The sequence below is a fragment of the Streptomyces sp. NBC_01803 genome (assembly GCF_035917415.1).
Lineage (GTDB): Bacteria > Actinomycetota > Actinomycetes > Streptomycetales > Streptomycetaceae > Streptomyces.
In genome coordinates this window covers 1,312,320-1,424,798 of sequence record NZ_CP109073.1, presented here as the reverse complement: position 1 = coordinate 1,424,798, position 112,479 = coordinate 1,312,320, and the positions used below count along the sequence as shown (strand labels likewise).

Annotated in this window: 107 protein-coding genes and 9 pseudogenes (1 of these 116 cut by a window edge); 60 read left to right on the top strand and 56 right to left on the bottom strand. The window is 72.4% G+C overall.

Going from position 1 to position 112,479, the window contains the following annotated elements:
* A protein-coding gene (locus OIE51_RS05920) for a GNAT family N-acetyltransferase (protein ID WP_326596062.1) crosses the window boundary here: on the bottom strand, positions 1-300 show its beginning. It extends 633 nt beyond the left edge of the window; 300 of the gene's 933 nt are visible here — the first part of the coding sequence; it begins with the start codon at positions 298-300; the stop codon falls past the left edge of the window.
* Between the two features lie 216 nt (positions 301-516).
* Between OIE51_RS05920 and OIE51_RS05915 the strand changes: the two genes are divergently transcribed.
* Positions 517-1,086, top strand: a complete 570-nt coding sequence (locus tag OIE51_RS05915) for a DUF1707 and FHA domain-containing protein (protein ID WP_326596060.1) — start codon at positions 517-519, stop codon at positions 1,084-1,086.
* Positions 1,087-1,524: 438 nt separating this feature from the next.
* On the opposite strand, the gene treY is transcribed toward OIE51_RS05915, so the two are convergent.
* Entirely contained in the window at positions 1,525-3,948 is a 2,424-nt protein-coding gene (gene treY / locus OIE51_RS05910; RefSeq protein WP_326596057.1) for a malto-oligosyltrehalose synthase, read from the bottom strand.
* 141 nt (positions 3,949-4,089) lie between these two features.
* On the opposite strand from treY, the gene OIE51_RS05905 reads away from it, so the two are divergent.
* The 3 genes from OIE51_RS05905 to OIE51_RS05895 all read left to right on the top strand — a co-directional run bounded on the left by OIE51_RS05905 (position 4,090) and on the right by OIE51_RS05895 (position 7,615).
* Positions 4,090-5,319, top strand: a complete 1,230-nt coding sequence (locus tag OIE51_RS05905; protein WP_326596055.1) for an SAV2148 family HEPN domain-containing protein — start codon at positions 4,090-4,092, stop codon at positions 5,317-5,319.
* Positions 5,320-5,344: 25 nt separating this feature from the next.
* Positions 5,345-5,887, top strand: a complete 543-nt coding sequence (locus tag OIE51_RS05900) for a DUF1697 domain-containing protein (RefSeq protein WP_326596054.1) — start codon at positions 5,345-5,347, stop codon at positions 5,885-5,887.
* A gap of 729 nt (positions 5,888-6,616) precedes the next feature.
* Positions 6,617-7,615 carry an NAD-dependent epimerase/dehydratase family protein gene (locus OIE51_RS05895; RefSeq protein WP_326596053.1) on the top strand — a complete coding sequence of 333 codons (999 nt, stop codon included), beginning with the start codon at positions 6,617-6,619 and terminating at the stop codon, positions 7,613-7,615.
* A 35-nt stretch (positions 7,616-7,650) separates the two neighbouring features.
* Here OIE51_RS05895 and OIE51_RS05890 read toward each other — a convergent pair whose 3' ends face one another.
* The 4 genes from OIE51_RS05890 to OIE51_RS26890 all read right to left on the bottom strand — a co-directional run bounded on the left by OIE51_RS05890 (position 7,651) and on the right by OIE51_RS26890 (position 9,193).
* A complete protein-coding gene (locus OIE51_RS05890) occupies positions 7,651-8,088 on the bottom strand; it encodes a gamma-glutamylcyclotransferase family protein (protein WP_326596052.1) in 438 nt (145 codons plus the stop codon).
* A 25-nt stretch (positions 8,089-8,113) separates the two neighbouring features.
* Positions 8,114-8,500: a rhodanese-like domain-containing protein gene (locus OIE51_RS05885; protein WP_326596050.1), complete on the bottom strand. Its 387-nt coding sequence runs from the start codon at positions 8,498-8,500 to the stop codon at positions 8,114-8,116.
* 17 nt (positions 8,501-8,517) lie between these two features.
* Positions 8,518-9,024, bottom strand: a complete 507-nt coding sequence (locus OIE51_RS05880) for a cysteine dioxygenase (RefSeq protein WP_326596049.1) — start codon at positions 9,022-9,024, stop codon at positions 8,518-8,520.
* Positions 9,025-9,106: 82 nt separating this feature from the next.
* On the bottom strand, positions 9,107-9,193 hold the full coding sequence (locus tag OIE51_RS26890) for a putative leader peptide (RefSeq protein ID WP_442812039.1): 87 nt from the start codon (positions 9,191-9,193) through the stop codon (positions 9,107-9,109).
* A 103-nt stretch (positions 9,194-9,296) separates the two neighbouring features.
* Here OIE51_RS26890 and OIE51_RS26885 point away from each other — a divergent pair, with 103 nt between their 5' ends.
* The 3 genes from OIE51_RS26885 (at position 9,297) to OIE51_RS05870 (ending at position 11,050) form a co-directional block, all read left to right on the top strand.
* A complete protein-coding gene (locus OIE51_RS26885; protein ID WP_442812038.1) occupies positions 9,297-9,380 on the top strand; it encodes a putative leader peptide in 84 nt (27 codons plus the stop codon).
* Positions 9,381-9,594: 214 nt separating this feature from the next.
* Positions 9,595-10,494, top strand: a complete 900-nt coding sequence (locus OIE51_RS05875) for a TauD/TfdA dioxygenase family protein (protein WP_326596048.1) — start codon at positions 9,595-9,597, stop codon at positions 10,492-10,494.
* 25 nt (positions 10,495-10,519) lie between these two features.
* Positions 10,520-11,050: a winged helix-turn-helix domain-containing protein gene (locus OIE51_RS05870; protein ID WP_326596046.1), complete on the top strand. Its 531-nt coding sequence runs from the start codon at positions 10,520-10,522 to the stop codon at positions 11,048-11,050.
* 16 nt (positions 11,051-11,066) lie between these two features.
* On the opposite strand, the gene OIE51_RS05865 is transcribed toward OIE51_RS05870, so the two are convergent.
* The 14 genes and pseudogenes from OIE51_RS05865 to OIE51_RS05800 form a co-directional block, all read right to left on the bottom strand.
* Positions 11,067-11,846 carry a sirohydrochlorin chelatase gene (locus OIE51_RS05865; RefSeq protein ID WP_326596045.1) on the bottom strand — a complete coding sequence of 260 codons (780 nt, stop codon included), beginning with the start codon at positions 11,844-11,846 and terminating at the stop codon, positions 11,067-11,069.
* A gap of 10 nt (positions 11,847-11,856) precedes the next feature.
* Positions 11,857-12,831, bottom strand: a complete 975-nt coding sequence (locus OIE51_RS05860; protein WP_326596044.1) for an ABC transporter permease — start codon at positions 12,829-12,831, stop codon at positions 11,857-11,859.
* Positions 12,818-13,615, bottom strand: coding sequence for an ABC transporter ATP-binding protein (locus OIE51_RS05855; RefSeq protein WP_326596043.1), 798 nt, complete (start codon positions 13,613-13,615; stop codon positions 12,818-12,820). The genes OIE51_RS05860 and OIE51_RS05855 overlap by 14 nt, the downstream gene beginning before the upstream one ends.
* Before the next feature lie 37 nt (positions 13,616-13,652).
* Positions 13,653-14,795 (bottom strand): ABC transporter substrate-binding protein, encoded by a 1,143-nt coding sequence (locus OIE51_RS05850; protein ID WP_326596042.1) that lies wholly within the window; start codon positions 14,793-14,795, stop codon positions 13,653-13,655.
* Positions 14,796-14,973: 178 nt separating this feature from the next.
* The gene (locus OIE51_RS05845; RefSeq protein WP_326596041.1) at positions 14,974-16,329 is read right to left on the bottom strand and encodes a sulfate adenylyltransferase subunit 1; all 1,356 of its coding nucleotides are present in this window, start codon (positions 16,327-16,329) and stop codon (positions 14,974-14,976) included.
* On the bottom strand, positions 16,329-17,267 hold the full coding sequence (cysD, locus tag OIE51_RS05840) for a sulfate adenylyltransferase subunit CysD (protein WP_326596040.1): 939 nt from the start codon (positions 17,265-17,267) through the stop codon (positions 16,329-16,331). Before cysD ends, OIE51_RS05845 begins: the two co-directional genes overlap by 1 nt.
* A gap of 140 nt (positions 17,268-17,407) precedes the next feature.
* Positions 17,408-17,962 (bottom strand): annotated as a pseudogene (cysC, locus tag OIE51_RS05835) (adenylyl-sulfate kinase); the annotation flags it as partial.
* A 61-nt stretch (positions 17,963-18,023) separates the two neighbouring features.
* Complete coding sequence (locus OIE51_RS05830) at positions 18,024-18,740, bottom strand: phosphoadenylyl-sulfate reductase (protein ID WP_326596039.1); 717 nt, start codon at positions 18,738-18,740, stop codon at positions 18,024-18,026.
* 25 nt (positions 18,741-18,765) lie between these two features.
* Positions 18,766-18,954 (bottom strand): hypothetical protein, encoded by a 189-nt coding sequence (locus tag OIE51_RS05825; protein WP_326600511.1) that lies wholly within the window; start codon positions 18,952-18,954, stop codon positions 18,766-18,768.
* A gap of 8 nt (positions 18,955-18,962) precedes the next feature.
* Positions 18,963-20,654 carry a nitrite/sulfite reductase gene (locus OIE51_RS05820; protein ID WP_326596038.1) on the bottom strand — a complete coding sequence of 564 codons (1,692 nt, stop codon included), beginning with the start codon at positions 20,652-20,654 and terminating at the stop codon, positions 18,963-18,965.
* A 329-nt stretch (positions 20,655-20,983) separates the two neighbouring features.
* A complete protein-coding gene (locus tag OIE51_RS05815; protein WP_326596037.1) occupies positions 20,984-21,619 on the bottom strand; it encodes a GNAT family N-acetyltransferase in 636 nt (211 codons plus the stop codon).
* Positions 21,620-21,793: 174 nt separating this feature from the next.
* Entirely contained in the window at positions 21,794-22,198 is a 405-nt protein-coding gene (locus tag OIE51_RS05810; RefSeq protein ID WP_326596035.1) for a hypothetical protein, read from the bottom strand.
* Positions 22,198-22,842, bottom strand: coding sequence for a hypothetical protein (locus tag OIE51_RS05805; RefSeq protein WP_326596034.1), 645 nt, complete (start codon positions 22,840-22,842; stop codon positions 22,198-22,200). Before OIE51_RS05805 ends, OIE51_RS05810 begins: the two co-directional genes overlap by 1 nt.
* Positions 22,843-22,927: 85 nt before the next feature.
* On the bottom strand, positions 22,928-24,580 hold the full coding sequence (locus OIE51_RS05800; RefSeq protein ID WP_326596032.1) for an acyl-CoA dehydrogenase family protein: 1,653 nt from the start codon (positions 24,578-24,580) through the stop codon (positions 22,928-22,930).
* A gap of 127 nt (positions 24,581-24,707) precedes the next feature.
* Here OIE51_RS05800 and OIE51_RS05795 point away from each other — a divergent pair, with 127 nt between their 5' ends.
* The 5 genes from OIE51_RS05795 to OIE51_RS05775 all read left to right on the top strand — a co-directional run bounded on the left by OIE51_RS05795 (position 24,708) and on the right by OIE51_RS05775 (position 31,062).
* The gene (locus OIE51_RS05795) at positions 24,708-25,625 is read left to right on the top strand and encodes a helix-turn-helix domain-containing protein (protein WP_326596031.1); all 918 of its coding nucleotides are present in this window, start codon (positions 24,708-24,710) and stop codon (positions 25,623-25,625) included.
* 434 nt (positions 25,626-26,059) lie between these two features.
* The gene (gene lon / locus OIE51_RS05790; RefSeq protein ID WP_326596030.1) at positions 26,060-28,459 is read left to right on the top strand and encodes an endopeptidase La; all 2,400 of its coding nucleotides are present in this window, start codon (positions 26,060-26,062) and stop codon (positions 28,457-28,459) included.
* An 87-nt stretch (positions 28,460-28,546) separates the two neighbouring features.
* Positions 28,547-29,014: a PPOX class F420-dependent oxidoreductase gene (locus tag OIE51_RS05785; protein ID WP_326596028.1), complete on the top strand. Its 468-nt coding sequence runs from the start codon at positions 28,547-28,549 to the stop codon at positions 29,012-29,014.
* 60 nt (positions 29,015-29,074) lie between these two features.
* Positions 29,075-30,577: an AlkA N-terminal domain-containing protein gene (locus OIE51_RS05780; protein WP_326600509.1), complete on the top strand. Its 1,503-nt coding sequence runs from the start codon at positions 29,075-29,077 to the stop codon at positions 30,575-30,577.
* Positions 30,577-31,062 carry a methylated-DNA--[protein]-cysteine S-methyltransferase gene (locus OIE51_RS05775; protein WP_326596027.1) on the top strand — a complete coding sequence of 162 codons (486 nt, stop codon included), beginning with the start codon at positions 30,577-30,579 and terminating at the stop codon, positions 31,060-31,062. Before OIE51_RS05780 ends, OIE51_RS05775 begins: the two co-directional genes overlap by 1 nt.
* Before the next feature lie 62 nt (positions 31,063-31,124).
* Here the strand turns inward: OIE51_RS05775 and OIE51_RS05770 are convergent, their stop codons facing one another.
* Positions 31,125-32,147 (bottom strand): DUF2637 domain-containing protein, encoded by a 1,023-nt coding sequence (locus tag OIE51_RS05770; RefSeq protein ID WP_326596025.1) that lies wholly within the window; start codon positions 32,145-32,147, stop codon positions 31,125-31,127.
* Positions 32,148-32,327: 180 nt separating this feature from the next.
* The gene (locus OIE51_RS05765; RefSeq protein WP_326596024.1) at positions 32,328-33,152 is read right to left on the bottom strand and encodes a (2Fe-2S)-binding protein; all 825 of its coding nucleotides are present in this window, start codon (positions 33,150-33,152) and stop codon (positions 32,328-32,330) included.
* Between the two features lie 149 nt (positions 33,153-33,301).
* On the opposite strand from OIE51_RS05765, the gene OIE51_RS05760 reads away from it, so the two are divergent.
* Positions 33,302-34,066, top strand: coding sequence for a GntR family transcriptional regulator (locus OIE51_RS05760; RefSeq protein WP_326596022.1), 765 nt, complete (start codon positions 33,302-33,304; stop codon positions 34,064-34,066).
* A 38-nt stretch (positions 34,067-34,104) separates the two neighbouring features.
* Positions 34,105-34,293, top strand: coding sequence for a hypothetical protein (locus tag OIE51_RS05755; RefSeq protein WP_326596020.1), 189 nt, complete (start codon positions 34,105-34,107; stop codon positions 34,291-34,293).
* Between the two features lie 149 nt (positions 34,294-34,442).
* Here OIE51_RS05755 and OIE51_RS05750 read toward each other — a convergent pair whose 3' ends face one another.
* Positions 34,443-35,216, bottom strand: coding sequence for a hypothetical protein (locus OIE51_RS05750; protein ID WP_326596019.1), 774 nt, complete (start codon positions 35,214-35,216; stop codon positions 34,443-34,445).
* 177 nt (positions 35,217-35,393) lie between these two features.
* Between OIE51_RS05750 and OIE51_RS05745 the strand changes: the two genes are divergently transcribed.
* Entirely contained in the window at positions 35,394-36,449 is a 1,056-nt protein-coding gene (locus OIE51_RS05745) for a DUF3533 domain-containing protein (RefSeq protein WP_326596018.1), read from the top strand.
* A 43-nt stretch (positions 36,450-36,492) separates the two neighbouring features.
* Here OIE51_RS05745 and OIE51_RS05740 read toward each other — a convergent pair whose 3' ends face one another.
* On the bottom strand, positions 36,493-38,163 hold the full coding sequence (locus tag OIE51_RS05740; RefSeq protein ID WP_326596017.1) for a PucR family transcriptional regulator: 1,671 nt from the start codon (positions 38,161-38,163) through the stop codon (positions 36,493-36,495).
* Positions 38,164-38,476: 313 nt separating this feature from the next.
* Between OIE51_RS05740 and OIE51_RS05735 the strand changes: the two genes are divergently transcribed.
* The 5 genes from OIE51_RS05735 to OIE51_RS05715 are packed head-to-tail and all read left to right on the top strand — an operon-like array spanning position 38,477 to position 44,559.
* On the top strand, positions 38,477-39,364 hold the full coding sequence (locus OIE51_RS05735; RefSeq protein ID WP_326596016.1) for an FAD binding domain-containing protein: 888 nt from the start codon (positions 38,477-38,479) through the stop codon (positions 39,362-39,364).
* Entirely contained in the window at positions 39,355-39,858 is a 504-nt protein-coding gene (locus tag OIE51_RS05730; protein ID WP_326596015.1) for a (2Fe-2S)-binding protein, read from the top strand. Before OIE51_RS05735 ends, OIE51_RS05730 begins: the two co-directional genes overlap by 10 nt.
* Entirely contained in the window at positions 39,855-42,263 is a 2,409-nt protein-coding gene (gene pucD, locus OIE51_RS05725; protein ID WP_326596014.1) for a xanthine dehydrogenase subunit D, read from the top strand. The genes OIE51_RS05730 and pucD overlap by 4 nt, the downstream gene beginning before the upstream one ends.
* Before the next feature lie 12 nt (positions 42,264-42,275).
* A complete protein-coding gene (locus OIE51_RS05720; protein WP_326596013.1) occupies positions 42,276-43,478 on the top strand; it encodes an XdhC family protein in 1,203 nt (400 codons plus the stop codon).
* Complete coding sequence (locus OIE51_RS05715) at positions 43,426-44,559, top strand: winged helix DNA-binding domain-containing protein (RefSeq protein ID WP_326596011.1); 1,134 nt, start codon at positions 43,426-43,428, stop codon at positions 44,557-44,559. The genes OIE51_RS05720 and OIE51_RS05715 overlap by 53 nt, the downstream gene beginning before the upstream one ends.
* A 16-nt stretch (positions 44,560-44,575) precedes the next feature.
* Here the strand turns inward: OIE51_RS05715 and OIE51_RS05710 are convergent, their stop codons facing one another.
* Positions 44,576-45,019 carry a hypothetical protein gene (locus tag OIE51_RS05710; RefSeq protein ID WP_326596010.1) on the bottom strand — a complete coding sequence of 148 codons (444 nt, stop codon included), beginning with the start codon at positions 45,017-45,019 and terminating at the stop codon, positions 44,576-44,578.
* Between the two features lie 526 nt (positions 45,020-45,545).
* On the opposite strand from OIE51_RS05710, the gene OIE51_RS05705 reads away from it, so the two are divergent.
* The 7 genes from OIE51_RS05705 to OIE51_RS05675 all read left to right on the top strand — a co-directional run bounded on the left by OIE51_RS05705 (position 45,546) and on the right by OIE51_RS05675 (position 50,434).
* Entirely contained in the window at positions 45,546-45,872 is a 327-nt protein-coding gene (locus OIE51_RS05705) for a DUF5955 family protein (RefSeq protein ID WP_326596008.1), read from the top strand.
* Between the two features lie 28 nt (positions 45,873-45,900).
* Entirely contained in the window at positions 45,901-46,206 is a 306-nt protein-coding gene (locus OIE51_RS05700; protein ID WP_326596007.1) for a hypothetical protein, read from the top strand.
* A complete protein-coding gene (locus OIE51_RS05695) occupies positions 46,203-46,571 on the top strand; it encodes a helix-turn-helix domain-containing protein (protein WP_326596006.1) in 369 nt (122 codons plus the stop codon). The genes OIE51_RS05700 and OIE51_RS05695 overlap by 4 nt, the downstream gene beginning before the upstream one ends.
* A 60-nt stretch (positions 46,572-46,631) precedes the next feature.
* On the top strand, positions 46,632-47,513 hold the full coding sequence (uraD, locus tag OIE51_RS05690) for a 2-oxo-4-hydroxy-4-carboxy-5-ureidoimidazoline decarboxylase (RefSeq protein ID WP_326596005.1): 882 nt from the start codon (positions 46,632-46,634) through the stop codon (positions 47,511-47,513).
* 4 nt (positions 47,514-47,517) lie between these two features.
* The gene (gene pucL / locus OIE51_RS05685; protein WP_326596003.1) at positions 47,518-48,423 is read left to right on the top strand and encodes a factor-independent urate hydroxylase; all 906 of its coding nucleotides are present in this window, start codon (positions 47,518-47,520) and stop codon (positions 48,421-48,423) included.
* Between the two features lie 92 nt (positions 48,424-48,515).
* Positions 48,516-49,916, top strand: coding sequence for an 8-oxoguanine deaminase (locus tag OIE51_RS05680; protein WP_326596001.1), 1,401 nt, complete (start codon positions 48,516-48,518; stop codon positions 49,914-49,916).
* Between the two features lie 23 nt (positions 49,917-49,939).
* Positions 49,940-50,434 carry a hypothetical protein gene (locus OIE51_RS05675; RefSeq protein WP_326595999.1) on the top strand — a complete coding sequence of 165 codons (495 nt, stop codon included), beginning with the start codon at positions 49,940-49,942 and terminating at the stop codon, positions 50,432-50,434.
* Here the strand turns inward: OIE51_RS05675 and aceB are convergent.
* From aceB to OIE51_RS05655, 4 genes are all read right to left on the bottom strand, one after another.
* Entirely contained in the window at positions 50,416-52,011 is a 1,596-nt protein-coding gene (aceB, locus tag OIE51_RS05670) for a malate synthase A (protein ID WP_326595998.1), read from the bottom strand. The two genes, OIE51_RS05675 and aceB, sit on opposite strands and share 19 nt — an antisense overlap.
* A gap of 45 nt (positions 52,012-52,056) precedes the next feature.
* A complete protein-coding gene (locus OIE51_RS05665) occupies positions 52,057-52,650 on the bottom strand; it encodes a nucleotidyltransferase family protein (RefSeq protein ID WP_326595996.1) in 594 nt (197 codons plus the stop codon).
* The gene (locus OIE51_RS05660) at positions 52,647-53,078 is read right to left on the bottom strand and encodes a hypothetical protein (protein ID WP_326595995.1); all 432 of its coding nucleotides are present in this window, start codon (positions 53,076-53,078) and stop codon (positions 52,647-52,649) included. The genes OIE51_RS05665 and OIE51_RS05660 overlap by 4 nt, the downstream gene beginning before the upstream one ends.
* A gap of 350 nt (positions 53,079-53,428) precedes the next feature.
* On the bottom strand, positions 53,429-54,214 hold the full coding sequence (locus tag OIE51_RS05655; RefSeq protein ID WP_326595993.1) for an IclR family transcriptional regulator: 786 nt from the start codon (positions 54,212-54,214) through the stop codon (positions 53,429-53,431).
* A 181-nt stretch (positions 54,215-54,395) separates the two neighbouring features.
* Here OIE51_RS05655 and allB point away from each other — a divergent pair, with 181 nt between their 5' ends.
* The 3 genes from allB (at position 54,396) to OIE51_RS05640 (ending at position 57,366) form a co-directional block, all read left to right on the top strand.
* Positions 54,396-55,694: an allantoinase AllB gene (gene allB, locus OIE51_RS05650; protein WP_442812037.1), complete on the top strand. Its 1,299-nt coding sequence runs from the start codon at positions 54,396-54,398 to the stop codon at positions 55,692-55,694.
* On the top strand, positions 55,691-56,836 hold the full coding sequence (gene alc, locus OIE51_RS05645; RefSeq protein ID WP_326595991.1) for an allantoicase: 1,146 nt from the start codon (positions 55,691-55,693) through the stop codon (positions 56,834-56,836). Before allB ends, alc begins: the two co-directional genes overlap by 4 nt.
* A gap of 101 nt (positions 56,837-56,937) precedes the next feature.
* A complete protein-coding gene (locus tag OIE51_RS05640; protein ID WP_326600507.1) occupies positions 56,938-57,366 on the top strand; it encodes a ribonuclease domain-containing protein in 429 nt (142 codons plus the stop codon).
* 293 nt (positions 57,367-57,659) lie between these two features.
* Here OIE51_RS05640 and OIE51_RS05635 read toward each other — a convergent pair whose 3' ends face one another.
* Positions 57,660-59,813 carry a glycoside hydrolase family 66 protein gene (locus OIE51_RS05635; protein WP_326595989.1) on the bottom strand — a complete coding sequence of 718 codons (2,154 nt, stop codon included), beginning with the start codon at positions 59,811-59,813 and terminating at the stop codon, positions 57,660-57,662.
* 574 nt (positions 59,814-60,387) lie between these two features.
* On the opposite strand from OIE51_RS05635, the gene OIE51_RS26880 reads away from it, so the two are divergent.
* Positions 60,388-60,738: a hypothetical protein gene (locus OIE51_RS26880; protein ID WP_442811870.1), complete on the top strand. Its 351-nt coding sequence runs from the start codon at positions 60,388-60,390 to the stop codon at positions 60,736-60,738.
* On the opposite strand, the gene OIE51_RS05630 is transcribed toward OIE51_RS26880, so the two are convergent.
* The gene (locus OIE51_RS05630) at positions 60,724-61,692 is read right to left on the bottom strand and encodes an XRE family transcriptional regulator (protein WP_326595988.1); all 969 of its coding nucleotides are present in this window, start codon (positions 61,690-61,692) and stop codon (positions 60,724-60,726) included. The two genes, OIE51_RS26880 and OIE51_RS05630, sit on opposite strands and share 15 nt — an antisense overlap.
* Before the next feature lie 620 nt (positions 61,693-62,312).
* Between OIE51_RS05630 and OIE51_RS05625 the strand changes: the two genes are divergently transcribed.
* Both OIE51_RS05625 and OIE51_RS05620 read left to right on the top strand, forming a co-directional pair.
* Complete coding sequence (locus tag OIE51_RS05625; RefSeq protein ID WP_326595986.1) at positions 62,313-62,477, top strand: hypothetical protein; 165 nt, start codon at positions 62,313-62,315, stop codon at positions 62,475-62,477.
* Positions 62,470-62,616: a hypothetical protein gene (locus OIE51_RS05620; RefSeq protein WP_326595984.1), complete on the top strand. Its 147-nt coding sequence runs from the start codon at positions 62,470-62,472 to the stop codon at positions 62,614-62,616. The genes OIE51_RS05625 and OIE51_RS05620 overlap by 8 nt, the downstream gene beginning before the upstream one ends.
* 132 nt (positions 62,617-62,748) lie before the next feature.
* Here OIE51_RS05620 and OIE51_RS05615 read toward each other — a convergent pair whose 3' ends face one another.
* Complete coding sequence (locus OIE51_RS05615) at positions 62,749-63,876, bottom strand: amidase (protein WP_326595982.1); 1,128 nt, start codon at positions 63,874-63,876, stop codon at positions 62,749-62,751.
* Between the two features lie 86 nt (positions 63,877-63,962).
* Between OIE51_RS05615 and OIE51_RS05610 the strand changes: the two genes are divergently transcribed.
* Entirely contained in the window at positions 63,963-65,114 is a 1,152-nt protein-coding gene (locus OIE51_RS05610; protein WP_326595981.1) for an ROK family glucokinase, read from the top strand.
* Positions 65,111-65,701: a hypothetical protein gene (locus tag OIE51_RS05605; RefSeq protein WP_326595979.1), complete on the top strand. Its 591-nt coding sequence runs from the start codon at positions 65,111-65,113 to the stop codon at positions 65,699-65,701. The genes OIE51_RS05610 and OIE51_RS05605 overlap by 4 nt, the downstream gene beginning before the upstream one ends.
* A gap of 164 nt (positions 65,702-65,865) precedes the next feature.
* On the opposite strand, the gene OIE51_RS05600 is transcribed toward OIE51_RS05605, so the two are convergent.
* The 8 genes and pseudogenes from OIE51_RS05600 to hydA form a co-directional block, all read right to left on the bottom strand.
* Positions 65,866-66,996, bottom strand: a complete 1,131-nt coding sequence (locus tag OIE51_RS05600; protein WP_326595978.1) for a glycerate kinase — start codon at positions 66,994-66,996, stop codon at positions 65,866-65,868.
* 67 nt (positions 66,997-67,063) lie between these two features.
* Positions 67,064-68,485: a phytoene desaturase family protein gene (locus OIE51_RS05595; protein WP_326595976.1), complete on the bottom strand. Its 1,422-nt coding sequence runs from the start codon at positions 68,483-68,485 to the stop codon at positions 67,064-67,066.
* 37 nt (positions 68,486-68,522) lie between these two features.
* A complete protein-coding gene (locus OIE51_RS05590; RefSeq protein WP_326595975.1) occupies positions 68,523-69,356 on the bottom strand; it encodes an inositol monophosphatase family protein in 834 nt (277 codons plus the stop codon).
* A gap of 224 nt (positions 69,357-69,580) precedes the next feature.
* Positions 69,581-70,894 (bottom strand): hypothetical protein, encoded by a 1,314-nt coding sequence (locus OIE51_RS05585; protein WP_326595973.1) that lies wholly within the window; start codon positions 70,892-70,894, stop codon positions 69,581-69,583.
* A gap of 159 nt (positions 70,895-71,053) precedes the next feature.
* A pseudogene (locus tag OIE51_RS05580) lies at positions 71,054-71,345 on the bottom strand (gamma-glutamyltransferase); the annotation flags it as partial.
* A 67-nt stretch (positions 71,346-71,412) separates the two neighbouring features.
* Positions 71,413-72,969, bottom strand: a complete 1,557-nt coding sequence (locus OIE51_RS05575; RefSeq protein ID WP_326595972.1) for an NCS1 family nucleobase:cation symporter-1 — start codon at positions 72,967-72,969, stop codon at positions 71,413-71,415.
* A 69-nt stretch (positions 72,970-73,038) separates the two neighbouring features.
* Entirely contained in the window at positions 73,039-74,055 is a 1,017-nt protein-coding gene (locus tag OIE51_RS05570) for a TIGR03842 family LLM class F420-dependent oxidoreductase (RefSeq protein WP_326595971.1), read from the bottom strand.
* A gap of 40 nt (positions 74,056-74,095) precedes the next feature.
* Positions 74,096-75,499, bottom strand: coding sequence for a dihydropyrimidinase (gene hydA, locus OIE51_RS05565; protein WP_326595970.1), 1,404 nt, complete (start codon positions 75,497-75,499; stop codon positions 74,096-74,098).
* A gap of 242 nt (positions 75,500-75,741) precedes the next feature.
* On the opposite strand from hydA, the pseudogene OIE51_RS05560 reads away from it, so the two are divergent.
* The 5 genes and pseudogenes from OIE51_RS05560 to OIE51_RS05540 form a co-directional block, all read left to right on the top strand.
* Positions 75,742-76,338: pseudogene (locus tag OIE51_RS05560) on the top strand (potassium-transporting ATPase subunit KdpA); the annotation flags it as partial.
* 438 nt (positions 76,339-76,776) lie between these two features.
* Entirely contained in the window at positions 76,777-77,184 is a 408-nt protein-coding gene (locus OIE51_RS05555; protein ID WP_326595968.1) for a DUF6313 family protein, read from the top strand.
* The gene (locus tag OIE51_RS05550; RefSeq protein WP_326595966.1) at positions 77,181-77,498 is read left to right on the top strand and encodes a hypothetical protein; all 318 of its coding nucleotides are present in this window, start codon (positions 77,181-77,183) and stop codon (positions 77,496-77,498) included. Before OIE51_RS05555 ends, OIE51_RS05550 begins: the two co-directional genes overlap by 4 nt.
* Positions 77,488-78,225, top strand: a complete 738-nt coding sequence (locus OIE51_RS05545) for a pentapeptide repeat-containing protein (protein ID WP_326595965.1) — start codon at positions 77,488-77,490, stop codon at positions 78,223-78,225. The genes OIE51_RS05550 and OIE51_RS05545 overlap by 11 nt, the downstream gene beginning before the upstream one ends.
* Before the next feature lie 160 nt (positions 78,226-78,385).
* The gene (locus tag OIE51_RS05540; protein ID WP_326595963.1) at positions 78,386-78,676 is read left to right on the top strand and encodes a hypothetical protein; all 291 of its coding nucleotides are present in this window, start codon (positions 78,386-78,388) and stop codon (positions 78,674-78,676) included.
* On the opposite strand, the gene OIE51_RS05535 is transcribed toward OIE51_RS05540, so the two are convergent.
* Positions 78,658-78,894: a hypothetical protein gene (locus OIE51_RS05535; RefSeq protein WP_326595961.1), complete on the bottom strand. Its 237-nt coding sequence runs from the start codon at positions 78,892-78,894 to the stop codon at positions 78,658-78,660. The genes OIE51_RS05540 and OIE51_RS05535 overlap by 19 nt on opposite strands.
* 125 nt (positions 78,895-79,019) lie before the next feature.
* On the opposite strand from OIE51_RS05535, the gene OIE51_RS05530 reads away from it, so the two are divergent.
* On the top strand, positions 79,020-79,601 hold the full coding sequence (locus OIE51_RS05530) for an HAD family hydrolase (protein ID WP_326595960.1): 582 nt from the start codon (positions 79,020-79,022) through the stop codon (positions 79,599-79,601).
* A gap of 4 nt (positions 79,602-79,605) precedes the next feature.
* On the opposite strand, the gene OIE51_RS05525 is transcribed toward OIE51_RS05530, so the two are convergent.
* Complete coding sequence (locus tag OIE51_RS05525; RefSeq protein ID WP_326595958.1) at positions 79,606-80,571, bottom strand: hypothetical protein; 966 nt, start codon at positions 80,569-80,571, stop codon at positions 79,606-79,608.
* 672 nt (positions 80,572-81,243) lie between these two features.
* Here OIE51_RS05525 and OIE51_RS05520 point away from each other — a divergent pair.
* From OIE51_RS05520 to OIE51_RS05480, 9 genes are all read left to right on the top strand, one after another.
* The gene (locus OIE51_RS05520) at positions 81,244-81,696 is read left to right on the top strand and encodes an ATP-binding protein (RefSeq protein WP_326600505.1); all 453 of its coding nucleotides are present in this window, start codon (positions 81,244-81,246) and stop codon (positions 81,694-81,696) included.
* 140 nt (positions 81,697-81,836) lie between these two features.
* Positions 81,837-83,132 carry a tetratricopeptide repeat protein gene (locus OIE51_RS05515; RefSeq protein WP_326595956.1) on the top strand — a complete coding sequence of 432 codons (1,296 nt, stop codon included), beginning with the start codon at positions 81,837-81,839 and terminating at the stop codon, positions 83,130-83,132.
* A 56-nt stretch (positions 83,133-83,188) separates the two neighbouring features.
* A complete protein-coding gene (locus OIE51_RS05510; RefSeq protein ID WP_326595955.1) occupies positions 83,189-84,526 on the top strand; it encodes a hypothetical protein in 1,338 nt (445 codons plus the stop codon).
* The gene (locus OIE51_RS05505; RefSeq protein WP_326595954.1) at positions 84,523-86,610 is read left to right on the top strand and encodes a tetratricopeptide repeat protein; all 2,088 of its coding nucleotides are present in this window, start codon (positions 84,523-84,525) and stop codon (positions 86,608-86,610) included. The genes OIE51_RS05510 and OIE51_RS05505 overlap by 4 nt, the downstream gene beginning before the upstream one ends.
* A gap of 246 nt (positions 86,611-86,856) precedes the next feature.
* A complete protein-coding gene (locus OIE51_RS05500) occupies positions 86,857-87,804 on the top strand; it encodes a hypothetical protein (RefSeq protein WP_326595951.1) in 948 nt (315 codons plus the stop codon).
* A 112-nt stretch (positions 87,805-87,916) separates the two neighbouring features.
* Positions 87,917-88,366 (top strand): hypothetical protein, encoded by a 450-nt coding sequence (locus OIE51_RS05495; RefSeq protein ID WP_326595949.1) that lies wholly within the window; start codon positions 87,917-87,919, stop codon positions 88,364-88,366.
* A 239-nt stretch (positions 88,367-88,605) separates the two neighbouring features.
* Positions 88,606-89,226, top strand: a complete 621-nt coding sequence (locus OIE51_RS05490) for a hypothetical protein (protein ID WP_326595947.1) — start codon at positions 88,606-88,608, stop codon at positions 89,224-89,226.
* 47 nt (positions 89,227-89,273) lie between these two features.
* Positions 89,274-89,519, top strand: a complete 246-nt coding sequence (locus tag OIE51_RS26875; RefSeq protein WP_442812036.1) for a helix-turn-helix domain-containing protein — start codon at positions 89,274-89,276, stop codon at positions 89,517-89,519.
* The gene (locus tag OIE51_RS05480; RefSeq protein ID WP_326595944.1) at positions 89,516-90,343 is read left to right on the top strand and encodes a hypothetical protein; all 828 of its coding nucleotides are present in this window, start codon (positions 89,516-89,518) and stop codon (positions 90,341-90,343) included. The genes OIE51_RS26875 and OIE51_RS05480 overlap by 4 nt, the downstream gene beginning before the upstream one ends.
* A 146-nt stretch (positions 90,344-90,489) precedes the next feature.
* Here the strand turns inward: OIE51_RS05480 and OIE51_RS05475 are convergent, their stop codons facing one another.
* The 7 genes and pseudogenes from OIE51_RS05475 to OIE51_RS05445 form a co-directional block, all read right to left on the bottom strand.
* A complete protein-coding gene (locus OIE51_RS05475; protein ID WP_326595943.1) occupies positions 90,490-91,512 on the bottom strand; it encodes a thiopeptide-type bacteriocin biosynthesis protein in 1,023 nt (340 codons plus the stop codon).
* Positions 91,494-92,729 (bottom strand): lanthionine synthetase C family protein, encoded by a 1,236-nt coding sequence (locus OIE51_RS05470; protein WP_326595941.1) that lies wholly within the window; start codon positions 92,727-92,729, stop codon positions 91,494-91,496. The genes OIE51_RS05475 and OIE51_RS05470 overlap by 19 nt, the downstream gene beginning before the upstream one ends.
* Positions 92,726-95,725: a lantibiotic dehydratase gene (locus OIE51_RS05465; protein WP_326595940.1), complete on the bottom strand. Its 3,000-nt coding sequence runs from the start codon at positions 95,723-95,725 to the stop codon at positions 92,726-92,728. Before OIE51_RS05465 ends, OIE51_RS05470 begins: the two co-directional genes overlap by 4 nt.
* A gap of 216 nt (positions 95,726-95,941) precedes the next feature.
* Positions 95,942-96,151, bottom strand: coding sequence for an FxLD family lanthipeptide (locus tag OIE51_RS05460; protein WP_326595938.1), 210 nt, complete (start codon positions 96,149-96,151; stop codon positions 95,942-95,944).
* A 5-nt stretch (positions 96,152-96,156) separates the two neighbouring features.
* Complete coding sequence (gene fxlM, locus OIE51_RS05455; protein ID WP_326595936.1) at positions 96,157-97,440, bottom strand: methyltransferase, FxLD system; 1,284 nt, start codon at positions 97,438-97,440, stop codon at positions 96,157-96,159.
* Between the two features lie 471 nt (positions 97,441-97,911).
* A pseudogene (locus tag OIE51_RS05450) lies at positions 97,912-98,886 on the bottom strand (IS481 family transposase); the annotation flags it as partial.
* Positions 98,887-98,965: 79 nt separating this feature from the next.
* Positions 98,966-100,453 carry an MDR family MFS transporter gene (locus tag OIE51_RS05445; protein WP_442811869.1) on the bottom strand — a complete coding sequence of 496 codons (1,488 nt, stop codon included), beginning with the start codon at positions 100,451-100,453 and terminating at the stop codon, positions 98,966-98,968.
* Between the two features lie 96 nt (positions 100,454-100,549).
* Between OIE51_RS05445 and OIE51_RS05440 the strand changes: the two genes are divergently transcribed.
* Both OIE51_RS05440 and OIE51_RS05435 read left to right on the top strand, forming a co-directional pair.
* Positions 100,550-101,119, top strand: coding sequence for a TetR/AcrR family transcriptional regulator (locus tag OIE51_RS05440; RefSeq protein ID WP_326595934.1), 570 nt, complete (start codon positions 100,550-100,552; stop codon positions 101,117-101,119).
* A 175-nt stretch (positions 101,120-101,294) separates the two neighbouring features.
* Positions 101,295-101,640: pseudogene (locus tag OIE51_RS05435) on the top strand (helix-turn-helix domain-containing protein); the annotation flags it as partial.
* 212 nt (positions 101,641-101,852) lie between these two features.
* Here the strand turns inward: OIE51_RS05435 and OIE51_RS05430 are convergent.
* Positions 101,853-102,083, bottom strand: a pseudogene (locus tag OIE51_RS05430) (dihydropyrimidinase); the annotation flags it as partial.
* 214 nt (positions 102,084-102,297) lie between these two features.
* Between OIE51_RS05430 and OIE51_RS05425 the strand changes: the two are divergent.
* Positions 102,298-102,529, top strand: a pseudogene (locus OIE51_RS05425) (integrase core domain-containing protein); the annotation flags it as partial.
* A gap of 22 nt (positions 102,530-102,551) precedes the next feature.
* On the opposite strand, the gene OIE51_RS05420 reads toward OIE51_RS05425, so the two are convergent.
* Positions 102,552-102,995, bottom strand: coding sequence for a hypothetical protein (locus tag OIE51_RS05420; RefSeq protein WP_326595932.1), 444 nt, complete (start codon positions 102,993-102,995; stop codon positions 102,552-102,554).
* Between the two features lie 239 nt (positions 102,996-103,234).
* Between OIE51_RS05420 and OIE51_RS05415 the strand changes: the two genes are divergently transcribed.
* Positions 103,235-104,110, top strand: coding sequence for an IS5 family transposase (locus OIE51_RS05415; protein WP_326595930.1), 876 nt, complete (start codon positions 103,235-103,237; stop codon positions 104,108-104,110).
* Between the two features lie 115 nt (positions 104,111-104,225).
* On the opposite strand, the gene OIE51_RS05410 is transcribed toward OIE51_RS05415, so the two are convergent.
* The gene (locus OIE51_RS05410) at positions 104,226-105,680 is read right to left on the bottom strand and encodes an FAD-dependent monooxygenase (protein WP_326595928.1); all 1,455 of its coding nucleotides are present in this window, start codon (positions 105,678-105,680) and stop codon (positions 104,226-104,228) included.
* Positions 105,681-105,744: 64 nt separating this feature from the next.
* Between OIE51_RS05410 and OIE51_RS05405 the strand changes: the two genes are divergently transcribed.
* The gene (locus OIE51_RS05405) at positions 105,745-106,344 is read left to right on the top strand and encodes a TetR/AcrR family transcriptional regulator (protein WP_326595926.1); all 600 of its coding nucleotides are present in this window, start codon (positions 105,745-105,747) and stop codon (positions 106,342-106,344) included.
* A gap of 68 nt (positions 106,345-106,412) precedes the next feature.
* Here the strand turns inward: OIE51_RS05405 and OIE51_RS05400 are convergent, their stop codons facing one another.
* The gene (locus tag OIE51_RS05400; protein ID WP_326595924.1) at positions 106,413-107,063 is read right to left on the bottom strand and encodes a TetR/AcrR family transcriptional regulator; all 651 of its coding nucleotides are present in this window, start codon (positions 107,061-107,063) and stop codon (positions 106,413-106,415) included.
* A gap of 66 nt (positions 107,064-107,129) precedes the next feature.
* On the opposite strand from OIE51_RS05400, the gene OIE51_RS05395 reads away from it, so the two are divergent.
* Entirely contained in the window at positions 107,130-107,792 is a 663-nt protein-coding gene (locus tag OIE51_RS05395; protein ID WP_326595922.1) for an O-methyltransferase, read from the top strand.
* Positions 107,793-107,933: 141 nt separating this feature from the next.
* On the opposite strand, the gene OIE51_RS05390 is transcribed toward OIE51_RS05395, so the two are convergent.
* Entirely contained in the window at positions 107,934-108,458 is a 525-nt protein-coding gene (locus OIE51_RS05390) for a hypothetical protein (protein ID WP_326600819.1), read from the bottom strand.
* Positions 108,459-108,648: 190 nt separating this feature from the next.
* Here OIE51_RS05390 and OIE51_RS26870 point away from each other — a divergent pair.
* A pseudogene (locus OIE51_RS26870) lies at positions 108,649-109,588 on the top strand (IS630 family transposase); the annotation flags it as partial.
* Positions 109,589-109,685: 97 nt separating this feature from the next.
* Here OIE51_RS26870 and OIE51_RS05375 read toward each other — a convergent pair.
* Entirely contained in the window at positions 109,686-110,414 is a 729-nt protein-coding gene (locus tag OIE51_RS05375) for an SDR family oxidoreductase (protein ID WP_326595918.1), read from the bottom strand.
* 76 nt (positions 110,415-110,490) lie between these two features.
* Between OIE51_RS05375 and OIE51_RS05370 the strand changes: the two genes are divergently transcribed.
* The 3 genes and pseudogenes from OIE51_RS05370 to OIE51_RS05360 form a co-directional block, all read left to right on the top strand.
* Positions 110,491-110,868 (top strand): MerR family DNA-binding transcriptional regulator, encoded by a 378-nt coding sequence (locus OIE51_RS05370; RefSeq protein ID WP_210590149.1) that lies wholly within the window; start codon positions 110,491-110,493, stop codon positions 110,866-110,868.
* A 360-nt stretch (positions 110,869-111,228) separates the two neighbouring features.
* Positions 111,229-111,564 (top strand): RICIN domain-containing protein, encoded by a 336-nt coding sequence (locus tag OIE51_RS05365; protein ID WP_326595913.1) that lies wholly within the window; start codon positions 111,229-111,231, stop codon positions 111,562-111,564.
* A gap of 122 nt (positions 111,565-111,686) precedes the next feature.
* Positions 111,687-111,965 (top strand): annotated as a pseudogene (locus OIE51_RS05360) (transposase); the annotation flags it as partial.
* Positions 111,966-112,053: 88 nt separating this feature from the next.
* Here OIE51_RS05360 and OIE51_RS05355 read toward each other — a convergent pair.
* The gene (locus OIE51_RS05355) at positions 112,054-112,380 is read right to left on the bottom strand and encodes a DUF1259 domain-containing protein (protein ID WP_442811868.1); all 327 of its coding nucleotides are present in this window, start codon (positions 112,378-112,380) and stop codon (positions 112,054-112,056) included.
* Positions 112,381-112,479: the final 99 nt, after the last annotated feature.

Here is a 112,479-nt window from a genome sequence, read left to right as displayed (position 1 = left end):
GCGCAGCAGCTCCACGGCCGCCGCGCGGTCGGTGTAGTCGAACCAGTCGAGAGCGACCGGTTTCTCGTCGCCGGGGCCGCCCCAAAAGGCGGCCCTGGCCACGACCGTGCCGCCGCGCAGGGCCACCCAGGTCCACTCGGGCCGGTATTCACCGCCGGCGGCCACCGTCTCGTAGACGTCGAGGGGTGGATCGAGCAGCGGACGGCCGAGCAGCGCGGCGTCGGACAGGCCGGGCATGGTGGTGAACAGCTGGCGCGCCTCGCCCTCGGCGAGCGCGCGAATGACCAAGTCGTCGGTCATGACGGGTCCTTCCGGAAAACGTGGCGCTTCCGGTCAGCCCTGGGAACGCCCGGCGGAGGGGCGGCGGAAGCGCGCGGTGATGGTCCTCATGTCGGACATGCGGCGCCTCCCTTCCCTCAACTCATGGGCGTGGGAGCACGGTAGACCACCGCTTCGGAGACCGTCCAGCCCCAGCGGATCTGGACAGGCGCACTCGGTGTCGCGGACAATCCTGGTATGGCCTCCGTCGAGTTCAGCGCGCATTCGCCCCGCATATCGGATGCGGACCGGGAGCGCGCCCTCGATGTGCTGCGGGAGGGCGTGGTGGAGGGCCGCGTCTCGCAGGAGACCTTCCTGCACCGGGTCGAGGTCATCATGAGCGCCCGGGTGCCCGACGAGCTGGTCGCGGTGCTGCACGACCTGCCCGCGCGACAGCCGCCGCCCGCGCCGCGCGCCGGGTGGTTCGTCGGGTCGCTCACCCGGCTCGCCGCGTTCCGGCAGCGGGCACGCATGGCCTGGCGGGCGGAGCGGCTGCCGCAGCTCCTGCTGCCCGCGCCGGCTCAGGAGGCGCTCTCCATCGGCCGCGCCCCGGGCTGCGGGCTGCGGCTGAGCCACGCGGGCGTCTCGCGCCACCACGCCACGCTGCGCGGCACCGGCACCGGCTGGCTGCTGACCGACCTCGGCTCGGCGAACGGCACGTGGGTCAACGGGCATCGCGTCGCCGGGACGGTGCCGGTCGGGCCGGGCGACCAGGTCCGGTTCGGCGCCGTGTCGTTCCGGCTGGCCGTGGTCATCGCCGGCCGCTGAGCCGCTGAGCCGCTGAGCCGCTGAGCCGCTGAGCCGCGCCCGGGCGCCGGGCGCGGCCTCGTCGTGCGCTCCCTCGTGCCGGGCCGGCCGGCCGGACGGCGGTGGGGCGGTGGGCCGGTGGGCCGCCAGGAGGGCGAGCACGCCGATCACGAGCGGCGCCCGACTGCCGGTGACCGGGGAGTAGAGGATCCCGCGGGGCCGGATCGGCTCGTCGACGCGCGCGACGCGCGTTCCTTCCGCGGATGGCCCAGGCCCGCCGCGCCGCCGGTCGGCGGGTCCAGGACGTCGTCGCCCTCCGGATGCCGCCGACCGCGCGGTGGGTCGGTACGGCGTCCGGCCGGTGCTGGTCCACGGCGGCCTGTCGCGTGGCCGGCGCCCCGACCGTGGCGCCCCGACCGTGGCGGCCCCGGCGCGGCCGTGGCGGGGGCGCCGGAGCCGTCACGGTCCTGACGGCTCCGGGCTGCCCGGCGGCTCCTCCCTGACCAGGAGGGCCACCGGGCTCTCGGCGAAGAGCTGGGCCAAAAGCGCATTGCCGGTCGCGCGCCGCCCGCTCAGCAGGTCGTGCCACGTGCCCGGCGGCAGCGGCAGGTACGTACCGTCCCAGCCGCCGTTGTCCGCCAGACGCCGGCTCAGGCGGGTGACCGCCGTGACGGCCCGGCCGGTGCGCCCGAAGGCCAGGCAGTGTGTGGCGGCCGGGCCCTCGGCGGACAGCGGCTCGTACGTGCCCGCCTCGCCGAACCAGTCCGGGTGGTCGCGGCGCAGCCGCAGCGCGGCGGCGGTCAGTCGCAGCTTCTCGGTGGCGAGGTCGTCACCGGTGACCGGCGCGTCGTCCAGCGCGGCCAGTTGGGCGATGGGGAGCTGTGGCAGGCGGCGGTTGTCCGGGTCGACCAGGGCCAGGTAGTGGCGCTCGCTGCCCCGGTAGACGTCGGGGACGCCGGGCATGGTCAGGTGGAGGAGGGCGGTGCCCAGGATGTTGGCCCGGATCCGCGGGGCCAGCTCGCGGGCGAACTCGGCCAGCGTGTAGTGCGGGGGTCCGCACGGACCGGCCAGCACGAACCGTTCCACCGCCGCCTCGTACGCCGCGTCCTGCTCGGTCCAGGTCGTGTGCAGCCCGGCCTCGCGCACGGTCTTCAGCGTCGTGGCCAGCAGCCGTTCCTTGTCCGGGAAGCCGAGCGCGAACGCGGTCTGCCACGTCGTCCAGGCCAGGTGCGGATCGGGCGCCCGCACCCCGGCGCGGGCCGTCTCGGCGGTCAGCCGCTCGATCAGGTCGGCCCAGCCGCGCGGGTGTTCACTCAGGGTCGCGACAGTGGCCCGGACGTCGGCGCTGCGCTTGGTGTCATGCGTGGACAGCACCGTGCCGGTCAGTGGCCAGTCGCGCTGGAGCCGGGCGCAGAGCGTGTGGAACGCGGCCGGCGGCAGCGCCGGCCGACCCGGGTCGCCGCCCACCTCGGCGGCCGACAGCAGCGGGGAGAACCGGTAACCCGCCGTGTCCTCCACCGATTTGGCCCGCAGCGCGGAGGACACCTGGGCGAACCGCACCCGGAACGCCGTCAGATCGGCGCCCTCCCCGAACCGGCCGAGCGCCAGCTCGCGCACGGTGTCCACCGCCGCCGCCTCGGCGGGTACGGCGAACGCGGTGCGCGCCGCGTCCGCCGCCGTCACCAGCATCGCCTCGTCCACCGGGGACGGCGGCGCGTCGCCCGTGACGTACGGCCGGTACACCGGCAGCCGCACCAGCAGCTCGGCCAGCGCCATGCGCAGGGCCCAGGCGGCGTGGTCGCGCAGCCGCAGCTCCGGCACGGCGGCGCAGATCCGGACGGCCAGCCGGGTCAGGGCGTCCCGCTCGGCCGCCAGCTCCCGGCCGATCATCCGGTACGCCGCCCGCCGCACCGTGGCCGCCCACTCGCCGCCCTGGTCCGGTGGGGCGCCGGTGAACACCCGGTAGTGCTCCGTCAGTTCGGCGCAGCCCTCGGGATCGGCGAACATCGCGTCGATGTGCCGCAGCGCGTCGTAGCCCGTGGTGCCCGCGATGGGCCAGCTCACCGGGAGCTGCTCGTCGGCGCCCAGGATCTTCTCCGCCACGATCCAGGCGCCGCCCGTGCGCTGGTAGAGCCGCTGGAGGTAACCGGCGGGGTCGGCCAGACCGTCGGGGTGGTCGATGCGCAGCCCGTCGATCAGTCCCTCCGCCATCAGCCGCAGCACCACGGCGTGCGTCGCCTCGAAGACCTCCGGGTCCTCCACGCGCACCCCGATCAGCTCCGAAACGGTGAAGAATCGGCGGTAGTTCAGCTCGGTCCGGCCCAGGCGCCACCAGGCCAGCCGGTAGTGCTGCGCGTCCAGCAGCCGGGGCAGCGGCAGGTGCTCGGTGCCCGGTCGCAGCGGGAACCGCCGGTCGCCGTACCGTAGTTCGCCGTCGACCACGGTCAGGGCGGCCAACTCCTCGCCCAGCGGCCCGCCCAGCACCGGCAGCAGCACCCGTCCGCCGCCCGCGTCCCAGTCGATGTCGAACCAGCCCGCCCGCTCCGCCTCCGGGCCGTCCCGGAGCACCTCCCACAGCGGCGCGTTGAGGCCGGCGTCGGACGGCACGGCCATGTGGTTGGGCACGATGTCCACGACGATGCCGAGGCCGTGCTCGTGGGCCGTGGCCGCCAGCCCGCGCAGCCCCTCCTCGCCGCCCAACTCGGCCCGCACCCGGCCGTGGTCGGTGACGTCGTAGCCGTGGTCGGAGCCGGGAACGGCCTCCAGCACCGGGGAGAGGTGCAGATGCGAGACGCCGAGGGCCGCGACATAGGGGACGATTGCGGCGGCGGCGGCGAACGGGAAGTCCGGCTGGAGCTGCACCCGGTAGGTTGACGTGGGCATACGTCGCGCTGGCGTCATGGAAACCCTCTGCCCCGACGGCCGCGCGGACAAGCGCGGTTGATTCCGGACTGTGCTGCACGTGCGCGCGGTGCCGCAGTAGGCTGCCTTGATCCATCGGCAGGGCGGAAGGCGGTGCAGGCGGTGAGCTCCTCCGGGCTGGAACTGCCCCCGGGAAACGGGGGCGAGACCGCCGAAACCCGGACCGGCGCGGTGTCCGTGCCGCGTCCGGTGGAGATCGGCGCCGACTTGGAGTGGACCGCCGAGGACTGGTCCGAGGTGCGGGTCCGCGTGGAGCGGGCCGGCCGCGCGTACATCTGGCTGAACCTGGTCGAGCAGCGGCTGCGGTCCGTGATCGCCGCCGTGCTCGGCCCGGTGTACGAGCCGGTGCACGGCGCCGAGTGGGAGACGGCCGCCGCCGGGCCGACCGGGCAGGAGTGGGTGCAGCGCGCGGCGGCCCTGCGCGAGGTGAGCCGCCGCAAGGGGCATCTGATCGATCCTGCCGATGACACGGTGCTCGCCTTCCTGACCCTTCCGCAACTGCGTGAACTCATGGTGCAGCACTGGCCGTGTTTCGCGCCGTATTTGGACAACCGCCGCGAGCTGGAGCTCACCCTCGACGAGCTGGAGGTGGCGCGCAGCGCCGTCAGCCGCAACCGGGGCATGAGCCGGGCCGTGCTGGAGCAGGCTGAACGCGGCTGCGCCCGGCTGCTGCGCCTGCTCGACTCCGGGGCGCCGCCGACCGCCGGACGGCTGCCCGCCGACGCCGTGGAACGGCTGGTGGGGGACCGGTTCACCGATGTGGCGGGAGTCCATCCGGACCGCGTCCGCCTCCAGCGCCAGCTCCCCGCCGAGGAGCTGTTCGCCGGTGCCCGGCGGCTGGACGCGATCGGCATAGGTCTCGGTCTGCTCGTGCAGAACTATCCGGGCCGGCGGCTGGTCCGGCTCGCCGAGTCCGGCTGCCGGGTCCGGCTGCTCTTCCTCAATCCGGCCAGCGGCGCGATGCGGCGCCGCGAGCGCGAGCTGGGCCTCAAACGCGGCGAGCTGGGCCGCTCCGTCGAGACCAGCATCCTGCACGTACGCCGGGTGCGCGGCCGGGTCCGCGACCCCGAGGCGTTCGAGATCCACGTCTTCGACGACACACCGCGCTTCAGCGCCTACTTCGTGGACGCGGACGCCCCGGACGGGGTCGCCGTCGTTCAGTCCTACCTGCGGCGCAGCCGGGGCATGGAGACGCCCGCGCTGGTGCTGCGCCGGGGCGGGCGGGAGATCATGGCGCGCGACGACCACGCGGCCGACGGAGAGCTCAGCCTCTACGAGACGTACCGTGAGGAATTCGAGTGGGCGTGGGAGCAGTCCCGTCCCGTGTCCTGACCGCTCGCTGAGAGGAACCAACGCGGTGGCCACCTACATCGCGCTGCTGCGCGGTATCAACGTCGGAGGCGACAGGAAGGTCCCGATGGCCGAGCTGCGCGAGCTGCTGACCGGCCTCGGGCACGGCCGCGTGCGCACCCACCTCCAGAGCGGCAACGCCGTCTTCACCGCGCCCGACGAGGCCCCGGAGACGCTGACCGGCAAGCTGGCGGACGCCATCGAGGCGCGGTTCGGCTTCCGGGTGAGCTGCCTCGTGCTGACGGCGGACCGGCTCCGTGCCACCGCGGGCCGCTGTCCGTTCCCCGCCGAGGAGCTCGACCCGGCCAAGCTGGTGGTCGTCTTCCTCGACCGTCCCGCCGCCGAACACCCGCTGGCCGCCGCCGATCCCGCCGCGTACGCCCCCGACGTCTTCCGCCTCGGCGAACGGGAGATCTTCGCCTGGTTCCCGAACGGGATGGGCCGCGGCCGACTCGGCGCCGCCGTCTCCGCCCCCGGCAAGGACTACACCGTCACCGCCCGGAACTGGCGGACGGTGCGCACGCTGCTGGAGCTGGCCGGGGAGGTCTGAAGCGCGTCGCGGAACCGCCGGATGGCCGTCGATCCCTTCCGGGACGCCTTCGAGAGCAGGCCGGCAGCCACGCCCCATCGGCGCATAAGGGGCTGGGTGTCGCCTTCGATCACGGTCGGAATGGTGCCTCTCCCGGCTTCCGCCGCGCGCTTGAGGGTCCGTCTTCCCAGGGGCGTCCGGCCGCCCACGGGGTCTGGTGCGTGCGAGCGCGAGGCGCCGGATCGTCCTCGGACGCCTGGGGGTCCCCCCGGTCGGAACCTGGGGGAGTACGTGGGCGACGCGGCGAGCGTGCGTGCCGGGCGTCGGGGGCAGGGCGGCCTCTTCGAGACGGGGCCTTGGTCCGGGTGACGGAGCCGGTCGGGGCGGACCGGTCGTCGGGGTCACCCCCGGCGCGGCGCCGGTCGCCGCCCGGCAGGAAGCCGCGTGGTCCACGGTGTGACCCATCTCCGGCCGGGCCAGCGTCAGTTCGCCGAAGCACCAGGCGGTCGGGGGCGCGGCGCCCCGGTCGCCACGCCCCATCGTCCGGCGGAGCCGCGTCGGCCCCCGGCGGCGCGTCGGACGTGGCGGGAGCCAGGAACGGGGGGTGAGCCGCTCGGTCACGGGCGGACGACGGCTCCGGCGGCCCGGAGCGGCGACGCGGTCTCCGCCGCGCTCGCGTTCCGCTCTCGGCGATTCTGCTGAGGGCAGCGACGCCTTCCGGGCGCCGGCCCGCCGGGTCAGGCTGGCGGCATGAGACTACTGGTACTCGGGGGGACGGCCTTCGTCGGCCGCGCGATCGTCGCGGCGGCCACGGCCCGGGACTGGGCCGTCACGGTCCTCAACCGGGGGAGCGCCGAGCCGCCGCCCGGGGTCACCGCGCTGCGCGGTGACCGCACCGCCGACGGCGGCCTGGCGGCGCTGGCCGAGGGGGACCAGGAGTGGGACCTGGTCGTGGACACCTGGAGCCACGCTCCGACCGCCGTGCGGGACGCGGCCCGGCTGCTGGCCGGGCGGGCGCGTCACTACACCTACATCTCCAGCCGGTCGGTGTACGTGTGGCCGATGGCGCCCGGCCTCACCGAGGACGGCCCGGTCGTGGACGGCTCGCCCGACGCGGCGGCGACCGACTACGCCACCGACAAGCGCGGGGGTGAGCTGGCCGCCCTCGCCGCGTTCGGCGAGGACCGCACCCTGCTGGTGCGCTGCGGCCTGATCCTCGGCCCGCACGAGGACGTCGGCCGGCTGCCGTGGTGGCTGACCCGGATCGCGCGCGGCGGCCCGGTGCTCGCCCCGGGACCGCGCGAGCTGCCGTTGCAGTACGTCGACGCCCGCGACCTGGCCGCCTGGACCCTCGACGCGGCCGAGCGCGGCCTGACCGGACCCTACGACCTGGTCAGCCGGTCCGGCCACGCCACCATGGGCCACCTCCTCGACCTCTGCGTCCAGGTGACCGGCTCCGATGCCGAACTCCGCTGGACCGAGCCGGAGAAGATCCTCGCCGCCGACATCGCCCCCTGGACCGAGCTCCCCGTCTGGCTCCCGCCGGGCGAGTTCCACGACGCGCTGCACCGGTCCGACGTCTCCAGGGCCGTCGCGGCCGGACTCCGCTGCCGCCCGGTGGCCGAGACGGTCGCCGACACCTGGGCCTGGCTGCGGGGCCCGGACGCGGAGATCCCCGGCCGCCCGGGACGCTCCCCGGTCGGCCTCGCCCCCGAGAAGGAGGCCAAGCCGCTGGCGGACGCCGACTGAGCCGGACAGCGGCCCGGCGCGCGGGGGCGGCCCGCTCACGTGCCGCGCGGGGCCAGCCAGTCGCCGCCCGGGATCACCGTGCCCGAGGCGCGCAGCCGGGCGGCGAGCGGGGCGGCGGCCAGGTACAGCGAGGCGCGGACCGGATCGCCGTCAGCCCGCAGCACGCCGGCGGCCACGCGCTCGTAGACGTTGTCCGGCGCGCCGGGCGCGTAGTCCTCCAGCCGGTCCAGCACGGCCAGGACCGCGTCGAAGTGGCCCGGCAGCAGGTGGATCAGCTCGCCGCTGACCACCGTGTCGGCGCCGCCGCCGGGCGCGGGGACCGCGTACGGATAGCCGGGCCCGGCGTACAGCACCGCGCCCGGCAGCCACGCCGGCTCCTCGGCCGCCGTCCGGCCGCGCAGCGCCCAGTCGTGGTTGACCTGGCCGGGGCGCAGGGTGCCGTAGACGAAGAACGGCAGGCTTTCCGCTCCCATGGGGAGCAGCGTAGGACCCCGGCGGTCAGCCGGCGGACGGCGGGGTCACCGGCAGGCCGGCCCGGCGCCACGCCTGGAAACCGCCGGCCAGATCGGTCGCGTTGCGCAGGCCGATGGACCGCAGCGAGGCGGCGGCCAGCGAGGAGGCGTACCCCTCGTCGCAGAAGACGATCCACCGCACGTCGGCGTCGGTCGCCTCGGGGACCGAGGCGCCGCTGGCCGGGTCGCAGCGCCACTCCAGGTGGTTGCGCTCGATGATCAGCGCGCCAGGGATGGTGCCGGAAGCGTCGCGCTGGAACGCGGGGCGGGTGTCCACGAGTACGGCTCCGTCCTGGGCGGCGGCGTGTGCCCGGGACGGGTCCAGCCGCTCCAACGTCTCGCGGACGACGGTCAGATGGGTGTCGATGGTCATGATCAGGTCCTCCCCTGTCAGTGGGCGACGGGCTCGGTGCGGTCCAGCGTCAGCACTCCGTCGGCGTCCCGGCGGTAGAACGACTGGCTGCTGAGGGCCGGACCGTAGACGTGGATGCTGACGGCCGGCAGGGTGCCCTCGTTGCGCACCTCGTGGATGTACCGGGGGCCGAAGGAGCGCAGACCGCCGATGTCCAACGGCCGCGCGGGGACGGCCCCCCGCCGTCCCGGGGCCGGGAACGCGCGCTCGGCCAGCGTCCCGTCCACGACAGTGAACGCCCCGGACGAGCCGCCGTGGTCGTGGATCTCGGTGCCCTGGCCCGGCAGCCAGGTCAGCAGCCACACCTCGTAGTCGGCGGTGAGCTCAAGCCGCCGGTACCAGCGGTCCGGCCGGGTGAAGCGTACGAACGGTCGCCAGGTGCGGGGATGGGCGGCGAAACGGCGTGCGGTCGCGGCCAGTCGCGCGGGCGTGCCGGTGGACGCGGGCGTCGCGACGATGGAAAGGGCGGGCGAAAGCGCGGACATGAATCCTCGGAAACGGTGTGAGACGCGGAAGAGAGAACGCGGAAGAGAACACCGCGCCCGCGTCGAACACCGGGCACGGCCGTCAGGGACGACCGTGGCGACACAGCGCGCTGGCGACGCGGACGAGGTCCACGTGCCATCGGGAAAAGAAGCGCTTGCTGGTCGGCATGGCGCAACAGTGACAGCGCCGCCCGGCCGAGGTCAAATTCACTCCGCCCGCTGTCCCGAAATGCCTTGACGAGCTGGGGGTTTCGCTGGCATGCTCACGTATCGTGAGTCAGGCTGCCTTTCTTGTAGCGCGGCTGCACGTCGATCTCCGACGGCAGGCCAGCGCCATCTGTGCCACCGGTCGCTAGTACCGCGCCCAGCCGACGTTCTCCCTATCCTTCCAGCGGCTCTTTTCCGGAGCTTCGCCCGGAGCATCGCACCGATTCCCGGCCCCGCGGGTTTTGCCGCGAGGCATGGTGTGCCGTGCCCCGAGGCCCGTGCCGCGTGGGTGAATTCGGCTGCCTCCGTTGCAGAACGGCCAACGCACAGAACATCAGCTTTTTTTGCGAAAGGCACCCTCGCATGACCATCACCGGCTTCGACATCCGCAGGATAGGCGGCCGTATCGGCGCGGAGATCATCGGCGTCGACATCGCCCGTGATCTTGATTCCGCCGTCGTCTTCGAGATCAACGCGGCGCTGCTCGAACACAAGGCGCTCTTCTTCCGGGGACAGACTCTCGACGACGACGCCCAGCTCCGATTCGCCTCGCTCTTCGGTCAGTTGACCGCCGCCCACCCCACCGTCCCGTCGGCCGACGGCAGGCCCAACATCCTGCCCGTCGACGGCGGGGAGGGCGTCCGCTCCAACCACTGGCACACCGACGTCACCTTCGTCCGCACCCCGCCGAAGGCGACCACGCTGCGCAGCCTCGTCGTCCCGCCGTACGGCGGCAACACCCTGATCGCCAACGCGGGCGCCGCCTACCAGGATCTGCCCGCGCCACTGCGCGCGCTGGCCGACCGGCTGTGGGCGGTGCACACCAACGACTACGACTACGCGGAGCCGAAGAACGCCCGGGCGGCCGAGCACCGCAGGCAGTTCGTCTCCAGGAAGTACCGCACTGCCCACCCCGTGGTGCGTGTGCACCCGGAGACGGGCGAACGCGGCCTGTTCATCGGGGGGTTCGCACAGCGGCTGATCGGCCTCGGCGCCGACGAGTCCCGCGACCTCCTGCGCATCCTCCAGGCGTACGTGACCCGTCCGGAGAACGTGGTGCGGTGGAGCTGGGCGCCCGGCGACCTGGTCCTCTTCGACAACCGCGTCACCCAGCACTACGCCCCCGACGACTACGGCGACCTGCCGCGTCGGCTGCACCGGGTGACCATCGCGGGAGACGCGCCCATCGGCGTCGACGGCGAACACAGCCGGGTCATCGAGGGCGACGAAGCCGAGCATTACACCCCCGCCGTGGCGGCCTGACCCAACCCTAGGAAGGGAGCCGATCATGCGGCACCTCACCGCTCTGCCCGACCTGAGCGATCTCTCCGACGTGACCGTCACGCTCGTCCCGGACACCACGGAGACGGCGGGGGGTACGGACAGCCCGGTGCCGCTCGTCGGCTACCTGGTGCTGGCACCGGCCGGCACCCAGCCGGACCGGCTCTCCGAACTGCTGGCGGCGGCGCGCTCCGCGCCGGTGCCCGTGCCGTCCGTGCCGGCCGTGCCGCCCGTGTCACCGGTGGCGGAGCCCGGCATCATCGTGGACACCGACAAGCGGTCCGCCATCGTGGACGGCACGCCGCTCAGCCTGACCTACCTGGAGTTCGAGCTGCTGGCGCACCTGGTGCGGCATCCGCACCGGGTCTACAGCCGGGAGCAGTTGGTCGCCACCATCTGGGGGTACGGTCCGGTGGGCGACCAGCGCACGGTGGATGTCCACATCGCGCGGCTGCGCCGCAAGCTCGGGGCGCCCTACCGCGAGCGGATCGTGACCGTGCGGCGGGTCGGGTACAAGTACGTGCCCCAGGCCGGCTGATCTCCCGCCCCGGGAGTCAGCCGGTCAGCAGGGCCGGACGGTGCCGTCCCCGGGCCGCCTCCGCGTAGCGGCGGAGGAGGAGCCCGGCCAGCTCGGGGGCGGCACCCAGGACCGGCGCGACGACATCGGCCCGCGCCCGGAGGGCGTCGGCCAGGATGCGGTCCGGCAGCCGACCGGGCGCGATCACATAGGAAGCCACCACCACTTGCCGGACGCCGTCCGCGCGCAGCGCGCGGACGGCGTCCGCCGTGCTGGGCGAGGCCGCCGAGGCGAACGCGGGCCGTACGGCACACCAGCCCGCCGCCCGCCGCCACGCCCGCGCGAGGTCGGTGATCGAGGCGAGCGCCCGCGGATCGCTGGAGCCCGCCGAGGCCAGCACGACGCCGGTCTCCGGCCGGTCGGCCCCGCGGACTCCAGCGCCGGCCAGCCGCCGTTCGAGCGCGGCGGTCAGCACCGGCGACGGCCCGAGCACACCGGCCTGGCGGACGATCAGGCCCGGCAGCCGCGCCGCGCTCTCCGCCAGCACGGCCGGGATGTCCGTCCTGGCGTGGAACGCGCGGCTCAGCAGCAGCGGCACGGCCACCACGTCCCGTTCGCCGCGCGCGTGCAGCCCCGCGAGGACCCGCTCGACGCGGGGCAGGGTGAAGTCGAGAAAGCCCGTCGCCACCCGCAGGCCCGGCGCGAGCGACCGCACCCGCGCGGTGAGCGCGGACACGGTCGCCGCGTGCCGCGGATCGCGGCTGCCGTGGGCGACGACGAGCAGGACGGGCGGTGAACCCGGTGGTGCCTGGGTCATGAGTCTCTGGTCACGAAACGCGGGACAGCAGGCCGCGGCTGCGCAACACGCGCCGCTCCAGGGGGGAGAAGAACAGCAGGTCGATGGCGACGCCGACGATCAGGATCAGGATGATCGTGCCGAGCACACCGGCCATGTTCTGCAGCGTCCGGTAGGTCTCCATCAGCTGCCCGAGTCCGGTGCCCAGACTCGGCGACTGGACGATCAGCTCGGCGGCCATCAGCGACCGCCAGGAGAACGCCCAGCCCTGCTTCAGTCCCGCCAGATACCCCGGCAGCGCGGCCGGCAGCAGCACGTGCCGCACACTGGCCAGCCCCCGGGCGCCGAGCATCCGCCCGGCCCGCAGATACAGCGGCGGGATCTGGTCGACGCCCGCCACGATGCCGTTGGCGATGGACGGCACCGCGCCGAGCAGCACCACGGCGTAGATCGCGCTGTTGTTCAGGCCGAACCAGATGATGGCCGCCGGGACCCACGCGATCGACGGCAGCGACTGGAGACCGGTCAGGATGGGCCCGATCGCCGCCCGCACCAGCTTCGCCCGGGCCACCAGCAGCCCGAGCGGGGTGCCGATGGCGACCGCGATCAGGAAGCCGAGGATGCCGCGCGAGATGCTGGTCCAGATGAACTCGAACAGGGTGCCCCCGCGCCACATCTCCTCGTACTCGGCCCAGACATCGCCCGGGCTGGGCAGCAGGTAGTCCTTCTGGACATCGGCCCAGTACACGATCTGCCAGACCAGCAGGACCAGTGCCACCGCCGCGAGCGGCGGCAGGACCTTGGTCAGCAGGACGCGGCCGAGGTGCGGCCGTTCGTCGCCGCCGCCGGATTCGAGCGCGTCGAGCCCGGCCTCCAGGCCCGCGATATCGGGCTGCTTGTCGGCGCTACCGCCGCTACCGCCGCTACCGCCGCTACCGCCGCTACCGCCGGTACCGTCGCTACCGGACGAGGCGGAGGTCCCCGTGGTCGTCTCACTGCTGGCCATGGCGGCGGATCTCCTCCCGGAGGCGTTCGGTGATCTCCACGGAGAGCGCGGAGACGGCGGCGTCCTCGATGCGGCGCGGCTGGTCGATGCCGACGCGCCACTCGTGCGCGATCCGGCCGGGCCGGGAGGACAGCAGGATGACGCGCTGCGCGAGCCGCACGGCCTCGCGCACGTTGTGCGTGACGAACAGGACGGAGACGCCGGTCTCGGTCCAGATCCGCGTCAGCTCCTCGTGCAGCACGTCACGGGTGATGGCGTCGAGCGCTGCGAACGGCTCGTCCATCAGCAGCAGCCGGCTGGCCTGGGCGAGCGCCCGGGCGAGCGCCACGCGCTGCCGCATGCCGCCGGACAGCTCGTGGACGCGCTTGTCGTAGGCGCCCTGGAGCCGGACGAGAGCGAGCAGCCGCTCGGCCTCGGGGCGGCGTTCGTTCTTGGGGACCCCGCGCAGGCGCAGGGCCAGCTCGATGTTCTTGCCCGCGGTCAGCCATGGGAAGAGCGCGTGCTCCTGGAACATCAGGGCGGGGCGCCCGCCGGGAACCGAGATGGTCCCGGCGGACGCCGCGTCGAGTCCGGCCGTCAGGTTGAGCAAGGTGGACTTGCCGCAGCCCGACGCGCCGATCAGGGTGACGAACTCCCCAGGCGCGACGTCGAGGCTGATGTCGTCCAGCACGAGCTGCTGCTTGCCGGGACGGCCGAAGGATTTCGACACGTGGTCGAATCGGACCGCGTACGCGGCGGTGTCGGTGGTGCCTTCGCGTTCCAGCTTGTCGAGGGCGATGGCCATCGGTGTCACCTCCTGGGGGTGGGGGTCGTCCGGCGTGCTACTCGACGCCGAGGCCGGCGTCGTCGGTGATCTCCGGCAGGCCCTCTTCGGCCAGCACCCGGTTGAGGATCGACAGGTCGTAGATGCCCGTCAGATCCGTGTCCTCCAGCAGCCCGGCGCTGATCGCGTTCTCCGCGCCGGTGGCCAGGGTGGTGGCCAGCGGGTCGTTGGTGAACTCGACGTGGTCGAACGCCGGGTCCAGGATCTCCGCCGGGAGCTCACTGCCGCCGGGGAGCCCGGCCAGCTCCGCGTTGAACGCGGTCTTGGCGTCCTCCGGGTTCTCGTTGATCCAGAGGTTGGTGCGGACCACGCCGCGCACGATCGCCTCGACGACGTCCTCGTGCTCGGCCAGGAACTCCTGCGAGGCGATGACGTGGGTCGTCACGTACCGTCCGTCGTCCCACAGCTCGCCCTCGTCCAGCAGCGTCTCGGCGCCGCCGGCGATCAGCTTCGACGCGGTGGGCTCGGGGACCCAGGCGCCGTCGATGTCGCCGCCGTCGAACGCGGCGGGGATGTCCGCGTTCGGGATGCGCAGCACGGAGACGTCGCCGGTGCCGGCCTCCGCGTCCACCTCGTAGCCGTTCTCGGCCAGGAAGCTCAGCAGGGCCACGTCCTGGGTGTTGCCGAGCTGCGGCGTCGCGATGTTCTTGCCCTCGAGGTCCTCGATGCTCTGGATCTCGTCCGGGTCGACCACCAGGGACGCGCCGCCGGAGGCCGCGCCCGAGACGATGCGCAGGCTCTCGCCGCCGGACTGGGCGAAGCCGTTGATCGCCGGGTTCGGGCCGATGAACGTGACGTCGACCGAGCCCGCGTTGAGTGCCTCGATCGCGGCGGGGCCGGCGTTGAAGATCTGGGTGGTCACGTCCGTGCCGCCCAGCTCCTGCCGGATCAGGCCGCCGTTCTCCTGGAGGCCGACGACCGCGGTCGCGTGCGTGAGGTTGGCGAAGTAGCCGATCGATACCTCGTCGGTGGAGAGGCTCTCACCGCTCTGGGTCGCGTCGCCCGACGGCGCCTCGGCGCCGTCGTCGGAGTCGGAGCCGTAGCCGCAGGCGGCCAGTGTGCCGATCAGCAGGGGGAGGGCTGCCGCGGCCGTGATCAGGCGGCGGGTGGGTCTTATGGCACGCGAACGAGCGGTGTTCATGATGGATGCGTTCCTCTCGAAAAAACGGCGGTGTCGGTGCGGGCAGGGGGATGTGCTACGTGCGCGCTGTCGGGTCAGCGCGCACAGGGCCCCATGCCGCCCTCGCCACTGCCGAGGGCACCGCTGCCTATCCGTCCGCCTTCCTTGGCGAACGTCGAGAAGACGTCTTCCGTCATGATCAGAAGTCCCACCCATCCGTTTCGTCGTCGGGTGCCGGTGCGGCGGCGCCTCCGAAGGCGTCGCCGGCCATGCCTGCCGTGAGGGTCGCGCCGTCGGCCGGGTCGATCAGCAGGAACGATCCGGTGGCGCGGGAGTCCGCGTAGGCGTCCATCGCCAGCGGCTCCGAGGTGCGGATCACCACGCGGCCGATCTCGTTGGGCAGCAGCTCGCCCGGCTCGGCGTGCTGGGAGAGGTCGTCCAGCGTGAGCCGGGACGGGATCTCCTTGACGATGGCCTTGACCGTGCGGGTGGCGTGCTTCAACAGGACCCGGGCACCCGGGGCCAGCGGCCGGTCGTGCAGGTGGCAGACGGTGGCGGTGATGTCCTGGGACGGGGTCGCCGTGCTGTCGGCGGGCGCGATCAGGTCGCCGCGCGAGATGTCCAGGTCATCGGTGAGGGTGAGGGTGACCGACTGCGGAGCCCAGGCCGCGTCGACGGACTGGCCCAGAGCGTCGATCCGCTCGATCACGCTGGTCCGGCCCGAGGGCTGGACGACCACGCGCTGCCCCACGCGCAGCACGCCGGAGGCGATCTGCCCGGCGTAGCCGCGGAAGTCGGGGTGCTCGGCGGTCTGCGGACGGATCACGTACTGGACCGGGAACCGGGCGGGGTCCGCGGTCGGGTCGTGCGTGACGGGGACGGTCTCCAGGTGCTCCAGCACGGTCGGGCCGCCGTACCAGTCCATGGCGGCCGAGGCGGTCACCACGTTGTCGCCGGCCAGCGCCGAGATCGGGATCGCGGTGATGTCCGGGATGCCGAGGGAGGCCGCGTACGCGGTGAACTCCCCGGCGATCCGGGCGAAGGCGTCCTCGGCGTAGTCGACCAGGTCCATCTTGTTGACCGCGAGCACCACGTGCGGCACGCGCAGCAGCGCGGCCACGGCGGCGTGGCGGCGGGTCTGCTCGACCACGCCGTTGCGCGCGTCGACCAGGATGATGGCCAGCTCGGCGGTGGAGGCGCCGGTCACCATGTTCCGCGTGTACTGCACGTGCCCGGGAGTGTCGGCCAGAATGAACCGGCGGCGGGGCGTCGCGAAGTACCGGTAGGCGACATCGATGGTGATGCCCTGCTCGCGCTCGGCGCGCAGGCCGTCGGTGAGCAGCGCCAGGTCCACGGCCTCCTGGCCGCGGTTGCGCGAGGCCAGCTCGACGGCCTCCAGCTGGTCGGTCAGCACCGACTTGGAGTCGTGCAGCAGTCGTCCGACGAGCGTGGACTTGCCGTCGTCGACGGAGCCGGCGGTGGCGAAGCGCAGCAGCGCGGGGTTGACGGCGTCGGCAGGTGAGCCGGTCCCGGTCGTGTCGAGGGAGGTCGTCATCAGAAGTACCCCTCGCGCTTGCGGTCTTCCATGGCGGCCTCGGACAGCTTGTCGTCGGCCCGGGTCGCGCCGCGCTCGGTCAGCCGGGAGGCGGTGATCTCGGCGATGATCTGCTCGATCGTCTCGGCGTCGGAGTCCACGGCGCCGGTGCAGGACATGTCCCCGACGGTCCGGTAACGGATCAGGCGCGCCTTGACGGTCTCGCCGTCCTTGGGGCCGCCCCACTCACCGGGGGCCAGCCACATGCCGTCGCGGCGGAAGACCTCGCGCTCGTGGGCGTAGTAGATCTCCGGGATCTCGATCTTCTCCCGGGCGATGTACTGCCAGACGTCCAGCTCGGTCCAGTTGGACAGCGGGAAGACCCGGACGTGCTCGCCGGGCGCGTGCCGCCCGTTGTAGAGCTGCCACAGCTCGGGGCGCTGGCGGCGCGGGTCCCAGCCGCCGAACTCGTCGCGCAGCGAGAACACCCGCTCCTTGGCGCGGGCCTTCTCCTCGTCGCGCCGGCCGCCGCCGAAGACGGCGTCGAAGCGGTTCTTGTCGATGGCGTCGAGCAGCGGCACGGTCTGGAGCGGGTTGCGGGTGCCGTCCGGGCGCTCGCGGAGCTGGCCGCGGTCGATGAACTCCTGAACGGACGCGACGTGCAGGCGCAGCCCCTGCTGGGCGACGACGCGGTCCCGGTAGGCGATCACCTCGGGGAAGTTGTGCCCGGTGTCGACGTGCAGCAGCGAGAACGGCAGCGGCGCGGGGGCGAACGCCTTCAGCGCCAGGTGGAGCATGACGATGGAGTCCTTGCCGCCCGAGAAGAGGATCACGGGGCGCTCGAACTCGCCGGCCACCTCACGGAAGATGTGCACGGCCTCGGATTCCAGCACGTCCAGATGCGACAGGGCGTAAGCGCTGTCGGCGTTTCCGCCCGACCTGCGCACGGTGACGGTCATGAGGCTTTCCTTTCGCTCGCTTCTCCGCCCGCCCGGCGAAGGCCGGGGAGGCGGATCATCAGGAGCCCGGCGGCCGGGATGGGCGCCGCTCGCCGGTGTCATGTCGCTCGCCGGTGTCTTCTCGGCTTCTCGCACGGTGCTCACAGGAGTCCCCGGTCGCCCAGCAGGGCGTACAGCGCGACCGCTGACTCCTCGACGGTCTGCTCATGGGCGGCGATCCGCAGATCCGGGTCGACCGGCACCTCGTACGGATCGTCGACCCCGGTCAGCCCGGAGAGCTCGCCAGCGGCCTGACGGGCGTACAGGCCCTTCACATCGCGGACCGAGCACACCTCGACGGGCGTGGCCACGTGCACCTCGACATATCCGGTGCCCGCCGCCTGGTGGCGCTTGCGGACCGCCTCGCGGCTGTCCGCGTAGGGAGCGATGACCGGGACCAGCACCTTCACGCCGTGGGAGGCGAGGAGCCCGGCGACGAAACCGATGCGCTGGACGTTGACGTGGCGGTCCTCGCGGGAGAAGCCGAGGCCGGCGGAGAGGAACTCCCTGATCTCGTCCCCGTCCAGCACCTCGACCCGGTGGCCCTCGGCCGTCAGCCGGTCGGCCAGCGCGCGGGCGATGGTGGTCTTGCCCGCGCTGGGCAGACCGGTGAGCCAGATGGTGGCACCCTGCCTGTTCTCGCTCATCTCCCGCTCGCTCCCTCGTGGTGTGGTGTCGTGTGGTGTGCGTGTACGCGCGCGTCGTCCATCGTGGTTCTCAGACGTGCAGTCCGCACTCGGTCTTGCCGAGGCCGGCCCAGCGTCCGGCCCGTGCGTCCTCGCCCTCGGCTATGCGCCGCGTGCAGGGGGCGCACCCTATGGAGGCGTAACCGTCCTGGAGGAGCGGGTTGGTGAGCACCCCGTGCTCCGCCACGTAGGTTTCCACATCGGCCTGTGTCCAGCGTGCAATGGGGGAAATCTTCACCTTTTCCCGCCCGGCGTCCCACCCGACGACCGGAGTATTCGCACGTGTGTAGGACTCGTCACGCCGAAGTCCCGTCGCCCAGGCGTCGTACGGGGCCAGTCCGGCCTCCAGCACCTGGACCTTGCGCATGGCGCAGCACCGGTCCGGGTCGCGGTCGTGCAGGCGGGGGCCGTACCGGGCGTCCTGCTCGGCCACGGTGAGCTTCGGGGTGAGGGTGATGACGTTCACATCCATCACGGCCGCGACGGCGTCGCGGGTGCCGATGGTCTCCACGAAGTGATAGCCGGTGTCCAGGAAGAGCACGTCCACGCCCGGCAGCGCGCGGGACGCGAGGTGGGCCACGACGGCGTCCTCCATGGAGGAGGTGACGCACAGCCGGGAGCCGAACGTCTCCGCGGCCCAGCTCAGGATGTCGAGGGCCGGGGCGTCCTCCAGCTCGCGGCCCGCCCGCTCGGCGAGAGCGCGCAGCTCCTGGGCTCTATGGGACTCCCTGGTGGTGGCGGTGGTCATGATGCCCCTTTTCTTTCAAGCGTGTTCAGCGGGCGTCGTCGTCGCCGTCGGCGGCGACGGGGCGCGCGAGCCCCTTGGCGAGGAGGCCGAGGAACGACAGCCGGAAGGCGCGGTTGCAGGCCGCGCACTCCCAGGCGCCGTGGCCCTCCTCGTTCGGACGGAGGTCCTCGTCCCCGCAGTACGGGCAGTAGAACGGGGCGGCCCGTTCACTCATGACATCACTCATGACAGAGACCCTTCGTCGGCACGCGCGGCCCACTGAGCGAAGCGCTCGCCGTCCGCTCGTTGTTCCTGAAAGGCGCGGAGCACTCGTTCGACGTAGTCGGCGAGGCCCGCCGCGGTGACCTTCAGGCCGCGGACCTTGCGGCCGAAGGCGGGCTCCAGGCCGAGGGAGCCGCCGAGGTGGACCTGGAAGCCCTCCACCTGGTCGCCGTTCTCGTCGGTGACGAGCTGGCCCTTGAGACCGATGTCCGCGACCTGGATACGGGCACAGGAGTTGGGGCAGCCGTTGATGTTGATGGTGACCGGCTCGTCGAAGCCGGGGAGGCGGCGCTCCATCTCCTCGATGAGCCAGGCGCCACGGCCCTTCGTCTCGACGATGGCGAGCTTGCAGAACTCGATACCGGTGCAGGCCATCGTGCCGCGCCGGAACGCCGAGGGCGTCACCGTGAGGTCCAGCGCCGCCAGCCCCTCGGTGAGGCGGGTGACCTGCTCCTCCGGCACGTCCAGGATGATCATCTTCTGTTGGACGGTGGTGCGCACCCGGCCCGAGCCGTGGGCCTCGGCCAGGTCCGCGATCTTGGTCAGGGTGGTGCCGTCCACGCGGCCGACGCGCGGGGCGAAGCCGACGTAGAAGCGGCCGTCCTTCTGCCGGTGCGCGCCCACGTGGTCGCGCCAGTGGTGGACGGGCTGCTCGGGCGCCGGGCCGTCGGCCATCTTGCGCAGCAGATACTCGTCCTCCAGCACCTGGCGGAACTTCTCCGCGCCCCAGTCCGCGACCAGGAACTTGATCCTGGCGCGGGTGCGCAGCCGCCGGTACCCGTAGTCGCGGAAGAGCGAGACGATGCCCTCATGGACGTCGGCCACCTCGTCCAGCGGGACCCAGGCGCCGAGCCGGACGCCGATCTTCGGGTTGGTGGACAGGCCGCCGCCGACCCAGACGTCGAAGCCGGGGCCGTACTGGGGGTGGTCCACGCCGACGAACGCGACGTCGTTGATCTCGTGCGCCACGTCCAGCAGCGGCGATCCCGAGACGGCCGTCTTGAATTTGCGGGGGAGGTTGGAATACGCCTTGTTCCCCACCACGCGGCGGTAGATCGCCTCGATGGCCGGGGTGCCGTCGATGATCTCGTCCTCGGCGATGCCCGCGACCGGCGAGCCGAGGATGACGCGCGGGGTGTCGCCGCACGCCTCGGTGGTGGACAGGCCCACACCCTCCAGGCGCCGCCAGATCTCCGGCATGTCCTCGATGCGGATCCAGTGGTACTGCACGTTCTGCCGGTCGGTGATGTCGGCGGTGCCGCGCGCGAACTCCTGGGAGATCTCGCCGATCACACGAAGCTGCTCCGTGGTGAGCTGACCGCCGTCGACGCGGACCCGGAGCATGAAGAACTCGTCGTCCAGCTCCTCGGGCTCCAGGATCGCCGTCTTGCCGCCGTCGATCCCCGGCTTGCGCTGGGTGTAGAGCCCCCACCAGCGCATCCGGCCGCGCAGGTCGCCGCCGTCGATGGCGTCGAAGCCCCGGTGCGCGTAGATCGTCTCGATCCGGGTGCGGACGTTGAGGCCGTCGTCGTCCTTCTTGACCTGCTCGTTGCCGTTGAGCGGGGTGAAGTGTCCGGCCGACCACTGGCCTTCGCCGCGGTGGCGGCCGGCCTTGCGGCGGGTCGGAGCGGGCTTCTTGGCGGAGTCGGACATCGTCACAGATCTTTCTGCGGGCAGCAGGGGCGGCTCCGGCCCGGGGCCGGCCGCGGCACTGCGGGCTTCGGGGACGGAGTCAAGCGGGATCATGTGCGGGCGTGCGCCGCGCACATGAAACAGGGGACGTGAGGGATCGGCGGCCTGCGGCTCTCAGCGCGCCGGACAGATGGCGCTGGACGTTCGACCGAAGTCGACGTCGCGCCGACTCACCAGGGCGATTCCAGCTCGCTGCATGACGAGAGCGTGGCACGCGGTGACGCGCGAGTCCACCGTTGTTCACGATGTGGACAAAGCTGTCTCGGTGTGTGAGACGTGTGAGATCCCCGTCACACTGGGCCGCGGGCCCCCGGCCACGGCCCGGGAGTGGCCGTCACCGGCTCGTCCCGCACGGTGGTCGCGAACACCCGAAAACCGCGCCGCCGGTAGTTCTCCAACGCGAACGGTCCGTCCTTGCTGCACGTGTGCACCCACACCCGCCGGGTCGGCTCCCGGCCGGGCCAGCGTTCCGCCAGGTCCCAGGCCCGAGCGGTGCCGAACGACAGCAGCGGGCCGCCGACACCCCGGCCGCGGAACGCGGGGAGCAAACCGAAGTAACTGATCTCTACGGCGCCGCCGTCCTGCGGGTCCAACTCGATGAAGCCCGCGGGCGTCCACCGGTCGTACGCCACCCATGTCTCCACGCCCGGCCGCTCCAGGAAGGCCCGCCACTGTCCGTAGTCCCAGCCGAGCCGGTCCGTCCAGTGGATGTCCCCGCCGACGGCCGTATACAGGAAACGGCTGAACTCCGGGCACGGCACCTCGGCCCGGACCGTCCGGATCTCCCCGGTCCCGGTCCCGGTCCCGGGCTCGGTCCCGGGCTCGGCTCCGGCCCCCGGCGCGGGGGCGGGGGGCGAGGTCTGCTCCAGCGACCAGGTGGTCACGCTGACCCTGCCGGCGGTGGGGGCGGCGGTGGTGTCGTTCACCCCGGCATTGTCACCCCTACGCCGCGAACGGCCCCGGGCACGGTGGCCCGGAGCCGTTCCGAACGGGTGGACGCCGGTCTCGTCGTCGCCTGACCTCTCGCTTCGCCCGCTCTTCTTCCTTATTTCTTCTCTCTTGTTCTCTTTCTCGCCTCTTTCGCGTCGCGCCTCTCCCTCTCAGACGCTGAGCAGCCGCCGCAGCAGCTCCCGGTACTCCAGCAGCACAGTCCGGTGCTCCTCGGTGCCGACCGAGCCGTCGCCCTGCCAGTTCTCGCGCAGCCGCCCCCGGCTCTCGGCAAGCCGGTCGGCGAGGCAGGTCATGGCCTCGTCCAGCAGCGCGTCCGCCTGCGCGACGGCCCGGTCGGGGCTGTCCACGAAGCCGACCACCGCGCTCTGGAGCCCGACCCGCAGCCGCTCGGCGTCCTCCGGCGGGAAGAGCGCGGTGTCGTAGGGGGCGTCTCCGATGCCCTCGTCCGCCGTCAGCCCGCCGGGCGGGACCGGCCCGAGCCCCGGCTCGGCCGGGTCCCCGGCGGCCGGCGACACCGTGTCGTACTTCTCCACCTTCTCCAACTGCTTGGCCATCACACGCCGCCCTTCGTCGTGGTGCCCGCGTGCCGCAGGGCGCCCGGGACGCGCAGGCGCCGGGTGCGCCCGTTCCCGTCGGACGCGGCCGAGTGCCCGCCGCTTCGTTCGGGACCGGTCGTCAGCAGCTCGCGGAACAGGTCGCGGGCCCGCAGCACGGTCTCGCGCAGCTCCTCCGTGTTCGTGCCGCCCGCCGCGCCCCGGCCGGCCAGGGCGTGCACCCGCCGGTATCCGTCGACGAGACGCGGGTGGCGCACCGACAGCGCGGCGACCTGGTCGTCGTGCGAGTCGGAGGGGAAGCCGCGGTCGTGGACGAGCCGGGTCAGCAGGTGGTCGGCCTCGATCACCGCCGCGCTGGGCGAGTCCACGAATCGCTCCTGGACCCGCGTCCACTTGATTTCGTACTGTTCGCGTTCGTCGGCCGCCAGCGGGCGTTCGCGGAGGCCGCCGTGCCGCCGGAGCCGGTCGGACAGCTCCTTCTTCGCCGCCTTGGCGTCGCCGTCGTGCTGGGCCAGGGTCCGGTCGTACTCCGGTCCGAAACGGCGCTGGAGCCGCCCGTTGCCGACGCCGACCCGCGGCATGGCGACGAGCAGTCCGACGACGCCGAGAACCGCCACGGCCAGGATGATGATCGCTAGGGTCACGACTTCCCCTTTCGCAGAGATGCGCTCGTGCGAGGTTTGTCACGACATCGCGTAACCCGGCGAACGGACCCCAAACCCCAAGGCGTTACGCGACGTTGATGGGCCGGGCCCGCGTCACGATGCTGCCCAGGTCAGCGCCGTGCGGCAGGGTCCCGAACGCCCCGCCCCAATCCCCGCCCAGCCGCGACGCGCAGAACGCGTCCGCCACGGCCGACGGCGCGTACCGCACGAGCAGCGCGCCCTGGAGCACCAGCGCCAGCCGCTCCACCAGACGGCGCGCCCGTGCCTCGATCCCCTCCAGATCCGACAGCTCGCCCAGCAGCCCCTTGATGGCGGCGTCCAGCCGGTCGTCCCCACCGGCCGCCTTGCCGACCTCGGCGAAGAAGGCGTTCAGCGCGCCGGGCTCGCGGCGCAGGGCGCGCAGCACGTCCAGCGCCTGCACATTGCCCGAGCCCTCCCAGATCGAGTTGACCGGGGCCTCGCGCAGCAGCCGGGGCATGCCGGACTCCTCGACATAGCCGTTGCCGCCCAGGCACTCCAGGGCCTCGGCGGCCAGCCAGGTGCAGCGCTTGGTCACCCAGTACTTCGCGGCGGGCAGCGCCAGCCGCAGCAGCTGCCGCTCCGGCGCGCTGCCCCGCGCGGCGTCGTCGCACGCCGCCGCCAGCCGCATCGCGAGCACGGTCGCGGCCTCGGACTCCAGCGCCAGATCCGCCAGGACGTTCCGCATCAGTGGCTTGTCGATCAGCCGTCCGCCGAACGCCTCGCGGTACGCGGCGTGGTGCGTCGCCTGCGCCACGGCCTGCCGCATGATCGCGGCCGAGCCCGTCACGCAGTCCAGCCGCGTCGCGCTGACCATCTCCAGGATCGTCGGGACACCGCGCCCCTCCTCGCCCACCCGCCAGGCGGTGGTCGTGCCGTCGAACTCGATCTCGGCGGAGGCGTTCGACCGGTTGCCCAGCTTGTCCTTCAGCCGCTGGACGCGGAACGTGTTCCGGTCGCCGTCCGGCAGCACCCGGGGCAGCAGGAAGCACGTCAGCCCGCCCGGCGCCTGGGCCAGCACCAGGAACACGTCCGACATCGGGGCGGAGCAGAACCACTTGTGGCCCGTCAGCGCGTACGTCCCCGGCTCCGCCAGTGGCTCGGCGCGCGTGGTGTTGGCCCGGACGTCCGAGCCGCCCTGCTTCTCCGTCATGCCCATCCCGGCCAGCACTCCCGCCTTGCCGGCCGGCGCCCGCAGGCCCTCGTCGTAGATCCGCGAGGTCAGCAGCGGCTCCCACTGCCGGGCCAGCTCCGGCTCGTGGCGCAGCGCGGGCACGGCCGCGTGCGTCATCGACACCGGGCAGCCGTGCCCGGCCTCGGCCTGACTCCACACCAGGAAGCCGGCGGCGCGCCGGAGCTGCCCGTGCGGGTGTGACCAGGCGTCCGTCAGCCCGGCCGCGACGGCCCGGTCCAGCAGCCGGTGATAGGCCGGGTGGAAGTCGACCTCGTCGATCCGGTGGCCGTAGCGGTCGTGGGTGCGCAGCACCGGCGGGTGCGCGTTCGCCAGCGCACCCCATTCCTGTACCTCCGCCGACCCCGCGGCTCGGCCCAGCGCGCTCAGCTCGGCGGTCGCCTCGGCGGCGACGTCGGCGCCGACGTGCCGGGCGAACGCCTCGGACAGGGCGGTGTCCTGGGCGAAGACGTCGTAATCGACCAGGGGCGGAACCTGGTTGGTCACCGAGTGGGTGCTGGGGGTCATACCGCTACGGTAGGAGGGTCGGCGCCAGGAGACCAGCCCCCGGCTCAACGGGTGTTGTCCGAACTGATGGCGGGGGAAAGGGATCTAGTAGAGTTTGGGCGGTCTCAGTGGCGGCAGGGGAGCGTGCATGGGCCTGAATCTGAGCGTGAACGATGCCGTCGGGACCGGGTCCAGATCGACGCGCGGCCTCGACCTCCAGCAGAGCGGCCCGACCGTCCCGCGCATGATCCTCGGCGCGCGGCTGCGCCGGCTGCGGGAAGCCCGCGGCATCACCGGCGCCGAGGCCGGACACCGTATCCGGGCGTCGCACTCCAAGATCAGCCGCCTGGAGATGGGCCGGACCGGTTTCAAGACCCGCGATGTCGCGGACCTGCTGACGCTCTACGACGTCACCGACGAGTCCGAGCGCGCCACGCTCCTGGCGCTGGCCCGGCAGTCCAACGCCCCCGGCTGGTGGCACGTCTACCACGATGTGGTGCCGAGCTGGCTCAACGTCTACTTGGGCCTGGAGCAGACCGCCGTCGTCATCCGGGGCTACGAGCTCCAGTTCGTCCCCGGGCTGCTCCAGACCGAGGAGTACGCCCGCGCGCTGCTGCTGCTCGGCCCCGACGACACGCACGACCGGATCGAGCGCCGCGTCGCGCTGCGCATGGCGCGGCAGCGGATTCTGCGCCGGCCGCAGCCGCCGCACCTGTGGGTGGTGATCGACGAGGCGGCGCTGCGGCGCTCGATGGGCGACGCCGGTCTGATGCGGCGGCAGCTCGACCACCTGCTGAACGTGTCCGAGCTGCCGCACGTGACGATCCAGGTCGTCCCGTTCACGGTCGGCGGCTACGCGGCGATCTGCGGCCCGATCACGCTCCTGCGGCCCCCGGGCGGGGAGCTGCCCGACGTGGTGTACCTGGAACAGCTCACCGGCGGTGTGTACCCGGACAAGGCCGCCGAGATCGAGCAGTACCGCCACATGATGAACCGCCTGGTGGTGGAGGCCGAGGCCCCGACCGCCACCCGCGACTTCCTGTACCGCCTGCGCCGCGACATGTAGCCCTCCTCGGGCCTGCCGCGGGCCGGGCACCCGCCTGGGTCGTCGCCGCCGTTGAGGGGCCGCGCCGGCTGGTGGCGGCCGGGGCCCCGCGTCCGCTCGTCCACGGTGGGCGGGACGCCTCCATCCGCACGGCGACGGCCGCCCACCGCGTGCCCCGCCGTACCGCCTTGCCCGTCGCCGGTCGGCCGGTCGGCCGGTTGGCCAGCAGGCCCTGGGCCCTCGGCCGTCGGCCGTCGGGTGCGGCGCGTATCCGTGCTCCGGGGCGGGGGCGTTCGTCCGCGCGCCGGGACTATCCGGGGGCTCCGCCGCGCTGTACCGACCGATCCCCCCCTGGTGCTGATCGCTGACAGCGAACGGCGCGGAGCGTCGGGAACATCCCGCCCCCTCTCGGCATTGAGTCGATGAAGCTCAATTTGCCTGCCTGAGGAGAGGTCATGACTTCATCGTTCGATGTACTCACCCTGCCGGTGCTGCCACTCGACGACGAGGTGGTGCTGCCGGGGATGGTGGTCCCGCTGGAGCTCTCCGACTCCGAGGTGCGGGCCGCGGTCGAGGCGGCGCAGGCTGCCGCGCCGCGCGGGGAGAAGCCCCGCGTGCTGCTCGTGCCGCGCGTGGACGGGGCCTACGCCGACTTCGGCGTGCTGGGCCGCGTCGAGCAGGTCGGGCGGCTGGCCGCCGGTGACCCCGGCGCCCTCGTCCGTGGTCTGCGGCGCGTCCGCATCGGCTCCGGGACCACCGGGCCCGGCGCCGCGCTGTGGGTGGAGGGAACGCCGGTCGAGGAGACCGTGCCCAGCCCGCTGCCCGGCGCGGTCGCCGAGCTGATCAAGGAGTACAAGGCGCTCACCACCAGCTGGCTCCGCAAGCGCGGTGCCTGGCAGATCGTGGACCGGGTGCAGCAGATAGAGGAAGTGGGCCTCCTGGCGGACAACGCCGGGTACCTCCCCTTCCTGACCGCCGAGCAGCGCGTGTCGCTGCTGGAGACCACCGACCCCGTGGCACGCCTGCGGCTCGCGGTGAGGCTGCTGAGTGACCACCTCGCGGAGGAGGACGTCGCCGAGACCATCGCCAAGGACGTGCAGGACGGTGTGGAGAAGCAGCAGCGCGAGTTCCTGCTCCGCCGCCAGCTCGACGCCGTGCGCAAGGAGCTGGCCGAGCTGAACGGTGACGCCGCCGACGAGGGCCAGGACTACCGGGCCCGCGTCGAGGCCGCCGACCTGCCGGAGAAGGTGCGCGAGGCGGCCCTGAAGGAGGTCGACAAGCTGGAGCGGTCCTCCGACGCCAGCCCGGAGGGGAGCTGGATCCGCACCTGGCTCGACACCGTTCTCGAACTGCCGTGGAGCACCCGCACCGAGGACTCCTACGACATTCCCGGCGCCAAGGCTGTCCTCGACGCCGACCACGCGGGCCTGGAGGACGTGAAGGCGCGGATCACCGAGTACCTGGCCGTGCGCAAGCGGCGCGGTGACCGGGGCATGGGCGTCATCGGCGGTCGGCGCGGCGGCGCGGTGCTGGCTCTCGTCGGGCCGCCCGGGGTCGGCAAGACGAGCCTCGGGGAGTCCGTGGCGCGGGCGATGGACCGCGCGTTCGTCCGCGTCTCCCTCGGCGGCGTGCGCGACGAGGCCGAGATCCGCGGCCACCGGCGCACGTACGTCGGCGCGCTGCCCGGCCGGATCGTGCGGGCCATCAAGGAGGCCGGCTCGATGAACCCGGTCGTGCTGCTGGACGAGATCGACAAGGTCGGCAGCGACTACCGGGGCGACCCGGCCGCCGCCCTGCTGGAAGTGCTGGATCCGGCGCAGAACCACACCTTCCGCGACCACTACCTGGAGGTCGAGCTCGACCTGTCCGACGTGGTGTTCCTCGCCACGGCGAACGTGCTGGAGGCCATCCCGCAGCCGCTGCTCGACCGCATGGAGCTGGTGCGGCTCGACGGCTACACGGAGGACGAGAAGGTCACCATCGCGCGCGGCCACCTCGTTCCCCGGCAGCTCGACCGCGCGGGCCTGGGCGGCGACGAGGTCGTCATCGAGGACGGCGTGCTGCGCAAGCTGGCCGGCGAGTACACCAGGGAGGCGGGCGTCCGGGGCCTGGAGCGCACCATCGCCCAGCTCCTGCGCAAGGTCGCGGCCCGCGCCGAGCTGGCGGAGGTCGCGCTGCCGTTCACGGTCACCGTGGAGAACCTGCGGGACCTGATCGGCCGTCCGCACCACACGCCGGAGGCGGCACAGGAGCCGGCCGCGCGGCGTACGGCGGTGCCGGGCGTGGCGACCGGCCTCGCGGTCACCGGCACGGGTGGCGACGTCCTCTTCATCGAGGCGTCCCTGGCCGATCCGGAGACGGGCGGCGCGGGCCTGACCCTGACCGGTCAGCTCGGCGACGTGATGAAGGAGTCCGGCCAGATCGCCCTGTCCTACCTGCGCTCGCGCGGCGCGGAGCTGGAGCTGCCGGTCGGCGACCTGAAGGAGCGCGGCGTCCACCTGCACGTCCCGGCGGGCGCGGTGCCGAAGGACGGCCCGAGCGCGGGCATCACCATGACGACCGCGCTGGCCTCGCTGCTCAGCGGTCGGCAGGTGCGGCCCGACGTGGCGATGACCGGTGAGGTGTCGCTGACCGGGCGGGTGCTGCCGATCGGCGGCGTGAAGCAGAAGCTGCTCGCCGCGCACCGGGCGGGGCTGACGACCGTGATCATCCCCCAGCGGAACGAGCCGGACCTGGACGACGTGCCGAAGGAGATCCTGGCCACGCTCGACGTCCACCCGGTCACGGACGTCCGGCAGGTGCTGGAGCTGGCCCTCACGCCCGCCGGCACGGAGGCGGTCGTCGCGGCGGCCTGACCCCGTGGCGGCGCGGTGGGCGGCGCGGTGGCGATCACCACCGCGCCGCCCTCCTCCAGCCCGGTGGGGGGCGTAGGGTGCTGCGCCATGAGTCCATCGATCGCGAGGACGTCGATCGTCGACATGCCGCGCCTGCTCGACTTCGTCCGCGCCCGCCACCGGGCGATTCTCCTCACCCGCCGCGCCGACGGCTCCCCGCAGGGGTCGCCCGTGACCTGTGGCGTCGACGGCGACGGACGGCTCGTCGTCGCGACGTACCCGGAGCGCGCCAAGAGCCACAACGCGCGGCGTGACGCCGAGGTCAGCGTCATCGTCCTGTCCGACGACTGGGACGGCCCCTGGGTGCAGATCGACGGTACGGCCGAGGTGCTGGACGTGCCGGACGCGCTGGAGCCGCTCGTCGAGTACTACCGGAACATCGCGGGCGAGCATCCCGACTGGGGCGAGTACCGCGCCGCGATGCTCCGGCAGGGCAAGTCCCTGATCCGCGTCACCCCCCACCACTGGGGTCCGATCGCGACCGGCGGCTTCCCGGCGCGGCTCGCCGACAAGTGAACCGTCGCGTCCGATTTCCGCCAGTGGCCGGCTTCCCCGCCCAGCACACTGGACGGCGTGATGGACGATGACAGCAGGTACGAGGCGGTGCGCGGCCGGGACGAGCGCTTCGACGGGGTGTTCTTCACCGCGGTGCTGACCACCGGCATCTACTGCCGGCCGAGCTGCCCGGCGATCACGCCGAAGCGGCGGAACATCCGTTTCCTCCCTTCGGCCGCCGCCGCCCAGGCGGCGGGTTTCCGGGCCTGCCGCCGCTGCCGTCCGGACGCGGTGCCCGGCTCGGCCGAGTGGAACGTCCGGGCGGACGCGGTGGGCCGGGCGATGCGGATGATCGCCGACGGTGTGGTGGACCGCGAGGGCGTCGCCGGGCTCGCCCGGCGGCTCGGGTACAGCGCCCGGCAGGTGCGGCGGCAGCTCACCGCTGAGCTGGGCGCCGGCCCGGTCGCCCTGGCGCGGGCGCAGCGTACGCACACGGCCCGGCTGCTGCTCCAGACGACCGACCTGCCGATCACGGAGGTCGCGTTCGCGTCCGGCTTCTCCAGCGTCCGGCAGTTCAACGACACCGTGCGGACCGGCTACGACCTGACCCCGACCGAGCTGCGCGCCACCGCGTCGGCTCGCCGGGGCCGCGGCCCGGCCGCCGTGCCGGCGGCCGGCGTTCCGCTGCGGCTCGCGTACCGGGGGCCATACGCGGCGCGCGAGGTCTTCGACTTCCTCCAGCGCCGCGCGATCGCCGGGATCGAGGAGATGCTGGGCGAGCCCGGCGCCCGGACGTACCGCCGCTCGCTCGCCCTGCCGCACGGCACGGGCGTGGCCGAGGTGACCGAGTCCGCCGACGCGCGGGGCGCCCGCTGGCTCGACTGCCGGCTGCTGCTGACGGACCCGCGCGACCTGACGACCGCCGTGCAGCGGACGCGGCGGCTCTTCGACCTCGACGCCGATCCCTACGCCGTGGCGGAACGGCTCGGCGCCGATCCGTTCCTCGGCCCGCTGGTCGCCGCCCGTCCCGGGATGCGCTCGCCGGGCGCGGCCGACCCGGAGGAGCTGGCGGTGCGCGCGGTCCTCGGCCAGCAGGTCACCGTGGCCGCCGCCCGCGCGCTGGCCGGGAAGCTGGTCACGGCGTACGGCAAGCCGCTGCCCGCGCCCGACGGCGGGCTCACCCACGTCTTCCCCGAGCCCACCGCGCTGGCGGAGGCGCCGCTGACCGAGCTCGGCATGCCGGAGAGCCGCCGCCGCACGATCCGCACCCTGTGCGCCGCGCTCGCCGACGGCGATGTCGGTCTCGGACCCGGGGTGCGCCGCGACGAGGCGGAACGCGCCCTGCTCGCGCTGCGCGGCATCGGCCCGTGGACGGTCGGCTATGTCCGGATGCGGGCCCTGGGCGACCCCGACGTCTTCCTGACGGGCGACGCGGGCGTCCGGCAGGGCCTGAGCGCCGTCGGCGCGCCCGCCGACGCGGCCCAGGCGTGGCGCCCCTGGCGCTCCTACGCGCTGCACCACCTGTGGAACGCGGTCGGCCCGGCGGGTCCGGCCGGCCCGGCCAGTACGGAGAAGAGGCACTGATGCTGTACACCACTCACCCCAGCCCGCTCGGAGAGCTGCTGCTCGCCGGGCCCGAGCCCGGCACCCTCGCCTGGGTCACCCTGCCGGGACAGAAGGGCGGCGCCACGGTCGGCGCGGACTGGCGGCGGGCCGCCGCGGACTTCACCGCCGCGGCGGGTCAGCTCGACGCCTATTTCGCGGGTGAGCTCAAGGAGTTCGACATCCCGCTGGCACCGCGCGGCTCGGCGTTCCGCGAGCGGATCTGGGCGGCGCTGGACCACATCGCCTACGGATCGACCGTGACGTACGGCCAACTCGCCGCGCTGGCCGGGGTTTCCCCGCTGTCCGTGCGCGCGGTGGGCGGCGCGGTCGGCGCCAATCCCCTGACGGTGATTCGCCCCTGCCACCGCGTCATCGGCGCCAACGGCTCTCTGACGGGCTACGCGGGCGGCCTGCCGCGAAAGCGGCAACTGCTCACGCTGGAAGGCGTCCTGACCGACCGGTGACGCCGGAAGGGGTCCCGGACGGGCGGCCGGCGGTCAGGCCGCCGGCCGTCAGCCGCCCGCCGTCAGCCGAAGGAGCGCTCGATCCGGGCCAGCTTCTCTTCGAGGGAGTCCAGCCGCGGGGCGGCCTGGGACATGGGGGAGTCCAGGCCGTCGTCGCCGCGCACGCTCCGGCCGGGAGCGGCCGTGGTCAGGGGGTCCTCCGGCGGGGCGTGCAGGGCGCGGCGGGGGAGGCCCGACTCCAGGGCGGCGGGCTCACTCGGCGCCGGGACCTGGGCCACCGCGCCACGGCCGAGCATGTTGTGGTGGCCGCCCAGCGCCCGCATCCGGGCGCGCTCCAGCTTCCGCTGCTCGCGCCGCACCGTGCGCTGCTCGTCCTTCTTCCGGCGCTCGTCGCGGACCTCTTCGACGGCCTCGTCCAGCGTCCGCACGTTCTCCAGCAGCATCAGCGACCAGGCGCCGAACGTCTCGCGCGGCGCCCGCATCCAGCGGACGAAGCGGATCTGGGGCATCGGCCGCGGCACCAGGCCCTGTTCGCGCAGCGCGGTCCGGCGGGTCTGCTTCAGCGCCCGGTCGAAGAGGACGGCGGCCGACAGGGACATCCCGGCGAAGAAGTGCGCGGCGCCCGCGTGGCCCGTGCCGCGCGGCGCGTGCACCCAGTTGAACCAGGCGGCGGCACCGGCGAACATCCACACCAGCATCCGCGAGCCCATCGAGGAGTCACCGTGGCTCGCCTCGCGCACCGCGATGACCGCGCAGAACATCGCCGCGCCGTCGAGGCCGAACGGGACCAGGTACTCCCACCCGTTGGACAGGTCGAGGTTCTGCCGGCCGAAGCCCACCAGGCCCTGGAACGACAGCGCCGCGGCCACCCCCGCGCAGCAGAACAGCAGCGTGTAGGAGGCGGAGGCGTAGATCCGCTCCCGGCGCCGGCGCGTTGTCTCCAGGCGCTCCCAGGAGTCGGAGGAGTCCCCGGCGTCCTTCCTGGGCTTCCGGCCTCGGGTCAACAGCGCGACGGCCGCCAGGAATCCGATCAGCAGCACCGCTGCCGCCAGCACCCAGCTGAATTCTATGTCCGTCGATGTCATACGGGTCTGCCCCTCGCCTGGGTGTGCCTGCTTCGCGGCGCCTGTGGTGGTCCTGTGGCGGCTGTGCCTCTGCCGAGCATCGTGATGCTAACGGAGGCCGCACTGGTCGGATTTCGGGTGGAATCCTACCAACAGGGGTTATTCCGAATAAAGTTGGGCTGGCCGGAAAGGAATCTGTTATCAGCTTGCGGCCAGTCTGATAGCTCGTTCGGTGTCACAGGTGCGCGGGCAGGTGACGCACGTGTCCTCGGGACGCAGCGTGTAGTACATGCAGCAGCTCGCCCGGTCCCGCGTCGCCAGCGGCCTCCCGTCCGGCCCGGCCAGCTCGCGGAACCCGGCGCCGGGTGTGAACGGGGCGGTGGAGCCCGGCAGCAGCAGCCCGGCCTCGGTCATGGCCCGTCGCTCCTCGCCGACCAGGCTGCCCATGTACCAGAGCGACTCGACCAGCTCGTCGGTGGCCGCGCCCCACAGCGCGCGCGGCCCGCGCCGCATGTGCGGGCCGAACGCGGTGAGCACCGGCCCGAGATGGTCGGCGGCGGCCTGCCGCACGGCGGCACGCAGCGCCTCCTCGTCGCGGACGATCCGCGCCAGCGGATGGCCGGCGTCCGGATCGTCGGGCAGGCAGCTGAACGCGGTGGCCCGGACGGTGACCCGCCCCTCGCCCGGATGGAACGAGACGTCTCCGGGCGCGAGCCACGGGACGCGGCGCAGCAGGAAGTGGGGGAAGGTGAACAGGACGGCGGCCGGCCAGGCGTAACGGTGGAGGGCGAAGCCGGCGATCACGTCGGGCCGCGCGCGGGTGCCGTACTCCGCCAGGAGCCGCTCGGCGTTGACGGCCAGCAGCTCGTCCAGGGCGGGCCCGCCGGCCGCGAGGTCGCTCCCGCGCGTCCAGCCGTCGCCGTGCCGCGGCTCCTCCTCGGTGATGCGCAGTGCGGGCATGACCTCGGCGACCCGGGCGAAGGCGGGCGCGAGCGGCGTGGTCCGGACAAGCGCGGGCACGGTCATGAGCCACCGTTCTTGATCGCATTCCGATCGTGGACAGGTAAGCCTTACCTTACCCGAGCCGTCATGGGGGTGTGCCAGGGGGCCGCGTGCCCCTAGGGTGGCGAAACTGAATCTCGTTGCCGTGCAGGCGGGATGGGACGGAGCGGTGAATGGAGCCCACCCGAACGGAGACAGCCGGACCGGTGCCGTCGGCCTCGGGCCCGGCGGCGGTCCGGCCCGCGCCGCCCGCCGGGCGGCGCCCGCGCCCGCTGCCCGCCCGGCATTCGGTGCGCGACCAGGTCCTCGCCGCCCTGCGGGAGGACCTGGCGCGCGGCGAACTCGCCCCGGGCCGAACGTATTCGGCGCCCGCGCTCGCCGAGCGCTACGGGGTGTCCGCGACGCCCGTGCGGGAGGCGATGCAGCGGCTGGCCAGCGAGGGCGCGGTCGAGATAGTGCCCAACCGCGGCTTCCGCGTCGCCGGGCGCAGCGCGCGCGACACGGCGGAGCTGGCCGAGGTCCGCTCCGCCCTGGAGGTGCCGGCCGTCCTGCGGCTGGCCCGCGCCCTGCCGCCCGAGCGCTGGGACGAGCTGCGCCCGCTGGCCGACGCAACGGTCGGCGCCGCCTCGGCGGGTGACCGGGCCGCGTACGCGGCGGCGGACCGCGCCTTCCACCGGGCGCTGATGAGGCTGACCGGGAACCGTCAGCTGGTCGCGATCACCGAGGACCTGCACCGCAGGGCCCAGGTCCCGGCCGCGCACGGCGCGCTCCCCGAGACCGCCGAACTCCTCGCGGACGCCCTGGAACACACGGCCCTGCTCGACGCGCTCCGCGTGGGCGACTACGCGGGTGCCGAGGCACTGGCGCTGCGCCACTTGGCCCCACCCCGGGAGCCGACCCTCGATCCGGACGCCGGGAAGTCCCCCTCCGGCGGCTGACCCGGCCACGCCGAACGAGGACGCCGAGGCGGACCGGGGTGTTCCGCCGCCCCGTTTCCGGTCCCGGCGCGCCGGTGAAGGCGCGGGCCACCGTACGTCCGACCGGCACCGACGCGCTCCGCGTGGGCGACTACGCGGGTGCCGAGGCACTGGCGCTGCGCCACTTGGCCCCACCCCGGGAGCCGACCCTCGATCCGGACGCCGGGAAGTCCCCCTCCGGCGGCTGACCCGGCCACGCCGAACGAGGACGCCGAGGCGGACCGGGGCGTTCCGCCGCGCCGGTCCTGTCCCGGCGCGCCGGTGAAGGCGCGGGCCACCGCGCGTCCGACCGGCACCGTTCCCGGCCGGGCCGTTACTCCGGCGTCGGGTGGGGCGGTCAGGGGGTGGGGGCGAGGTCCGGGGCCAGCCAGCGGGGGATGCCGCCCAGGACCCGGTACAGGCGGGCGGCCTCGGCGCGCAGCTGTGCGGCCTCCGGCTCCGGCTGGACCTCGGCGAGGGAGACCAGGGCCGGTGCGATGCCGACCAGGAAGCCGGTCTCCTCGCGCAGGCGCAGCGACTCCGCGAAACCGTGCCGGGCCTCCGTCAGATCGCCGGTGGCCAGGGCCAGGGCCGCCAGGTGGCGCCACGTGTAGGAGCTGAGCAGCACGTCGCCGTGGCCCAGGGCGGCGTTGTGGGCGCGGCGGAAGCCGGCCTCGGCGGCCTGCGGGTTGCCCGTCACGTGCTGGGCGACCAGCCCGCGCCGGAAGTCCAGCAGCGCCCGGCCGGGGGAGTCCGGCGCCAGCAGCGCCGCCGCCCGGCCCAGCGCGGCGCGCGCCTCGTCGGCGCGGTCGCGCACGCGCAGCAGCGTCGAGGCGTAGGCGAGGTAGCCGCGCTCGCAGGCGGCGGCGCCCCGTTCCTCGTCGTCCAGGGGCATCGACTCGGTCGCCCGCAGCGCCTCCTCGGCCCGGTCCCAGCCCTCGGCGGTGAACATGCAGCGCTCCGCCAGCAACTCCGCCCGCAGCAGCGCCGCCCACGGCTCCGTCCGGGCCGGTGCGTCCAGCAGCGCCGCGGCGTCCTCCCAGCAGCCGCGAGACCGCAGTCGCCATACCGCGGCGTCCGCAGGAGCTGTCCCCGCCGTCCGAACCTGACGTGGTACGGCGGTTTCCGTCACATGGCCTCCTGGGGGCACGTCGTCGAGCCGTCGGTCGTCTGTGATGTGAGTGCATCTCAGCACGAGCGGCACGGCCCGGCCAAGAGGGCCGCGTGAATCAGTTCACAAACCAGCCGCGTCAGCCGATCGGTCGGCCCGCGGGTGCGGGCGTGCGCCCTGCCGACCACGATGGGCGATATGGATCGGATAGCCGGATACGGCACGGCCGACAACCGCACCGAGGCGCGGGGCGCCGTGACGCCGCGCGCCGCGCTGCTTGTCCTCGGTGTACTGCTGCTCCACCTCGCGTTCATCACCTCCTACCTCGGCGCCCTCCACGACCCGGAGCCCGATCGCGTCCCGATCGCGGTGGTGGCGCCGGACGACGTGCGCGGCGAGCTGATCGGCCGTCTGGACGCGCTGCCGGGTGGACCGCTCGACCCCGACCACCGAGCCAAGGACGCCGACGACGCCCGCCGCCAGGTCGAACGGCGCGATATCGACGGCGCGTTGATCGTGGATCCCGGTAGCGCGGTCGACACCCTCTACGTCGCCGGCGGCGGCGGCTCCTCGCTCGCGCAGGCCCTGACCGACGTGATCCGCGAGGCGGAGGCGGCCGAACAGCGCACCGTCACCGTGGAGGACGTGGCACCGGTCGGCGACCACGACAGCCGCGGCCTGTCGTCGTTCTATCTGATCGTCGGCTGGTGTCTGGGTGGTTACCTCTGCGCGGCGGCCCTCGCCGTCAGCGCGGGTGTCCGCCCGGCCACGGTCGGCCGGGCGCTGCGGCGCCTCCTGCTCCTCGGCGTCTACTCGCTGATCGCCGGGCTCGTCGGCGCGGTGATCGCCGGGCCGGTGCTGGAGGCGCTGCCGGGGCGGGTGGTCGCCCTGGCCCTGCTGGGCGCGCTGGTGGTGTTCGCCACCGGGGCGCTGACCTTCGCCTGCCAGGGCCTGCTGGGCATCGTCGGCATCGGCGTGGCGCTGCTGCTCGTCGTCGTGCTGGGCAACCCCAGCGCGGGTGGTCCCTATCCCTATCCGCTGCTGCCACCGTTCTGGCAGGCCATCGGTCCGGCGCTCATCCCGGGCGCGGGCACCTGGCTCGCCCGTTCCATCGCGTACTTCGACGGGCGGGCCGTCCTCGGGCCGTTGCTGGTGCTCGCCCTCTGGGCGATCGCCGGGACGGCGCTCACCCTGCTGTTCGCCAAGCTGCGCGGCGGGTCGCGCTCGTCGCTGGACGAGCTGAGCTTCCACTGAGCCCGCCGATGAGCCGACCCGGTCGCGGCACGCCGACAGCGCGTCAGCTCATGCGCAGCGCCAGGAAGAAGTCGACCTTGTCCTCAAGCCGCGTCAGGTCCCGGCCGGTGAGCTGTTCGACGCGGCCGATGCGGTAGCGCAGGGTATTGACGTGCAGGTGCAGCCGGGCCGCGCACCGGGTCCAGGAGCCGTCCGCCGCGAGGAACGCCTCCAGCGTCGGCACCAGCTCGGCCCGGTGCCGCCGGTCGTAGTCGCGCAGCGGCTCCAGCAGCCGGGCGGTGAACGCGCGCCGCACGTCGTCGGGGACGAAGGGCAGCAGCAGCACGTGCGAGGCCAGCTCCCCGTGGCCCGCGCCCGACACCTGTCCGGGCCGGGCCGCGGCCACCCGCAGCGCGTGTCGGGCCTCCTCCAGCGCGCCGCGCAGCCCGTCCGCCGAGGGCACCGCGGCCGAGACCCCGAGCGTCAGCCGCCCGTCGCCGTCGAGCCCGGCGGCCAGCACGTCCCGGACCGGGCCGAGCACCGTCTCGGCGCGCAGTGCCCCGTGCCCCGCGTGCTCCCCGTCCGTGACGGGTACCAGCGCGACGGCCTCGCCCCCGCCGTGCGCCACCGCGACGCCCGCCTCCGGCGCCGGGGCGCCCGTCAGCAGCTCCTCCAGCAGGCCGCGGCCGACCGGCCCGGCGTCGAAGTCCGTGTCCGGCCACTCCACCCGGGCCACGACCACCTGCCACCGCACCCGGGAGGCCCCGGAAGCCCCGGAAGCCCCCGACACGTTCGGCCCCCCCGACAGCCCCGGGACCAGCACCGGCGCGGCCACCCGCAGCCGGGCGGCGACCTCGGCGGACGGCGCGCCGGACGCCAGCAGGTCCAGCACCTCCCGCGCGAGCCGCCGCGGCACCGCCCGGGTCGCCTCGCCGCGGTCACGTTCGGCGGCGATGAGCTGGGTCACGCCGTCCAGCAGGTCCAGGCGCTGGGCCGGCCAGTCCCGCGCGTCCGCCCGCACGGCCAGCAGCCAGTCGGACAGCAGCGTGCGCCGCACGTCGCCCGCCCCGGCGCGGACGGGGAAGAGGGCGTACGCGACGCCGTCCACGACCGCCCGGTACGGTCCGCGCCGTCCGGTCCGCGCGGCGGTGAGCTGCCGCGTGGCCAGCTCGGTGCCCAGGCCCGCCGGTAGCCGCTCCTGGCGGGCGGCGGCCAGCGGCCGGCCGGTGGCGGACAGCAGCCAGGCGCGCAGGTCGAGGTCGGAGGCGAGGAGGTCGAGCACCGCCTGCGGGCCGCCGCCCGCCGGGCCAGCGGCCATCAGCCGCCGGTGCCGTTCCACCACGGCGGCCAGGTCCCCGGCCCGTTCCCCCGAGACCTGCCGCACCACGTGCTCGGTGATCTCGGCGAAGCTGACCTCCTCGGCCACCGCGAACAGCGGCAGCCGGTGCAGCTCGCAGGCCGCCACCAGATCGTCGGGCACCGAGCCGAACTCCGCCTCACCCGCCGCCAGAGCGGCCACACCCGCGTCGGCCAGGACGCGCACGAACGGCTCGGAGTCCTTGGGACCGCGCCACCACGCCAGGCCGGTCAGCACCAGCTCGCCGCCGCGCAGATAGCGGCTGGGGTCGCGGAGGTCGGTCGTCATCACGCCGCGCACCCGTCGGCCGAGCCCCCCGGCACCGCTGAGCAGCCGCAGCCCCAGGGCCCCGCTCTCCAGCAGCGCGCTCAGTCGCATCGCGGTCCTCGTCCCCGTCCTGGCTCTCGTTCCGGTCCTGGTTCCCGTGCTTGTTCTTCTTCTTGTTCTCGTTCCCGCTGCCGGGCGGTCCGCCGATCGCGCGGACGCCGGTGCCCCGGGTGATGTCCTGGGTGTTGCGGGGCCACTGCCGGACGGTTGCCGGTGGCGGTTCTTCGTATGAATCTACAAGAATGCGCCGTGGGCCGGTCCGGTGCTTCGGCCCATCCGTGACTGCCGGGACGCCCGTGAGCCCGATGTACTGGTGGCGGGCCGGTCAGGCCGTCGTGTCATCGTCGAGCGGGAGAGCACACACATGGAATTCCTTCGCCCGGCTGGCTGGGAGGAGGCGCTCGCGGCCAAGGCGGCGCATCCCGATGCCGTGCCCCTGGCGGGCGGCACCGACCTCATGGTCGAGCTGAACTTCGACCACCGCCGCCCCGAGCGGCTGCTCGACCTCACCCGGGTCCGCGAACTGTACGCGTGGGAGAACGGCGCGGACACCGTACGGCTCGGTGCCGCCGTCCCGTACAGCGCGATCATCGAACGGCTCCGGCCCGCGCTGCCCGGCCTCGCCCTGGCCGCGCACACCGTCGGCTCCCCGCAGATCCGCAACCGCGGCAGCGTCGGCGGCAACCTCGGCACCGCCTCCCCGGCCGGCGACGCCCACCCGGCGCTGCTGGCGGCCGGCGCGCGCGTCGAGGCGGCGTCGGTGCGCGGCACCCGGCTGATCCCCGTCGAGGAGTTCTACACCGGACCCAAGCGCAACGCGCTCGCGCCCGACGAGCTGATCCGCGCCGTCCACATCGACGTCGCCGACGGCCCGCAGCAGTTCGCCAAGGTCGGCACCCGCAACGCGATGGTGATCGCGGTCTGCGCGTTCGGCCTCGCCCTGCACCCGGCCACCCGCACGGTCCGCACCGGCGTCGGCTCGGCCGCGCCGACGCCGGTCCGGGCACGGGAGGCGGAGGACTTCCTCGGCGGCGTGCTGACCGAGGGCGGGCACTGGGACAGCGGCCGGCCCGTCCCGCCGTCCGCCGCCCGCCGCTTCGCGGAGCTGGTGACGGTGGCCTGCGCGCCCATCGACGACGTGCGCGGCAGCGCGGACTACCGCCGGCACGCGGTGGGCGTGCTGGCCCGCCGCACACTGCACTGGACCTGGACGGCTTACGCCGGGAACGAAGGAGGCGCGCGGTGCGCGTGAATATGACCGTCAACGGCCGCGCCTGTACGGCCGACGACGTCTGGGAGGGCGAGAGCCTGCTCTACGTGCTGCGCGAGCGGCTCGGCCTGCCCGGCGCCAAGAACGCCTGTGAGCAGGGCGAGTGCGGCTCGTGCACCATCCGGCTCGACGGCGATCTGGTGTGCGCCTGCCTGGTGGCCGCCGGACAGGCCGAGGGCCGCGACGTCACCACCGTGGAGGGCCTGGCCGAGGGGGAGGGAGAGGGCCGGCTGGCGCCGATCCAGCAGGCGTTCGTCGACGCGGGCGCCGTGCAGTGCGGCTTCTGCACCCCCGGCCTGCTGATGGCCGCCGACGAACTGCTGACCCGCACCCCGGAACCGGCCGACGCCGACATCCGTGAGGCCCTCTCGGGCAACCTGTGCCGCTGCACGGGCTACGAGAAGATCCTCGACGCGGTCCGCCTGGCCGCCGCGCGGACCGGCGCGGGCACGCCGGAGAGGACGGCCGGCCCATGAGCGTCACCCGGGCCCCCGAGGGGCTGAGCCAGCGCGGCGACACCGCGGGCGGGACCGGCGGGATCGGCGAGTCCACGCCCCGTCCGGACGGAATCCTCAAGGTCACCGGCGAGTTCGCGTACTCGTCGGACCTGTGGCACGAGGACATGCTCTGGGGCCACACCTTGCGCAGCCCGTACGCGCACGCCCGCATCGACGGCATCGACATCTCCGCGGCCCTCGCCGTGCCGGGCGTTCACGCCGTGCTGACCTACGACGACCTGCCCGCCGCCACCCACTACGGGCTGGAGATCCAGGACCAGCCGGTCCTGGCCAAGGACCTCGTCCGGTACCAGGGCGAGCCCGTCGCCCTGGTCGCCGCCGACCACCCGGAGACCGCGCGCCGCGCCGCCGCCCGCATCCGCGTCGACTACACCGAACTGCCCGTCGTCCACGACGAGGCCAGCGCCACCGGCCCCGGCGCGCCCGTGCTCCACCCCGGCCGCGACGACCATCACGCCGGGCACGTGGCCCACCCCAACATCGTGCACCGCCAGCCGATCCGGCACGGCGACGTCGCCGCCGCGGCCCCGACCGCCGACGTCGTCGTCACCGGCGAGTACGAAGTGGGCATGCAGGACCAGGCGTTCCTCGGCCCCGAGTCCGGGCTCGCCGTGCCCGCCGAGGACGGCGGCGTCGACCTCTACATCGCCACCCAGTGGCTGCACGTCGACCAGCGGCAGCTCGCACCCGTCCTCGGCCTGCCGCGCGACAAGGTCCGGCTCACCCTCTCCGGCGTCGGCGGCGCGTTCGGCGCCCGCGAGGACCTGTCCATGCAGGCCCACGCCTGCCTGCTGGCGCTGCGCACCGGACGGCCCGTCAAGATCGTCTACAACCGGTACGAGTCGTTCTTCGGCCACGTCCACCGCCACCCCGCCAGGCTCACCTACGAGCACGGCGCCACGCGCGACGGCCGGCTCGTGTACGTCAAGGCCCGCATCGTCCTGGACGGCGGCGCGTACGCCTCCTCCTCCCCGGCCGTGGTCGGCAACGCCGCCTCTCTCGGGCTGGGCCCCTACGAGGTGCCGCACGCCGACATCGAGGCCATCGCCCTCTACACCAACAACCCGCCCTGCGGCGCGATGCGCGGCTTCGGCGCCGTCCAGGCGTGCTTCGCCTACGAGGCGCAGATGGACAAGCTCGCCGCCGCCCTCGGCATGGACCCGGTGGAGCTGCGGCAGCGCAACGCCATGAGCCAGGGCTCCGTCCTGCCCACCGGCCAGGTCGTGGACTCCCCGGCCCCGGTCGCGGAGCTGCTGCGCCGCGTCCGGGCCAGGCCGCTGCCGCCGGAGCGGCAGTGGGAGACCACCGACGCGGCCGGCGCCCGCGCCACGGACGTGCGCGCGCTGCCGGGCGGGCTGTCCAACACCAGCCACGGCGAGGGCGTCGTGCGCGGCGTCGGCTACGCGGTCGGCATCAAGAACGTCGGCTTCTCCGAGGGCTTCGACGACTACTCCACCGCCCGCGTCCGCCTGGAGGCCGTCGGCGGCGAGCCGGTCGCCACCGTGCACACCGCGATGGCGGAGGTCGGCCAGGGCGGGGTCACCGTGCACGCCCAGATCGCCCGCACCGAGCTGGGCGTCACCCAGGTCGGCATCCTGCCCGCCGACACCCGGGTCGGCTCGGCCGGCTCCACCTCCGCCTCCCGGCAGACCTATATGACCGGCGGCGCCGTCAAGAACACCTGCGAGGCGGTCCGCGCCGAGGTCCTGCGGCTGGGCGCCGCCCGGTACGGCTGGCGCGAGCCGGAGCGGCTGCGGCTGGCGGGCGGCAAGGTCGTCACGACCGACGGCGAGGTACTCGCCGCGCTCGCCGACGTCCTCGGGGACGAGGCGATCGACATCGAGTGGGAGTTCCGGCACCGGCCGACCGAGCCGTTCGACCCGGAGACCGGCCAGGGCTTCGGGCACGTGCAGTACTCGTTCTGCGCCCACCGCGCGGTGGTGGAGGTCGACACCGACCTCGGCCTGGTCAAGGTCATCGAGCTGGCCGCCGCCCAGGATGTCGGCAAGGCGCTCAACCCGCAGGCCGTCGTCGGCCAGATCCACGGCGGCAGCGTCCAGGGCCTCGGCCTCGCGGTGCTGGAGGAGATCGTCGTCGGCCCGGACGGGAAGATCCGCAACCCGTCGTTCACCGACTACCTCATCCCCACCATCCTGGACACCCCCACCATGCCGGTGGACGTCCTGGAGCTCGCCGACGAGCACGCGCCCTACGGGCTGCGCGGCATCGGCGAGGCGCCCACCCTGTCCTCGACCCCGGCCGTGGTCGCCGCCATCCGCCAGGCCACCGGGCGCGCGCTGCGCCGCGTCCCGGTCCGGCCCGAGCACATCGTCGGGCCCGGGCCCGACGCCGGAGAGGCGTAGGAGGGAAGGGCCATGCTGGACATCGCCGCCGAGCTGCTCGCCTGGTGCCGCGACGGGCGCGACTTCGCCGTGGCCACGGTCGTCGCCGTGCGGGGCAGCGCCCCCCGGCCGCCGGGCGCGGCGCTCGCCGTGGACGCCGGGGGCACGGTCATCGGCAGCGTCTCCGGCGGCTGTGTGGAGGGCGCGGTCTACGAGCTGTGCCAGGAGGCGCTGGCGACGGGCCTGTCCCGCACCGAGCGCTTCGGCTACAGCGACGACGACGCCTTCGCCGTCGGGCTGACCTGCGGCGGCAGCATCGAGGTCCTCGTCACCCCGGTGCGCGCCGACGCCGCCGCCCGGCCGGTGCTCGCCGCCGCCTTGGAGTCCGCGGCCGGCGGCGGCGCGGCGGCCCTGGCCCGGGTCGTCGCCGGGCCGGCGCGGCTGCTCGGCGGCGCCCTGCTCGTGCGGCCCGACGGCACCCGGGAGGGCACCCTCGGCGGCCCGCCCGCCCTGGACGGGACGACCGCGGCCGAGGCGGCGGCCCTGCTGGCGACCGGCCGCACCGGGACGGTGGAGGTCGCCGCGGAGGGCAGCCGCTGCGGCGAGCCGGTCACCCTGCTCGTGGAGTCCAGCGTGCCGCCGCCGCGCATGCTGGTCTTCGGCGCCATCGACTTCGCCGCCGCCCTGGTCCGGGCCGGGGCGTTCCTCGGCTACCGGGTCACCGTCTGCGACGCGCGGCCCGTCTTCGCCACCCCGGCCCGCTTCCCCGGCGCCGCCGAGGTCGTCGTGGACTGGCCGCACCGCTATCTGGACGCGCAGCGCCCGGACCCCCGCACGGTGGTGTGCGTGCTGACCCACGACGCCAAGTTCGACATCCCGCTGCTGACCCGCGCGCTGCGGCTGCCGCTGGCCTACGTGGGCGCGATGGGCTCGCGCCGCACTCACGCCGACCGGCTGCGGCGGCTGCGCGAGGCCGGGGTGACCGAGCGCCAACTGGCCCGGCTGCGCTCGCCGATCGGCCTCGACCTGGGCGCCAGGACCCCCGAGGAGACGGCGCTGTCCATCGCCGCCGAGATCGTGGCCGTGCGGCGCGGCGGCGCGGGTGTCCCCCTCTCGGGCACCACCAGCCCCATCCATCACGACAACATCCATCACGACACGACCGGGATCGTAAGGTCGGGGCATGACAACGATCCGGCCGCTCAGCCTTCGGGAGCTGAACCGCGCGCTGCTTGACCGGCAGTTCCTGTTGCGGCGTCCGGCCCTGGACGCCGCGGCGGCGGTGGAGCACCTGGTCGGCCTCCAGACCCAGGTGCCGTCCAACCACTACACCGCCCTGTGGTCGCGGCTGGACGGCTTCGACCCCGACGACTTCTCCCGCCGGTTCGAGGCACGGGAGTTCGTCCGGATCAGCCTCCAGCGTTCCACCATCCACACCGTCACCGCCCGCGACTGCCTCGCGCTGCGCCCGGTGCTGCGGCCGGGCCACGAGCGGCCGTTCCGCTCGGCGTGGGCCAAACGGCTGACGGGCGTGGACCTGGACCGGGTCGCGGCGCGGGCCAGGGAGCTGGTGGAGGAACGGCCGCGCACCTTCCAGGAGCTGGGCAGGGAGCTGGGCGCCGAGTGGCCGGACGCCGACCGGCCGGCGCTGGCCCAGGTCGCCCGGCACGCCCTGGCGCTGGTGCAGGTGCCGCCGCGCGGGCTGTGGCGGCGCGGCGGCGCGGCCCGGCACACCACGGCCGAGTCCTGGCTCGGCGGTCGGCAGGCGGCGGACACGGCCCCGGACGGGCTCGTGCTCCGCTACCTCGCCGCTTTCGGACCGGCGTCGGTCAAGGACGCCCAGATGTGGTCGGGACTGACCAGACTGCGCGAGGTGTTCGACCGGCTGCTGCCGCGACTCGAACGGTTCCGGGACGCGAACGGCGTCGAGCTGTACGACCTGCCGGACGCCCCGCGCCCCGGCGAGGACGTCCCGGCGCCGGCCCGTTTCCTGCCCGAGTACGACAACCTCTTCATCGGACACGCGGACCGCTCCCGCGTCATATCCGCCGCCGCCAAGTCCCGCAGCTGGGTCGGGAACCGGGCCCTCCCGGTCTTCCTCGCCGACGGCTTCGTCCGGGGCCTCTGGCGCGTCGACGCCGACCGCGGGCACACCGCCGCGACGCTCGTCCTCACCCCGTTCGACCGGCTCACCGCCGCCGAGCGGACCGACCTGGCCGAGGAGGGCGCGCGGCTGCTCGCTTTCCTCCCCCAGGCCGCGGGCGGCCCGGGAGGCGCCCCCATCCCGGGCACCGTGCACGACGTGCGCTGGGAGTGAGCCGTGTCCGCGCGCGTCAGCTCGTCCCCGGCCCGTCCCGCAGCAGCGCGTCGGCGGGGTCGTTCACCGGCTGCGGGGTGCCGGCCAGGTCCAGCACGAACAGCGGCAGGCGCAGCTCGTCCGCCCGCCCCCGGGCCCGCTGTTGGTATCCGGCCAGCGAGAACGCGACCGGGGCCGCCGACTCGACCAGTCCGTGCAGCCACAACGTCTCGATGTCCCCGGCCTCGGTCGGCTCGGTCGTCGGATTGACCATCCCGACCACCGTGGGCCCGCGCAGGTCGAGCCCGGACACCGGGCGCGGCACCGAGAGCCGTACCCCCGGATAGCCCAGCCAGCGCAGGAACTGCGCGGAGCAGGCGACCACGTCGTACGTGGTCCTGATCGTCAGCGGCTGGAACGCCGTCCGCCCGCCGTCCTCGGCCCGCGGGGCCGCGCCGTCCGGCGCGAGCCGGACCGTCACCCCACAGGGGCAGTCGAACTCCGGCCGTGGCCACGAACCGGGGCGCCCGCAGGCCGGGCAGTCGAGCTCGGTCCACGCCCCCGACCACGATCGGTGACGCACCGGAACGGGTGAACTCCCGTGCAGCAGGGGGACGGTCACCGAGACACCGCAGGAACACGGGTAGTCGGGCGGGACGTAGGTGTGCTCCCGGCGGCACGCCGGACACCGCACAGGCACGCTTTTCGCCATCTGGCGCTCCTAGGACGGCACTTCTCTGCGAGATTCTCACAGTCTCGCGGACGGACGCGACCCGCGCAGGCGTACGCTGACAGTGCTTGCCCATGCCGCGTCGAGCGCGTTTGTTCATCCGAATGTGACACGGAATCTTGCCCTCCGTATGGCGTGATGCGCGGACAGTGATATTTACTTTCCCTGTTCGGTCCGTCGGGCGCCTCCACCCATGTGCGCCCCACGGACACGGCCGACGTCAACGGAGACGGCAGGGGAGGGTCGAGTGGCGGCAGGAGAAGCGGAGACTGCCCATATGGTGCGGAATTTCCCGCCCGGCGGGATGGATCCCCGCCTGCTGGCCTTGCGTGCGGCGGTGGACCGGCTGCGCAGAGATCTGCGCGCGTACCCGGCCACCCTCGCGGACCGTGAGGTCGCCGAGCGGGAGTTGATTGCCCTCGACGGCATGCATGCCGCCGGGGTGCCGGACACCGCCCTGTTGGGGCAATCGCTGCTGCTGATCGCCGCCGCGGTCGGCTCGGTGAGCGCGCTGGCTCCCGGGGTGCACCAGCTCCGGCAGGCGGTCGAGCTCTTCGGCGTGCCGCATCAGCGCATCCAGCCCGGTCGGCCGATCATCCGCTGATCGCCGGGTGAGACGTTAGGTTGGCGGCGTGCGACTGAGACTGGAGTTCACGACCGAGCCGTTCGATCTGGACGAGCCCCCCGAGCACGCCCTGGTGGCCCGCGAGGTGGTGCGCGGCGCGCCGCTGGACGCCGTGGACGTGGGGCCGTTCGGGAATACGGCGGAGGGTTCGGCCGACGCGGTCCTGGGTGCCGTGGACGCGCTGCTGCGCCGCGCGCTCGCGGTCGGCGCCACCCGGATCTCGCTCCAGGTCACCGCGATCGGCGAGGAGGCCGGGCGGGCCGGGTCCGGGGAGGACGCGGGGGAGTCGGCCGGGGAGGAAGGGCGGGCATGAGCGTTCCCGACGAGCGCCTGTTCATAGACGCGATCAAGCCGCTGGTGGACGCCATCGGCGGCGAGCTGGTCCCGCCGGGGGAGGCGCGCGACGACGATGTGATGCTCTCCTGGCAGGGCGCGCGGGCGGTCGCGGTGCGGCTGCCGCACCTGTCCGACTCGCTGGAGCACATCCTGAGCGAGCTCCAGCGCCGGCACGGGGTGCCGCTGGCCGAGCTGGACCGGCGGACCAAGCAGCAGGTGGTGCGGACGCTGGAGGCGCGCGGCGCGTTCGCCATGCGGCACGGCGTCGAGACGGTCGCCGCGGCGCTCGGGGTCAGCCGCTTCACGGTGTACAACTATCTGAATCGTTCAACAAACTGTTGACGTTTCCCCGTCGGGCGGCTTAGCTGGACTCCCTTCAAGCCGACGAGTGAGGAGCGTTGCGTGACGCGGAGTCCGGCGCCAGGGCTGGCCTGGCTCAACGGGGCCGACGAGCGCGCGGCGCGCGACGCCCTGCGCCATGTGTGCGCCGCGCGGGCCTGGCGCGATGGGCTCCTCGCCGCCCGCCCGTTCGCGGACACCGAGGCGCTGCTCGCCGCGAGCGACGCCGCGACGACCGGGCTGACCGCCGACGACCTCGCCGAGGCGATGGCGGGTCACCCGCCCATCGGCCGTCCGGACCCCGCCGACCCGGCCTCCGCCCGCGAGCAGCGCGGCATGGCCGACGCCCCGGACGCGCTCAGGGCCGAGATGCTCGACCTGAACCTCGCCTACCAGGAGCGCTTCGGCCATGTCTTCCTGATCCGCGCCACCGGGCTCAGCGGCGAGCGGATGCTCGCCGCACTGCGTGCCCGCATGGACAATCCGCCGGACGCGGAACGGGAGATCGTCCGCGTCGAGCTGGGCAAGATCAACCGCCTCCGCCTCACCCGGCTGGCCGAGGCCACCGCCACCGTCTCCACCCACATCCTGGACACCAGCGCCGGCCGCCCCGCGCCCGGCGTCGCGGTCACGCTCTCCGCGCTGCCCGTCCCGGCGGGCGGGACGGTGGAGGCGGACGGGGCGGACGGGGCGGACGGGGCCTGGACCGCGCTCGGCACCTCCCGCACGGACGCGGACGGCCGCTGCAAGGACCTGCCCGCGCTGCCCGGCGGCGCGGCGGCGGCCCGCCTGACGTTCGCCGTCGAGCCGTACCTGAGCCGGACGGGGACGGCGCCCGCGTTCTTCCCCGAGGTGACGGTCGCGTTCGCCGTGGTGCCCGGCGAGCACTATCACGTTCCGCTGCTTCTCAACCCGTACGGCTACTCCGTCTACCGAGGGAGCTGACCTCATGCCCACACTCGGCCAGAACCAGTACGGCAAGGCGGAGACCCGTGTCGTCCGGATCACCCGGGACGGCGCCACGCACCACATCCGGGACCTCAACGTGTCGGTCGCCCTCTCCGGCGACATGGCGGACGTGCACCACTCCGGCTCCAACGCCGCCGTGCTGCCCACGGACACCACCAAGAACACGGTCTACGCCTTCGCCAAGGAGCACGGGATCGCCTCGCCCGAGGCGTTCGCCGCCCTGCTCGCGCGGCACTTCGTCACCTCCCAGCCGACGATCCACCGGGCGCGTATCCGCGTCGAGGAGTACGCCTGGGACCGCATCCCCACCCCGGACCGCGGCGAGCACTCGTTCGTCCGCACGGGCGGCGGCACCCGGACGGCGCAGGTCACGTTCGACGGGGACTCCTGGGAGTTCCTCAGCGGGCTCACCGGGCTGACCGTGATGAACTCGACGGATTCGGAGTTCTCCGGCTTTGTCAAGGACCGCTACACCACGCTGCCGGAGACCAGGGACCGCGTCCTGGCCACCGATGTGACCGCCGTCTGGCGGCACTCCTGGACCGGCGACCCCGCGCGGGCCCCCGGCGACTGGGACGGCTCCTGGGCGGCGGCCAGGCAGCACATCCTGGACGGCTTCGCCCGGACGTACTCGCTCTCGCTCCAGCAGACGCTGTTCGCGATGGGATCGCGAGTGATCGACAATCTGCGGGAGATCGACGAGGTCCGGCTCTCGTTGCCCAACAAGCATCACTTCCTGGTCGATCTCGGACCCTTCGGCATCAAGAACGACACCCCCGACGGCGCGGTCTACTTCGCCGCGGACCGCCCCTACGGCCTGATCGAGGCCACCGTGCTGCGCGACGGCGCGCGGGCCCGCATCCCGGTGGACATGACGAACCTGTAGACCGCCGTGCGGACCGCGCCGCCGGACGCGCGCGACGATCCGGCACCTCCCGCACCCATCGACCCCGGCCGCCGCCGGAAAGCGAGGAACCCGTGACCGCCGCGGACCACGACCCTGCCGCCCAGCGCGTCCTCATCGAGAACTGCGCCGTCGCCACCGTCGACGCCGAGGGGACCGAGCACGCCCGTGGCCACATCGTCATCGCGGGCAACCGCATCGAGGCGGTCGGCCCGGGCCCCGCGCCCGCCGGCCTCACGGGCGTGGTCCGCCGCGTCGACGCCGCCGGCCACCTGGCGACCCCGGGCCTGGTCAACACCCACCACCACTTCTACCAGTGGCTCACCCGGGGCCTGGCCCAGGACTGCAACCTCTTCGACTGGCTGGTCACCCTCTACCCGATCTGGGCGCGCATCGACGAGCCGATGGTGCACGCCGCCGCCCGGGGTTCGCTGGCCATGATGGTCCGGGGCGGCTGCACCACCGCCATGGACCACCACTACGTCTTCCCGCGCGGCGCGGGCGACCTGCTCGGCGCCGAGATACGCGCCGCCCGCGAGATCGGCGTCCGCTTCACCGCGACCCGCGGTTCGATGGACCGCGGCGCGTCGGACGGCGGGCTGCCGCCGGACTTCGCCGTGGAGACCACCGAGGACGCGCTGCGCGCCACCGAGCGCGCCGTTCGGGACCACCACGACCCGTCGTTCGACTCGATGCTGCGGATCGCCGCCGCGCCCTGCTCGCCGTTCTCCGTCTCCACCGAGCTGATGCGCGAGGCGGCCACGCTGGGCCGCCGGCTCGGTGTGCGGCTGCACACCCACGGCTCGGAGACGGTGGAGGAGGAGAAGTTCTGCCACGAGCTGTTCGGCATGGGCCCGACCGCGTACTTCGAGTCCACCGGCTGGCTCGGGGAGGACGTGTGGATGGCGCACTGCGTCCACATGTCCGACACCGACATCGACGCGTTCGCCCGCACCGGCACCGGCGTCGCCCACTGCCCGTCCTCCAACGCCCGCCTCGCCGCCGGGATCGCCCGCGTCCCCGACCTGCTCGCCGCCGGTGTCCCGGTCGGTCTCGGCGTGGACGGCACCGCCTCGAACGAGTCCGGCGAGCTGCACACCGAGCTGCGCAACGCCCTGCTCGTCAACCGCCTCGGCCCGCACCGCGAGCGGGCCCTGACCGCCCGCCAGGCGCTGCGCCTCGGCACCTACGGCGGCGCCCAAGTGCTGGGCCGGGAGGAGGAGATCGGCTCGCTGGAGGCGGGAAAGCTGGCCGATGTGGTGCTGTGGGACCTGACCGGCCTCGGCCACTCCACCATCGCCGACCCGGTCGCGGCCCTGGTCCTCGGCCCGCCGGCGCCGGTCGCCCTGTCGCTGGTCAACGGCGCCCCGGTCGTGGAGCATGGCCGCCTGCTGACGGCCGACGAGGAGACGATCGCCCGCACCGCCCGCACCCAGGCCCGCCGCCTGACGGAGATCGCCGCGACCGGAGGCTGAGCCGGGCCCGTAGCCTGGCCGGTATGGGGGATGTCCTCGTGCCGGCCGTGGTGGTGGTCGTGGCGCTGGCCGCGGTGGTGTTCGCGGTCGCCTCGGCCGCCGCGCTGTTCGGATCGGCGCTGGCGAAGGGCCGGGCCTTCTGGCGCGACGAGCCGCGCACCTGGTCGCACGTCGCGGGCATGCTGCTCGTGGCCGCCCTGGCCGTCTACTGCTGGGGGGCGGCGTGCACCTGGGACGGCGCGGAGTCGGAGTACCACGCCTGCTCCCTGGAGCGGTACGGCAGCCCCGACCATCCGCCGGGCCGCGACGCCGACTACCCGCGGCTGCTGCGGCGCGAGGTGAGCCTCGTCCCGGGCGGCATGAGCGCGCGGTGCGAGTGGTCCGACGGGCCGGGGAGGGAGGAGGTGCCGGGGTTCGTGAACCCCGGCGTCTCGCTCTTCCTGGCCGGTGCGGCGGGGTGCGCCGTCACCGGCCTCGTCCGATGCGGCCGGGCGGCGCGTCAGTCCAGCAGCTCGTAGGCGGGCAGGGTGAGGAAGTCGACGTACCGGTCGTCCAGCGCGATCCGCATCAGCAGGTCGAACGCCCGCTGCCAGCCGCCGGGGATGAACTCGTCCTCGCCCACCTCGTCGCGCATCGCGAGGCACTGATCGGCGGCCAGTTGCCGCACGAACTCGGGCGTCACCCGGTCGCCCGTGTCCAGGACGACGCCCGCGTTGATCCACTGCCAGATCTGGGAGCGGGAGATCTCGGCGGTGGCCACGTCCTCCATGAGGTTGAACACGGCGACCGCGCCCCGGCCCGCCAGCCACGCCTGGAGATACCGGGTGCCGACCTGGACGGCGTTGCGCAGGCCGTCGGCCGTCGGGCGCGCGTCCAGGGAGTCGATGGCCAGCAGGTCGTCGGCCGTCACCGTGACGTCCTCGCGCAGCCGGTCCTTCTGGTGCGGCCGGTCGCCCAGGACCGCGTCGAACGACTCCCGGGCCACCGGCACCAGGCCCGGGTGCGCCACCCAGGAGCCATCGAACCCGTCGCCCGCCTCGCGGTCCTTGTCCGCCCTGACCTTCTCGAACGCGACGGCGTTGGCCGCCGCGTCCTTCGACGGGATGAACGCCGCCATGCCGCCGATCGCGTGCGCGCCGCGCTTGTGGCAGGTGCGGACCAGCAGCTCGGTGTAGGCGCGCATGAAGGGGGCCGTCATCGTCACGGCGTTCCGGTCCGGCAGCACGAACCTCTCGCCGCCGTCCCGGAAGTTCTTGACGATGGAGAAGAGGTAGTCCCAGCGGCCCGCGTTCAGCCCGGAGGCGTGGTCGCGCAGCTCGTACAGGATCTCCTCCATCTCGAACGCGGCGGTGATCGTCTCGATCAGGATGGTCGCGCGGACGGTCCCGTGGGGGATGCCGAGCGCCTCCTGCGCGTACGTGAACACGTCGTTCCAGAGCCGCGCCTCCAGATGCGACTCCAGCTTGGGCAGGTAGAAGTACGGGCCCTTGCCGAGGTCGATCAGGCGTTGGGCGTTGTGGAAGAAGTAGAGCCCGAAGTCGGCCAGCGCGCCGGGGACGGCCCGGCCGTCGACCTTCAGGTGCCGCTCGTCCAGGTGCCAGCCGCGCGGGCGCATCACGGCGGTGGCCAGCTCGGCGTCCGGCTTCAGCGCGTACTCCTTGCCGCGCTCATCGGTGAAGTCGATCCGGCGGCGGTAGGCGTCGGCCATGCTGAGCTGGCCGCCGATGACGTTCGCCCAGGTGGGGGAGGAGGCGTCCTCGAAGTCGGCCAGCCAGATCTTCGCCCCGGAGTTGAGCGCGTTGACCGTCATCTTGCGGTCGGTGGGGCCGGTGATCTCCACCCGCCGGTCCTGGAGGGCGGGCGGCGCGGGCGCGACGGTCCACTCGCCGTCGCGGATGTCCTTCGTCTCGGGCAGGAAGTCGAGCCGTCCGGTCCTGGCGATCTCCTCCCGCCGCGTGGCCCGCCGGGCGAGCAGCTCGTCGCGGCGCGGGGTGAACCGCCGGTGCAGCTCGGCGAGGAAGCCGAGCGCGTCTTCGGTGAGCACCTCGTCCTGCCGGGGCAGGGTGGCCGGTGCTTCGACGGTGACGGCGGACATGGGCGGTCACTCCTTTAGCGAGACAGAAAACGGATAATAGTTTCCTCATTGCGGAAGATCAATGAGATCCCCGGGCTCGTCGATGTCATCGGGGGCCGCGACATCGCCGCACTCGACCAGTGTGATCTCCCCCGCGCGTTCCCGCAGATACGCCCTCGCACCCCGATCGCCCCGGGCCGCGCGCGCCACTCCGGCGAAGTGATCGGCCCCGATGAGCACGGGATGCCCGCGCCCTCGCGGGCCGTAGACGGCCTGCGCCAGCGTCCCCGGTGAGCGGTACGCCGCCAGCACCCGGGCCATGGCCGCCGCGCCGACCCACGGCTGATCGACCAGCGCCACGAGCGCGCCCCCGGCCCCGGTGCCGTCGAGCGAGGCGAGCCCGGCGCGCAGCGAGGACCCCATACCGCTTTCCCAGCCCGGATTCGCCACGACCGTGTAGCCGTCCAGCCGCGCCCGCACCTCGTCACCGGCCGCCCCGACGACGACGTGCACCGGATCGCATCCGGCGGCCCGCAGGGCCGCCGCGGTCCGCTCGACGAAGGTGCGCCCCTCGAAGGTGAGCAGAGCCTTGGCCGCCCCGCCGAGCCGTCGTCCACCCCCGGCGGCGAGCAGCAGCCCGGCGACGGGAGGCTCGGTCACGCGCCCCTCGGCGGCCCGGGGATGGCCCCGGCGACGACGAAGCCCTTGGCCGGCCCCGCGGGGAGGACGACCTCGGTGCCGTGGGGCACCCGGGTCCCGGCGGCGTGGACCCCCTCTTCGGGCGGCGGAGCCGTCAGCACGGTCGCGGTGTCGTGGTCGTCGTGGTCGTCGTGGTCGTCGACGAGCACGTGGACGGGCACCCCCGCGTGCTCGTGGGCGCGGCGCCCGCGCACCCGGCCCCGTGTGGTGCCATCGCGACCGGCCGCTACCACCTCGGTGATCGACTCGACGCGGGCCGCGTCGATCCCCAGCCCGTCTTCGGTCACCGATGCGGCGTCGCCCCTCGGAGCGACGAACACGTCGGGGATCCCGTCGTCGGACGGCGCGCAGAGGCCCGGGGCCGGGAACGCGGTCATGGCGTCTCGCATTTCGTGGACGGTCCGGCTGTGGACATGACGGCCGGTGGACGACACCTCGACGCATCCCTCAACGATCTCGGCACGACAGCCCTCGGGGAGCTCCAAGGTTGTCCACGCCTGCCACCGGTCCTGGTCAAAGTTCGGCATGCTCTCGGAGCTCTCACGAGTCGCGGTGATCACGGCGCGGCACCTCCTCCTCCAGTGTGGGCGCTCTGGTCGCCGCGCACCAAGCGGCGCGGCCACGCTGTGCGCTCGCCGATCGGTGAACCGTGAGGCCAGGAGAATGATCACTCGATCGGAAAGGCTCGGGCCATCGGGAAAGCTCGGGCCATCGGAAAGGCTCGGGCCAAGGGTGGCGGTCAGCCCTCGGCGTCCACGCCGGCCAGGGCCGCGGACAGGTCGACGGCCACGTCCTGGAGGAGGGGAACGATCTTCTCCGTCACCGCGTCCGTCAACCGGCCCGCCGGGCCGGAGACCGAAATCGCGGCGGCCGTGGGGGAGTCGGGGATCCGGACGGCGACGCAGCGGACGCCTATCTCCTGCTCGTTGTCGTCCACCCCGTAGCCGTTCTCGCGCACCGTCCGCAACGCCGCGAGGAACGCGTCGGGGGTGGTGATCGTCCGCTCCGTCGCGGCCGGCATTCCCGTCCGGCGCAGCAGCGACCGCACCTCCCCGTCCGGCAGCCCCGCGAGCAGGGCCTTGCCGACGCCCGTGGAGTGCGGCAGCACCCGGCGGCCGACCTCGGTGAACATCCGCATCGAGTGCCGCGACGGCACCTGTGCCACGTAGACGACGGCGTCGCCGTCGAGCAGCGCCATGTTCGCCGTCTCGCCCGTCTCCGCCACCAGCCGCGCCAGGTGCGGCCTGGCCCAGGTCGCCAGCGGGCGGGCCGCGCTCTCGCCGAGCCGGATGAGGCGGGGGCCGAGCGCGTACCGTCGGTTGGCCTGCTGGCGCACGTATCCGCAGGCGACCAGCGTGCGCATCAGACGGTGGATGGTCGGCAGCGGCAGTCCGCTGCTGGCGGCCAGCTCGCTCAGCCCGGTCTCACCGCCGGCGTCCGCCATCTGCTCCAGCAGGCCGAAGGCCCGCTCCAGGGACTGAACCCCGCCGCTGGCGGCGGACTTGCGCACGTCGGAGGGCGGCACGTCGCGTTCCTCATTCGGTAGTAGCGGTCATGGCGCAGCCTACCGGTGCTTGACGGACGGGCTCCGCCACCCCAGGATCGATTCAACAGAACGTTGAAGACGAGGCCGAAGGGATGGTGCCGTGACGGGTACCGGTACCGAGCTCGTGCTGCGCTCGACCCGTGTGATCACCCCCGAGGGGATGCGCGCCGCGAGCGTGGAGGTGGCGGACGGTCGCATCACGGCCGTGTCGCCGCACGACGCGCCGCCGCCGGCCGGCGCGCGGCTTGTGGACTACGGCGACGCGGCGCTGCTGCCCGGTCTGGTCGACACCCATGTGCATATCAACGACCCGGGCCGGACCGTGTGGGAGGGCTTCGCCACCGCCACCCGCGCGGCGGCGGCCGGCGGCATCACCACCGTGCTCGACATGCCGCTCAACAGCATCCCGCCGACCACCACCCTCGCCCACCTCGACGTCAAGCGGGACACCGCGCGCCCCCAGGCACACGTCGACACCGGCTTCTGGGGCGGCGCGGTCCCCGGCAACACGGGTGAGCTCAAGGCCCTGCATGAGGCAGGGGTCTTCGGCTTCAAGTGTTTCCTGTCCCCGTCCGGCGTCGAGGAGTTCCCCGAGCTGGGCCCGGAGGAACTGGCCGCCGCCATGGCCGAGATCGCCGGCTTCGGCGGTCTGCTCATCGTGCACGCCGAGGACCCCGGCCACCTGGCCACCGCCCCGCCCGCCGACGGCAGCGTCCGTTACGCCGACTTCCTCGCCTCCCGGCCGCACACGGCCGAGACCGAGGCCATCGCCCGGCTGATCGGGCTGGCCCGGCGGCTGGACGCCCGGGTGCACGTGCTGCACCTCTCGTCCGCCGACGCGCTGCCGCTGATCGCGGCGGCCAAGGCGTCCGGGGTGCGGATAACGGCCGAGACGTGCCCGCACTTCCTGACCCTGACGGCCGAGGAAGTCCCGGACGGCGCCACCGAGTTCAAGTGTTGCCCGCCTATCAGGGAGGCCGCCAACCAGGACTTGCTGTGGGACGGCCTCGCGGACGGCGTCATCGACTGTGTCGTCTCGGACCACTCGCCCTGCACGGCCGACCTCAAGGTGCCCGATTTCGGGGCGGCCTGGGGCGGCATCGCCTCTCTCCAACTCGGCCTGCCCGCCATCTGGACCGCCGCCCGCCGACGCGGCCTCGGCCTGCCCGACGTGGTCCACTGGATGGCCACCGCGCCCGCCCGGCTGGCCGGACTGGCCGACCGGAAGGGCGCCATCGCCCCCGGCAACGACGCCGACTTCGCCGTTCTCGACCCGGAGGCGACGTTCACCGTGGACCCGGCCGCCCTCCACCACCGCAATCAGGTCACCGCCTACGCGGGCCGCACTCTGCGCGGTGTGGTCATCGCCACCTGGCTGCGCGGGCATCGCATCGCGGTGCATGGGCATGTCACCGAACGAGCCGGGAAGCTCATCGAAAGGACAGCACCACCGACATGACCACCGCACCAGCCGTCTTCATCGGCGACGCCGACCCCTACGGGGGCGGCGACCCGTATGCCGACTACCGCGCGCCGGACCTGTCCGCCGTCCCGTTCGCCCACCTGCCCGACCTGGCCGACCGCCGACTGGGCGGCTCGGTCGTCGCCGTCAGCGACGAGTTCTTCGCCGAACGGGAGAACCTGCTGAAGCCGGGGCGGCCGGAGTTCGACCCCGAGGCGTTCGGCCACAAGGGCAAGATCATGGACGGCTGGGAGACCCGGCGTCGCCGGGGCGCCTCCGCCGAGGCCCCGCACCCGGCGGACGACGACCACGACTGGGCCGTCGTCCGGCTCGGAGTGGCGGGCGTCGTGCGCGGCGTGGTCGTGGACACCGCCCACTTCCGGGGCAACTACCCGCAGGCCGTGGGCCTGGAGGGCACCTCGGACCCGCGAGGGGCGGACGGCTGGGGGGAGTTGGTGCCGCGCACCCCGGTCGGCGGCCACGCGGCGAACGTCTTCCCGATCGGCGCCGAACGGCGGCTCACGCATGTCCGGTTGAAGCAGTATCCCGATGGCGGGGTGGCCCGGCTGCGGGTCCATGGCGAGGCCGTGCCCGACCCGGCGTGGCTGGCCGCGATGGGCACCTTCGACCTGGCCGCGCTGGAGAACGGCGGGGTGGTGGAGGACGCGTCCGACCGGTTCTACTCGCCGCCCGTGCACACGATTTACCCTGGCCGTCCCCGGAGCATGGACGAGGGCTGGGAGACCCGCCGCCGCCGCGACCGGGGCCACGACTGGCTGAGTTACCGCCTCGCCGGGGAGGGCGTGATCCGGGCGGTGGAGATCGACACCGGCAGTTACATGGGTAACGCGCCCGGCTGGGCGGCGCTTTCGGTGCGCGTCGGCGGGGGCGGCGGCGGTGGCAGCGGCTCCGGGCAATGGCGCGAGGTGCTGCCGCGCACCCGGCTGTCGCCGGACACGGTCCACCGTTTCGTGCTCGACTCCGCCACTGTCCCGCCCGCCACGCACGCCCGGCTGGACGTCTACCCGGACGGCGGCGTGGCCCGGCTGCGTCTGCACGGCTCGCTCACGGATGGGGGCGCGCGGCACCTGGCGGCCCGGTACCGGGAGCTGAGTGGCGGCTGGGACACCGTGGGGTGAAAGGTGTGAAGCCGGCGCGGGATCCTGTGAATGGCTGAAGGAATTCCGCGACGCGTGGTTGACGCGGGGGACGCTACGCGCGTCACACTATGGGCATGGGCATGAATTTCCGATCCAGGGCCACCCGGGCCGGCGCCCTCGGCGCCCTGCTCTCGACCCTGCTCGTCGGCGGCCAACTCACCCCGGCCGCCGCCGCGTCCAGCGCCCCCGCCCCCACGACGTCCATCGCCGTCGCGCCGCTCGCCTTCGGCGACATCTGCTACGGCGACCTGCCCGCCGAGGCGTACGACACCCTCGACGTGATCGAGTCCGGCGGCCCCTTCCCGTACCCGCAGGACGGTGGGGTCTTCTACAACCGCGAGGCCCTGCTCCCCGGCCAACCGACCGGCTACTACCGCGAGTACACCGTGGAGACCCCCGGCAGTGACACGCGCGGCGCGCGGCGGATCGTGACCGGGGAGTCGTACCAGGAGGACTACTACACCTCCGACCACTATGAGTCGTTCGACCTGATCGATTACGGCTGCTGACCTCCCGAAGCCAGCGTCCCCCCACCCAGGCGCCGGGACCGTTCCCCCACGCGGTCCCGGCGCCGCTTCGCGTGCCGTCACTCCTGGTCGTCGGGGTGCCGGGACCGCGCCACGTACGCGCGGTGCTCCTCCGCCCGCCGCATGAGCGAGCTGACCTCGACCCGAGAGCGTCGCGCCGACGTCGACGCTCGGCAAGCTCGCCGTCGCGACTGAGCCCGGAACCGGGTAACGGCCGTCCGGCCACTGGGGCCGGACGGCCGTGTGCGGCCGGTCAGGGGCCGGTCAGGGGCGGGTCATGAGGCGAAGGTCCATTGTTGGCTGGCCCATCCGCCGCAGTCCCAGAGGTGAAGGGCCGCTCCGTCGGCGGTGCTCTGTTGGTCGATGTCGAGGCAACGGCCGGATGCGACGTTCTTCAGGGTGCCGTCGGACTGGTGGACCCATTGTTGTGAGGGGAATCCGCCGCAGTCCCACAGGTGGGCGGGGGTGCCGTTGGCGGTGGCGCCGCCGACGGTGTCGACGCACTTGCCCAGGACCCGCAGTTCGCCTCCGCTGAGGGTGAAGGACTGGCGGGCGGCGGTGGTGCAGGTGGCCTGCTGGACGGGGGTGCCGTTGGCGGTGTCGCCGCCGGCGATCTCGGCGCACTTGCCGTTGGTATTGACGAGGTGCTGTCCGGTGGTCGGGTCCGGGTCGGCGGTGCGGTCGAAGTAGATGAAGTCCCAGTTCTTGAGCTCGGGGACGGTGAAGCTGACATACCGGCCGCCGGAGTCGGTCCCGGTGGTGAAGGCGAGTTCGGTGGAACGGCCGCCGTCGCGGTCGGGGCTGGCCAGGTGGATGCTCGGCGGCATGTCCTGGTCGCCGAGGTAGTACTTGACGGGGAGGTCGGTCAGGGTGGGCGGGGTCTGGGTGCCCGCGTCGCGCCACTTGTCGTCGTTCCCGATGAGGTTGATCAGGTGGATGACGTCGGTGCCGTTGTTGCGCATGACGTTGGTCCAGATGGCGTTGCCCGCGCCGGTGGTGCTGGTGGGCTGTCCCGCGATCTCGACCGTGTTGGTCGCGGTGTGCAGGTCCGGGCCGTAGAAGAGGTTCTCGTAGGCGGTGATGACGTCGTAGTACGTCTTCTCCCAGGCCCGCAGCTCGGCGGACATGGTCTTGTCCTGGTTGAGGAAGTACTCGGTGTTGAGCATGTGGTCGTTCGGCCCGAGCTCCAGGTGGTGGGCGCCGTTGGCGGCGAACATCGCGTTGGCGAGCTGGACCGAGGTGGTGTCGAAGACCGTGTTGCTGTTCGGCGTGCCCTCGGGGGTGTTGGGTCGGTTCATGTAGGCGGGGGTGATGTGCGGTTTGCCGCCGGAGGCGACGCGCTGGCGTTCCAGGTAGTCGCGGACCGAGGCGTTGGTCTCGTAGTTGGACCACAGCTCGGTGTAGAGGTAGTCGGCGCTGGAGCGGGCGAGTTCGGCGTCGCCGTAGCCGTCGACAGCGTTGAAGCCGACGGCGTTGCGGCCGGCGGGCAGCGCCTGGCGGGCGCGGTCGGTCAACTGGGCGAAGCCGGCGGGCCGGTCCACGCGGTTGCCGTTGATGTCGTACATCTCCTCCCAGTAGCCGATCTGGTCGAGGTGGGCTCCGTCGAACCCCATGGAGGCGACCGAGTCGGTGTACTGGCCGATGATGTAGTTCTGCCAGCCGGTGTTCTGGGGGTTCATCAGCTTCAGGACCTGGCCGGGGAGCATGGGGTAGGTCCATTCCTGGCCGTTGCCCTTGAACAGCCGCCAATCGGGGCTGACCTGCGACTGGTCGTAGTCGTTGAGCGCCGCGTAGGACATCTGGTACGGCATGGCGGCCACGCCCCGGTCGTGGCCGGAGGCGATGTAGTCGCGGACGGTCTGGGAGCTGATGGTGTCGCCGCTCCAGGCGGTCCAGGTGCTCGCGACGCCGGAGCCGTCGTGCTTGACGGGCTTCTCGTGCTTCCACAGCCAGTCGTAGTACTGGAGGGAGTTGATGTGGTAGCGCTGGGAGAGCTCGGCGATGTCGCCCTCGGCCTCCGCGCCGGAGATGCCGGTGCCGTAGTGGGCGAGGAAGCCCATGCGGGGGAAGCGCGTCCAGGTGCTGGAGACATCGATGGCGGTCTGGGTGCGGGTGGTGCCGGCCTCGATCTCGACGAGGTAGCCGGTGAAGTCGGTGTGGGGCGGGGTGACCCGCCAGGTCACCTCGCCGCTGCCGCCCGCCGACACGGTGCCCTGGGCCACCACGTCTCCCAGGTGCGTGAGCTTGAAGTTGACCGGCCCGCTGCCGTCGACCCGGGCGGTGACGACGGCCTCCTGGCCCGGGGCGTAACGGGAGGCGTTCGTCCACGCGTCGGACACCGTGGCCGCCGCGGCTTCGGTGGCCGGCAGCGCGACCACACCCGCGCCCGCCAGGGCGAGAGTGGCGAGCAGGGAGTAGGTACGAGGCAATCGACGACGCTGTCTTCCTCGGAACATCAGGACCTCTTTCCTTCGGCTGGACCGATCGGTGATCGATAGCGATCGGGGGGATGGGGAGACGGCTGGACCCGGACATGGCCTCGCCCCCTCGGCACGGGGGGAGCACCGCCGGCTCCACGCGGGCTCCTGGCGACGGGAAAGCGGTCGTAGCGTCGCGCTGTTGCTTCCGTGTGTCAAGAAAGTAAGCGCGATTTCTGTGAAACCTGATGGACCCACAGATCGGTGGCGCGAAGCGGGTCATGCCGGGGGAGTGGGTCCCGCCTCTGGGCTCACTTCTGTCCCATCCGCCCCTTGCTTTTCCTATTTCTTTTTATCCGCCAGAAAGATTGACGCCCAGTTCACGTGCCTTCACGGTGTCTCTCAGGCGCACGGTACGGACGGGCGCCGCGTCGTCGGAGAGGACCGGACAAGGGCAGATCCACCGGGCGGCGCCGACTCGGGTGGTAGACCGCGACCCGGATCCCGGACACCGTCGGCGGCGTGGGCGCGATCCGGGTGACCGGCCTGTGGCCGTACCTGACGCGCGAGGAGATCACCGAACACGATGTCCTACCGGTACGTGGGCAGGCTCATCCCGGTGAGGGACTTCCGGGCGACGGTGACCGTCGACCCCAACCCCCACGGCGGTACCGACCTGACCTGGGCGGGGTCTTTCACGGACATCATCCCGGGCCCGGTGATCCCGTGGTCCACCGAAGCCGTTGGCCGTTTCAAGGTCCGGCGGCTGTCCAGGGAATCCGAGCAACGGACGCGAGCCGCCAGGCATTCTCCCGGGTTCGGTGCCAGCCGGCGGACGACGGACCCCCCGAACGATAGGGATCGACCGCGCCGACCTCCCTATCAGGCTCTGTCTTCGACGCCCGCGTACGTGGCTTCCTTCTCACATTTGGAATAGCTCGTTGACCTCCGGCACGTCGATGTGCGGATCGAAGGCGGCCAGCGTGGTCATGAGCACGGTGTCGGTGCGGGGAGAGGCGGTATTGCGTGAAAGCTGGACTGCCCTGCGCGCGGTGGTGGTGGCGGCGTCGATCTCCCCGGCGTCGAGGTAGGCACTGGCGAGCCAGCAGGAGTACAGAGCGACCTCGCGGGCGTGGGTGTCGTCGTAGGGAGCGGTCAGGGTCTCCAGGATCGGCACCGCCTTCTCGGGTCGCCGCAGCTCCGCCCAGCAGCGGCCCGCCATGATCTGGGACTCGTCGCGGTTGATCCAGTACACCGTGTCCGGTTCCTCGACGGCCCTTGCGTCGCGCCGGTCGTGGGCGTCCTCGGATACGCCCAGCGCGTGATCGACTCCTCTGGCGTCTCCAACTCGGGCGCAGGCCCACGCCAGGCGATCGGCGAGGACGACGCGAACGGCGGGCAGCACGTCAAGCGGCGCGTTGGCGAGAGAGGCACGGGCCATGGCCATGCCTTCGGCGGGCTGGTCGGAGGATGCGGTCAGATAGGACAGCTCCGAAAGGGCCGTCGCCCCCAACGTGCGGTCACCCGCCTGGTTGGCCGCGTTCGCGGCCATAAGCGCGAGCTGCCGGGCCTGCTCAAGCCGACCGGCGTCGAATGCCGTCCATGAAGCGAACTGGTACAACTCGCCGAGAGCGGACAACAGCTCGCGGCCGACCTCCTCGGTGTACGAACCGCGGGAGGCGAGTGACGACAAGGTGCCGATCTCGTCCTCGACCAGCGGGAAGACGGACGACCCGCCGCTGAAGTCGTCCAACCGCCGCAGATCGGCTACGCGTTGGCGGAAGCGCTCCACATCCGACCGGCCGACACGGCGTCCCTGCGCCACGGCCTCCGAGCCAGTCAGCGCGATTCCGGCGAGCCCTGCTGCTCCGATGAACTGCCGTCGGTCCACAGGCACCGTCCCTTCGTCAGTAGGGATACCCGCTTGGCGGGAGGTGTGACCACGGTAACCGGAGAGCTCAATACCCAGTACCTGTTCCAGATGGGGCCGCCAGACATGGGGCCTCCGAAGTCCTGCTTCCCAGCGGTACACCTGGTTTCGCCCGGGACCGTCGTGAGGCCGCCGACCTGCGGCTTCGGCTAGGCGTCGCGACAAGGCGGCCTGGCTGAGGCCAAGTGACTCACGTGCTTCTTTGATCAAGTCCCCGTCGTGCATGGGCTCCACCCGGCGGTTCTGGCAGACAACTGGACGACATCTGGCCGACAGTCTGGCAGCTATCTGCGCCCTGTACATGGGCGTTGACTGTACGTCACTCCTTCCTGCGATCGAAAGGGTGTGAAATGCCGACTGGTGCCTCACCTCCCGTCTGGATGCCGTCGAGAGATGCGGGAGTTCAAGTGTTGCCCTGCGGCCGGTGGTTCGATGCGGTGCGGCTGTCGGGGTATGTCGCGGAGCGGGTCTTCGGTCGGCTGTTGATCTCCGGTGTGGGGCCGGTGATTCGGGATCAGGTGGGGGATGTGTGGTGCTGGCTGATCCGGCCGGGGGCTGGGGACGGGTGGGGGATCGCGGGAGTGACCGTTCTGGGGGAGGGGCGGTCGGTGGCGGTGCCGCCGGGGGAGTGGGTGAAGGGGCCATCGACGCGGTGGTTCGTCGCGCCGCGCGGGGACTGCCTGACGGATCCGGACCGGCTGCGGGACGCGGTGCGGTTCGTCTTCGGCGGTGGCGGCCGTGTCTGAGCAGATCGACTGGCCGCCGGGGACGCCGGTGCATCTGACGGTGCCGGTGTGGGAGATGGGGTACTGCCATGGCTGCGCCGATGTCGTACGCCTCGCGGACCACGTCTGTCCGGGCGAGGAGCGGGAGGGGGAGGAGTGACCGGGGGTGTGATCGTGTCGGTCGAGGTCGATGCCGCGACCGTTCGGCTCGGGGATCGGGTCATGGTCGGCGGGGCCGTGCTCGTCGTTGAGGACATGGCCGCTGTCGCGCGGGGTGGCAAGCGGTTGGACTTCAGCAGCGGGGAGTCGCTGGTGCTCCGGGCGACCACCGTGCTGTGGGTCGCTCGGCATGTGCGGCCAGGGCCAGGAGGAGGGGTTCCTCGCCGTGGCGGGCGATCAGCTGGAGGCCCGTCGTGGGGCCTGCCGGGAGGGTGATCGCCGGGTGGCCGCTGAGGTTGAACGCCCAGGTCAGGGAGGTCGAGACGCGGTCGCCCGGGCCTTCGTGGCCGTGGGGTGGGTTGGGGGTCGTGGGGGTCGCGATCAGGTCGGTCCGGGTGAACAGGGCGTTGAGGGCGGCGTCGTTGAGGGAACGGGCGGCCCGGTGGCCCGCGCGGAGGGCCGTCCAGACCGGGGCCGGGTCGTGGAGGCGGACCGGGAAATCCCTCACGGTCACCGGGAGGCGGGCCAGGGCGGTGAGGGCGGCGTCCGCCATCGCGGGGTCGGTGTCGGCGTAGCCCAGGGTCGGCGACCAGACGACCCGCGGGGCGGCGGGCGGCGGTGCCGGGGACACGTCGGCGATCGCCGCCAGGTACGCCGCCGCGTCCGCCGCGTGGCGGGTCAGGGCGCCGCCGACGTTCAGGCCGGCGCGGTCACGGGCCGGGAGACGGCCGTTCGTCGGCTTGAGGCCGAGCACGCCGCACCACGCCGCCGGTATCCGCACCGAGCCCGCGCCGTCGCTGCCACTGGCCAGTGGGACCATGCCCGTCGCCACCGCCACGGCCGAGCCGGCCGAGGAGCCGCCGGGGGTCAGGGCCGGGTCCCACGGGTTCAGCGTCCGGCCCCGGTCGGTCAGGCCCCACGTCTGCCACACCGTGCCCCGGCCCGGCACCGCCGTGGCGCCCACCGGGACGCAGCCCGCCGCCAGCAGGCGCGTGCTCTGGACCGATGCCAGGCCCTCCGGGGCCTTCACGCCGATCGGGACCCCGGCCAGCGGGAGGCGTTCACCGCGGTGGACCGCCCGGTCCACCTCCCGGGCGGCCTCCGCCGCCGGCCAGACCGTCGTGAACGCCCGCACCGAGCCGTCGAGGCGCTCGATCGCGCGCAGCGCCGCCGCCGCGACCTCCGCCGCCGACAACTCCCGCGCCCGCACCGCCGCCGCGATCTCCACGGCCGACAGCCGCGCGTATTCCTCGTCCCGCATCACGCGAAGTGAACTGCCGCGCACCGTTTCGCGTCAAGAGTCGGCGGACACCCGCCGTCCGGCGGCGTAGGGCACAATCGGACGCGATGAGTACCTACCGTGAGCGCGCGCATCGCCAGACCGCCCGGGCGACGGTGCTGAGCGCCATCGCCAGCCGCGAGCGCCGCTCACACCTGTCCGCGCCCCGGGTGCCGACCGTCGGCATCGACATCGGCGGCACCAAGGTCATGGCCGGGGTGGTGGACGCCGACGGCACGATCCTGGAGCGGGTCCGCACCGAGACGCCGGACAAGTCCAAGAGCGCCAAGGTGGTCGAGGACACCATCGCCGAGCTGGTCCTGGACCTCTCCGACCGGCACGACGTGCACGCCGTCGGTATCGGCGCCGCCGGCTGGGTGGACGCGGACCAGTCGCGCGTCCTGTTCGCCCCGCACCTGGCCTGGCGCAACGAGCCGCTGCGCGACGCGCTGGCCGCCCGCCTCGTGGTGCCGATCCTGGTGGACAACGACGCGAACACCGCGGCCTGGGGCGAGTGGCGGTTCGGCGCGGGCCGGGGCGCCGAGCACCTGGTGATGATCACGCTGGGCACGGGGATCGGCGGCGCGATACTGGAGGGCGGCCGGGTCAAGCGCGGTGCGTACGGGGTGGCCGGCGAGTTCGGCCATATGCAGGTGGTGCCGGGCGGCCACCGTTGCGCCTGCGGGAACCGGGGCTGCTGGGAGCAGTACAGCTCGGGCAACGCGCTGGTCCGTGAGGCGCGCGAGCTGGCCGCCGCCGACTCGCCCGTCGCTCACCACATCCTCGACCGGGTGGGCGGGCAGATCGCCGACATCACCGGCCCGCTGATCACCGAGCTGGCCCGCGAGGGCGACCCGATGTGCGTGGAGCTGCTCCAGGACATGGGCCGCTGGCTGGGCGTGGGCATCGCCAATCTCGCCGCCGCGCTCGACCCGGCCCGCTTCGTCGTCGGCGGCGGCGTGAGCGACGCCGACGATCTGCTGATCGAGCCGGCCCGGGAGGCGTTCCGGCGTCACCTCACCGGGCGCGGGTACCGTCCGGAGGCCGAAATCGTCCGGGCCGAGCTGGGCACTGACGCGGGGATGGTGGGTGCCGCCGACCTGGCCCGGCTGGTCGCCCGGCGCTTCCGCCGCGCCAACCGGCGCCGTGCCGAACGGGCCCACCGCGGCGCGGGGTTCGAGCTGCGGCTGCCGCCGCGAGGACGGGCGGCCCAGCCATGACGACGGCCACCACGGCCCCGGGCGGCGGCGGTGGCAGCACCGCCCTGGGCGCCTTCCCGCACCGGCCCCCGAGACGGCCGCGCCACCGCTGGCTGGCGGCCGTCGTCGTCGCGCTGCTGATCGCCATCCCGGCCGGCTATCTCGCGCTGTCCGCCTACCAGAGCAGGGACAGCGGCGAGGACAAGGCCCGTTCGGCGTCGGCGCGGGCGCTGATCTACGAGTGGCCGAGCAAGGTGCTGCGCCGCATCTACGATGTGCCGATCCCCAGCGGCTCGGCGTACGTGGGGTATTACGAGACGAACACCTGGGACGAGTCCACGCTGTACGTGGAGTTCCGCTGCTCGCCCAGCCAGCTCACCGCGTTTCTGGAGGAGTTGGGCACCGACCGGTCGCAGCTGGTCGAGGACACTGTCACCATCGACCGGTCGAGCGCGGACGTGATCGGCTGGCGCTTCGACGACCCCACGCGCGCGTTCGCGGGCACGGTGGTGCAGCAGTCGGAGCAGGAGCCCGAGGTGTCGGTCACGGTGGACCTCACCCGCGAGGAACGGCCGCGCGTCTACGTCGTCTCCACCACCGACCCCTGATCCGCCCGGCGGACGGGGCGCGGTGGATCATGGCGGGATGAACGAGGCGCACGACGCGCACGGTCCCAACGACCCGCACGACCCGCACGGCCCGAAGGGCGGCGCGGACAGCGCGCTCGCCCGCGTACGGGCGGCGGCGGCCCGAGGCGAGTTCCCGCCGTCGCCTAGAGCCGGTCCTCGGCCAGCCGTCGGGCGACCCGTTCCAGCAGCGGGCCCGCCTGGGCGACGCAGATCTCCGGGTCCGGCTCCTCGTCGGTCAGCGGGTAGGCCCGTTCGATCCCGGCGGCGCGCAGGGTGTCCTCGTCGAGTGTCAGCCGTCCGCAGACCGCGACCACCGGCTTGCCCGCCGCCCCGGCCGCCGCCGCGACGCCGGCCGGGGCCTTGCCACGCAGGGTCTGCTCGTCCAGCGAGCCCTCGCCGGTGATCACCAGGTCGGCGCGGTCCAGGGCGGCGGTGAAGCCGAGGACCTCCAGCAGCACGTCGATGCCGGGACGGAAGACGGCGTTCAGCCCGAGGAGCGCGCCGAAGCCGACGCCGCCCGCCGCTCCCGCGCCGGGCGCGCGGGCGTACTCGGCGGCGCGGGAGCCCGGCGCGCGCTCCAGGACCCGCGCGAAGTTCGTCAGCGCGTTGTCCAGCGCCTCGATCTCCACGGGGTCGGCGCCCTTCTGCGGCCCGTAGACGGCGGCGGCGCCGTTCGGGCCGGTCAGCGGGTTGTCCACATCGCCGGCGAGCACGAACGTGGTGTCTTTCAGCCGGGGATCGAGCCCGGACAGGTCCGCTTCGGTCAGCTCGCGCAGCGGCCCGCCCCCATGCGGCAGCGCGTCGCCGTCGGCGTCCAGCAGTCGCGCGCCCAGCGCGGTCAGCATCCCGGCGCCGCCGTCCGTGGTGGCCGAGCCGCCGACGCCCAGCACGACGGTGCGCGCCCCGGCGTCGAGCGCCGCCGCGATCAGCTCGCCCGTGCCGAACGTGGTCGCGGTCAGCGGCGCGAACGTGAACGGCGGCAGCAGCCGCAGCCCCGACGCCTGCGCCATCTCCACCACGGCGACGTCGTCCCGCAGCGCGAACGACGCGGTGACCGGCAGTCCCAGCGGCCCGGTCACCGCGGCCTCCCGGGCGGTGAAGCCGCCCGCGACCGCCGCGTCCACCGTTCCGTCGCCGCCGTCCGCGACCGGCAGCGACTCGATCTCCGCCGACGGCCGCACGGCGCGGATGCCGGCCGCCACGTGCCGCCCGACCTCGGCGGCCGTCAGCGAGCCCTTGAACTTGTCCGCGGCGATGAGCACTTTCCCGGTCACGTCAGCCTCCTCGGTGCCCCCGGGCCGACCCTATCCACGGCCGTCCGCGCGCACACCCGGAGGAAGATCACACCGCGCCGCGCAGCCGGCGCCACACCGCCTTGGCAGCGTTGTGCCCCGACATCCCGTGCACGCCGGGCGCCGGCCAGGAGGCCGAGGAGCAGAGGAAGACGGCGGGGTGCGCGGTGGCGTAGGGGTGGAGGCCGATCCGGGGACGGAACATGGTCTGGAGGCCGGAGAACGCGCCGCACGCGATGTCCCCGCCCACGTAGTTCGCGTTGCGGCGCTCCAACTCGGCCGGGCCGGCCGCCGCGCGGGCCAGCACCAGATCGCGGAAGCCGGGCGCGAACCGCTCGATCTGCCGCTCGATCGCGTCCGTGAGATCGCCGTCCCACCCGTTGGGCACATGGCCGTACACCCAGAACACGTGCTTGCCCTCGGGCGCCCGCCCGGGGTCGACCAGGCTGGGCTGCGAGGTGATCAGGAACGGCACCTCCGGGGCCCGCCCCTCGATCGCCGCCGCGCGCAGGGCGGCGTTGATCTCCCGTGTGCCCGGGCCGAGATGGACGGTCCCGGCCCGCCGCGCCGCCTCCGAACGCCATGGCACCGGGCCGTCCAGCGCGTAGTCGATCTTGAACACGGCCGCCCCGTAGCGGAAGTGGTCGAACGCCCGGCCGAGCCCCGCGATCCTGGCCAGCGCGGTGGGGGAGGTGTCGAAGACATACGCCCGCGCGGGCGGCAGCTCGTCCAGCCGCTTCACCTCCACGCCGGTGTGCACCACACCGCCCAGATCGCGCAGATAGCCGGCGAGGGCGTCGGAGATCGCCTGCGAGCCGCCGCGCGCCATCGGCCAGCCCCCCTCGTGGGCGGCCAGCGCGAACACCATCGCGATGGCGCCGGTCGCGAGCGTGGTCGTGGGCGCGATGACGTGCGCGGCCAGGCCGGACAGCAGCGCGCGGGCGCGCTCGTCACGGAAGCGGCGGGTCAGCAGGGAGACGGGCTGGACGGCGTTGAGGCCGAACCGCGCCAGCGTGACCGGGGCGCTCGGCAGCCCGTCCCAGGGCACCTTGAGGAAGTCGCCGACCAGGGAGTCCCACTTGCCGAGATAGGGGGCGAGCAGCCGCCGGTACGTCCCGGCGTCGCGCGGGCCGAACGACGCGGCCGTCTCTCCGACCGAGCGGGCCAGCACGGCGGCACCGCCGTCCGGGAACGGGTGGGCCAGCGCCAGCTCGGCGTGCAACCAGGCCAGGCCGTACTTCTCCAGCGGCATTCGCTTGAACGCGGGGGAGCCGATGCCCATCGGGTGGACGGCCGAGCACGGGTCGTGGCGGAAGCCCGGCAGCGTCAGCTCCTCCGTCCTGGCCCCGCCGCCGACGGTGTCCTTCGCCTCGAACACCTCGACCGACATGCCCCGGCGGGCCAGCTCGACGGCGGCCGTCAGCCCGTTCGGCCCTGCTCCCACGACGACGGCGTCACGCAACGACGACACTTACGGCTCCCCTCGCCGTTGAGGATCGAAGACCGGGTCAGGAGGCAGCCCCCGGGCGGCCCGCGGTCAGGATCCCGAGGATACGCCGAGCGGTGCCCTCGTCCCGTGCCGCCGTGAACGGCAGCGCGTTGTCCCCGGTGATGGCGAACGACTCGCCAGTGATTGTCAGATGAGCGCCACCGGCCTCGGCGACCAGCAGCAGGCCGGCGGCGTGGTCCCAGGCCAGCTCCCAGCTGAACGCGACCGCGTCCAGCCGGCCCGAGGCCACGGCCAGGTACTCCAGCCCGGCGGAGCCGCAGGGGCGGGGCGCGATCCCGTCCGTCCACAGGCACGACAGGGCGCGCTTCTGGTCGTGGGTCGTGTAGTCGGGGTGCGAGCAGGCGACCTCCAGCACCTTGCCGGGGGGTGGGGAGCCGGCCCGCAGCGGCTCGCCGTTCAGCCACGCGCCCGCCCCGCGCCGGGCGTGCGCCAGCAGATCGCGCGCCGGGGCGTAGGTCCAGGAGGCGAGCACCTCCCCGCGGTGCGCCAGGGCGACCAGGGTGCAGAAGCCCGGCTCGCCGCGCACGAACTGGCGGGTGCCGTCGACCGGATCGACGATCCACACCGGCGCGTCCTCCGCCAGGGCCGCGTAGCCCTCGGGGTTCTCGTGCACGCTCTCCTCGCCGACCACCGCCGAGCCGGGCAGCAGGCGGGTCAGCTCCCGCGCCAGCCGCCGTTCGGCGCCTCGGTCCGCGATGGTCACCAGGTCGTGCGGCCCGGTCTTGACGGTCACCTCGTGCGCGGCCAGGCGCTGCCAGCGCGGCATGATCTCCACGGCCGCCGCTTCTCGCACCGCGGCCTCGACATCCGCCACCAGCTTTTCGTCGATCATGTGTCCATCGAAACACGACACGTCCGACATGCCCGTCGCGGGGTCGGGGCGTCCGGACGGCCGGACGCCCCGACGACCGGGGTGGTGCGGGAAGGCATCGGACGGCGCGGAACGGCTCGGAACGGCGCGGGACAGCGTGGGACGGCTCGGAACGACGCGGGACAGCGTGGGGCGGCGCGGAACGGCTCGGGACAGCGTGGGGCGCGGTGCCGGGGCGCTCGGGATCAGGCGACGCCCGCGCGGCGCAACTCGCTGGTCACCGCGTAGTGGTGGCTCGGGGAGACTTTGCGGGCCGCGTCCAGCAGCAGCGGCACCACGACATCGGGCGCGTTCGCCGCCGCGCGGGCGGCCTCCTCCGCCGTTCTCGCCTGGACCAGTGCCGTCAGCAGGGTGACCGCCTCCTTGCCGTGGCCGGCCGACCACAGCTCGGCGGCGATGCTGCCCGCCTCGCTCGCCGGGCGCGCGGCGCCCTGGCGCAGGAGCTGGCCGCAGTCCCGCTCCCGGCCGGCCTCCGCCAGCGCCTCCGCCGCCAGGACGAGTGAGCCCGGCGGCAGCGTGGCGGCCTCCCACAGCAGCGTGGTCAGGTCGGAGACCATTCCGGTGCGTTCCAACTCGGTCACCAGCACCGGCAGTCGCTCCGGGGGGCCGCTCGCGGCCTCGCACAGCACCATATGCGCCGCGCCGTTCAGGCCGTCCGCACGCAACTGACGCAGTCGCTCCGCCACTTCGAGCGCCGCCTGGTGGTCCTCCGGGGTCAGCGCGAACCGGCGCTCGGCGATGATCTCCTTGTGCACCGCCCCGGCGAAGCGTGATCCCCGCAGCGGCGGGATCCCGGCCGTCTCGGCCTCGGTCTCGGCCGCGATGACGGGTGCGGCCACCGGCACCGGCGCCGCGTTCGGCGCCGCCGCCTCGTCCAGCCCGGCGAACCGCGCGCCGCGTGGTCGCCGCACGGACTTGACCACGGGAGCGGGGGCGGGCGCCGGAACGGGCTCGGGCGTCTCCGGCACGACCTCGCCCAGCGCGTCGAGCCGGGCGCGCATCTCGGCGCGGCGGGACAGCACCCGCTCCTGGTCGTCCTTCGCCCACAGCAGCAGCGCGGCGAACCGCTCCGCGTCCTGATCCTGGCCCGCATGTCGCGCCACTTCGTGTGCGGCAGCCAACTGCCGCTCTCTCATGTGGACTTCACGCTCGGCTCGATCCAGCCCCACCAGCCGGCGGGTCAGTGCCTCCCGGCCGCCGGGCCGCGCGTCATGGGCGCGGGCGGCGGCCTCGTAGGCGGCCCTGACGCGCCAGCCCATCTGTTCGGCGACGGCGGGGCCGTGCCGGGTCGCGAGGTCCTGGAGGAGGTCGGCGACGGCGTCCCAGGGCGGCAGCTCCCGGCCGGTCAACCACGCCTGGAGCTCCTCGCCGTTGCGCCGGGCGAAGGCGGCGAACCAGCCGTCCTCGGGGTCGAGGCCACTCGTGACCGTTCGCAGTTCGGTCGTGAAGGCGGCCAACCGGGCCGTCATGTCGTGCTGAGCCAAGCGCACATCCGCCATGTCCGTACTGAACCCAAGTCGGTTGCGAATCGTGTTCCCGGTCGGTTACGGCCAGTTTTCGAGCTGCTCTTTTCGGCCTTTACCCTGGCTGCGAGCCTTCGCGAACGGATCGCGCCCCGGGTCGTGCGGCGTCGTGCGGGCCGTACGATGGGGCGGCCGTCAGCGTCCGACGGCGTAACCTCGCGTCCCTCGTGGATTGGCCGCCGCCGACAGTACACCTGTTTCCGGGGCGCGGGCCACCGCGCTCAGCCGCCCCTCCGTCCAGGCCCCCGCGACGGTCACCTGGTGGCCGCGCCGCCTCGGCTCGGTGATCGTTTTCTCGCCAGTCCGGGATTCCACGGTGACGCTTCCGGGGGCGCGTCGCGCGCGGGTGGAAGGAGCTGGGGAAGCTGTCCTGATGCCACTTGGGGGCGTCTATCGCGCCCTGGAGGTCCAAGCCGCCCCGGACGGGCGGGTGCGGAGCGGGGGGTCGGCCCTCCGCCGGGGGGCGGTTCGGCGGAGGGCCCGTTCGTGGGGTGTCAGTCCGCCGCCGTCTCGGCGGGGACGGACGCCGGGGCGGTGGCGGTGGCGGTGACCGGGGCGGGCGGCGCGGGCGGGATCAGGCGCATCAGCAGGGCGTGGACGATGAACCCCGCCGCCAGGCCCACGGCCCAGCCGTAGTCGGCCAGGGGCTGGAGGAACGGGACCAGCCCGTCCTCCGGGTACGGTCCGCTGTAGGAGCCGCCGACCGCGAGAAAACCGCCGATCAGGAACGCGGCCACCGCCCGCCAGTTCCAGCCGCGGTCGTACCAGTAACGGCCTTCCGCCCGGTACAGCTCCGCGATGTGCAGGCGCGTGCCGCGCAGCAGCCAGTAGTCCGCGATCAGGATGCCGGAGACCGCGCCCAGCAGGCCGCCGACCGTGCCGAGCCAGGTGAAGATGTAGATGTCCGGGTCCTCGTAGAGCTTCCACGGGAAGATCACCACGCCGATGGTGGCGGCGATCAGCGCGCCCGTACGGAAGGTGACGCGCCGGGGGGCGACGTTGGACAGGTCGTACGCCGGGGACACCAGGTTCGCCGCGATGTTGGTCGTCAGCGTGGCCAGCAGGATCACGAACAGGGCGAACACGATGCCGAGTTCGTTGTCCATCCGGGCGGCGAGCTGCGCCGGGTCCCAGATCGGCTCGCCGTAGACCGCCTGCGAGCCCGAGGTGACCAGCACCGACAGCAGCGCGAACAGCGCCATGGTGGTGGGGAGTCCGAGCGACTGGCCCCACACCTGGGCGCGCTGGCCGGAGCCGAAGCGGGTGAAGTCGGGGATGTTGAGCGAGAGCGTCGACCAGAAGCCGATCATGCCCATCAGGGACGGGAAGAAGACGTCCCAGAAGTCGGCGCCCCAGCCCAGCTCGGAGGGCTGGTCCAGCAACGGCCCGAAGCCGCCCGCCTCGTTGGCGATCCACAGCAGGAGCAGGCCCGCGCCGACCAGCATCACCGGGGCGGCCCAGCTCTCGAACCGCCGCAGCGTGTCCATGCCGCGCAGGATGATCCAGATCTCCAGGGCGAAGAAGGCGGCGAAGCACAGCCACAACGTCCAGGCGTAGCCGCCGATTTCGCCCGCCTCGGCCCACCAGCTGTCGGCGCCGAACAGGCGCCCGGCCAGGAAGAAGATGCTCTGGCCGCCCACCCAGGTCTGGATGCCGAACCACACGCAGGCCGCCAACCCCCGTACCAGCGCGGGCAAGTTGGCGCCCAACACGCCGAACGAGGCGCGGGCGAGGACCGGGAACGGTATGCCGTACTTCGGCCCGGCGTGGCCGGTCAGCACCATCGGGGCCAGCACGATGACGTTGGCGATGGCGATGGTCAGCACGGCCTGCACCCAGTCCATGCCGAGCGTGATCAGCCCGGCGGCCAGCGTCCAGGTGGGGACGTTGATGGCCATGCCGACCCACAGAGCGGCGAAGTTGTACGTGGTCCAGGTGCGTTGTTCCAGCGGGACCGGACGCAGGTCGTCGTTGGCGAACCGGGGATCGAGCTCGGCGTCGTCGGGTGGGGGCGGTGGGGCGGACGTTCTGGCGGGGACGGTGTCGGTCATCGTGGGGGTGGCCCTTCGTGCGGCGTGTCGCGGGGGGTGACGGACGAACAGCCGTGCGGGTGCCGAGTCTCAGGCGTGGAGGGCGGGGATCACGTGCTCGCCGTAGGCGTCGACCACCGCCTCCTTGGCGTCGTGCATGTCGTAGACGGCGAACTGGTCGACGCCCAGCTCGCGCAGGCGGCGCAGCTTGGCGATGTGCGCCTCGGGCGGGCCGATCAGGCAGAAGCGGTCCACGATCTCGTCCGGGACGAACGCCGTGTCCGGATTCCCGGACCGGCCGTGGTGGCTGTAGTCGTAGCCCTGCCGTTCCTTGATGTACGCGGTCAGCTCCGCCGGGACCATGCCGCTGCCCTCGCCGTAGCGGGCGACGAGATCGGCCACGTGGTTGCCGACCATCCCGCCGAACCACCGGCACTGGTCGCGGGCGTGGGCGAGCGCGGCGGGGGAGTCGTCGGCCGTCACGTAGGCCGGGGCCGCCACGCAGACGGTGACCGCGTCCGGGTCCCGGCCGGCCTTCGCCGCCGCGTCCTTCACGGCCTTGACCATCCACTCAGTGAGGAAGAGGTCCGCGAGCTGGAGGATGAAGCCGTCGGCCCGCTCGCCCGCGATGGCCAGCGCCTTGGGGCCGTAAGCCGCCATCCACACCGGCAGTGCGCCGTCCCTGATCCATGGCAGCCGCACCGGCGTCCCGTCCACCACGGCCTCGCGGCCCTCGGCGAGATCGCGGATGACATCGATCGCGTCGCCCAACCGGGCAAGGGTGTTGGGCTTGCGGCCCGCCACGCGCATCGCGGAGTCGCCGCGCCCGATGCCGCACACCGTGCGGTTGCCGTACATCTCGTTGAGCGTGGCGAACGTGGAGGCGGTGACCTCCCAGGTGCGGGTCCCGGGGTTGGTGACCATGGGGCCCACCGTCATCCGCTCGGTCTGCGCGAGAATCTGACTGTGAATCACGAACGGCTCCTGCCACAACACCGCGGAGTCGAACGTCCACCCGTAACGGAAACCGGCCCGCTCGGCGCGGCGCATCAGGGAGATGACCTCCGCGGCGGGCGGGTCGGTCTGCAGCACGAGTCCGAAATCCATGGCACCGCTCCTCAGTTCGGTCGGTCAGGTGGTCAGGTGGTCAGGAGAGGTACTGGCAGGTGGCGCGCGGCAGGAACATCCCGTGCCCGGCGTGGCCGGTGAACTGCCGCCGGTCGATGACGGTCCGCCCCCGGGAGAGCACGGTGACCACCTGGCCGGTGATCCGTTTCCCCTCGTACGCCGAGTAGTCGACGTTCATGTGGTGCGTCTCCGCCGACAGCGTCTGCTCGGCGGCCGGGTCGTAGATGACGACGTCGGCGTCCGCGCCCGGCGCGATCGTGCCCTTGCGGCCGTAGAGGCCGAACATGCGGGCGGGCGCGGCGCAGGCGATCTCGATCCAGCGGCGGCGCGTGATGTGCCCGTCGACCACGGCCTGGTGGAGCAGGTCCATCCGGTTCTCCACGCCCGGGATGCCGTTGGGGATCTTGGAGAAGTCCCCCCGGCCCAGCTCCTTCTGACCGGAGAAGCAGAACGGGCAGTGGTCCGTCGACACCACCTGGAGGTCGTCGGTCCGCAGCCCGCGCCACAGCGCGGCCTGGTGCTCGCGCGGGCGCAGCGGCGTGCTGCACACGTACTTGGCGCCCTCGAAGTCCGGCTCGGCCAGATTGTCGGTGGAGAGGAAGAGGTACTGCGGGCAGGTCTCGCCGAAGACCGGCAGCCCGAGATCGCGGGCCTTGGCCAGCTCGGCGACGGCCTCCTCGGCCGAGACGTGCACGACATACAGCGGCGCGCCACCGGCCACCCGGGCGAGCTGGATAGCGCGATGCGTTGCCTCGGACTCCAGCAGTGCCTTGCGGACCTCGCCGTGATAGCGCGGGTCGGTGCGGCCGGCGGCGAGGGCCTGCTCGACCAGGACGTCGATGGCGATGCCGTTCTCGGCGTGCATCATGATCGTCCCGCCGTTGCCCGCGGCGCGCTGCATGGCCCGCAGGATCTGGCCGTCATCGCTGTAGAAGACCCCCGGGTAGGCCATGAACAGCTTGAAGGAAGTGATCCCCTCGTCCACGAGGAGGTCCATCTCCTTGAGGGAGCTCTCGGTGACGTCGGACAGGATCATGTGGAAGGCGTAGTCGATCGCGCAGTTCCCCGCGGCCTTGGCATACCAGGCGTCGAGCCCCTCGCGCAGCGCCCGCCCCTTGGTCTGGACGGCGAAGTCCACGATGGTCGTGGTCCCACCCCAGGCGGCGGCCCGCGTCCCGGTCTCGAAGGTATCCGCCGCGGACGTGCCGCCGAACGGCAGTTCCATGTGGGTGTGGGCGTCGACGCCGCCGGGGATGACGTACTTCCCGGTGGCGTCGATGACGTGATCGGCGGTCCAGCTCTCCGCGAAGGCACTGCCGCGCTCGGCGACGGCGGCGATCCGCTCGCCTTCCACCAGGACGTCGGCCTCGACCTCGTCGGCGGCGGTGAGGACCAGTCCACCCCGGATGACGGTTCTGCTCACGTCGGAGCTCCTTCTGGGTCTACGCCTGTAGAACGGAGAGGAGACGACCGTAGACCCGAACGCGGACCGTGGCAATAACATGACCGTTAATGATCAGGGTCGGGTGTGTTGCGCTCCGGTCTGCGCATGCGTGGTCGCCGAACTGGGCCCGTACGCGGGTCGCGGTCGACAGCCGGCGCCTGCGGTTCGGCAGCCCCGAGCCCGCCCGATCAGGGGTGAGGGGCGGGCTCGGGTGGCGGGCGCTGGGCGGCGGGGTGCTGGTGCTGAACATGCTGCTGGGCGAGGTGGCGCCGGGCGGTGCGGGCGCCGGCCTGTACGGGATCCTCGTGATGGCCGTGCTCGCGGTGTTCCTGGCGGGGCTGATGGTGGGCCGGACTCCGGAGTATCTGGGCAGGAAGATCCGACGGCGTGAGATCACCTTCGCCGCGCTGTACGTGCTCGCGATGCCGTTCGCGGTGCTGCTGGGCACCGGGCTGGCCCTGGGCTTCCCCGGCCCGAGGGAGACCATCCTCAACGCGGCGCCCCACGGTCTGACCGAGGTGCTCTACGCCTATGCCTCCGCCGCCAACAACAACGGCAGCGCCTTCGCGGGGCTGGGCACGGACACCGTCTTCTACAACACCACGCTGGGACTGGCGATGCTGATCGGCCGGTACCTGCCCATCGTCTTCGTCCTCGCGCTGGCCGGTTCGCTCGCCCGGCAGCAGCCGGTCCCGGTGGGCCAGGGCACGCTGCCGACCCACCGGCCCCTTTTCGTGGGCCTGCTGACCAGCGTCGTGATCGTTGTCGCGGGTTTGTCGTACTTCCCGGCACTGGCCCTGGGACCTGTGGCGGGTGGAGCCGGTGACGTCGTCGCGGACGGTGCCGGCTGCGCCGAACGCGGCCGCCAGAGCCGCAAAGGCACAAAGACTCCCGCCGCAGCACCGCGGTGTACTTCTCCCCGGTGACGCGCTGGACAGCGCGGGCTCGCCACGCACTACGGGTCGGGTTCTCTTGGGCATCAGGCACGCTCCTCCGGGCAGCCCGCGCCTGTCCGCAGCATCAAGAGGGCATGCGGAAAGGGGGCGGGCCCCGTCGGGGGACCTTCAGCCGGCGATGCGGTCCCGGCGCGGGCGGGGACGGCGGCGGCGAACGGCGTGCGCTTCCTGCCGAGAGCCGTTCCGTACCAGCTCGGCGAACTACCGTTTCTCCACGGGCACTTGGAGCGCCTTACGCGGTCCGTGCCGGATCCGGCACGGACGCTGTGGGGACGGCCGACCAGAGGCTACGGTGTGTGCGTGACCGCTTCCGCTCTGCCCCCGCCCCCTCCGCCAGGGGTGGCGCGGCGCTTACGCCTGTGGTGGGTCTCCCGTGACGCGCTGCCCAGCCTGCCGCGCTGGATGCTCCTGCGGGCCGGCCCGTTCCTGCTGGCGACTGTCATGCTCTATATAGGCAATGGGGTGCTCATCGGCTGGGCGGGCGCCTACAACGTCCTGGTGGGCATCACCTCCCCAGCTGACGCCGATCCGCAATGGTGTGCCTGGCCGCTGTCACTGGCCGGCTGGGCCTTGCTGCCCGCACTGATCGGCGGTGTAGTCGGCTACCTCGTGTCCGCGCAGATCGAGGCCCACCGCAGCCGGGACCTGGCCGAGATCCTCGCCGAGCTTCGCGACCAGGCGGGCGCCGCCGGCCCGGAGAGCGGGTGAGCACCATGCGCTCTCTGCATGAGGTCTACAAAGAAGCCGACGAGGGCGATCGCCGCACCATCGAGGGCTTGTACCAGTGGCATGCAGAGGACTGGGACTCGGCCGAAGGGGCATGGATGGTGTGGGTGGGCAAAATCCTTCAGGCCAGTGAGATGCAAGACCATGGGGTCGTGGAGGCGCTGCGCCGAGCGGAGGCACTGGCCCTGGACACTCTGCGGCTTTGTCTTGAGCGGCCGGGACACGTCCGGTGCCCGCACTGCCGCCGGGTCTTCCGCCGCGTGGAGACCAACTCCGGGAGCGCCGATGGAACATAAGCCTTTGCACCAGATTCTCGGCGAGCTTCTGCTTCAGGCTGCTCCGGAGGCCGGCCCGTGGGCGCGTGTGGAAGCCGCCGCAGTCCTCGCGGACGCCGCGGAACACGGCAGGCAACTGACCGAACGACAGCGCCGGATCGTCGCCCAGGATCTCGCCGAGGGGGCCCGGCGCTTCCTGCCGGTGGACGCGGTGCGCCGTGAGCACCTGCCGGGCGCGGAACTGCGGGACGCTGACCTGAGCGCGGCGATCATCGAGAACGCCGACCTGTCCCGCGCTGACCTCCGCGGCGCCGACCTTTCTGCAGCACGGATGCAGGAGGTGAACCTGTCCGGGGCCAACCTGCGAGAGGCGACGCTCGCGTTCGCACAGATGGCATGGGCATGTCTATCCGGAGCGGACCTCACCGGGGCCAGGCTCGACCATGTAGTGCTGAGATATGCCAGATTGGCCGCCGTGGACCTGACGGGAGCTGATCTCCATGGTGCAGATCTGAGGGATACCTTCTTCCAGAACGCGATCCTCGTCGGCGCCAACCTCACAGGAGCCTCGTTGTGGGGGGCGAGGATGCGGCGTGCCGTGTGGACATCGGCGACGCAATGGCCGGACGAGTATCGGACAGCGATCGTGGAGGCGTCGGAGGAGATCGAACCGGGGGTCTTCCGCGTCCGGGGCGGCGGGAGCGCCGACCGCCTGGCAGGCGCGGGCAGTCCCCCCTCGACACGGTGATGCCTCGGCCATGACAGCGTCAGGCTTTCAGCGAACCCGAATTGTGCGCCCGTGCCCGATACCTGGGGGTGGTGACCCGCCGGACGGTCCAGCGAGCCAGCGGGCGCGCCGCTTCCTCCGGCCTTGGCACTGTGAGCCTGTCCCCCCTTCCTGACTGGCCATGGACATTACTGGCAGGGAAACCGCTACGCTGCTGAAGAGCCCACGGGAGGAGCAGCCCCGGATCAGCGCAAGCGATCCGGCAGCCATGATGCCGTCGTCGGCCGAGGACATCATCGCCATGCAGGAGCGCGGTGACCAGGCGGCGTGCCGTGAACAGATCGAGACCGCCGACGACAGGACACGTGGGCGGGTCATGCGCCGATGGTGGATCCGAGGTCTGGCTTCACAACGCCCCGGCCGCGCGGATGAGTACGCGGCACGATCCGCCGCTCAGCCGCCCTGCGGCTGAAGCACACCCTGCTCCTGATCGACCAGTGCGACGAGACCACCAACATCGGCAAACGCGACGCGTTCCTCCTCGCCCTGGGCTACCGCAACCTCCACCGCCGCATCGAGCTGGCCGACCTCCTGGTCCAGCACCTCACGATCTACCGCACCGGCCTGCACGTCACCACCGCCACCAGCAAGACCGACCGCGACTCCACCGGCCACGAAGACTTCCACCACGACCGCCCCGACCTCCAACTCAAGGCACCGGCCGCAAAGACCCAATGGCCGACGTGCCTCTCTTCGGAGCTGGTGCAGGAGAGTAACGTCCGGTGGGGCCTGTGCAGTAGATGAGAAGGAAGCTTATGGACCTCGATCTTGCGAATCATGAGGCTTTGATCGCGGATTGGGACGGGACGTTGGTCGACAGCCAACCTCTGAACTTCCGCGGCTTGGCCGCCGCGCTGGCGCCGCGGGGCCTGGTGCTCGATCAGGGTTGGTACCGGGCCCGGTTGGGTACGTCGGTCGCGGACTTGCTGGTTGAGCTAGGTAGTACGGCTCCCGTGGGGGACGTACTGGAGGCGTGTGGGCAGTACATCATCAGCGAGGTGACGTCCTTGCGGGCGTACACGAACGTCGTGGCGTTGGTGGAAGCGGCCCGTGCTGCGGGGCTGCGTACCGCGATCGCTTCTGGAGGGGCCGGTCCCGTGGTGCGAGCCGGGCTCGTGGCTACCGGACTGGCGGAGCTGTTCGAGGTGGTGGTCACACGGGAGGATGCCGAGTGGGGGAAGCCGGCACCGGACCTGTTCCTTGAAGCCGCGCGGCGTCTTGGGGTGACGCCGGCGCGGTGTGTGGTGATCGAGGACGCCGAGGAGGGCATCGCTGCTGCCGTTGCCGCCGGTATGCGGGTTGTCGACGTCCGGCCCTTTGTGTCGTCGTGCTGGTGAGCACCTAGGCGGTGATGCTGCGGACTTCCTCGTTGAAGGCGGTGACCTCGGGCAGAGCTGGGTACCGGGTCAGAAGGCTTCGACGCAGGTGGTGGACCCGGCCGAGCACGGATTGGACTGTACGGCCGTTGTGTAGGGCTTGGCGCGCTGTCGTGATTGCGCCCGTGGGCTCGCCGAGGGCGGCGTGTGCCAGCGCCAGGTCGAGTTCGGCAACGGCCTTGCGGGTCGGGGCCTGCTGGGCGTCTGGACTGGTGCGGTAGTAGCTGATCGCCTCGATCGCCGCCTCCCGGGAGAGTTCGTGCTGCCCCAGCCAGCCGTAGGAGGAAGCGTCGTAGGAGGGTAGGCGGGCGGCGTCGACGGAGAACAGTCCTCCGCCGTGCTGCGGGATGCGATCGCGGTAGCGGCGTGTGCGGGCGGCTGCTTCGGCGAACGCCTCACGGTTCCCCAGACGCGCATGGACGCGACTGAGCTGTGCAGACAGCCAGATCGCCGCGTTGCCGTCCCGGGGAGCCACGGCAAGTCCTCGGGTAGCGGCTGCCAGGGCGTCCAGGGGGCGGTCGTCGTACAGCGCGTCGGTGCACGCGACGTTCTCCGCCCATGCACAGACCTCGGGGGATCCCGATTCTTCACCGTGGTACCAGGCATCGTCGTGCAGAGCCGCGACCAGGTCCCTGCGGCCGAGATCGTGAGCAATCCAGGCCAGGATGACCGACAGCATGCCAGCGTGGTGGGCGATCTCCCGTCCCTGCCGGAGCGTGTGACGGGTGCCGTTGAGCAACTGTGCCGCCTGGTGGCGGTGCGCGGCAGCGACTGGCCACAGTTCCTGCGGTGTCCGCGCCGAGTACGTAGCCGCAAGGCTGTGTACTGCCAGTTCCAGACCTTCAATGTCTTGGCCGTCGAGGTCGCTGGCAGCCGTGTGACGGGTGTACTGGTGGATCGCTGCGGCGCTTGCTCCGTCCGGGCTGGTCACCGAAGCGATAGCTCCACCACTTATCGCTGCAAGAAGGCTGCGTCGTTTCGTAGGATCACCTGCTTCAAGAGGCGCCACGGCAGGTGGCGCGGGAAGAACGTCCGGCCCATACCGGCGCGGTGTGTCGAGCGCATGGGCCCGATCGCGCGCATCAGAGGGCGGGGACGCCGAGCTGGCTGCCGGGGGCGTGAAACCCAGCTCGTTCAGGTTCTTCCCGAAATACTCCGTGAGTACCGCACGGCTGTCCCCGCGCGGCCATGGAGGATTCGCCGACTCCCACCTCCGATACTGACGCAGGGTCAGATCATACGCGTGGTCGAGTCGACCCTCGCGGAACATCTCTTCCCCGCAGGCCCGGAGCTCTTCAACGATCTGTTCCTGTGTCAGCGGGGCGCGGGCCTGCTGGAGAAGGCGGTTTCCTGCAAAAGCCATGGCATCTCTCACGGTTGTTGACCTCGAACATACCGTAAGGATCGTTGCTATTGGAGTGACGACAGGCGAAGTCAGCCGGACTTTTGACGGTACTGCATCAAGAGGCTGCTGGACGTTTGAAGAGTCCTGAGAAAAGACCTCCCGCTGGTGCAACCGGACAACTTCACTGAGTTACGCCGCGCTCGCGGCGCGCTGATCCGCCGTTCTCCATCCGAGGGGGCGTCACTCGTGGCTCACGCCATGCGCTTCGGTACCTGTACGTCCAGCACCATCACGCCCGAGACCACCTCCGCCGGTGGGCGTCGATGTTTCGCTGTCGCTTTACCGGCCGACGGCCGGGTTACCGCAGACCTGCGTCGTGCGGTTCGGGAGCACGCGCGTCGGTGGGGCGTGCCCGATTGCGCTGACGCGGTGCTCGTTGCCAGCGAGCTGTTCGCGAACGCTGTCCTGCACGGCACTCCTGCGGTGGGAACGTCGGTACGGGTCGAGGTGGCGCATCTCGGTGAGTGCATCCGGATCGCGGTGACGGACGGCTGCCGTGACCGGGTCCCAGTGCGGCGTGACGTGTCGGAGACGGCGGAGTCCGGGCGCGGCCTGCGGCTGCTCGATGACCTGACCCGGGACTGGGACACGACGGTCGCCGAGGACGGGAAGACCGTCTGGGCTGAGGTCCCCATCCATCCGGCTACCTAGCCCTCCTCGTAGGCCGCCGTCGTGAGTCGTGTCCGGTTGTTCCCTGAGTCGGCCTGGCACAGGCGGAGTTCCGGCGGCTCCTCTCCCTTTCCTTCCTTTCGTTCCCGTGTGGCTCTCCGCGCGGGGTTGTGGAGTTGACGATGACTGAATCCCTGGCCATGCCATTGCGCGCGGTGCCGTGGCAGGCGCAGGAGGTTCTCCAGCGTCTGGGCGTTCTGCCTGACGGTGTGTGGGACCTGTGGGACGTGGCCGCGGTGTGCGGGCGGTATGCCGAGGACGCCGGCCGGCTGCTGGAGCGGCTGGTGGAGGCGGGGCTGGTCACGGAGTCCGGGGAGCTGTACGCGATTCCGCTCGGTCTGCGCGGGCACGCCCGTGCCGGGGCCGCGATGCTGGCGCTGGCGGAGCGGGAGGTGGCGCTGCGGCGGTGGCTGGACTGGCTACTGATGAACGCCTCGGCGGCGCAGCACCGGCTGTCGCCGGAGGCGGACGTGTTCGGTCTGCTGCGTGAGTACCGGCATGTGCCGCCGTTCGAGCCACGGATCAGCAACCCATGGTCGGCGACGCAGTGGCTGGTGGCACATCGTGCGGCGCTCGTCGACGCGGTGTTCGCCGCACATGCCGCCGGTTTGGCGCAAGTGGTGTGGCAGTTGGTCGATGCTCTGGAACCGCTGGCGTTGTCCTGGGCGGAGCCGGAGGTGTGGGCACAGATACACGACCTAGCGGTGGAGGCGGCCGGGGCGTGCGGGCAGCAGCGTGCGGCGCGGGTGCTGCTGGTGCGGCGCGGTACCGGACTCGCGGCCGCCGACCGCCCCCCGGTGAACCACGCGCCCGGCTGTCGCGACCGGGAGGGACACGGTCCGCTGCTGGGCCCGATGGCCGGTCTGGAGGACCTGCACGAGGCGCTGGACCAGGCGCGTGCCGCGTGGGATGTGCCGGTCCAGGCCGCGGCCCTGCGCGGACTGGGGCTGGCCTACCGGCAGGCCGGCGATACCGGTGAAGCCGTCCGCTTTCTCCGCCGGGCTCTGGAGCTGTGGGAGCGGGACCCGGATCAGCCGGGGGCGCGCGAGGCGAAGGTGTGGGAGTGGGAGGGGGCCCGGATCCGTGCGGACCTGGGGGTCACGCTGCTGGCCGCCGGAGCCGCCGCTGAGGCGCTGGAAGCACTGGGCCCGGCGTGCCGGGCGTTTGAGGCGGCCGGTGATCTTCGGGGTGAGGCGACGGGGCTGGTGGCTATGGCGTTCGCGCTGGCCTGGACGGATCACCGGGAGCTGGCCGACAAGGCGCTGGCGCGGGCGAAGCGGCGGTTCTCCGAACTCGGGGACGCGGCCGCCTACACGCGCTGCGCGAGCCTGGGCACTGAGCTGCGGGTCGTTCCGGGAAACGACGCGGCGGCGCGGGCCTGGCTGCGGCTGCTGCCCGCCGCCACCCGGGCCCTGTGACCCACCCCGCACTGGCCGGCTTCCCCGAACTTTGTTCCGATTCTGGAGAGTTACGCATGCTGACCCTGCCCGCGACGATCACCGGGCTGGACGAGGACACCCGCCGGGTGCTGGGTGCCCTGAGCGTTCTGCACTCGCCGTGGGACCGCGCCGATATGGAGGTGGCCGCCGGCGAGGACGTGTGGCGGGCGCTGCCCTGCCTGGACGCCGCCGGGCTGGTGGACCGCTGGCAGCCGTACTTCTGGCGGTGGGCCCCGGCCGCGCGGGAGGCCGCCGCGGCTGCGGCGAGGGAGTTCCCCGACCTGGTGGGGGCGGCGCGGCGCCGCTGGTACGGGCATCTGCTGCGGAGCGTGGCCGCCGCCCGGGACTACCTCACCCCCCACGATCCCGCACTTTCCCTCCCTGCCCCCGCGCCCGGCCCTGAGCAACCCGGCCGGCGTGTGCGGATCGGCGCGTTGCCGGCGTGGTCGTGGCTGGGGCTGCGGCGCATGATGCTGCCGGACGTGATCCGGGAGGCGGCCGGCGAGGGCGAGCACCTGCTCGCGGCCCGCCTGGCGGAGGCCGCCGGGCCTGCGCTGCTGGAGTTTTGGCGCGACTACACCACCTGGACCGGGCTGTACGAGCTGGCGCTTGAGCAGGCCCGCGCCGCCGGTGACACCGATGGCGCCCAGGTGCTCGCCCAGGATCTGGGCGCCGCGCTGGCCGGGGCCGGTCACACCGAGCGGTCTCTCGGCGTACTGGTGCGGGCCGGCTGCCGTCACGGCAGCCCGGCGCCGGACACGTCGGGGCGGCCGGGGCTGCGCGAACCGCGCCTGCGGATACGGGCCCTGGCCGGCACCGGCCGCGCCTTCCGCGCCGCGGACCCGTCGCTGGCGGTGGACCTGTCGGTCTCAGCGGCGGTGCTCGCGGACAGCGACGGCAGCCCGCGTGACGCGGCGCGGGCATGGGCCGAAGCCGGGCTGAGTGCGCTCGCGGCCGGCCGGCCGGACCAGGCGGTGGTGTGGCTGACCCAGGCCCGCGCCGGGCTGTCGCGGCTCGGCGGGGGTCCGGCCGCGGCGTGGGCGCTGGCCCACCTCGGCTACGCCCGCGCCGTCAGCGGATCGGTGCGCGAGGGCGACACCCTGCTCAGAGAAGCCGAGAACGAGTTCACCTCCCTGCCCCATATGTGGGGGCAGATCGCGTGCCGGGCGATGCGGGGTGCTGCGGCGGCCGCTGCCGGACACCCCGGTGTCGCCCGGCTGAGGCTGGAAGAGGCGCTGCGGCAGCTCCAGGACACGACCCTGCCCGGCCACGAGCAGCTCCACGACGCCCTCGCCCGTCTGGAACGTGCCCGGTCCCGGGGTGAGAAGACCGTTCCCGGCCTGCTTCCCCTGCCGGTGTGTGAGCAGTGGTGACCGGCACGACGCCCGGGGGCGAAGCTGCCGTCGGCGGCCTGGTGCGGGCCGGGAGCATCACCGGCGATGTCCACCCGCACGCCCCCCGAACGCCGGTGCTGCGGGTGCCGCGCCAACTGGACGTGCAACCGGTGGCGTGGGCGGACCGCGACAGTGCCCTGGCGGACCTGGAACGGGTACGGGCCGCACGCCACGGGGCCGGTGCCCGTGGCGTGGTGATGCTCCACGGCCCGGCCGGGAGCGGCAAGAGCGCGCTGGCGGCCCGCTGGCTCGGGCAGATCGCCGACACCTACCCCGACGGACAGCTCACCACCGACCTGTCCTACGCCACCGCGCCGGGGGATGTGCTGGGCGCGTGGCTGCGCGCCCTGGGCGAACCCGTCCCCGGCAGCACCGCTGGCCGCATGGCGGACTGGCGCAGCGTCACCGCCACCCGGCGCCTTGCCATCGTGGTGGAAGGCACCGTCGACGCCGGCCGGGTGCGGCCGCTGCTGCCGACCGGTACCGGCTGCCTGACCGTGGTCACCGGCCGGGACCCGCTGCCCGCCCTCGACGCGGCCGGCGCCGCGTTCTACCGGGTCGGCCCCCTCGACGAAACCGCCGCGCGGGACCTGCTCACCCACGGCCTGGACCCCGACCGTGTCCACCCGCGGGCGCTGCGCAGGCTGGCCGACCGCTGCGGCGGCTGGCCGCTTGCGGTCCCGCTGGCCCGCGGGCACCTGGCCACCGCCGATCCGCCCGACCCCGACGCCCTCCTCGCCACCCTCACCGCCGCATCCCGGAAGACAGCGACCATGCCACTGAGCACGACCCTCGACTCCGCCTACCGGGCCCTGCCGCCGGCCGAACAGCACACGTACCGGGCCATCGGGTCCCTGCCCGTGCCGCTGGTCGATGGGTGCGACCTCGCCGCGCTGCTTGCCCTCCCGGTGCGAACCGCCTACCAGCACCTGGTCGCGCTGCGGAAACGAGACCTGCTGACGGATACCCCGTTCGGGATGTACCGGATGCCGGACGCGGTCCGCGAACATGCCGCCGCCCGCGTCGTCGATGAGGACGACGCCCTGAGCCACAGCGAGCGGCTGCGGCGGCTGTGGGACTGGTACCTGTTCGCCGCCACCGCCATCGAGAAGGCCCTGACCCCCTCCCACGCCGCACACGACCTGCCGCGCGACTACGCGTTCCTGCCCGCCGCCGCCGACGACGAGCCGCTGCCGTTCACCCTCACCGAGCCAGCGGCCCTTGCATGGCTGACCCCCCGCCAGCCGGCGCTCGCGGCCGCCATCCGCACCGCCGCCGACGCCGGGTGGGACGAAATGGTGTGGCAGCTCGTCGTGGCGCTGTGGCCGATGTGGCACCGGCTACGGAACTACGAGACCGCCATCGAAATGCACGAACTCGCCCTGGAGGCGGTCCGCCGCTGCCGCCACGCCCGCGGCGAGATGATCGTGCACAGCACCCTGGCCTGGGCAATGCGCAACGCAGGCCGCCACGACCAGGCCCACGGCGCCTACGCGCAGGTCCACCGCCTGGCCGAGGCAGCCGGCGACCGGCACTTCACCGCCCAGGCCCTGCACGGCCGGGGCAACGTCCTCTTCGACGCCGGCCACTACGACCAGGCCGCAGCTCCGCTGCGCCAGGCCCTGCGTATCCGCGGCGAGATCGGCTACCACCGCGGCGTGGCGCTGACGCATCTGCTGCTGGGCCGGGTGGCCACCGCCCTGGCCGACTGGCACGACGCGATCATCCACCTGACCGCGGCCCGCGAGGGGCTGCTGACCGCGGGCGACGCCTACGACGCCGCCCGCGCCCAGGCGTTCCTGGGCCGCGCCCGCGCCGCCGCCGGCCAGCCCGCGACCGGCGACCAGGAACTATGCCTGGCCCTGGCCGAGTTCCACGCCCTGGACCACCACCCCTGGCAAGGGCACTGCCTGGAGATGCGCGCGGACATCGCCGCCGCACGCGGCCATACCGACGCCGCGCTTGGCCTGCTGCGCCAGGCCCTGGCCTTCCACGCCGGCAGCACCACCGACACCACCCGCGTCGAACAGCGCATCACCGCCCTCGCCCGCGCCACCCCCTGAACCCCTTCAGGACTCCCTCGCACCCCCCGGGCCGGAACCGCCCGGCCCGGGGGTTCTGCACCCCCTCATTCCGCCGAAGGAGTCTTCGTCATGCCCCCTGCCGACCGCACCGCCCAGCAGCAGCCGCGCACCGGCCGCGACACGCACAGCACGCTCCACGCCCCGTCTGGCGACTGCCCCGTGCGGACCCGCGACTACCACGCCGTCTGACCAGCCCGAGTACAGAGGAAGGGAGAACCCGCACCGGTGAAGGACACGCTCACCATCCTGGCCTGCAACTTCGAGGGCAACGGCCGGGGCGACCTGGCCGTGCAGGCCGAGATGTACCGCCGGCTTCGCGCCGAGGAGCCCGACATCCTGCTGCGCCAGGAACTGCCCGGCTACGCCGCCACCGGCCGCGAGTCGACCCACTGGTTCCGCTCCTGGGAGCACCTGGGCGGCATGGTCGGCTGGCTCGGCCCCGGCATAGGCGCCACCGCTATCTACATCAACCCCCGCACCGTCCACCCGGCGCGGAACTGGGCCGACGAAGTCGAACGCAGTATCTGGCAGCTCCCCCCGACCGTGCTGAGCCTGATCCCGGACGGGACGCACGTCCCCATCCTGGTCGCCAGCGTCCACTACGCCTACCACAACGCGGCCCAGCGCGACTTGGAAACCGGGTGGCTGACCCGGCTGCCGGACAAGTGGGCCCCGGTCGATGGCCAGCACGCGCAACTCCCGGTGCTGATCGGCGGAGACTTCAACTGCGAACTCCCCGGCACCGGACCGCTCACCCGGCCGCGAGACATCGCCGACCGGCCGCACCGGGTGCACCGCACGATCCTCCTGCCCGGCGGCCGCCGGGTGATGGACACCGGCCCCGCCGCGACGTTCGCCGAGATCGGGCTGGCCGACGCCGCCCACATCGCCGCCACCAACGGCGACAAGGAGGCGCTCGCCCCGACCGTGGCCGCAAGTCCCACCCACGGCCCGGCCCGCCGCTGCGACGCCATCTACCTCTCCGACGCGCTGGCCCCGGCGGTCGCCGACTACACGGTCATCGACATGACCGGCCCCGGCCTGTCGGACCACGACACGGTGACGCTGCGGCTGCACCTGCCGACGCTGCGCCGGCTGCTGGCCGACTGGCCCACCCACCACGCCGCCGCCGCGAAAACCGTCGCCCACCGGAGCGGACTACGCGCCAGCTGACACCACGAACCCCCGCCCGGGACGCAGGGGAGCCCGCTTCTGCGAGCCGTCCCGGGCGGGTCTCTCCCCGCCTCCCACCGTGACCACCCGGACAAGGACCCTGTCTTCCGCGATGCGACGCGCACAGAATGCTGATCCCGCCCCTGGCCGCCCGTCGGCGTTGTCTGCCGAGCAGGCCGTCGCCGAGCTGCGTGAAGCCGGGTTCGAGCCGGAGGAGGACTACCCCGGCAACACCCTGACGTCCTGGACGATGCGCTGCACCATCTGCGGCACACCCCGCCGGACCACCCTCAACAACGTCCGCCGGAAGGGCGGCTGCTGGCACGGCGACGACCGCCGCTTCACCCATCAGCAGGCCGCCGACATCCTGGCCGCGCTCGGCCACCGCCCGCTGGAGGACTACCCCGGCCGCCGTATCGCGCCCTGGCACGTCGCCTGCGGCGCCTGCCACCAGCCCTACCACCGCAGCCTGTCTCTCATCCACACCGGCAGGCCCTGCCCGCACTGCCACACCGCACCCCGCCGGACCACCCCCGACCACGACAAGGAAGCCTCCCGGTGAACCATCCCCTCCCCGCCGCCCCGGCCGCGTCTCCCGCCACGCCGCAGGCGCTGGCGGGGTCTTTCTGAGCCCGGCCGCCGGGAGCCGTGCCAGCCCGTGTGCCGCCGGGCCGTGCGCGGCATACCCGGTCCCGGCGGCCGACTTCCACTCCTTCCCTCTTTCTCTTCCCGTTCCCTGTGCGGGCTGCGGCCGGTTGTCCCCGCTGCTGCCCCGCCGATCTGACTGTGTGTGGAGTTGACGTGACCGACGCGACCGAGAAGGTGCGGACCGGTGATCCGGCCGCCGCCTACGGGCGGCTGAGGCCGCAGGAGGCGCTGCTGTCCCGCGCGCTGGCGTGTCTGCCGCCGGAGGCGGTGTTCGACGCTCTCGACGCGGCGGCCGTCGGCGCCGTGCCGGTCGACGATGCCCACCGGCACTTGGCGCTGCTGACCGAACACGGCCTGCTGGAACTGGACGACGCCGACACCCCCGCGCCGCTGGCGGGGACTGGGAGGCTGTTCGGCATCCACCGCGCGGTCCGCGGGGCCGTCGCCGAACTGGCCGCCCGCCGCGACCGCGCCGAGCAGCGCGAACGGCTGTGCCGCTGGCTGGACTGGCTGCTGTGGGCCGCCACCACGATCGACCAGATGGTCACTCCCGCGCACCACGCCTGCTACCCCGAGCGCGACTACGACTACCCGTCGGACCTGTCCGGTATCGAGCGGGTCCTGACCTCCCCGCCGGCCCCGGACCCCCGTTCCGCCCACCCTGTTCCTTCGAGGAGAAACGCCTTGCCCACACACCACCGCCGCCTGCGGGCGACCGCCCGCGACCACCACGTCATGCTCCACGAGCAGCCCGGCGACTACCACGCAGCCTGACCCCCTGCGACTGATGACACCGACACCCCCCGGCCGGGCCCGGACGCCTGCGGCCAAGCGGGGCCAACGCATCCCGCGCCGACCGGCCCGCCTTCGAGCACCGGGCCCTGACCCTGTACGGCCAGGGCCTTTCCATCCGGGACGTGGCGGCGGCCGTGGACCGCTCCTACTGCGGCATCCACCCAACCCTGGCCGCCGCCGGGTTGCTGCGCCCCCGTGACGGCGCCCCGGCCCGCACAGCCTCCGCCACGACCACGATCGACCCCGACACCCCCAAGGACACCTTCTCGTGAAGTACGACGTCCGGCACGAGGCCGGATTCCGCTACCGCACCACCGCCACGGTGATCGAGCAGATCGCCGCCGAGACCGCGCCCCGGGTCCAAGCCGTCACCGGCCTGGCCCTGCCCGACCGCCCCCGCATCCGCCTCGTCACCCCTCGCGGCTACCGGCGCGCCTCCGGCGACCACTTCGCCCGCGTCCTCCAGCAGGACATCAACGACCTCAACCCGTGGCAGCGCTGGATCGACGCCGCGCGCCAGGAACAGCGCGACCGTGACCGGCATCTGCGCCGCTCGGGCTGGCTGCTGATCGGGGCCGAGACCATCACCGACGCGAGCGGGACGCCGGAGGTGCTGTTCATGCCCCGGGCCGCCCGGCATGCCGGACTCCTCGGCCCCTGGCTGAACGTGATGGTCGCCCACCAGCTCACCACCGTCGCCCAGGTGCACACCCAGCCCAGGCTCGCGGTACTGGCCGGTACCCTCATGCCCGAGCAGCGCCGCGACATCGACGCCCAGGCCCTGATGATCGTGATGGTCGGGCAGGGCCTGTGGGCGGCCCGCACGATCCTCGCCGAGCGGGGCATCACCGCCACGGGCGGCCGTACCTCCAGGCGCTACCGCCGCCTTACCGCCGCGCAGCCAGGCCCCGTGCCGGACGGCGACACCCCCACGAGCCAGCAGCCCCACGAGATCGGCGCGGCCTTCGTCACCCACGTCGAACAGGTGGCGCCCGGAGCGGTGAACGGTGTGTGGAACGACCTGACGCGCACCCCCACCACCGCGGAACTGTTCGACCCGCCCGCGTGGCTGGTACGCACCGGCATCACCGCCTGACCCGCACCCAACGGCGGCACGCCGCCGACCCCCGCACGCCGCCCGGGACACCAGAGGGGGTGCCGGGCTGCAGGGGGGCGGGTTGCAGTCGGCCAACCGACACGGTGCGTGTCGGTGGGGGCGGCAACAGACTCGGGCGCGTCTGCTCAGATGAGGGGCGGGTCGCTGGGTGAGACCATGATGGCGTCCCGCGCTGCTCGGGCGAGGATGCTCTGGGTGCGGGCGGGCAGTCCGAGGCGGTTCCAGTGGAAGATCACGTGGTAGGCGAGGATCTGGCGCAGGCCGCGGTCCAGTGACCCGTTCCGTGCTGCTGCCCCGAGGGTGTGGCCTGCCTGGCGGAAGGCGGCGGCCCATGGGGCGGCGAAGCCTATGGGGTCGGCGGGGCCGAGCATGGGTCCGTCCGGGGTGGTGTCGGCACGCAGGAGCTGGCGCAGGTCCTGGGCCATGCCCTGGAGTCGGTGCGGCGGGATATCAGGGGGAAGGGGACGTTCGGCGGTGACCTGGTGCCATGTGTCGCCCATTTCGTACCATTCCAGGCTGGCGGCGCGCATCAGGACGGTGCACAGCAGGACGGAGAGTTCGCGGCGGCCGAGCGGGTTGGTGTGGTGGTGCAGGGCGAGGATGGCTCGGCTGTCGGCGTGGAAGAGTTCGTGGGCGCATGTCATGCCGTCAGGGCCGCCGAAGGCGGGGGTTTCGGGTTCGTAAATCCCGGTCCACCAGCGTTGGATCCGGCCGGCTGCGGTGAGGCGGTCCAGGGCGGTGCTGACGCGGGTGGTGGCGTGGCTGCGGGGGTTCAGGCGTATGCGCAGGCGCCAGCAGGGGCGTTTGCGGATGAACCACCAGGCGCTGATGGGGCCGCCGGTCCCGGCATCGTTCAGGAGCGGGGCGAGGTGCTCGGCGGCGGTCTGCTCGGCGCTGTCCCAGTCGGTGAACTGGAGGTAGATCTGCCACCAGGTGGGGTCGGTGGCCTGCTGGAGGGCGCGGCGGCCGGCGTGCTGGTAGATCCGTGCGGCGGCGTCCAGGTCGGTCGGCTCCATGCGGGCGCGTGCGGCGGCGTCGTCGAGCGGTGTTCCGGTCAGGACGTCGAGGATGGCCTGCTCGGTTTCCGTCGGGGTGGTGTTGCTGTTGTGGCGTCCGTTCCGGGTGGGGTTCAGTCGATCAGCAGGCATGCGTCCCATCCGGAGGCCGGCGCCGCGTTGCGCGCGGCGGTGGTCAGGGCGAGGGCCGTGCCGGCGATGCCGCCCAGGAATCCGGGGCCGTGGCCCGGCTGCGGCCGGGTGTGGCGGGCGAGGGCGTCGGCCAGGTGGGGCAGGACCGCGTCCAGCTCCGGGGTGATGGCGTCCTGTGCGGCGCGCCAGGCGGTCTGGTAGACCCCGGCTCCGCCGTGGCACAGGCCGGTGTCGGTGAGCCGGGCGAGCTGCGCGGGGTCGGACAGGCAGGCGGCCAGGGCCTGTTCGGCGGCGCGCTGGCGTGCGGTGTCGCCGGTGGCGAGGGCGGCGAGCTGGAGGGCGCGGGTGATGCCGGGGGTGCCGTAGCACCAGCTTGGGCGGGCGGGACCCGGTTGCGTGGGCCGGCCGGCGCGCAGGTCGTTCAGGGTGACGGTTTCGGGCCACCAGGGCCCGGCGTCGCTGTCCTGTTTCCAGGTGTCGAGCCAGGTGGCGATGGTGTCGATGGCGTCCAGGTAGCCGTCGATGGTGATGCCGCGCCGGGCGGCCTGGCTCAGCAGCAGGAGGGGACCGGTGATGCCGTGCGCGGCGCCGTGGTTGCTGTGGCCGCCGGGGTAGCGGGCGGAGGTTCGGGTGCGCGGGTCGTGGCCGACCCACCAGCCCGGCAGGGACCGGCCGTCGCCCGGCAGGGGCCGGGTGAGGGCGGCGAGGTAGCGCAGGGTGCGTTCCAGGGCGCTGCCGCCCGGGTCCCGGCGCAGGAGATGGGCGCCGATGCCGGTCAGGCCGGAGAAGATGTCGTACTCCAGGAAGCTGGGGAGGGCGCCTTGTTGGATGCGGGTCATGGCGGCATCAACGCGGCGGTGGGCGAGAGCGGCGACGTGTGTGTCGACCGTGGCGAGGGCGGCGGTGTACCGGCGGGAGGAGCTGGCGTGGGCGGCTTGCAGCATGAAGGCGATCGCGGGCGCACCGGAGTACAGCCCGGCGGTGTCGGCGGCGCTGACCTCGCTGGCTGTCGCGGCGGTGATCCAGGTGTGGGCCTGCCTCCAGGTCCCGTGGCCGGTGTGGGCGCGTTCGATGTGGAGCAGGGCGATCCCGGCGGCGCCCCGGCTCAGGGACTGCGCCTCCTGGGCCTCCTGCGGGGCGGGGGGCCCGGGGGTGGCCAGGTGCGCGGCGAGGTGGCCGGCTACCTGCGCGGGCCCGGTGGGGAGCGGGGCGGTCATGCGCGGCTCCGGGTGATCTCGCGGAGTGCGCAGGCGCGGGCAAGGCGGCCGGTGATCCTTTCGAGGTCCTGGTCGATGCCCAGGGCGCGCACGTGGTGCAGGTGAATGAGCCCTTTCAGGACGGGCAGGGGGTCGCGCTGGGCGGCCAGGTGCTCGCGGTAGACCGTGAGGGCCGCAGCCCGCACCCGCCAGGCCCGGACCACGTTCATCCCTCCCGGCTCGGCGCGCAGCGCCGCCCACGCGCCGTGCGGGTCGGCAAGCCGGAGGGCCTGGTCGCGCAGCGTCCGATCCAGCGGTCCGTGCTGCTGCGGCAGGTGCTCGACCAGCCAGGTGAGGCCGTCGTCCACGGCCTCGGTGAAGCTGCCGGCCAGGTCGATCAGGCTGGCCGCGGCCAGGGCCTGTGGGTGCACCTGGCCCAGGGCGGCCATGCGGATCTGGGTGAGCGCCGCCGCGGAGTCCGCGGCGAACACCGCCTGCGCGGCGTCCATCGTCGGCCCGTGGCCGTAGCGCCCCGGCTGCGGCTGGTAGGTGGCCAGCGTGGCGTGCGCGGCCAGTCCCTGGCCGCGCAGGTGCCTCGTCCAGGTGTGCAGGAGTTCGGCGGCCGGGCCGTACGCGCTGGGCTCGGGCAGGCGAATCGACAGGGCCAGATGCTGGTCGGCGTCGGGGCGTGGCAGCGCGCGGCGGCGGCCGAACCACCAGCGCGGTGGCTGGTCGAAGTCGCTGATCAGGCGCGGCAGGTGATCGGTGAGGATCTCGTCGAAACGTGCCGGGTGGCCGTGAAGGTGCGCGTGGAGGATGGGGGAGCGGCCCGGCAGATGCCCGGCATCAGCCTGGACGGCCTGCGGCGGTATCGGTGCGGGCGCGGGGCCGCTGCGGGCGGGTGCGGCCAGGGTGAGAGGGAGGAGAACCTCGTGGGCGCGCCCCAGCCATCCCACGTCCTTCGGGGTGGGGGCTTCGCGCAGTTCGAGGCGTTGCGTGCTGTTCAGGCGGGTGCGCAGCAGGAGCCGGTGAACGGGGTGGGTGAGGTCCAGGGGGAGCCGTTGGCCGTGCTCGGTGAGGCTGACGTGGTCGGGGACACGCCGGGTGGTCCGCCACGCCTCGAAGGCGGCCTCCCACGCGGGCATCTCCGCCCGGGGGTGGGGTAGTTCTGCGGCGGTGAGCAGCCATCGGGCCGCAGCCAGGATGGTGCGCTGGTAGCGCACCCGGGGCAGGTAGGGCAGGTGGGTGGCGGCACCGAAGTCGAACGACTTGTACACCGCGCACCGGGCGGTGGTGATCTCCGCGAGGAAGCGGGCGAGCGGCGGTGTCTGGACGCCGGCTTCCAGCGCGTGAAGGACGCGGGGTTCGACGCGCCGGCCGGTCGAGAGCCGCACGAGGTGGAAGTGGCGCTCGTCGGCGATGACCGCGAGGTCCGCCAGGGGGATGTCGCCTGGGTGCGGTGCGCGGTGCTCGGCCAGGGCGATCACGTGAGGCAGCAGTTGCGGGGTGCGGGCGATGTTCTCGCTGCGCCTGCGGCGGGGGGCGAACGATAGCTGGGCGGCGGTCGCCTCGGGGTCGGCCGCCCGGTAGGTCTCGGCGAGCCGGGCCTGCTCCTGCGCAGGGAGCAGGTGCGCGAACCGGCCGGCCATGCTGCTGCCGGGCCGGGGTGTGCCAGCGATGACCAGGCGGAACGCGCCGCGGGCCAGGGCATCCAGGGACGGGGCGTGGATCTCGGCCGCCACCTCGGCCCGCGGGACGGGAAGAGGCTCCGCGTCCTGGCCAGCGGCGAGTGCGCAGACCAGCCGCTCGGTCAGGACGATCTCCTCGCGGTCGTCCAGCATCGCTTGCTGCACCAGGGCGAGGAGCGTCCCGTCGCGCTCGGTCAGCTGCTGGGGAGCGCGCTGCCAGGCGGAGTCCAGGTAGCCGGCCGGCAGGCCGAGCCCGCTATCGGCCACCAAGTCCCGCACGGGCACGACTGCACCGGCCCCGTAGCGGGCCCGGAACCGGCCGTGGTAGTCACGCCACTGGGGATACCCGACCGGGTACGGGGACAGCCGTGACAGGACGCCGACGGCTCTCTCCGCTTCCCGGGCCACGAATTCCGGAAGCTGGACGTCGCAGTCGACGGTGGTGTCGGCGACCAGCGGCACCGGTGCCGCGTTGCTGAGCGCTCTCATCCGTTTGACGAGTCCGGCTGTGCCGGACCACCGTGCGGCCGGGCGTTCGGCGAGTTCGTCCCGTATCGCATACAGCTGGCCGGCCAGGTCCGCGACCCCGGGGATCGAGCGGGCATCGGCGGCCTCGAGAGCGGTGCACACGTGGCCGAGGGCGTCCATGCCGGTCATGGGCGGCCGCAGGCTTGAGATGAGGACGTGCTGGTCGACGAGGTCGCCGAGCAAGGTATCGACCTTCTCTGGGCCGGCGGCGGGGAACCGGTCGGCCAGGAGCGCGCGCAGTTCGCGGTATGGGATGGGGCTCCGGGCCGCGTCCAGCGCGGCGGCGACCGGCCGGGTGTAGCGCACCGACACCTCCAGCGGCGCCAGTTGATGGCCGTGCACGTCGCTCGCCGCCCCCGGCACCACGTACCGGCCGCCCCTCACCTGCCCGGCGTTGCTGGCGACCACGGCAAGATGTTCCAGCAGCGGGCGGCACCGGTGGAGCCGGGCGATTATGTCAGCGAGCCAGGCCGCGTCCGCCCGCACTACCGTGCGGTGGTCCCCGCCCCATGCCACGCGCGGCGCCTGCCCCAGCGACACAGGAGCGACCCCGGCGAACAGGCCGAAGGGCGTCGGGCGGCCCTGCCAGCGCAGCAGGTAGGAGACAAGGGAGAGCACGCTCTTGCGTACCCGCCGGGCATCCGGTTGCTTCCCGGCCGCGATCTCCTCGATCTGACGGCACAACACCGGGCTCGCGGCGCCCAGTGCCTCCCGGATCTCCGCGCGCTGCCACAGCGCAGTCAGCCAGGCCCGTCCCCGCGCAGGCCCGCCCGGGCCGGCCAGGTCAAGGTCGAAAGGCACAGCTACGCCGCCGGGAGCCGTGGTGGCGCGTAGCAGAGCACCTCCCCGCCATCGGTAGTGGACAGGTGGTTGTGCTGCCACGGTTGCCTCCCTCGATCATCGATCCCCCTGAGGCCCGGCGGCTGGTGGTGTGCCGGGCCCGTGCCGGCACACCACCAGCGGACACCACGGAGCAGTCAGCTCAAGGGACAGGCCCGGACCATCCTCCGGAGCCGTTCAGGCAGGGTCGTCAATGAACGAGTCGCAGGCGCTGGCGCCGTCCTCGCAGGTCGGGCCACAGCCGTCGTCGGTGGCGCAATCCGACTTCGTGCTGAGCCGGGTGGACACCACGACACGCACGTCCAGCGTGAACTCGTCATCGACCTCGCCCGTGTCCGGCGGTTCGGCCAGCACGGTGGCGCTGTCCGAGACGCGGAGATCCGCCATCTCGATCACTCCTTACCTTCCTCAGTGGGGTGGTGCAGGATGCCCTGGTCCCCGATGGCGCTCGCGGCCGGGGACCAGGAGAGCGTGACCCGGCAGTGCTTCTTGTCGATGACCCGCTGACCGGACAGCCGATCGTCGGGAGTGCCGGCCGGGTAGACGGCGATGTGCGGGCCGGGCCCGCCACGGTGGTTCTCTGCCCAGGTGCGCACATGGTCAGCCACTGTTTCGGCGAGGGCGGGACCACCGGGGCCGAAGGCGTGGACTCCGTACTCGACCTCCGTCTCATCCGGGGTCAGGCGCGTGGTGACGTAGACGAAGTCCTTCCCTTCCATCGCCGCGACGGAGGACCGCTTGTTCCGCGGGGCAACCAGCCCGGTGTCCCGGCCGGGCTCGACGGACATGAAGCAGAAGCCGTCCAGCACCGTGGTCAGGTACAGCCGCAGGGTGTCGATGAGTTCCTGGCGCCCGACCGCTACCCCCGTCCACACCTCCGTCCGAGGGGTGCGCAGCGCCTCGTCCAGCACACCCGGGCCGGGAGGCGTCCCGTCATCGAACTCCAGGGTGATCGCGCCGGTGCTGTTCACCACCTGCGGCGGCTCCTGGTGCGTCTCGGCCCCCTGCATCGGGACGAAGCCGCACACACGTGCCGAAGTGCTCACGAGGTGGCCGCCGACCCGCTGGAAACCGATCGACCGGGTCAGTCCCTTGACCCGCAGCGGCACCACCAGCCGGCCGGACCCGGTCAGTTGCGCGACCCACGCCGGCGGGATGTCCCCGGCTCCCGCCGTGATCAGAATCCTGTCGTACGGGGCATACTCCGGCACGCCCTCCCCGGCGTCAGCCAGCACAACCCGCACACGCTGCCCGAAGCCGGTCTCTGCCAGCAGCCGCTCGGCGCGAGCTGTGACCTCCGGATCGATGTCGACGGTGGTGACCTCCCCCGAGTCCCCGACCAGCTCGGCCAGATACGCGGCGTTCAGGCCGCCGGACCCCACCTCCAGAACCCGCATCCCCGGCTCGATCCCGGCCTGCTCCAGCATCATCGCCTGAATCTGCGGCGCGGACACCGAACTGACGGCCACTCCCTGCCCATTCCTCTTCGTCACCACCGCTTTGAAGGTGGCGTAGGCGTCATCCAAGGCCACATCCGGCACAAACAGATGCCGTGGCACCCGGCGCATCACAGACCCGACCCGCTCGGAGACGATGTCCCCGCTGGCGATCAGAGCCTCAAGGACCCTCTCACGGAGGAACGCGGCGCGTTCCTCATCAACGATCGTTTTGCCCACGGGACGAATCCCTTCCTCAATCGCGTCCGGAAAACATCCCCCTTGCCGCCTCAGACGCGGGCAAGAGCCGTACCCAGCCCGCAGAACACCTCATCACCCCGCCCCCGGCGGGCTGGCCGGAAGGCGGGCGCGCCTAGTACGCGAGGCCCCGCACCTCCCGCCATGGGGGCGCCCACATCACCCCAACTCCACGCTGCGGAGCGCTCACACAGACCGAGCAAGCGAGCACCGAACGAAGTGTAGTCATCCACTCACGCTCTTCGCTGGGTTCTCGCCGCCTGCCGTCCGCCGCCCCACCCCCCGGCCTGTCTGGTGGGGCCGGCTCACCCTGGCGGGCGTCGGGTGGCTCCGCTAGGTGTGGTGTCTTGGGAGGTTGGTTACACGAAGTCGTCGAAGCTGAGCTGCTGCGGGATATCGATGAGTGGGTTGGGCGGCTGGTCGAAGACGAGCCGGTAGTCGCTCCCCGGCGGTCCGGCTGATGGGCGGTCGACCGCCGAGAGCGGCATGAGGTCGCTCGTGGTTGTAGTAGTTCACGAAGCCCGTGAGGGCGACGCGCCGTTCGTGCTCGGACATGTAGTCACGGACATAGGCCCACTCGCGGGCGAGTGTCCCGTTGTAGCGCTCCGCCTTCCCGTTCGTGCGCGGGGTGTAGGGCCTGGTCCGCTTGTGCTTCGTACCGGTCGCGGCGAGGGCGTGGGCCCAGGTCGTGGACCGGTAGCACGAGCCGTTGTCGGTGAGGCAGCGACGGATAGGCGTGACGCCGTGGGCGGCGAAGAACGCGACGGCGCGGTGCCAGAAGGCGACCGCGGTGACCGCCTTCTCGTCGTCCAGTGCCTCGGTGTAGGCGAGCCGGGAGTGGTCGTCGAGCGCCGAGTGCAGGTACGTGTATCCGACGTTGCGGGTGCCCTGACCGGTGCGTTTGGACGCGCGGGCAGCGTCGGTGCCGACGCCGTGCATCCGCCACCCGCCACCGGCCGGGATGCGTCCGAGCTTCTTGACGTCGACGTGGACCATGTCGCCGACGCGTTCGTGCTCGTAGCGGACGACCTCGCGCAACTGCTCGCCGCTCGGCGGGTCCAGGTCACGGAGCCGGTTGAGTCCTCGACGGACAAGGATGCGGTGCACGGTGGCTGGCGCGATCGTGACGCCGTGCAGGCGTTGAAGGTCGCCGGCGAGGCGGGCGGGTCCGTGTTTGGTCTGTCTCCGCAGCGCCTCAACAAGGTCGGCAAGCGACTCGCTGGCACGGGCCGGGCTTGTGTGCGGGCGGGAGGAGTGGTCGAGTAGCGCTCTCGCCGTGCGAGCGCAGCGGGCGTACCACTTGGCAAGGCAGCGGCGGGAGATCCCGGCTTCCGCCGCGACGTGGGCGATCGGACGACCGGTGTCCACGCGTTCACATAGTCGGCGACGCCCTTCCGGCGTCAGCGGGGCGTTGGGGTGCCCCGCCATATCAGTCCATCGAGGTGCCAGCGCTGCGTGCCTGTCGCTTTGACCTGCGCCGTCTCAGGAGGTGGCGCCGCCGTCGCGCTCACGGTGCGGTCGAATCAGTCGGCTTGTCGGTCTTCTCTGCTTTGCTGCCGGCAGGGGCAGGCTCGGGGCGGCCGGGCAGCAGCAGGCAGAGCGGAATAGCGGCGGCGCTGAGGGCCACGGACCACCAGAACGCGTGGTCGAAGCCGCCTGCCAGTGCGCTGGGGGTGTGGCCGTCGCCGATGTTCTGCTGGAGGACGACCATGAGGACGGCGACCCCCACTGCGCCACCGATCTGCTGAGCGACACGGGTGATGATGCTGGCGTCAGGGATTTCCTCGCGCTCCAGCCCGACGAAGCCGGCCCCCATGGGCGCGATCATGGCGGCGCCCAGGGCGATCCCTCGGATGAACAGTGCTGCCATGAGCAGGATCTCGCTGGTGTCGGCGGTGACGAAGGCGAATGGCACGGTGGATGCGGCGACGAAGGCGAAGGCCACGAGTCCCACCGCGCGGGGGCCGACGCGGTCCATGTATCTGCCGGCCACGCCGCGGGCGACGAGGGCGCCGACTCCTTGGGGGATGAGCAGGAGTCCGGCGCCGAGCGGGGTCGCGCCTCGGACCTGCTGGAAGTACAGGGGCAGCAGCATCATCGAGCCGAACAGGGAGATGCCGCCGAGGAAGAGCAAGGCGGAGGACGAGGCCACTGAACGGTGCTGGAACATGCGCACGTTGACCAGCGAGCCGGTCTTCCGGGTGAGCGCCCAAGCGATGAAGCCCCCGACCAGAGGGAGTCCGGCGAGTAGCGGGATGAGGATCGGAGCACTGACGAAGCCCGTGCTCCCGTCGACGCGGGACAGGCCATAGAGGAGGGCTGCGAAACCCGGGCACAGCAGGAGCAGGCCGACGACGTCCAGGCCGGCGCGGGGGTGGCCAGGTGCGGGTCGGTCGTCGGGCAGGTTGCGCCAGGCGAGCCACATGCCCACGAGGCAGAAGGGGACGTTGACGAAGAACAGCCACCGCCAGTCGGCCAGGTGGAGGATGAGACCGCCCATGACCGGACCGAGGATCGGGCCGAGCGCCGTCGGCACGGTGATGATCGCCATCACCTTACCGATGTTGCGGCCCTTGGCCGCCTGCATGAGCAGGGTGTACATCAGCGGCATCATGATGCCGCCCGCCAGGCCCTGGACGAGCCGAAAGACAATGAGGCTGGTGGCGCTCCAGGCCAGGGCACTCAGGATCGAACCGACCAGGAACCCGCCCAGAGCCGCGACCCACAGGCGCCGACCGCCGAGTCGTGACTGGGCCCATCCAGTGAGCGGCATCGCGATGGCCAGGGCCAGCATGTAGCCGGTACTGACCCACTGGATGGTCGACAACGGGGCGTCAAGGTCTTTGGCCAGGTCGTTCAAGGCGATGCTGATCATGGTGGTGTCGAAGACCGCAGCGAGAGCGCCGACGATCAAGGTGATCGCCATGCGCAGCACGACGGGATCGACACGGCCGGGATCGGTGGGGGCGGGCCCGGCCTCGTGGGAAGTGCTCACGACCAGCACCTTAAGATAGAGAGATAGTTCTTACTCTCGTCAAGGTAAGCCTGTACCGTAAGAAAGGCAAATCTATCTACGCTGGGAGGTTGAGCGATGGCTCAGCGGCGCCGCGGGGCGGCACTGGAGACGGCACTGCTCGATGCGGCCTGGGAAGAGCTCATCGACAACGGCTATGCCAGATTCACCATGGATGCCGTCGTCAAGCGGGCAGCCACCAGCCCTCCTGTGCTCTACCGTCGCTGGTCCGACCGCGACGAACTCATCCGGGCCACCATCGTCCACATCCTCAAGGAGTCCCGTCCCGCCGTTCCCGACACGGGAAGCCTGCGGGAGGACCTCCTCACTCTCATGCGGGAGATCGCCACCTCCCACGTGCAGTTGATCACCGTGATGTACGCCCACCTGGCTAGCTACTACCGGGCAACTGGAAGAAGCCCCAACAGCCTGTTCGATCCCGTCGCGACGGGCCGCACGGCAGACCTCGACATGCTCTTCGAGCGTTCCGTCAGCCGCGGCGAGATCAAGTCGGACCTCCTTACCGAGCGCATCAAGACCCTCCCCTTCGTCCTGCTGCGCCACGAGATCCTCTCGACGTTCGCCCCGGTGCCCGATCACGTCCTTGAGGAGATCATCGACACGATCTTCCTCCCTCTGGTGCGCTGACTGCACGCAAGAGTCCACTCTCAGGGCTTCGTGGCACCAACCTCACGGGACAGCACAGGTGTTCTGTCCACGGAGGTTGGTGACGTAAGTCTCGGCTTGGGGATCTTGAAATGGGTGAGGGCCTTCTGGCTCGGTGTGGATTGCGACATCTGCACCGGCGACCAGAGAGGCCCTCATGCCCCACCGTAATGCCCCGCTGACCGAAACCGGACGCCTGCGCCTGGCCGCTGCGCCGGGCCGCTGAACACTTCCAGGTCTCCGTCACGCCAGCGAAGCGGTGGGCAGACCGCTACCGGGCGGAGGGCAGGGCCGGGATGTGCGACCGCTCCAGCCGCCCGCACCACAGCCCACGCCGCACCCCGACCCGCACCGAACGCCGGATCATCAAGGTCCGCCTCACCCGCCGGTGGGGACCGGCCCGGATCGCCGGCCTGCCGCGGCTGAACCCGGCCACCGTCCACCGCGTCCTGGTCCGCTACGGCCTGAACCGGCTGGCCTTCACCGACCGGGCCACCTCCCGCGGGTGCGGGGCGGACCCCTGCGGTCCATCAACGCGGCGCAGGGTGCCAGGAACATCCCCGCGGGTGCGGGGCGTTCCTCCGAGGTGCTCTCGTCGCGGGCGACGGACAGTCGCAGGGCGCCGAGGATGCGGGGACCGGACATGAAGAAACCTCCTGCTCGTCAGGTTCGAGCAGGAGGTCCGTTTTGGGCGGGCCGCGAACGTCTGTGACTATGCGCCGTTCGTGCCGCCGAACGGCAGTTCCATGTGGGTGTGGGCGTCGACGCCGCCGGGGATGACGTACTTCCCGGTGGCGTCGATGACGTGATCGGCGGTCCAGCTCTCCGCGAAGGCACTGCCGCGCTCGGCGACGGCGGCGATCCGCTCGCCTTCCACCAGGACGTCGGCCTCGACCTCGTCGGCGGCGGTGAGGACCAGTCCACCCCGGATGACGGTTCTGCTCACGTCGGAGCTCCTTCTGGGTCTACGCCTGTAGAACGGAGAGGAGACGACCGTAGACCCGAACGCGGACCGTGGCAATAACATGACCGTTAATGATCAGGGTCAGCTGTGTTGCCGCACGTCGCGCCCCCAACGACCAGCTTCGCCGAGCGCAGGCCGTCGCACCGCCTGGGCCTACAGCAAGAACACCTGGCGCCAGACCTGCCGCGATCTGGGCATCAGCTCACGCTGGACCAGGCCCTGGCGGCCAGATCAACGGCAAGGTCGAACGCTTCCACCGCACCCTGCTGGAGGAATGGGCCTACCAGCGGCCCTACGCCTCAGATACCGAACGACAGGCCGCGTTCACCGACCGGATCGATTGGTACAACTACCACCGACCCCACACCGGCATCACAGGCCAAACACCCGCCAGCCGCGTCACCAACCTGTCCGAACAACACACCTAGGGATCCGGCCAATGGCTTCGGGTCAGGTCCGCTTGCGGCTCGCGATCTCGTCAGAGAGCTGCTGCACGTGGGCGGGGTCCGCGTCCCGGGCAAGGGAGACGTAGTGGTCCATGACGGCCGGCCGGTAGCGCACGGGCAACGTCTGTCCTGGGGCGAGTCGGGTGAGCTCGGTGATCGTGAGGTCTTCGTCTGCGATACCGCGGAACGAGATGCCGTCGGCGGTCTCCACGTCGAACATCAGGACCACGCGTGGACTGCCGTCGCTGCTGACCTCCCGCCAGTCGACGAGAACGCCGAGCGCAAGCGCCCCCGTACGCAGTTCCGCATTGCGCTTCCGTGCATCACTACTCAGGAGCGGGTTCGGGGCGACGCCCGGGAAGTCGGGCCCGACGCCGAGCGATTCAGGACTCAGGTCGGGCCTGAGCTGCGCCATCAGATCGTTGAGCTTCTTCTTCGAACCGAACATCCTGACCCCTCCCTCACACCGGTGCCGGAATCTCGGCCTGGCGCTTCGCCCTCACTGCGATTGTACGTCGCGGCCATTCCCGACCTCCGTCGCATCGCCCCGTCCCGATGGGGTCGCCGTCTGCGGTCGCGGACGGGCTCGGTCGGTGCACCTGTCTGTCCACCTGAACACTGCCTCTTTGTCAGACGCCCTAGGCCGTGTATCGAAAGAGGATTTTAGGCTGTGCATGATCGCAGTTCATGGGTCGGGGAGATCTCACAAACGAGCAGTGGGCAATGCTGGAGCCGTTGTTGCCGAGGGGGATGAAGGTGGGGCGGCCACCCGTCTGGCCTCGGCGGCAGCTGATCGACGGCATACGGTTCCGGGTCCGGACCGGTGTTCTGTGGCGGGACGTGCCCGTCGAGTTTGGACCGTGGAACCGGGTCTACGACCTGTTCCGCCGATGGCAGCGCAATGGCACTTGGCACCGCATCCTCACCCGCCTCCAATCCCTGGCCGACGCGGAGGGAGAGATCGTCTGGGACCTGAACGTCGACTCCACGGTCTGCCGCGCCCACCAGCATGCCGCCGGCGCCCGAAGGAAGGGTGACCTGCAGAAGGAACCACCAGGCGGTGTCCATGAAGAGCCCGAAGATCACGGACTGGGACGGTCGCGCGGCGGGTTCACCACCAAGCTCCACCTGGCCGTCGAGCAGGGTCAGAAGCCCATGGCGATTGTGGTGACCGCCGGGCAGCGCGGGGACTCGCCGCAGGTCGAATCCGTCCTGGCAAAAGTCCGTGTGCCCCGCATCGGGCCTGGCCGGCCACGCGTCCGCCCTAACCGGATTCGCGCGGACAAGGCGTACGCCTCCCGCAAGAACCGCGCCTACCTGCGCCGCCGCGGAATCCGCTGCACCATCCCCGACAAGGCTGACCAAGCACGCAACCGCCGGAAGCTCGGACCCCGCGGTGGCCGGCCACCGCGCTTCGACCCGGTCGACTACCGCGAGCGTCATGCGGTGGAGTGTGGGATCAACCGCCTCAAGAGGTACCGCGCTGTCGCTACGCGATACGACAAGCTCGCGGTCCGCTACGAGGCGACTGTCCTCATCGCTGCCATCAACGAGTGGCTATGACCTCCGCGGCCACACGCTGGGATCCCCGTTCCACGCCGCAGGAAGATCGCTGCTGCAGAAGACGCAGGCGAAGTCGTCCTCCTCCACTTCTTGGGTGAAGTGACCGAGTTCCCGCTCAGCTTGCCGTCACGGCGGCCAGGTAAGCGGTGACGGCGGCTGCGTCCTGGGCGCGCAGTCCGATGTGTCCGTCCGGGCGGACCAGGATGAGTTCGTCGCCGTGAGCCTGATACGCCGACCGTGCCGTGGCGTGCGGGTCGAGCAGGTCGGAGCCGATCGAGTAGGCATGGACCCCGGCGAGGTCGGGCAGTGGGCCGACGCCGAACTGGTAGAGCGTCCAGTCGCCGCCGCGCTGCAGCTCGAACAGGCGCACCGGGCGCCCGTCGGGCCAGGAGCAGAGCGCGTCGGGGCTGCGGTCGCCCGGGTGCGGGCCGGCGCCGTCCCAGGGCGGGCTGAGCGGGCCGCCACGGTAGGTGATCCCAAGGCCGGACATCGCACCGAGGTCGGAGTCCTCGAACCGCGCGAAGCGCGTCAGCAACTCCTTGGAAAGGCCCAGCACGGCTGCGGCCATCGGCAGCCGTTCTTGCTCGTAGGTGTCCAGCAGCGGCTCGGGCGCGCCGTTGAGGACCGAGGCCAGTTTCCACCCGAGGTTGATCCCGTCGTGGATGCCAGTATTCATGCCCTGGGCGCCCGCGGGTGCGTGGACGTGGGCGGCGTCTCCGGCGAGCAGGACGCGCCCGATGCGGTAGCGGTCGACCATCCGCTCGTTGTAGCGCCAGCGCGAGGTCCACAGGGCTTCGCGGAGCGTGACGACTCCGCGGCCGTAGGCGTCGTCGACGAGAGCCTGGTAGGTGGCGAGTGTCGGCTCGATGTCGCCGTCGCTGTCGTCGATCTCGGCGTGGAGCACGAACGAATCGGTCGCGGGCAGCGGCACCAGCGACAGGCGCTGACCACCGGATCGGCGACGGGCGTGCCACCAGTCACGGTCAACGCCGTCGAGGCGGAAGTCCCCGAGCAGCATCTGCCGTTCTTCGCGGGTCACCCCGAGGAACGACACGCCCGCGAGCTTGCGGACGGTGCTGGACCCGCCGTCCGCGCCGACCAGCCATCCGGCGCGCAAGCGCTCGCCTGAGGAGAGTTCGACGGTGACCTCGTCATCGCCGGGCCGCATGCCGGCCAGGCTCGTGCCGAATTCGACCCTGGCGCCGTACCCCGCGAGCAGGTCACGCAGGGTTTCTTCCAGTCGCCACTGCGGCAGAACCACCGGGCGGGCGAACGGTGTGGTCGGTGTCGGCTCGACACCCTTGGTCATGTCGTGCTCGTGCACGCTGCCGTCCGGGTCTACGTACCGGATGACCAGGCGGGACCGTCCGGCGGCGAGCAAGCGCCCTGCCACACCGAAGCCGTCCAGGAGTTCGAGCGTGCGCGGCTGGACGCCCTTGCCCCGACTCCCGAGCCGTGGTCCGGGTTGAGCGTCGACGATGCGCACCTTCACCCCCTTGCGGGCCAAGGTCGCAGCGGTGATCAGGCCGGTCGGGCCGGCTCCCGCGATGAGAACTTCAGTGGCAGTCATGCGCGAACCATAACGCTAACAAGTTAGGAATTCGTAACACGTTAGGCTTTGCTACCCTGGTCCGATGGATCCGAAGGTGGGGCGCCGGGAGCGCAAGAAGGCGGCGACGCGGAACCACATCGCGGAGGTCGCGCTGCGCCTCTTCGTGGAACACGGCTATGACGAGGTGGGCATGCGCGACGTGGCACGGGAAGCGGACGTCGCCGTGACCACCGTGTTCTCACACTTCGCCTCCAAGGAGGCACTGGTCTTCGACCAAGACGAACACCACGAAGAACGCCTGGTCGGCGCCGTAGCGAACCGGAGCCCCGATCAGCCACTGCTCAACGCGCTGCGCGCCGAAGCGCTCAACGCCGCCCGATGGTTCTCCACACCGAAATCCATCTCGTTCTGGGCCCTCGTCGAAAGCTCGGCCACCCTGCGTGGCTACGCCTCCCACATGCAGGCGCGGCACGAGCAGGCCCTCGTCTCCGCCATCGCCTCAGACCCCGAGGCACCCACGTCCGCCACCGCCTGTCGTGCGCTCGCCCGCTTCACCCTGGACGCCTACTCCCTGGCCCGGGACGCTGAGAACCCGCTGGCCGCAGTGGAGGAAATCTTCCATCTCATCGAGCCCGGCTTCGCGCCCGCAGCGGGCCGGCAGTCAGCGAAGCCGCTGAAGTAGCCGCTCTTCCTCACGCCCGGGCTGCAATTTCGATACACGGCCTAACAGTCCCTGGGTCTGCTGATCGGTCAGGACTTCGTCCGCGTCGTCAACTTGTGCCGTCGGAGGAACGCGTCGACGAGCCCGTCGGTGAATTCGTGGCTGATCGGTTCGTCGGTCACCAGCACGCGGTAGTAGAGAGGGCCTACGAGCTGGTCCGTCTCGGCCGCCATGTCGAGGTCCGCAGGCAGTTGGCCCCTGTCCACGGCCCGCTCCAACGGCAGGCGGTCGCGGCGGCGTTGCCCGTCGAGGTATCGGGACCGGAAGTCCTGGGCGAACACCGGATCGTGCTGCGCCTGGGCGATCAGCGCCTTGAAGACGGCGCCGGGGTCGGACTCACTGAGGAACCACGCCAGTCGGCGCAGATAGTCGCGCAGGTCGAGGGCGATGTCGCCGGAATCGGGAGCCGTAAGGTCCTCGGTCGCGTCCTGGAGGAAGGCGTCCATCAGGACGTCGGTCTTACTCTTCCACCAGCGGTAAATGGTCTGCTTGGCCACACCGGCCCGTGCGGCGATGCCCTCCATCGTGACGCCCGCGAAACCCTTCTCGACGAGCAGGCCGTCGGCCACCTGCAGTACTGCCAGCCGGGCCTGTTCGCTGCGTCCGTGCCGGTTGCCGTGGTGACGCCGCCCCGATCCGCCGGTGCTGCTCGCCTCGGCGGCGTTTGTCGCAGGTGCCATTTCGCCTCCCGTCGGTCAGAGTATCGCCCCTAGAAATGACGCAACGTTGCGTCTACTCTAGCTCCCATGACACACACCCACACGCTTGCCGACCCCCGCATCGAGGCAGCCCTCGGCCGGATGTTCGAGCGAGCCGAGCAGGACGAAGTCACTGCCGCGCGCGTCAGCGCGCAGCTGCCCGGCGGGTTCGCGCCGCTGACACCCCAGGAGCAGGCCGACGCCGTGGCGGAGGTCTACATGCCGATCTCCGCCAGAGGCGGGGAACTGCTGTACAACCTGGTCCGGGCCGTCCGCCCGGCCACGGTCGTCGAGTTCGGCATGTCCTTCGGGATCTCCACGCTGTACCTGGCCGCGGCCGTACGGGACAACGGCACCGGACGCGTCATCACCACGGAACTCAGCAAGGACAAGATCGCCGCAACCCGCCGGACCTTCACCGAGACCGGCCTGGACGACCTGATCACCATGCTGGAGGGAGACGCCCGCGACACCCTCCGCGGCCTCGACGACCCCGCGGACTTCGTCCTGCTGGACGGCTGGAAAGAGCTGTGCCTGCCCGTCCTGCGGCTTCTCGAGCCGCGTCTGCGGCCCGGCACACTCGTCGTGGCCGACGACGTCGGCCTGAGCAGTCTGCGGCCGTACCTCGACTACGTACGCGACCCGGCGAACGGATACCAGAGCGTGACGTTCCCCGTCGAGGACGGCATGGAGATCAGCTGCCGCCTCTGAGCGGCGCGGCGAAGCACACCCGGCCGGATCGAGACGAACTACCGCGCCCGCGCATATCCACTGCCACTGCTGCGCTGCTGCCAGGCCCGCGTGCAGCCGGCGTGGCCGGTGCCTCGTGCGAGCAGCCGATTGATCACGACATCACACGGGCCCTAGCGACCGCTGGATCAGGCTGCGGATCTCCTCACCCGCCAGGCCGGTGTCCAGGCGCTCGACAACGGCCTGGATGGCGGCGGTGCCGTCATCCACGGGCCGGTGCCGATAGCACCGGGGACGTCCCTGCTCGTCCCTGGCTACGGTCTTCAGCGTCCTGCCGCAGGCCGCACACAACCGCCGGTCGCCGTCGGTCCGCTTCAAGTCGTTCGGTCGGCCGCAGTCGGCGCATCGCGGCAGGACCAGCCGCGATGCGCCCTGCGGCAACAGGCCGCGGATCAGCAGCTCGACCAGCCGCGGCCCCGCCGGGCGGCCGGAGATCAACAGCTCCGGATCTTCCTCCAGAGCCTGGGCCAGCCGCCGCTGCTTGGCCCGGGTATCGGCCACGCGGTCGACCACCGCTTCCACCACCTCCGGCGCGAGAGCTGGCTCCATGGCGGCGACGACGTCGATGATGACGGCCCGCGGCTGGACCAGAAACCGCGCCGGACCGCCCACGGGGTCTGCGCTCACTTCGGCTCAGGTTGAATCCGGGTTGGCCGAGGACGGAACGAGCGCACCCCACGCTCGGCTACCTCGCCACCCGCTGAGACCTTGCGCGGGCGGGCTGCGGCGGCGACCGGTTCGATCAGCTCCTCCACTTTCCCGGAGTGGTGGTGCGGGTTGTCGGGACGGTCGAAGTTGCTGGTCAGCCGGGGGAGGGGTGAGCGTCCGTTCGGTGCAGCGGTGGCGGCGGACGTGGAACGAGGGCGGTCCACGTGCTCTGCGGTCACAGGGGCCGGCATCGTTTCCGAGGCTGAGCGAAAAGGAGTTCGCGCAGCTGGAAGCGGAGCTGGCCAAGGGTCCGGCCGCGCATGGCTGGGAGGATCAGCGGTGGACGCCGGCGCGGGTCACAACGGTGATCGGCCGGCGCTTCCACCTGACGTACACGATCCAGGGCGTGCGGAAACTCCTGGTCCGCAACGGCTGGTCCTGCCAGGTTCCAACCCGACGCGCTGTCGAGCGGGACGATGACGCGGTCGCCGGGTGGGTCAAGGAGGTGTGGCACTGCGCGGAAGACTCGCGGCGGCTCGTGGAGCCTGGCTCGTCTTCGAGGACGAAGCCGGATTCTCCATGACGCCGCCGCAGGCGAGGACCTGGTCCCAGCGCGGCCGGACACCGGTGGTGCGGGTGCGAGGCCGTTCCCGCAGACGGATATCCCTTGCCGCACTGACCTGCTACAAACCCGGCCACCGCTCAAGGCTGATCTACCGGCCACGCAGAGACGACGGCCGACGCGACGGGCGCAAAGCTTCTCCTGGCGCGACTACCGGGACCTGCTGATCGCCGCCCACCAGCAGCTCGGCGGCCCGATCGTCCTGGTCTGGGACAACCTCAACGTCCACAAAGCCGCCGACCTGCGGCAGTGGGCGGCAGCCCGGGAGTGGCTGACCATCTACTACCTGCCGCCCTACGCACCCGACCTCGACCCCGTCGAAGGCATCTGGTCTCTCCTGCGACGCGGATGGCTCACCAACGTCGCCTTCAGTACCCCCGAACACCTCGACCAGCGCATCCGACGCGGCTTACGCCTCATCCAGTACCGCAGTCACCTCATAGACGGCTGCCTCGCCGAGACCGGCCTGACCATCGGACCCGCCTGATCAGCGACACGACACCACGAGTTCAACCTCAAGTAGAGGAGTTCGAGAGGCCGATGGAGAAGCAGCCGACCGAAGTCCGTGCGGCCCGAGGGGCCCCTCAGGCCGCCATCAGCGCCGCCAGGGCGCGGTCCATTGCGGCGTTGAACTCTTCCGGCGTCAGCGGCAGACGGGACTTGACGTCCCGACTCCACTGGTCGGCGAGGACCTCGGCGGAGCCCGCCTCAACACCGTCGAGCGCCGCGTCGGCCAGGTCCGACGGAGCGATCTTGTCCACGGGCCAGCCCGCCGCCATGTCGGTGTCGGCCAGGCCGAGGTGTACCGCTGTGACGAGCGTGCCCTGCTCGGCGAGCTCCAGGCGGACGCCGTTGGTCATGGCCCAGGCGGCGGCCTTGGTCAGGTGGTAGGCATTGGCGCCCTTGCCCCCGAACCACGACATGGCGGAGAGAACGTTGACGATCGCGCCCCCGCCGTTCCTGGCGAGCGCCGGCGCGAACTCCCGGATCATTCCCAGGTGGCCGAACATGTTGGTCTCCAGCTCGTGCCGCACCGCGTCCAGCGAACCGGTCACCAGGTCGGTCCCCGTACTGATTCCCGCGTTGTTGATGAGCAGCGAGACGTCCGGGGCGGCCTCGGCGGCGGCCCTCACGGATGCGGGATCGGCGATGTCGAGGGGCAGCACCTCGACTCCGGGCAGGTCCACGGTCTCCGGTCGGCGGGCCGTCGCGTAGACCGTGCGGGCGCCCCGTTCGAGCAGGCGCTGGGCGAAGGCGCGGCCCAGGCCGCGGTTGGCTCCGGTGACAAGGGCGACGGAGTTGTTGATATCCATGGCCGGTACGCTAAAACCTGACGCTGGCGTCAGAGGCAAGTGCTGGTCGTCAGAGCCAGGGGTGGGAGGAATCACCATGACTGTCACAGTGGCCGCAGCCGAGCGGTTGATCCGCATCGGCGAGGTGGCACGAGGTGCCGGCGTCTCAGTGCGCGCCGTGCGCTACTACGAGCAGCAAGGGCTGCTCATCGCGGAGCGCAGCCCGTCCGGCCAGCGCCTGTACCGGCAGGACGCCATCCCCCTGGTCCGCTTCTTCCAGCAGATGTTCGCCGCCGGCCTCACCAGCCGAAGGATCACCGAACTCCTGCCGTGCTGGGACTCCGGGCACACCGACGCCGAGCAACGAGCCATGCTGCGAGCCGAGCGCGAGCGCATCCAGGCCAAGATCGACGACCTGCAGGCCGCCCTGGACCACCTCGACGAGGTCATCGCGATCACGGACACGCACCCGTAGGCGTGGTCGGCCAGACGTCTCATCAGCGATCTGACCTCGCTGTCTTGGTTGGGGCGATGAGGAGTCGTTGAGGGGGAACTGTTGTCGGGCGGCCGACGCGATTTTCGGTGTTCGGGCAGGGCGGAGACCAGCGCGGTGGTCTGGTTCTCCAGGGTCTTTCCGGTCGTAGGCCGTCAGGGTTTGCCGGTCAGCCGGCAGGACGGTGTAGTGCGGCCATGCGATGGAAGGCCCTGACCCCTGATGTTGCACACACGAGACACTGGATCCTGAGGATCTGAGAAAGAACTGCTGACGTTCGGCGGTCAGTCGCCGCGTCAATCACGGTCATTGCGGCGTCCCCACGGCGGAAGGCTGCAACGCATGCGTATCCCGACCATGACCGGCACGGCCCTCGCGCTGGCCGCAGCGGCTCTGTCCCTCGGCACGGTACTGCTCTCCCCCGTTTCGGCGGCGGATGCCGGCACCTCGGCCGCGCCCAGGCCCGGTGCCCCCGCTGCGGGAGCGACCGGTGGCCTTCTCATCAACATCGACAGCGGCAATTGCGCGGACGCGCAGTGGAGTCACAGCAATAGCACGCCTGTGGTCCAGTACGACTGCTACGGCGGAAACACCCAGCTCTGGTACGGAGGCGCTACTCATCCCGCCACCGGCCAGAACGGCAGCTTGGACTCTCAACGCCCCGTCCAACGTGGCTAGCTGGGCGCAAGCCGGCTGCTGAAAACCGGTGCGACAGCGGTGCGGTCTTGGTGTGATCATTGTGCGTTGTCGAGACGCTGTTGATCATTCCAAGGCCGCAAGGATGAATCCGCTGCAAGACGCTGTCCGCGTCGAGTCCCCGACCCGTGCTGTCCCGGTTCCGGACCGACTTCTACAATTGCCTGACCGCCCGCGCCGACGCGCTGTTCGAGCTGGCCGACGCCGCACTGTGCACCGACGGGCCGGTGCGGTCGCTGGTCGACCTGGCCCTGGCAGCGGAGCACCGCCGCGGACACGGTGCCCTCTACGCCGGCCTCAACCGGGGCGGTCTCGACGTCGCGCGGCTGCGGCGGGCTCTGGCCGGGGTGCCACTGCCGCGAGCAGCCGACGCCCGGCTGGTCACCGGCGGCCACCCCGGACTCCCGTGCGACAGACCGGCGTTGAGCCACGGTCGGGGAGTGCCGCAGCGTTTACCCGGACTCCGGCCGATCAGACCTGGATGCCGGCCATGTCCTCGCTTTCGCGCCAGAGCTGGTCGCGGGCCTCGTGGGCGAGGAGATGCTTGTGGATCGCTGTCTGCCCGATCCCGTGCGCGTACAGCGCGTCGGCCACCCGCTGCGATTCCCTCTCGGTCACGGCCAGACCGCCCATCACCATGGTGCTGCCGTCCGCGTAACGGACGAACGGCACATTCGAACTCAGGGCCAACGGTGGGGTAATGGTGATGCCGTAGGAGACCATGCGAAGATCCCGGCGAGGGAATTCCACGTGGTACATCAGTCCACGATTCACCTCGCCCGCCCGGCCCAGCACCATCGCGACGTCACTCCAGTCCGCCTCGGGTGGTGGGAACCGGCTGAATCAACTCCCCGTGGTCCGCCGTCTCTTGCGTATGCCTCGCCCGCCGCGATTCCG

Coding starts and splice junctions, on each gene's coding strand:
- OIE51_RS05765 (WP_326596024.1), bottom strand. CDS start 33,152: ATGACCGTGCCCGCGCTTGTCCGGACCACGCCGCTCGCGCCCGCCTTC.
- OIE51_RS05770 (WP_326596025.1), bottom strand. CDS start 32,147: ATGACATCGACGGACATAGAATTCAGCTGGGTGCTGGCGGCAGCGGTG.
- OIE51_RS05885 (WP_326596050.1), bottom strand. CDS start 8,500: ATGACCATCGACACCCATCTGACCGTCGTCCGCGAGACGTTGGAGCGG.
- OIE51_RS05845 (WP_326596041.1), bottom strand. CDS start 16,329: ATGACGACCTCCCTCGACACGACCGGGACCGGCTCACCTGCCGACGCC.
- OIE51_RS05810 (WP_326596035.1), bottom strand. CDS start 22,198: ATGGCCAAGCAGTTGGAGAAGGTGGAGAAGTACGACACGGTGTCGCCG.
- OIE51_RS05785 (WP_326596028.1), top strand. CDS start 28,547: ATGAGTCCATCGATCGCGAGGACGTCGATCGTCGACATGCCGCGCCTG.
- aceB (WP_326595998.1), bottom strand. CDS start 52,011: ATGTCCGCCGTCACCGTCGAAGCACCGGCCACCCTGCCCCGGCAGGAC.
- OIE51_RS05775 (WP_326596027.1), top strand. CDS start 30,577: ATGCTGTACACCACTCACCCCAGCCCGCTCGGAGAGCTGCTGCTCGCC.
- OIE51_RS05495 (WP_326595949.1), top strand. CDS start 87,917: ATGCGACGCGCACAGAATGCTGATCCCGCCCCTGGCCGCCCGTCGGCG.
- OIE51_RS05640 (WP_326600507.1), top strand. CDS start 56,938: ATGAATTTCCGATCCAGGGCCACCCGGGCCGGCGCCCTCGGCGCCCTG.
- OIE51_RS05745 (WP_326596018.1), top strand. CDS start 35,394: ATGGATCGGATAGCCGGATACGGCACGGCCGACAACCGCACCGAGGCG.
- OIE51_RS05705 (WP_326596008.1), top strand. CDS start 45,546: ATGGTGCGGAATTTCCCGCCCGGCGGGATGGATCCCCGCCTGCTGGCC.
- OIE51_RS26880 (WP_442811870.1), top strand. CDS start 60,388: ATGTCCTACCGGTACGTGGGCAGGCTCATCCCGGTGAGGGACTTCCGG.
- OIE51_RS05530 (WP_326595960.1), top strand. CDS start 79,020: ATGGACCTCGATCTTGCGAATCATGAGGCTTTGATCGCGGATTGGGAC.
- OIE51_RS05585 (WP_326595973.1), bottom strand. CDS start 70,894: ATGGCGGATGTGCGCTTGGCTCAGCACGACATGACGGCCCGGTTGGCC.
- OIE51_RS05470 (WP_326595941.1), bottom strand. CDS start 92,729: ATGACCGCCCCGCTCCCCACCGGGCCCGCGCAGGTAGCCGGCCACCTC.
- OIE51_RS05895 (WP_326596053.1), top strand. CDS start 6,617: ATGAGACTACTGGTACTCGGGGGGACGGCCTTCGTCGGCCGCGCGATC.
- OIE51_RS05515 (WP_326595956.1), top strand. CDS start 81,837: ATGACTGAATCCCTGGCCATGCCATTGCGCGCGGTGCCGTGGCAGGCG.
- OIE51_RS05865 (WP_326596045.1), bottom strand. CDS start 11,846: ATGACCCAGGCACCACCGGGTTCACCGCCCGTCCTGCTCGTCGTCGCC.
- OIE51_RS05570 (WP_326595971.1), bottom strand. CDS start 74,055: ATGGATTTCGGACTCGTGCTGCAGACCGACCCGCCCGCCGCGGAGGTC.
- OIE51_RS05795 (WP_326596031.1), top strand. CDS start 24,708: ATGGGCCTGAATCTGAGCGTGAACGATGCCGTCGGGACCGGGTCCAGA.
- OIE51_RS05375 (WP_326595918.1), bottom strand. CDS start 110,414: ATGGATATCAACAACTCCGTCGCCCTTGTCACCGGAGCCAACCGCGGC.
- pucD (WP_326596014.1), top strand. CDS start 39,855: ATGAGCGTCACCCGGGCCCCCGAGGGGCTGAGCCAGCGCGGCGACACC.
- OIE51_RS05415 (WP_326595930.1), top strand. CDS start 103,235: ATGGGTCGGGGAGATCTCACAAACGAGCAGTGGGCAATGCTGGAGCCG.
- OIE51_RS26890 (WP_442812039.1), bottom strand. CDS start 9,193: ATGCCGACCAGCAAGCGCTTCTTTTCCCGATGGCACGTGGACCTCGTC.
- OIE51_RS05395 (WP_326595922.1), top strand. CDS start 107,130: ATGACACACACCCACACGCTTGCCGACCCCCGCATCGAGGCAGCCCTC.
- OIE51_RS05370 (WP_210590149.1), top strand. CDS start 110,491: ATGACTGTCACAGTGGCCGCAGCCGAGCGGTTGATCCGCATCGGCGAG.
- OIE51_RS05615 (WP_326595982.1), bottom strand. CDS start 63,876: ATGCGGGACGAGGAATACGCGCGGCTGTCGGCCGTGGAGATCGCGGCG.
- cysD (WP_326596040.1), bottom strand. CDS start 17,267: ATGACCGTCACCGTGCGCAGGTCGGGCGGAAACGCCGACAGCGCTTAC.
- allB (WP_442812037.1), top strand. CDS start 54,396: ATGCGCGCCGCGAGCGTGGAGGTGGCGGACGGTCGCATCACGGCCGTG.
- OIE51_RS05850 (WP_326596042.1), bottom strand. CDS start 14,795: ATGAACACCGCTCGTTCGCGTGCCATAAGACCCACCCGCCGCCTGATC.
- OIE51_RS05420 (WP_326595932.1), bottom strand. CDS start 102,995: ATGTTCGGTTCGAAGAAGAAGCTCAACGATCTGATGGCGCAGCTCAGG.
- OIE51_RS05825 (WP_326600511.1), bottom strand. CDS start 18,954: ATGAGTGAACGGGCCGCCCCGTTCTACTGCCCGTACTGCGGGGACGAG.
- OIE51_RS05760 (WP_326596022.1), top strand. CDS start 33,302: ATGGAGCCCACCCGAACGGAGACAGCCGGACCGGTGCCGTCGGCCTCG.
- OIE51_RS05800 (WP_326596032.1), bottom strand. CDS start 24,580: ATGACCCCCAGCACCCACTCGGTGACCAACCAGGTTCCGCCCCTGGTC.
- OIE51_RS05875 (WP_326596048.1), top strand. CDS start 9,595: ATGACCATCACCGGCTTCGACATCCGCAGGATAGGCGGCCGTATCGGC.
- OIE51_RS05475 (WP_326595943.1), bottom strand. CDS start 91,512: ATGCCTGCTGATCGACTGAACCCCACCCGGAACGGACGCCACAACAGC.
- OIE51_RS05695 (WP_326596006.1), top strand. CDS start 46,203: ATGAGCGTTCCCGACGAGCGCCTGTTCATAGACGCGATCAAGCCGCTG.
- OIE51_RS05915 (WP_326596060.1), top strand. CDS start 517: ATGGCCTCCGTCGAGTTCAGCGCGCATTCGCCCCGCATATCGGATGCG.
- OIE51_RS05520 (WP_326600505.1), top strand. CDS start 81,244: ATGCGCTTCGGTACCTGTACGTCCAGCACCATCACGCCCGAGACCACC.
- OIE51_RS05610 (WP_326595981.1), top strand. CDS start 63,963: ATGAGTACCTACCGTGAGCGCGCGCATCGCCAGACCGCCCGGGCGACG.
- OIE51_RS05590 (WP_326595975.1), bottom strand. CDS start 69,356: ATGATCGACGAAAAGCTGGTGGCGGATGTCGAGGCCGCGGTGCGAGAA.
- OIE51_RS05830 (WP_326596039.1), bottom strand. CDS start 18,740: ATGACCACCGCCACCACCAGGGAGTCCCATAGAGCCCAGGAGCTGCGC.
- OIE51_RS05540 (WP_326595963.1), top strand. CDS start 78,386: ATGGACATTACTGGCAGGGAAACCGCTACGCTGCTGAAGAGCCCACGG.
- treY (WP_326596057.1), bottom strand. CDS start 3,948: ATGCCCACGTCAACCTACCGGGTGCAGCTCCAGCCGGACTTCCCGTTC.
- OIE51_RS05820 (WP_326596038.1), bottom strand. CDS start 20,654: ATGTCCGACTCCGCCAAGAAGCCCGCTCCGACCCGCCGCAAGGCCGGC.
- OIE51_RS05870 (WP_326596046.1), top strand. CDS start 10,520: ATGCGGCACCTCACCGCTCTGCCCGACCTGAGCGATCTCTCCGACGTG.
- OIE51_RS05545 (WP_326595965.1), top strand. CDS start 77,488: ATGGAACATAAGCCTTTGCACCAGATTCTCGGCGAGCTTCTGCTTCAG.
- OIE51_RS05890 (WP_326596052.1), bottom strand. CDS start 8,088: ATGGGAGCGGAAAGCCTGCCGTTCTTCGTCTACGGCACCCTGCGCCCC.
- OIE51_RS05355 (WP_442811868.1), bottom strand. CDS start 112,380: ATGGTGCTGGGCCGGGCGGGCGAGGTGAATCGTGGACTGATGTACCAC.
- OIE51_RS05440 (WP_326595934.1), top strand. CDS start 100,550: ATGGCTCAGCGGCGCCGCGGGGCGGCACTGGAGACGGCACTGCTCGAT.
- OIE51_RS05855 (WP_326596043.1), bottom strand. CDS start 13,615: ATGGCCATCGCCCTCGACAAGCTGGAACGCGAAGGCACCACCGACACC.
- OIE51_RS05780 (WP_326600509.1), top strand. CDS start 29,075: ATGGACGATGACAGCAGGTACGAGGCGGTGCGCGGCCGGGACGAGCGC.
- OIE51_RS05400 (WP_326595924.1), bottom strand. CDS start 107,063: ATGGCACCTGCGACAAACGCCGCCGAGGCGAGCAGCACCGGCGGATCG.
- OIE51_RS05575 (WP_326595972.1), bottom strand. CDS start 72,969: ATGACCGACACCGTCCCCGCCAGAACGTCCGCCCCACCGCCCCCACCC.
- OIE51_RS05365 (WP_326595913.1), top strand. CDS start 111,229: ATGCGTATCCCGACCATGACCGGCACGGCCCTCGCGCTGGCCGCAGCG.
- OIE51_RS05460 (WP_326595938.1), bottom strand. CDS start 96,151: ATGGCGGATCTCCGCGTCTCGGACAGCGCCACCGTGCTGGCCGAACCG.
- OIE51_RS05405 (WP_326595926.1), top strand. CDS start 105,745: ATGGATCCGAAGGTGGGGCGCCGGGAGCGCAAGAAGGCGGCGACGCGG.
- OIE51_RS05720 (WP_326596013.1), top strand. CDS start 42,276: ATGCTGGACATCGCCGCCGAGCTGCTCGCCTGGTGCCGCGACGGGCGC.
- alc (WP_326595991.1), top strand. CDS start 55,691: ATGACCACCGCACCAGCCGTCTTCATCGGCGACGCCGACCCCTACGGG.
- pucL (WP_326596003.1), top strand. CDS start 47,518: ATGCCCACACTCGGCCAGAACCAGTACGGCAAGGCGGAGACCCGTGTC.
- OIE51_RS05880 (WP_326596049.1), bottom strand. CDS start 9,024: ATGTCCGCGCTTTCGCCCGCCCTTTCCATCGTCGCGACGCCCGCGTCC.
- OIE51_RS05735 (WP_326596016.1), top strand. CDS start 38,477: ATGGAATTCCTTCGCCCGGCTGGCTGGGAGGAGGCGCTCGCGGCCAAG.
- OIE51_RS05660 (WP_326595995.1), bottom strand. CDS start 53,078: ATGCGAGACGCCATGACCGCGTTCCCGGCCCCGGGCCTCTGCGCGCCG.
- OIE51_RS05715 (WP_326596011.1), top strand. CDS start 43,426: ATGACAACGATCCGGCCGCTCAGCCTTCGGGAGCTGAACCGCGCGCTG.
- OIE51_RS05510 (WP_326595955.1), top strand. CDS start 83,189: ATGCTGACCCTGCCCGCGACGATCACCGGGCTGGACGAGGACACCCGC.
- OIE51_RS05675 (WP_326595999.1), top strand. CDS start 49,940: ATGGGGGATGTCCTCGTGCCGGCCGTGGTGGTGGTCGTGGCGCTGGCC.
- OIE51_RS05605 (WP_326595979.1), top strand. CDS start 65,111: ATGACGACGGCCACCACGGCCCCGGGCGGCGGCGGTGGCAGCACCGCC.
- OIE51_RS05410 (WP_326595928.1), bottom strand. CDS start 105,680: ATGACTGCCACTGAAGTTCTCATCGCGGGAGCCGGCCCGACCGGCCTG.
- lon (WP_326596030.1), top strand. CDS start 26,060: ATGACTTCATCGTTCGATGTACTCACCCTGCCGGTGCTGCCACTCGAC.
- OIE51_RS05860 (WP_326596044.1), bottom strand. CDS start 12,831: ATGGCCAGCAGTGAGACGACCACGGGGACCTCCGCCTCGTCCGGTAGC.
- OIE51_RS05740 (WP_326596017.1), bottom strand. CDS start 38,163: ATGCGACTGAGCGCGCTGCTGGAGAGCGGGGCCCTGGGGCTGCGGCTG.